The following is a 111,531-nucleotide window of genomic DNA, read 5'->3' on the forward strand; positions in this document are numbered from 1 at the left end:
CCTCGTGGTCCCGGAACTGCCCAAAACCCGGTCCGGCAAAATCATGCGCCGCCTGCTCAAGGACGTCGCCGAAGGCCGCGAAGTTGGCGACGCGACCACCCTGGCAGACAACACGGTCATGGCCCAGATCGCCCAGTCACTGAAGAAATAGCCGGCTCGTTCCGATAGGGGTTCGTCGGCAGTGTTTGACTGGCCTGTTTGTCCGGCGGCGGCGCCGCCCACCGTGGTGGGCCGCGCCGCCGTCGTCGTCAGTGCTAGCGTCCGCTCACGACGGAGGTCTGAACGGGATGTTCCAGGCTCCGTATCACCCTGTTCGTGACGTCGTCGATCCCGCCCAAGCCGTCAACTTGGGCCAGTATGCCGCGCTCGGCATACTTCGCCACCACAGCTTCCGTCTGCCCGTGGTACAGGTCCAGCCGGTGGCGGATCACGGCCTCGTTGTCGTCGCTCCGGCCGGTTTCCTTGGCACGGTGCAGGAGACGGGAGACCAGTTCCTCGTCGTCGGCAGTCAACTGCAGGACGACGTCAAGAACCTGGTCTCCGGCCGCCAGAATGTCGTCCAGCTCGTCAACCTGGCATGTGGTGCGCGGGTAGCCGTCCAGCAGGAAGCCTGACGTGGCGTCTTCCTGCAGCAGCCTGTCCCGCACCATCTTGTTGGTCACGCTGTCCGGGACGAAGTCGCCGTTGTCGATGTACTGCTTTGCTTCCAGCCCCAGCGGCGTTCCGCCTTTGACGTTGGCTCGGAAGATGTCGCCGGTAGAGATCGCAACGACGCCGAGGCGCTCGGAAATCCGTTCCGCCTGGGTGCCTTTGCCGGATCCGGGCGGGCCAATAATCAACATTCTCGTCATTTGTGAGTCCTTCGTGGTGCCGTCGTTGAAAGGGGTGCGTCAAGGGCCCGCCGCTGTAGCGGCGGGCCCTTGAGCGGCTTTAGAAGAAGCCGAGCTTGTTCTCTGAGTGGCTGACCAGCAGGTTCTTGGTCTGCTGGTAGTGGTCCAGCATCATGGCGTGGTTCTCGCGGCCGATGCCGGAGGACTTGTACCCGCCGAACGCGGCACCGGCGGGGTAGGCGTGGTAGTTGTTGACCCACACTCGGCCGGCCTGGATCTCATGGCCGGCGCGGTAGGCGACGTTTCCGTTGCGGGACCAGACGCCGGCGCCGAGGCCGTAGAGGGTGTCGTTGGCGATACTGATGGCGTCGTTGTAGTCGTTGAACCGCGCCACCGACACGACAGGACCGAAGATTTCCTCCTGGAAAATCCGCATCTTGTTGTTGCCCTCGAAGATGGTCGGCTGGACGTAGAAGCCACCGGCCAGGTCTCCGTCGAGCTGTGCCTGGTTCCCGCCGGCGAGGATCCTGGCGCCCTCCTGGAGCCCGATGTCGATGTAGGACAGGATCTTCTCCATCTGGCCTACAGACGCCTGGGCACCGATCTGGGTGGTGGTGTCCAGCGGGTTGCCCTGGATGATCTGCTGCGTGCGGGCCACGGCGTCGGCCATGAAGGAATCGTAGATGTCTTCCTGGACCAGGGCGCGCGACGGGCTGCTGCAGACTTCGCCCTGGTTGAAGGCATACAGGGTGAAGCCCTCGAGGGCCTTGTCGTAGAACGCGTCATTGGTGTCGGCGACGTCGTTGAAGAAGATGTTCGGGCTCTTGCCGCCGAGCTCCAGCGTGACCGGGATCAGGTTGGCGCTGGCGTACTGGCTGATCAGCCGTCCGGTGGAGGTTTCGCCGGTGAAGGCGATCTTGCGGATACGCGGGCTGGAGGCCAGCGGCTTGCCGACCTCCGAGCCGAAGCCGTTGACGATGTTCAGCAGGCCGGCGGGCAGCAGGTCCGCGATGAGCTCGGCCAGCACCAGGATGGAGGCCGGGGTATTAGACGCGGGCTTGAGGACGACGGCATTGCCGGCGGCCAGGGCCGGAGCCATTTTCCAGACCGCCATGAGAATGGGGAAGTTCCAGGGAATGATCTGGCCCACGACGCCGAGCGGCTCGTGGAAGTGGTGGGCCGTAGTGTCCTCGTCGAGCTGGGACAGCCTGCCCTCCTGGGCCCGGATGGCGGAGGCGAAGTAGCGGAAGTGGTCCGCCGCGAGCGGGATGTCCGCGTTGAGGGTTTCGCGGATCGGCTTGCCGTTGTCCCAGGATTCGGCGACGGCGAGCATCTCCAGGTTCGCATCGATGCGGTCGGCGATCTTGTTCAGGACGGCGGCGCGCTCGGTGGCCGAGGCCTTGCCCCAGGAGGGTGCGGCTTTATGGGCGGCATCAAGCGCCAGCTCAACGTCGGCGGCTGCGCCTCGGGCCACCTCAGTGAATTGCTTGCCGTTCACCGGGGAGACGTTCTCGATGTACTGGCCGGTAGCAGGAGCCACCCATTCGCCGCCGATCCAGTTCTCGTAGCGGTCCTTAAACTGGACCTTGGATCCTTCTTTGCCGGGCTGGACATAAACAGTCATGGTTACTCCTCATGGGAAACAGACGTCTTCGTCCTGGCCGCAAGCCTAGAACTTCAAAGGTTGCGGCCACGCTGCAACGGGGCCGTCTGCTGCTCCCTGACCTTCCGCTGAGCGGCCTCTGCCAGCCATCGATATGCTCGCTGTGTCGGCACAAATTGACGCCTGTGCATGCGAGGAGGGACCGTGATCCTGTTTCTGACGGTCGTGAGCGGCCTGGCCTGGACCGTGGTCTACGTCGATGCCATCCGGATCGGCTTCAAGGACCGGAGCTACGCGATCCCGGCCGCCGCGCTGGCCCTGAATTTCGCCTGGGAGGCCATCTACGCCACGCGCTCCATCGCGACCGGAATCACCACCCAGGGGGTCTTCAATATCGCGTGGGGACTGGCCGACGTCGTGATTGTGTACACCTTCCTGAACTTCGGCCGCTCCGAGCTGCCGGCCTGGGTGACGCGGCGGCTGTTCATCGGCTGGGCGCTCCTGCTGGGCGTCACGTCCTTCGCGGTCCAGCTGCTGTTCGTCGTCCAGTTCGGCTGGGACGACGCGGCCCGCTACGCGGCGTTCCTGCAGAACCTGCTGATGTCCGGGTTGTTCATCGCCATGTTCGCCGCCCGGGCCGGCACCCGCGGCCAGACCCTGCTGATCGCCGTGGCCAAATGGATCGGCACCCTCGCGCCCACGATCGCGCTGGGCTGGTACGGCAACTCGCCCCTGATCCTGGGCGTGGGGGTGCTCTGCAGCGTCTTTGACCTGGTCTACATCGGCCTGCTGTGGCGGGCCCGGCAGCCAGGAGCCGCTAGAGGGTGACGACGATCTTGCCCTTGGCGTGGCCCTGTTCGAGCGCGGCAAAGGCTCCCCCAATTTCCGCGAACGGGTAGGTGCGGTCCATGACCGGCTGCACGTGGCCGGCGTCGACGAGGGCCGCCAGGGTGCGCAAATCATCCCCGCTGGGGTGCATGAACAGGTAACGGTAGCTGGCTTTCGCCTTGCGGGCGCGGCGGCGCATGCCCGTGCTCATCAGCCAGAACGCGGCGGTGATCACCGGCGGCGAGCCCAGGTCTTTCGTCGCGGTGAGCGGCTCGGGAACGCCGGCGATGGATACCACCCTGCCGCCGGGCCGAAGAATGCGGAAGGAATCCCTGAGGGTCACGCCACCGACCAGGTCCAGGACCGCGTCGAACCCGTGCAGTACCGCGGAGAAGTCATCCCGGTTGTAGTCGATGACGGCGTCCGCCCCCAGCCGGCGCACCAGCGCCTCGCCGCGGGCCGACGCCGTGGTGGTGACCTGGGCGCCGAGATACTTGGCGAGCTGGATGGCGAGTGTTCCCACCCCGCCGGCGCCGCCGGAGATGAAGAGCCGGGTGCCGCGGCCCACGGCAAGTTCATCGCGGAGGGCCTGCAGCGCAGTGAGCCCGGCCAGCGGCAGTCCTGCGGCCTCGGCGAATCCGAGCGACGCCGGCATGGCCGCCACTAATTCCTGCTGCACGCACACCAGCTCGGCGAAGGCTCCAAGCCTGGCCTTGTCCACCCGGGCGTAGACGCGGTCGCCGATGGAAAAGCGGTTGGGCCCGGGTCCGATTGCGTCGACCGTCCCGGCGAGTTCACAGCCGGCAACGATCGGCAGTCGGACATGGCTGATGGGCCGCAGCGCGCCCCGGCGGAACTTGAAGTCCACCGGGTTCAGCCCGGCCGCGGCGACCTTGATCCGGACGTCGCCCGGGCCTGGCTGGGGATCCGGAACATCCCGGAGTTCCATGGCGTCCGGGCCGCCGTAGCGTGTGAGGACGTAGGCCCGCATGCTCAGTCCCGTGCGGACCCGGTGTCGCCGGCCGGAGCATCGCCCGGCGCAGCTTCCGCGTCTGCTGCTACGGTCGTTGCCGCGTCTGCTGTCGGGGCGTCGTAGGAGAGGAACTCGTAGTCCGTGTCGTCCGCCTCATCGAGCATGTCGTCGAGTTCGTTCAACAGCCAGGGATTGATCCGGGCCAGGATTTTCCGGGTTTCCTCGACAGGAACGGCGGCGTAGAGCACCGGGCGGGCATCGTCGTAGCGGGTGACCGGGGGCTTGTCCGGCCACTTTTCGGCCAGCGCCTTGACCCGTTCGGGCAGCGAATTGTGCGCGTTGTCGGCAATCTTCACGAGCGTGGCGTCGTGGTCCTCGGCGATGTACCGGATGCCGGCCTGGTAGTCGTCCGGATTCTCATGCAGGCGCTTCGTGACCCGTTCGATGATGTCCGCGGCACGCTCGGAGACCCCCATGTCCAACAGCGCCTGCCGCGTCATCGGGGTGTCCTCGGCGATGTCGTGGAGGTACCCGGCGATCCGGATGTCGTCGTCGAAGTCTGCCAGGGCGTCCCCGACGGCGAGCACATGCTCCCGGTACGGCCGCTTGAGCTTGTCCTTCTGGCGGTTGTGGGCCACCTCGGCCAGGACCTTGGCTGTCTCGACAGTGAAGCGGGGCTGGGGGTGTGCGGACTCGGTCATGAATCCAGCCTACGCGCCGCGGCTGTCCGTCCCTGCCCGGAGGCCGGTTCCCGGATGCGCCCCCTTGTGCGCTCCCGGCACCCCGGGCCACACCCAGGGCTCGCGGGGCAGGGTGGCCGGGTCGAAGGCGGTGAGGACATCGTCGAGGCGGCCCGGCGGGAGGCCAAGGGAGTCCAGCAAAGTGTCCCGGACCTGGTCCGCGCCCACCCCGGCCAACGCCAGGTCGGCGAGCGTGACGGCGCCGTCGCGCTTGGCCAGCCTGGCACCGTTGGCGTTCAGTACCAGCGGCACATGCGCATATTCCGGAATAGGCATATTGAGAAGCGACGCCAAATATGCCTGCCGCGGCGTGGACGGCAGCAGGTCATCGCCGCGGACCACCTGGTCGATGCCCTGCGCGGCGTCGTCCACCACCACGGCCAGGTTGTAGGCGGTCACGCCGTCGTTGCGCCGGAGCACGAAGTCGTCGACCACCCCGGTGTAACTGCCGTGGAGCACGTCCCACACCGTCACCTCAGCCACGGTGGAGCGGAGCCGGACAGCCGGCGGCCGGGTGGCCCGCTTGGCCTCGCGCTCGGCACCGCTGAGGTTCCGGCACGTTCCCGGGTAGGCGCCCAGCGGAGCGTGCGGTGCCGAGGGGGCCTCCTGGATTTCGCGGCGGGTACAGAAGCACTCATACGTCAGGCCGGCCGCCGTCAGCTCCGCGATCGCCCCGTCATACAGGTGCTCACGCTCCGTCTGGCGCACGACGCCGCCGTCCCAGCTCACGCCGATCGCCGCCAGGTCGCGGAGTTGCTCGGCCTCGGCGCCGGCCCGGGCACGGTCCAGGTCCTCCACCCGCAGCAGGAACCGCCGCCCCCCGGACCGGGCGAACAGCCACGCCAGGATGGCCGTCCGGAGGTTGCCCACATGCAGTTCGCCGGAGGGACTGGGGGCGAAGCGGCCAGCTGAGGTCATGTGACTAGCCTATGTGGAGCAGCACAAGAGCCCCTCAGCTACCGATGACTTCGGGAAATCCGACGTCGGTGGCTCAGGGGCTCTTGCCGCGAGTGCGTTGTGCGGAAAGACGATGCGTGAACAAGAGTCAATCAGCGGCTGGTTCCTTGCGGGAGCCTCGTCCGGGGTCCGGGTGGTGTGCCGGGATGTCCGTAGCCTTCGGGATCGTGGCGGTGGCCTCGTCCCCTTGTTGTCACCATTTGAGCAGAAGCCCTACAGTTGGTGCAACGGACCGGCCCCAGAGTGGTCAATCTGATCAACCACAGCCCGGGCCGCGAACAGGAAGTGGTCATTTTGCAGGAGCTCGATGCGACGGACCGGCGGATCCTCGCCGCGCTGGACGAAGATCCCCGCGTGCCGGTCATGGTGCTGGCGCAAAAGCTGGGCCTGGCCCGCGGCACCGTCCAGTCCCGCCTGGAGCGGATGTCGGCGTCGGGCGCGCTCCGGCCGAACAGCAGCCGGGTGCTGCCGTCCGCCTTGGGCCGCGGCGTGGCGGCCGCGGTCAGCGCGGAACTGGACCAGAGCCACCTCAACGAGGCAATCGCCGCCCTGCGCAACATCCCGGAAGTGCTCGAATGCCATGCCCCGGCCGGCGATACCGATCTCCTGATCCGGGTGGTGGCCAAGAGCCCGGACGATCTCTACCGCGTGTCCGAGGAAATCCGGCTGTGTCCCGGAATCGTCCGGACCTCAACGAGCATGTTCCTGCGCGAGGTCATTCCCTACCGGACCACGGGACTGCTCGGCGCCTGAGCAGGCGGCCGCTTTAGACCGGCGGCCCGGCGTTGGCCTTCAGGTTCTTCATGACCAGCGTTGACGTCAGGCGCTCGACGCCGGGCAACGAGGTCAGTTCACTGTCGTAGAAACGCTGGTAGGAGGGCAGGTCCTCCGCAATGACCTTGAGCAGGTAGTCCGGCGACCCGAAGAGCCGCTGGGCCTCGACGATGTTGGGATTGCCGGCCACCCGGCTCTCGAAGATCTCCATGGTGGAACGGTCCACCTGGCGCAGGGTCACGAACACGATCGCCTCGAAACCGAGCCCCACCGCGGCCGGATCAATATCCGCCCGGTAGCCCCGGATGATCCCGGCGGCCTCCAGATCCCGCAGCCGGCGATGGCACGGAGCCACGGTCAACCCCACCTTGGCCGCCAGGGCCGTGGCAGTCATCCGGCCGTCCGATTTGAGGTAACGCAAAATACTTCTGTCAATGGCGTCAATCACGCAATTATGTTACCCAATAGCGGTGATTCACCAGTAAATAAGCGAGCACTTCGCGGCCGAATTTGCCTAGAGTTTTTCTTGTACCCGCCACGGGGTGCCGCACTCCTGGAGCCCGCCATGAACCCCCAGCTTTTCCTCGCCTTCCTGGTTGTCGCCGTCGCCCTGGCATGCACCCCCGGCGTCGACTGGGCCTATTCGATCGCGGCCGGGCTCCGGCAGCGCAGCTTCGCGCCCGCCGTCGCCGGGCTCTGCGGTGGCTACGCCCTCCACACGGCGCTGCTGGTGCTGGGACTGGCGGCACTGCTGGCCGGGATGCCCGGCGTGCTGGGCTGGCTGACGGCGGCGGGCGCCCTCTACCTGCTGTGGCTGGGCTTCAGCACCCTGCGGTCCTGGCGCGGGGCCAGCTTCAGCACCGGCACCGCTGCTCCCGGAGCCGCCACACCCGCGAGCCAGTTCCGGGTTTTCCTTCAAGGCATGGGCATCAGTGGGATCAATCCCAAGGGCCTGCTGTTCTTCGTGGCCCTGGTGCCGCAGTTCGTCAGCCCTGACGCCGCGTGGCCGGTTCCGGTCCAGTCGGGTCTGCTCGGGCTGACCTTCATCCTGCTCGTGGGCGTCATCTACAGCTGTGTGGCACTCCTGGCGCGGAAACTGCTGCAGGCCAGGCCGGGCGCAGCGCGCCAAGTGACGCTGGCCAGCGGGATCATCATGCTGGCCCTGGGCGCCTTGCTGCTCGGCGAGCAGATCGTGCCCGCTGTCAGCGCCATGACGCGCGGGTGAGGGCGCGAATCCGCCTAGGGGCTACTTGCGCTGCATGTACCACTCGGTGAAGGACGACGCGCGGCCGTCCGCGGTCAGTTGGATGACCCACAGGTTGTCATAGCTCCGGCTGTTGCCGCGGTACGTCGTCAGGCCCTGCACAAACGCCCGGCCGCCGTCGACCCCCAGCAGCTTCCACTCAAACATCCAGTCATCCGGCTCATCACGCCCGGCAAGCCAGTGCTCCACGATATCGTCCCGGCCCCGCCACGGTTCGGCTTCCTGGGGGTTGGTCGCATAGATGGCGTCCTCGGTAAACAGCGCCCGGATGTCCTCCGGATCGTTCGTCGTCCACGCTGTGATGTAGTGCTGCATCCAGCGCTCCACCGCATCTCTCATGCCTCGTTTGTACTCCGCACCCCAGGGGGCCGCAAGAGTAGTAGATACGTGGATTTGGCCGCGATCGGGCGTGGAAGCCCGTCAGTCGTCGTCAGCGCGCCCGTATTCGCGGTCCCAGAGTTCGTGCATTTCGGCGTCTTTGCGAATGGCTTTCACGGCCTCCAGCTGTGCAGGTTTGTGGCGCTGCCAGTCCCGGCCGCCGAGGGTCTTGCGGCCCGCCTCGAGGAGGAGCAGGGCGGTGTCCGTCAGCGCGTCGCTGCGGAGGGTGAAATCAGTCTTCCGGCGCCGCAGGACTTCCTGCAGGGCCGAACGGGAAGCGGTGTAGGCGCCGAGCCTGCGCAGCGACCGGGCACGCACCAGCAGCAGCGCCGCGGACAGATCGTCCGCGTTCAGCAGGCCCTCGGTCTCTGCCACCACGTCGACGTCGCGTCCCAGCTCGGCCTCCAGCGAACAGCGCGCCAGGGCGAGCGGCAACGACGGCGGCAGGCCGGCCAGCGCCGCCAGAGCCGCCTCCGTCTGGCCCGTCTCGCGCAGGGAATGGGACAGCGCCAGGAACACGGCCTCCTCGGAGAAGAGCACCGGAACCTCAATCCGCTCGGCCACCTCCACCCTGGTGACCACGCCGGCCAGGTACTCGCCGGCGTAGCGGTTGGCGTCCTCGTCGTTCCGCAATCTCAGGCCGTGCTGCAGGAGTTCGGACGCGCGCAGGTGCCCGCCATGGGCGTACGCCAGCAGCCCGGCCATGAGGTAGCACACCCCCGCCCAGCCGGGGTAGGAGCGGGCCAGGGTTATCAGGCGGTCAGGGTCGGTGCTGCCGAAGACGGCGGAGTGCACGGCTTTCATCCTCTTGGCCGAGGTCCGGCCCCCCACCCTGCCCAGCCGCGGCACCCCGCCTTCGGCGGCCAGCGTCCCGGGTGCCCGGCCCGCCATGAGTCCGGCCACCGCGCCGCCCACTGTGCCGGCCAGGCCGCGGACGGGCGTCCGGACCACTACCTTGCGGAACGGCGTCAAGTCGCGGGTGTCCGTGTACGGCCTGCGCTGGCCGTCGGGACGTTCGCCGTCAGCAAGCTGGCCAGGGGGAATGCGGCCGTCGGGAATGTGGGGGGCGGATTCGCCAAGTCCGGCGCTCATTCCCCCATGGTAATAGGCTCCGGCAGGCCGCTGCTAGGCCGCCGAGGCCACCCAGAGCCCGATCACCCAGGTGCTCGCGGCGAGGCACGCGAGGCCGAATTCCACGATCATGCCCAGGCCCGTGGCCTTCAGCGCGGCCCAGCTCGAGGCCACTGCTGTGCCGAACACGCGGGTCCGCTGCAGCTCGCTGAGCAGGAGCCCGGCGGCGAAGCCCACAAAGAGCCCCACCACGGGGATCACGAACATGCCGGCCACGCCCAGCACGAGGCCCACCACCACGGAACGGCTCGGGATGCTGTGCTCCTTGAGCTTCCGGCCGGTCAGGACGGTGCTGGCGGCCATGCCGGCCAGAACGAAAAGCATACCGATCCCGAAGACCACCCAACCGGTGGTCCCGGCGCCGCCCCACAGGGCCCAGGCAAGCAGGCTCGCCCCGATCAGGATGCTGCCGGGCAGAACGGGAATGATCGTCCCGGCAACGCCCACCACGATGGCGAGGCCGCAGAGCACTGTCACGACAATCTCGGGGTTCATCGCACCAGTCTATGGCCGGGCCCGGACGCTACCAGGAACGACAGCGGCGACGCTCCCCCTCAGGGAAGCGCCGCCGTCGTCGTCCGGTGTCGGATGATTTCTGACGCGGTCCGGCTACTCGGCGGCCACCGCCGCGGCGACTGCCGCGGAGACAGCCGGGGCCACGCGCGGATCCAGCGGGCTGGGCACGATGTAGTCCGTGGAAAGGTCATCCTCGGCCAGTTCCGCGATGGCCCGGGCCGCGGCGAGCTTCATGGCCGGCGTGATCCGGCGGGCGCCGGCGTCGAGGGCGCCGCGGAAGATGCCGGGGAAGGCCAGGACATTGTTGATCTGGTTCGGGAAGTCGCTGCGTCCGGTGGCGACGACGGCCGCGTACTTGGTCGCGACCTCCGGCAGGACTTCCGGGTCCGGGTTCGACAGGGCGAACACGATCGAGCTGTGGTTCATCAGCTTGAGGTGCTCCTCGTCCAGCTTCGAAGAGGAGACCCCGACGAACACGTCGGCGCCGAGCAGCGCCTCCCCCGGGCCGCCTGTCACGCCACGCGGGTTGCTGCGGGCGGCGAGCTGGGCCTTCTTGCTGGCCGGATCGGCGGCGATGTCCGCGCGGTCCTTGTTGATGGTGCCGCGGGAGTCCAGGAGGACGACGTCGCCGATCCCGGCCGTCAGCAGGATTTCGGCGACCGCGATCCCGGCGGCCCCGGCGCCGGAGACCACCACACGCAGGCTGTCGAGGGTCCGGCCGGTCACCTTGGCGGCGTTGGTCAGGGCGGCGAGGACCACGACGGCGGTGCCGTGCTGGTCATCGTGCATGACCGGGCAGTCCAACGCCTCGATGAGTTTCTCCTCGAGTTCGAAGCAGCGCGGCGCGGCGATGTCCTCAAGGTTGACCGCGCCGAAACTGGGGCGCAGCCGGACAAGAGTCTCGATGATTTCGTCGACGTCGGTGGTGTTGAGGACCAGCGGGATGGAGTCGAGTTCGCCAAAGGCCTTGAACAGCGCGGACTTGCCCTCCATCACGGGCAGCGAGGCGCTGGCGCCGATGTTGCCCAGCCCCAGCACGGCCGTGCCGTCGCTGACCACCACCACGAGGCGCTGTGCCCACGTGAGCGTCTTGGCGAGCTCCGGGTTGGCGTGGATGGCGCGGCTGACCTGGGCGACACCGGGGGTGTAGGCGATGGAGAGGTCGCGCTTGCTGGCAAGCGGGACGGTGCTGGAAATCGACAGCTTGCCGCCCTCGTGGGATGCGAAGATTTCCTCGTCGCTGAGCACGGCTACTGCCTCAGCCGGGGAGGTGGAATCGGCGGGAATGATCGTTTCAGTGGACACGTCGTTGTCTCCTGGGGCTCACCGTGGGCACACGGCTCATGGAAGCTCAAGCAAGGATGCTCAAGTTGGTCTGGCAGGGGCGGCGGCGACCAGAGGTGGCGGTCGCCGGTGTTTCCCCGAATTGCCGGCGTCAGCCGGCTCCGGTCCAGCAATGGTAAACAGGACATCGCACCCGTTACGCCCGCCGGGAGCGTTACCGCCCCTTGGTGAAACGTTTCTTCACCAGAATATGTGATCCGGATCACACGCGTGAGGGCACATTCCGGACCGCTGGTCTAGACCAGTTACGCGGCCTGCGGGGCCCGCTGCAGGAGGGAACAGGCCTTCTTCAGGTCCTCCTCCGCTTCGAAGAGGGACAGCCGGCGGCAGCGGACGGCCTGGACCAGGCCCGTAACCGTCAGCAGCAGGACCCGGGCCACGGCCGGGTCGCCGCACGCCGCAGTCACTGCCTTCTCGGCCGTCGCATCGATCTCGCGCAGCAGCCGCGTTGTGTCGTTGTCCTTGACGTAGACCGCCCGGTTGAGGGACTGCTCCACGGCGGGCTGCATCAGGCGCATGTGGAAGATCTCCATCACCACTCCCGCGAGGGCCTGGGCCGCGACCTTGCCGGCCGCCGGCGAGCTCCCCGCGAGCAGTTCGCCCAGTTGCTTGCGGTACAGCGCCAGGACCAGCTGGGTGGCCGACGGGAAGTAGCGGTACAGCGTCCCCAGTGGCACGTCCGCCTTGGCTGCCACCTCGGACAGGACCACGGAGTCCAGGCCCTTGCGGGCAAACCCCGCGGCGACATCGAGGATCCGCACGTAACGGAGCCGCTGCCGGGGCAGAGTGGGTGGAGGGGCCATCGGTGGAAGATCTGAGTGAAAATCAGGCATCAGCAGCGTTCCGGGGGTCGTTTTTCTCGGCAGCCGGGCGCGGTCCGCCCACCGCGCTGCCGCGGCAATTGCCGTCCACTATACGCCACGAATCCGGGGGCCCGGCGAGTAGACCGGGGCGCCGAAGCCCCCCGTACGGAACGCGGGCGGCTCAGTCCACGCCCTTGATCTTCACCACGAACACGGCCCCCAGAAGCCCAATTACGGCGGCCGCCACGTACAGCGCCACATAGCCGCCCCAGAAGGCAACAAAGGGGTACGCGATCAGCGGGGCGAGCACTTGCGGCAGCGAGTTGGCAATGTTGATGACGCCAAGATCCCTGCCCCGGTTCAGGGCCGTGGGCAGCACCTGGGTAATGAGGGCAAAGTCCACCGCCAGATAGCAGCCGAAGCCGATGCCGAGCACGGACGCGCCGATCAGCGCACCCGGCCAGGTGGGGGCGAAGGCAAGAATGAGGGAGGCTGCGGCGATCACGGCGGAAGAGATGATGACCAGCGGCTTCCGGCGGCCCAGGCGGTCGCTCAGCCGGCCGCCGACCACGCTGGTGATGATCACCATGACCGCATACAGGCCCGTGAGGATCAGGACGCCAAACTCGGGCTCGATACCCTGGGTTTCGCGGACGCGGACGGCGTCGTTGAGGAAGAACAGCAGGTAGAGGGTGACCATATGGTTGCCGATGTTCACCAGGAGCCGAGTCAGCCAGGCCCAGGCAAAGTCCGGATGGCGGGCCGGGGAAATCCAAAAACCCCGCACAAAGCCGCCCAGGCTGAACGGCGGACGGGCCTGCGCAGGCAGCGGGACGTCGTCGTTCTTGAAGTAATAGAGCACGACGCCGGCGAGCAGCGCCACCGCGCAGACAACATACCCCGCGGCGAAGTTTCCGGCGACGGCGGCGGCGATCACCGCCCCTGCCAGGATTCCCGCTGTCTGGCCCATGGCGGCAAGGCCGCCGACCATGCCGCGCTGGGGTACCGGCACGCGGTCCGGGATGGCCGCCGTGATGGCCGCATAGGCGCCGTTGCAGCCGGCCTGGACCAGGCACCAGAGCAGCGTCATTGCGGCAACGCCCGGAGCGCCGGCCAGCGCGATCAGGGCCGCGGCACCCAGGACGGCACCGAAGAGCACCCACGGCACCCGCCGCCCCCGGCGCGCGGTGGTCCGGTCGCTGAAGGCGCCGAAGAGGGGGTTGGCCACCAGGGACACGGCCGCCCCCGCGCCCGTCACGAGGGCGAGGATGGCTTCCTTGTCCGGTTCGCTGAAGGCTGCCGCCTGTTGGCCGAGGAGCACCTGGAGCGGGCCGAAGAATGCCGCGTTGATGCCGACGTTGACCAGCACCACCCCTGCCGTCCAGACAGGCCGGACGCGGCGTTCGGGTTCGGCGAGCGCCGGCGCGGTGGTATCGGACATGCTCATGGCTCCCCCTGGAACTGATGATCAGGCATATGTATCAGTGCGCAGCCAGACTACCGGGACTCGGCAGATCTGGGTGCAATGTGCGAGTCTCGGTCATGAAACACGCTGCCAACCCGCTCTGCCACGCCATCCGGTTAACACGCAAGGAGTCACTGTGAACGCTTCCGCCCTGAATACTGCAGACCTTTACGACGAGCGCGGCGGGGAGCTGGAATCCGTGTCGGTGCAGTTCCAGTCCCTGGGCGGGCACACGCACTTCAGCGGACCGGTCCGGACCATTCGCTGCTTTGAGGACAACGCGCTGGTCAAGACCGTGCTGGCCACTCCCGGCAACGGCTCCGTCCTGGTGGTCGACGGCGCCGGTTCCCTCCGCACGGCACTGATGGGGGACATGATCGCGGCGAGCGCCGTCGCGAACGGCTGGGCCGGCGTCGTCATCAACGGTGCCATCCGGGACCGGCTCGCCATCGCGGGGCTGCCGCTCGGGGTCAAGGCACTGGGCAGCAACCCGCGCAAGAGCGCCAAGGACGGCGCCGGGGCAATCGACGTGCCCCTGGAGATCGACGGCGTGGCCATCCGCCCCGGCGTGATGATCTGGTGCGATCCGGACGGGATCCTGGTCGAACGGTAAGGACTTTCTTCTCCCGAGGTAGTGGCGGGAACAATTCAGCCAGTAACATAGTTACTGAAAGCAACTATCCGCTTAATCCCCCACTTCACCTTGGAGCAGTCATGTCCAAAACCACCTCCGTGCGCGCCGCGGGAGAGGTCCTGACCCACCGTCAGACCATCACCGTCATGGTGGGACTCATGCTCGGCATGTTCCTGTCTTCGCTGGACCAGACGATCGTGTCCACCTCGATCTACACGATCGCCAACGACCTCGACGGCCTCTCCCTGCAGGCCTGGGCCACCACCGCCTACCTCATCACCTCCACGGTGAGCACGCCGCTCTACGGCAAGCTCAGCGACATCTTCGGGCGCCGCCCGCTGTATCTCATCGCCATCGTGATCTTCCTCGCCGGTTCGCTCTACGCCGGCTCGGTCCACTCGATGACCGAACTCGCCATTGCCCGCGGCATCCAGGGCATGGGCGCCGGCGGCCTCCTGGCCCTCGCCCTGACCATCATCGGCGACATCGTGCCGCTCAAGGACCGGGCCAAGTACCAGGGCTACTTCATGTCGGTCTTCGGCATCTCCTCCGTCCTGGGCCCGGTGATCGGCGGCGCCTTCGCGGGCACCGAAACGATCCTCGGGATCGACGGCTGGCGCTGGGTGTTCCTGATCAACATTCCGATCGGCCTCGCGGCCCTCACGGTGGTGTTCATGTACCTGCACCTCCCCGCCAAGCACGTGAAGCAGAAGATCGACTACTGGGGCGCCGCGGCCATCACGCTGGCCATTGTGCCGCTCCTCCTCGTGGCCGAACAGGGCCGCACCTGGGGCTGGAGCTCCGCGAACTCCTACCTCTGCTACGGGCTCGGCGTCGTGGGCATCATCGCGTTCCTGCTGGCCGAACGGCACGCCGCCGACTACGCGCTGATCCCGCTCCGGCTGTTCCAGAACATCACCTTCGGCCTCTCCTCGCTGCTGAACTTCATCATCGGCATCGGCATGTTCGGCGCCATCGCAATGCTGCCCATGTACCTGCAGCTGGTCAAGGGCCTGACCCCCACCGAGGCCGGCCTCATGATGATCACCTTCACCGTGGGCATCCTCACCGGCTCCATCACAGCGGGCCGGACCATCTCGGCCTCGGGCACCTACCGGATCTTCCCGATCCTTGGCACCGCTACGCTGACGGTGGCCGCCGTCGTCATGGGCCTCTCCCTCGGCGTGGACACCCCGCTGTGGGTTCCCGGCGCCATCGCCGTGTTCTTCGGCCTGGGACTGGGCTTCTGCATGCAGCCCCTGACGCTGGCCATGCAGGTCTCCGTGCCCTCGAAGGACATGGGCGTGGGCACCTCCTCCGCCGCGTTCTTCCGCTCCATGGGCGGCGCGGTTGGCACGGCCGTGTTCATCTCGATGCTTTTCAGCCTCGCGGCGGACAAGATCGCCACGGGCATGAAGGACGCCGCGCAGAATGCCGACTACCTCAAGGTGCTCAAGGATCCGGCCGTGGCCGCCGACCCGGCCAACGCCCAGCTCTACGAGTTCTTCAAGAACGGCGCCAGCAACGACTCACTCAACGACACCAGCTGGCTGCACACCGCCAACGCGACGCTGACGCGCCCCATCACCGAGGGCTTCGCGCAGTCGATCGACGCCGTCATGCTCACGGCCGCCGTGCTCACCGGCATCGCCTTCCTGATCACGTTCGCCCTGCCGAACAAGAAACTCACGGACCCGAAGGTGGTTGCCCGGGAGGGTGCCGTGGCCGCCGCCCACTAGGGCGGTCCCGAGGTCTGGAACACGACGACGGCAGGCAGTCTTCTGGACCGCCTGCCGTCGTCATCTGCCCTCAGGCGCAGCAGCTTCAAAGTGTATGTTTCGTCTCACTTTCCGGTGGTTGTGACAGGCGGCACGCCGGGTCGGGTGTAAGACTGTGTAGTTGCGGCGAAGGCCGTGGACCGCGAACTGCCAAGGGAGCCGTATGACCACCACCCATGACCAGACCGCCGCCAAGATCCCAAAAAGGGTCATTTGGCTGGCCGTAGCGGGCGCCGTCGGCGGCTTCCTCTTCGGTTTTGACTCCTCCGTCGTCAACGGCGCCGTCGACGCGATCAAGGACGAGTTCGCCCTCAGCGAGGCCGTGACCGGCTTCGCCGTCGCCGTGGCCCTCCTCGGCTGCGCGGCAGGGGCCTACCTGGCCGGCAAGATCGCCGACCGCTATGGCCGGATCCCGGCCATGAAGCTGGGCGCGCTGCTGTTCCTCGTCAGCGCCATCGGCACCGGGTTCGCGTTCGGCGTCTGGGACCTGATCTTCTGGCGCCTGGTGGGCGGGCTCGGCATCGGCCTGGCCTCGGTGATCGCGCCGGCCTACATTTCCGAAATCTCCCCCCGCCACGTCCGGGGCCGCCTGGCCTCGCTGCAGCAGCTGGCGATCACCACCGGCATCTTCGCCGCCCTGCTCTCCGACGCCGTGTTCGCGACGTCGGCCGGCGGCGCGGACCAGGCCCTGTGGCTTGGTTTGGAAGCCTGGCGCTGGATGTTCATGGCCGCCGCCGTCCCCGCGGTCGTCTACGGCTGGATCGCCTTCACCCTGCCCGAATCGCCGCGGTTCCTGGTGTTCCAGGGCAAGGACGAGGAGGCCCTCAGGGTCTTCAAGTCGATCGCCCCGGACGAGGACTCGGACCGGCACCTGCGCGACATCAAGAAGGCCATCGACGAGGACAAGCTCGCCGGCCAGAAGGGATCCCTGCGCGGCAAGGCCCTGGGCCTGCAGCCGGTGGTCTGGATCGGCATCATCCTGTCCGTGCTGCAGCAGTTCGTCGGCATCAACGTGATCTTCTACTACTCCACCACGCTGTGGAAGGCCGTGGGCTTCCAGGAAAAGGATTCGCTCACCATCTCCGTGGCCACCGCCGTCACCAACATCCTGGTCACGCTCGTGGCAATCGCCCTGGTGGACCGGATCGGTCGCCGTCCAATCATGCTGGCCGGCTCCATCGGCATGGCCCTCTCGCTGGGCACCATGGCGCTGGCCTTCGGCTCGGCCACCGGGTCCGGCGACGCGATCTCGCTGCCCGGGGCGTGGGGGCCGGCGGCGCTGGTCGCCGCCAACGTCTTCGTCATCAGCTTCGGCGCCTCCTGGGGCCCGCTGGTGTGGGTACTGCTGGGGGAGATCTTCCCGTCCCGGATCCGCGCCCGGGCCCTGGGCCTGGCCGCGGCCGCGCAGTGGATCGCCAACTTCGCCATCACCCTGAGCTTCCCGGTTATGGCCGCGGCCTCCCTGCCGCTGACGTACGCCATGTACGCGCTGTTCGCGGCGGCGTCGTTCTTCTTTGTCATGTTCAAGGTCCCGGAGACCAACGGCATGTCCCTGGAGCAGGCTGAAACCCTGTTCGTACCGAAGGGATCCGCGAAGGAAGCCGCCAAGGAATCCGCGAAAGAGTCCGCCAGGGCCTGAGCCGGCGCTTCCGTCAGGCGCGCCGCGCCTTCAGCGTCCCGACAAAGAACGCCCATGCTTCCTCGGAAGCATGGGCGTTCTTTGTGACCTCAGCGGGTTCTGCACAACAGCGGGCGTTGCTACACCACGTGCGGCTCGTGCGCCGCCAGGTAGCGGCGTCCGCCGAAGACGACGGCAATGGCGGCCACCATGGCCAGCGCGCCGGCAAAGAAGGGCACCTGCGGGCCGAAGTGCTCGCCCAGCTGCGCGGCGGCAAACGGTGCCAGGGCGCCGCCCATCCAGCGCACGAAGTTGTAGCCGGCCGAGGCCACCGGCCGCGGCGAGTCGGACACGCCCATGGCCAGTTCGGTGTAGATGGTGTTGTTGATGCCCAGGAGCGCCCCGGAAATGACGACGAGGACGACGACGGCCGGCACCGAGTGCCCGGCGGCCAGGCCCAGTCCCACAAGGTCGAGCATCAGCAGGACGAGGGTGCCGGTGAGGACCCGGACCGCTCCGAAGCGGTTCTGCAGCACAGGGGCGGCAAACACTGAGAAGACCGCGACGGCCACACCCCAGCCGAAGAACACCCCGCCGATCCCGTAGGCGTCCATGCCGAGGATGAAGGGCGTGAAGGCGAGGACGGTGAAGAAGCCGTAGTTGTAGAACAGGCCGCTGGCCGCCGTCGTCCGCAGCCCCTTGTGTCCGAGGGCCAGCAGCGGATCCCGGAGCCGGACTTTCCGCTCGGGCAGCGGAGTCCTGGGCAGCAGGGCAATGAGCGCGATGAATGCGGAGGCCATCAGCACGGCCGTGCCGAAGAACGGGGCGCGCCACTGCCAGCCGCCCAGCAGTGCGCCCAGGAGCGGGCCGAGGGAAATGCCCAGGCCGAGCGCGGCCTCGTAAAGGATGATCGCCGTGCCGGCGCCGCCACTTGCCACGCCGACAATCACGGCCAGCGCCGTGGCCACGAACAGGGCGTTGCCCAGCCCCCAGCCGGCGCGGAAGCCGATGAGCTCAGACACGCTGCCCGACGTGCCGGACAGGGAGGCGAACACGACGATGACCGCCAGCCCGATCAGCAGCGTCCGCTTCCCGCCGATCCGGGAGGACACGTAGCCGGTGATCAGCATGGCGACTGCGGTCACCAGGAAATAGCTTGTGAAGAGCAGTGACACCTGGCTCGGCGAGGCGTCCAGGTTCTTGGCGATCGCCGGCAGGATGGGGTCCACCAGCCCGATCCCCATGAAGGCGAACACCGCCGCGAGGGCCGTGGCCCACACCGCCTTGGGCTGTTTGAGCAGTGAGGCCCTTTCGGCCTCGAGGGTTACTTCCGCTGCCGGCAGGGTGTCGGCGGGCTGGCCGTGCATGGGGGCACTCCTAAAGTGATTGGAATTGTTGGGTGAAGATCAGGCCAGGAGCGTCGCGTTGATCCTGCCGATGACCGGGAGGGCGGCCGCGAGGGCGGCGCGGTCTTCGTCCGAAAGGGACGAGAGGACGCCGGCCATGACAGTGTTGCGGCGCTCGTTGGCGGATGCGACGGCGGCGAGGCCGGCGTCCGTGAGGGTGACCCGGACAGCGCGGGAATCGTCGGGGTCCGGCTCGCGCCGGGCGAGGCCGGCGCGCTCGAGCTTGATGATCTGCTCGGTGGCACTGGGCACCTTGACGCCGAGGTTCCGGGCGATTTCGCCCACCCGCACACCGCCCGCGGCGGGCCCGGCGTCCAACAGCATCTTGAGCATGCTGAGCTGGGCGGCGCTGAGTTCGCCGTCGGCGTCCAGGCGGCGGACGAGGTAGATGCTGTGGCGGAGGGCCTCGCGGAAGTCCTCGGCGAGAGCGAGGAGGCCCGGGTCAGCCGATTCACTGGCGTTCATAGTTAGGTAGCCTAACAGTTAGGTAACCTAATGGTCAACAGCCAGACCCTCCCTCACTTTTCGCGTCAAAAACACAGACCCTCCCTCACCAGAAGTGAGGGAGGGTCTGTGTCGGACAATCATCTGAGGGAGCGTCGCCCAAAAGCCCGCGCGATCTGAGGGAGCGTCGTTGGGCTGGAGCGGCTAGACGACCGCTTTGGCCTCCTCGATGAGGGAGGACACGGCGGCAAAGAGCGGGTGGTCCGCCGGCAGGCCAGTGATCTTCTCCGTGGCCTCGTCCGGCGTGGACGCGGAGAGGATTTTCGCCAGCTCCACGGCCTCGGCGTCGGCCGGATCACTGAAGCGCAGGGCCGCGGCGATGGCCCCGAGAAGCGCCTCGGGGACAATTCCGCGTTCGGCCAGCTCGGCAGCGGGACCGATGAAGCGCTCATGCCGGCTGAGTTTGCGCAGCGGGGCACGGCCCACCCGGGTGACGGTGTCCGGCAGGTGCGGGTTCGAGAAGCGGCCCAGGATTTTTTCCACGTACGCCTCCTGCTCGGCCCGGTTGAAGCCGTGCTTGGCCACCAGCAGCTCCTTGGTTTCGTCCAGGACGGCGCGCACATCGGCCGCGACGTCCTGGTCGGCCATGGCCTCGGAAATCTTGCCCAGGCCGGCCTCGAATCCGAAGTAGGCCGCCGCCGCATGCCCCGTGTTGACGGTGAACAGCTTCCGCTCGATATACGGTTCCAGATCGTCCACGAACGTCGCGCCCGGGACCACCGGCTCGTTCCCGGCGAACGGGGTACGGTCGATCACCCACTCATAGAACGTCTCCACCGTGACGTCCAGGCCCTGCCCGGCCTCCTGGTTCGGCACAATCCGGTCCACCGCCGTGTTGGCAAACACGGCGGCCGCGTCCAGGGCGCCCGCGGCCGGATCCCACTGGGCAACGACCTCGGACTTCAGGATGTCCGTGGCGTTGATCGCGTTCTCGCACGCCATCACCTGCAGCGGCGCCAGCCCGGCGGCACGGGCAGCAATCCCCTTGGCAATCACGGGCGCCACGAACTTCAGGATGTGCGGCCCCACGGCGGTGGTGACGATGTCCGCCGTCGCGATTTCCGCGACGACGTCGGCCTCCTGGGTGCCGGAGTTCAGCGCCCGGAAGTTGTTGACGGTACGGACTGCGGGGTTCTCTCCCACTTCGTGGACCTCGTAGCTGTCCGCGGCGGCCAGCTCGGTGATGAGGGCGTCCGCGACGTCGGCGAACACCACCTCGTACCCTGCGTCGTGCAGCAGCAGGCCCACGAAGCCGCGCCCGATGTTTCCGGCTCCGAAATGAACAGCCTTCACTAGGAGTTGACCTTTCCGAACAGGGCCAGCACTTCGTCAACCGTGGTGGCCGCCTCGAGCTGGGCCACCTGGGCCTTGTTGGTGAAGACCTTGGCGATTGAGGACAGGATGTGCAGGTGTTCGTTGTTGACGCCGGCCACACCGACGACGAACTTCACTTCCTTGCCGTTCCAGTCGATGCCGTTCGGGTAGCGGATAACGGAGACCGCCGACTTCATGATGTGGTCCTTCGCGGCATTGGTGCCGTGCGGGATGGCCAGGAAGCTGCCCATGTACGTGGAGACCGATTCCTCGCGTTCGTGCATGGCGTCCACGTAGCCGGAGTCGACGGCGCCGCGGTCCAGCAGAAGCTGCCCGGCCTCGTCGATCGCGGCGTCCCGCGTGGTCGCATGGCCGTTGAGGACGACGCTTTCGGCCACCAGGATGCCGGCGGGACCCTCCTCGGCTTCTGCCTCGGCGGCCGCGGGGGCGGTGCCGGCGGCGGCCGCGGCAGGGGCCGCGTCCGTGGTGCCGGCTTCCGTGTTGCTGGCCTCGACCAGTTCCACGATCTCGTCGTACCGCGGGCTGTTCATGAAGTTGTCCACAGAGACATGTACGGCGCTGGCGGTCGCGGGCTTGGCCCGTTCGGTCAGGTCCTGGTGGGTGATGACGACGTCGTACGTGTCGGTCAGGTTGGCGATCGCGGAGTTGGTGACCTTGACGTCCGTGAATCCGGCGGCCTTGATCTTGTTGCGGAGCACCGAGGCGCCCATCGCGCTGGAGCCCATGCCGGCGTCGCAGGCAAAGACGATGTTCTTGATCGGGGTGGCGAGGACGGCGACGCCGCTGGCGCCCACGCCCTCACCGATCAGGGCTGCGGACACCGAGCTCTTCTTGCCCTTCAGGGCCTCCATCCGGTGGGTGGCCTGATCGAGGTCGTCTTCGGCGGGCGCCTTGCTGGCTTTCAGGACCACCGAGGCGATCAGGAAGGACACGGTGGTGGCAAAGAGGACGGAGAGCGTCACGCCGACGTAGCTGTCGCGTGCCGTGGAGGCGTAGACCGCGATGATGCTGCCCGGGGCTGCCGGGGACCGGAGTCCGGCACCGGTGACCACGAGCGTAAAGATGCCGGTCATGCCGCCGCCGATTGCGGCGAAGATCGTCATCGGCTTCATCAGGACGTACGGGAAGTAGATCTCATGGATACCGCCGACGAACTGGATCACGGCTGCGCCCGGCGCGGACGCCTTGGCCAGGCCCTTGCCGAAGAAGGAAAAGGCGAGCAGGATGCCGAAGCCCGGACCGGGGTTGGCTTCAAGCAGGAACAGGATGGACTTGCCCTGCTCGAGCGCCTGCTGCGTGCCCAGCGGGGTGAGGATGCCGTGGTTAACGGCGTTGTTCAGGAACAGGACCTTTGCGGGCTCGATGAAGATGCTAGTGAAGGGCAGCAGGCCGTTGGTGACCAGGAATTCGACCACGGCGCTGGCGCCATTGCTGAAGGCCTTCACGATCGGGCCGACCACCAGCATGCCGACGACCGCCATGGCGGCGGCAACGATGCCTGCCGAGAAGTTGTCGATCAGCATTTCGAAGCCGGGCTTGACGCGGCCTTCCCAGATCTTGTCCAGCTTCATCATGATCCAGGCAGTGAGCGGGCCAAGGATCATGGCGCCGATGAACATGGGGATGTCGGTACCGACGATGACGCCCATGGTGGCCACCGCGCCCACCACGCCGCCGCGCACGCCGTAGACCATCCGGCCGCCGGTGTAGCCGATCAGCAGCGGGAGCATGTACGTGATCATGGGCCCGACAAGCTTGCCGAGCTCCGCATTGGGGAAGAAGCCGGCCGGGATGAAGAGCGCCGTGATGAAGCCCCAGGCGATGAAGGCGCCGATGTTGGGCATGATCATTCCGGACAGGAACGTCCCGAATTTCTGGACGTGTACGCGCATGCTGGTGCGTGGTTTCGCAACTGTCTCTGTTGCCATGTGAGTTCCTAACCGTCGTTCCCGCTGCATTGCAGGATGGTCCGATAATTTCGCCGAGCTAGCTGGTGGAGCTGTTGGAGATCCGGTGGAGCCATTCGAGGAAGAGCTTGAGTTCCGAGCTGGAGAGCTGGTCCGAGTGGGACGCCTGGAGGGCTGCGTTCAATGCGATGGCCGCCACAACCACTGAGGACTTTCCGCTGTCCACAGAACCGTTGTCCCGGGCCTGCTCGGTGGAAACCGCAAAGATCATGGCGTCGCGGGTCATGGCGGAGAGCTCGAGGTTCCGCTCCGGCACCTTTTCCGCGATCAGCATGAGGGTCATGCCCACATTGGCCGCCAGGATGGACCTGGCCGCCTCCTTGGGCGGGACGTTGAGCTGGCCGGAGACAGCCGCCTTGTTCAGCATTTCCTCCATGAGGGCCTCGGCATCGGCGACGATGGCCGGGCGGCTCTCAGGGCGGATGTTGCCGAACATGACGAGGTACAGTTCCGGCTGTTTCAGCCCGAACTGGACATGGTTGTCCCACATCCTCCGGATGTCCTCCAGAGGCTGGCCAGAGGGCGCGAAGTCCCGTTCGCCCGCGACATATTCGTCGAAACCTGCTGCGACGACGGCGTCGAACAGCCCTTCTTTGTCACCAAAGTGGTGGTAGAGGGTCGGCGCCGTAACACCGGCCAGCTGCGTGATCTGGCGGGTCGAGACTGCGGATCCGCCGGAGTTGGCCAGCAGCTCGGCGGCCGCACGCAGCAGCCGGGCTTTGGGTGGTAGCTGGCCATCGATACTCATAACCGCTACCCTAGCACCTATAGCAACGCTATATGAACTGCATCACATACAATTTTTTCAGGTGCCGTGACCCGCCCGCTGCCGTAGCCGTCAGCCGCGGGCGCAAATGATCAGCAGGGTCGCTGCGGCACCTGGTTTACCGGCTTAATGGCCACTGGCCTACGACAGAATATGAGGACCTTCAGTGCAGAACTTCCCAGGAGTAGGCGTTAGCCCCGGCCGCATCATCGGCACCGTCCGGCAGATGCCCAAACCGATCAGCGAACCGCCTGCCGGAGAGCAGCTTCCCGCCGGCGTCACGGCGGAGGACGCGACGGCGGCGCTGAAGGCCGCGGCGAAATCCGTCCACGACGAACTGAAGGCCCGCTCCGAGACCGTCTCGGGCGACGGCAAGGCCGTTCTCGAGGCCACGGCCCTCATGGCCACTGACACCATGCTGCTCAAATCCGCCGCCAAACTGATCGGCCGCGGCACCTCCGGGCAGCGTGCAATCTGGGAAGCCGGCGCCTCGGTCTCGGAGATGCTGCACAACCTGGGCGGCTACATGGCCGAGCGCGCCACGGACGTCCTGGATGTCCGCTCCCGGATCGTGGCGGAACTGCGCGGAGTCTCCGCGCCGGGCATTCCCGTGTCCTCCACCCCGTTCATCCTCATCGCCGAGGACCTGGCCCCGGCCGATACCGCCACCCTGGATCCGGAGAAGATCCTGGCCCTGGTCACCGCCGGCGGCGGTCCGCAGTCCCACACGGCGATCATTGCCCGCTCGCTGGGCCTGCCTGCCGTGGTCGCCGCAGCCGGAGTCGACGAGCTCGCCGACGGCACCGAGGTGTACGTGGACGGTGCGGCTGGCCTCATCACCGCGAACCCCGACGAGTCCCAGCGCGCGGCCGCAGCCCACTGGGCCGCCACCGCCTCACTGCTCGCCGCCTTCGACGGGACCGGCACGACGGCGGACGGCCACCTCGTGCCGCTCCTGGCCAACGTCGGCGGCGCCAAGGACGCCGTGGCCGCGGCCGGCCTGAACGCCCAGGGCGTGGGACTGTTCCGGACCGAATTCTGCTTCCTGGAGCGGGACACCGAACCGACCGTGGAGGAGCAGGCCGCCGCCTACCAGGGCGTCTTCGACGCCTTCCCGGGCAAGAAAGTGGTGCTCCGCACGCTCGACGCCGGCGCGGACAAGCCGCTGCCGTTCCTGACCGACGCCACCGAGCCCAACCCGGCCCTGGGCGTCCGCGGCTACCGGACCGATTTCACCACGCCGGGGGTGCTGGAGCGCCAGCTGCAGGCCATTGCCCTGGCGGAGAAAGCATCCGAGGCCGACGTCTGGGTGATGGCCCCGATGATTTCCACCGCTGAGGAAGCGGCCCGCTTTGCCTCGCTGTGCACTGCGGCAGGAATCAAGACGCCCGGCGTCATGGTGGAGGTCCCGTCCGCGGCGCTGACGGCCGAGGCCATCCTCCGCGAGGTCGGCTTCGCCAGCCTGGGCACCAATGACCTCACCCAGTACGCCATGGCAGCCGACCGCCAGCTCGGCCCGCTGGCCGCCCTGAACACCCCCTGGCAGCCGGCAGTACTGCGGCTCGTGGGCCTGACCGTGGAAGGTTCCGCGGCCGAGGGCCACAACAAGCCGGTGGGCGTGTGCGGTGAGGCCGCGGCGGACCCTGCCCTCGCCGTCGTCCTCACGGGGCTGGGCGTCACCACACTGTCCATGACGGCGCGTTCCATCGCGGCCGTCGCCGCCGTGCTGAAGACCGTCACCCTGGCCGAAGCGCGGGAGCTGGCCAAGCTGGCCTTGTCCGCGCCGAGCGCTACGGAGGCCCGGGCGTGGGTGCGGGCAAAACTGCCGGTCCTGGAGGACCTTGGGCTGTAGCGGCTGCCGCTAGGATGCACTCATGGCACTGATAGCCCCCCGGGTGACGGCCGGCCTCCCGGCCGAGGATGCGCAGAACCTCAGGTACGCCCTCGACGGCAGCCACGACATTACGGTGTTCGTGGACGGCACCGTCCACCGGCTGCCGCCCGCGGCGCGGGACGCCGTCGTCGATCTGCTGGGCCGCTTCAGCCGCGGCGACGCCGTGACGGTCAGCAGCGTCGAGGAAATGCTGACGACGTCCCGGGCCGCGGAGCTTGCGGGAATCTCGCACACATATCTGCGGAACATGACCGACCGCGGCGAGATCCCGGTGGAGTACCGCGGAACGCACCGCCGGATCCGGCTGGCCGACATCATGGCGTGGCTCGAAACGCAGAAGAAGAATGGTGCGGGCGCCGGGACGCCGGCCGGCCAGGATGACGAGGCTGCCGGTGCTTCATGAAGCAGTGATAAGGATCAAGCAACGATCCCTGTCCGGCGCGGAAGCACCGATATCCCGCGGGTTAAGCTTGGAATGTGGGTAAATTCAGAGGGTGGCACATCGTGGCAGGGATCGCCGCCATGCTGCTCGCTGGCATCTTCGGAACCGCGATGGGCCTGAACAACACCGCCACGTATTTGTCCAGCGGCGTCGCTTTCGTAGCGGTGTCGCTCTGGGTGGACAGCCGGATTTCCCGCCGCCGGAGTGCCGCCGGCATCGCCGGCCCCGGCCAGGACCTTGGCCAGGACGCTGGCCACGATGCGAAGCCGGCCCTCGACGCCGACCCCTCCAAGCGCGAGGGCTAAGCGCGCCGCTAGATTCTGGGCCGGCCAGCCCAGCGCCGCGCCTTGAGCCCGGCATGCAGTTCCAGCCGCACCATTCCCTTCAACGGGTCCACGCCCAGCAGCTGGCGTATCCGGCCGAGCCGGTTGTAAATGCTGCTCCGGTGCAGGTGCAGCTTGGCCGCAACCTCCTGGACCGAGCCGTCGTTGTCGTAGAACAGCTCCAGCACGGGCAGCAGCTCGTGGTTGCGGTCATGGTCCTCGAGGAGGCGGAAATACACGGAACCCGCGTCTGCCCAGGCCCCCGCGCCGCCGCCGGCCGAGGCCAGGAGCTGGTAGACGCCAGTGGCCTGGCAATCGACGAGCTCGCCCAGCTGGGGATCCACCGCCGCGGCCTGGGCCGCCTGCCGGGACTGCCGGTAGGCCTCGGCCAGTTCCCGGGGCTTGGCGAATCCCTCGGACGTGCCCAGGATGATCCGCCGGACCGTGCGCCCGGAGCGTTTGGCGAGCTCGAGCTGGTAGTGAACCAGCACCTGGGCATGGTCGGCGCGTCCCGTGGATTCCTTGAAGAGCACCACCGCGTGGGTCTCCGTGCCGGCGCTGAACAGTGCGGCGTCCACCCCGATGGTCGCCTGCAGCGCCGCGGAGCGGTGAATAAGCGTGTCGGCGATGGGATCCGAGCCCCCGGCCCAGCCATCCGCGTCCAGGACGGTCACCAGCTGCCAGGGCCCCTTGCCCTGGACCTCTTTCCAGCCCGCGACGGCCGCCGCCGCGTTGGCCTCCCCGGCGCACGCGGCCAGGAACTCCTGCTCGCGCCGGCGCCGGAACTCGGACTCCGCCGTGTTGGAATCCAGCAGCAGGGAGGACAGCTGCTCCAGCTCCGGCGCCACGTCCGGCAGCTGACCCAGGACGGTCGCAGCGCTGGGTTCCCCGGCGTCGAGCTGGACCCACAGGTACCCCACCCGGAAGCCCCGGACCAACAGCGGCACGCACACGCGCCCGAGCATGCCGAGGTCCGCGTTGGCCGGCACGACGACCGGCCGGACCGCCGTCGCGATCCCGTGGGAGAGCTGCCACGCGATGACATCCACGGGGACCCGCTTGCTGAGCAGGAAGTTCACCCGGACGCGGTCCGCATGGGATTGGTTGGAGCTGTAGGCGAGGAGCAGACCGTCGAGGTCCTCGAGGGAGAGGCCGCGGCCCAGCCGCTGCGCCACCTGCTCCACGAGCTGCTCCACGTCCTGCTGCTGCATCCTGCCAGACTACTGCCCCCGCCCGCCGCACTGCGAATGCATCCGGGACGGACACGAGCCGACACCTGACGTCTGCGCCCTCGACAAATGTCTATCCCAGGTTTTGAAAAACCCCGGAATGACGCGGCGGGCGCCCAATCCCCGGCGGCGGCACCTGTCGCGTGCCTCACAGCGGGATTTATTCTGGAAGTACGAATCCCCCGCTCATCCAGGCCCACGAGGCCACCAGCTACTGGAGCTAACAAATGATCATCGGCGTACCCAAAGAGATCAAGAACAACGAGTTCCGCGTCGCCATCACGGCGGCCGGCGTCCATGAATTCCGGACCCACGGCCACGAGGTCCTCGTCGAGCGCGGCGCGGGCCTGGGCTCCGGCATCACGGATGAGGAATACGCGATCGCCGGTGCCGAGATCGTCGCCGAAGCCGACGACGTCTGGGGCCGCGCGGACATGGTGCTGAAGGTCAAGGAACCGGTCAAGGCCGAATACCACCGCTTCCGCAAGGGCCTGATCCTCTTCACCTACCTGCACCTGGCCGCCGAACCGGAACTGACCCAGGCCCTGATCAACTCCGGCGTCACCGCCATCGCCTACGAGACCGTCCAGGAGGGCAGGTCCCTGCCGCTGCTGGCCCCGATGTCCGAGGTTGCCGGCCGGCTGTCCGTACAGGTCGGCGCCACGTCCCTGATGGCCCCGGCAGGCGGCAAGGGTGTGCTGCTCGGCGGCGTCCCGGGCGTCCGTCCGGCCAAGGTCGTTGTCCTCGGCGCCGGTGTTGCCGGCACCAACGCCGCCGCCATGGCCCTGGGCCTGGGTGCCGACGTCACCATCCTGGACATCAACATCAACCGCCTGCGCGAACTGGACGCCCAGTACCAGGGCCGCCTGAAGACCGTCGCGTCCAACTCCTACGAGATCGAGAAGTCCGTGGTCGACGCCGACCTCGTGATCGGTTCGGTCCTGATCCCGGGCGCCAAGGCACCGAAGCTCGTCACCAACGAGCTCGTGTCCCGGATGAAGCCCGGCTCCGTGCTGGTGGACATCGCCGTGGACCAGGGCGGCTGCTTCGAGGACACGCACCCCACCACGCACCAGGAACCGACGTACAAGGTCCACAACACGATCTTCTACTGCGTCGCCAACATGCCCGGCGCCGTCCCGAACACCTCCACGTACGCGCTGACCAACGTCACCCTGCGCTACGCCGTCTCACTGGCGAACCTGGGCGTCAAGGCTGCGTTTGAGCGCGACGCCGCCCTGGCCGCCGGCCTGAACATCGCCGGCGGCAAGGTTGCCCACCGCTCGGTCTCCGAGGCGCACAACCTGCCCCTCATCGCCGACTGGCACGAGCTGGTCTCCGCGTAGCCAGCACCGTGTAACCAACACATCTCCGCGTAGCGGCACTTCATCGGCTGCTCGGCAACCGCCCTTTTGGACCCCCAGAACGGCAGTTGCAGAGCAGCCGATGGCTGTTTAAGCCCGCACCGTGCCGAGAACCTAGGCGAGGGACCGTGCCTGCTCGATCAGCTGCAGCACCTGGAGCGGGCCCGCGGGGTCGACGGGGACTGGCAGCGCCGAGCCGGCGCCGCCGTCGGCGATCTTGGCGGCCAGGATCCGGTAGAACTCGGGGTAGGCGCCGCGTTCGGTGGGCAGCCGGTCCAGGTGCCCGTCGCGCCCCAGCAGCCCGGCCCAGTCCGGATCTTCCACGCCGTAGTCGGCATCCAGCGGGCTTCCGCCGGCCAGGATGTACGGCTCCTGCGGGTCCACGCCGTGCTTGGTGAAACCGCCCTCGCTGCCCAGGATGCGGTAGCGCGGGCCCTGCTGGGCGCACAGCATGTTCATCCACAGGTGGCTGGTCACCCCGGAGCTGTGCCGCAGGACCACGAAAACGTCGTCGTCCGCCTTGGCTCCGGGCCGCCGGGCCGCCAGTTCCGCGTGAATGACCGTGGCCGGCCCAAAAAGCTGTACGGCCTGGTCCAGCAGGTGGGTGCCGAGGTCAAACAGCACCCCGCCGCCGTCGTCCGCCGTTGCGGCCGCCTTCCATGCTTTGGGGACGTCGGGCGACCACCGCTCGAAGCGGGACTCAAAGCGGCTCACGGTGCCGAAGGCTCCGGTGTCCATGAGGGCCTTAACGGTGAGGAAGTCGCCGTCCCAGCGCCGGTTCTGGAACACCGTGAGCACCCGGCCCAGCCGCCCGGCCAGGTCGATGAGCTCCTGCCCCTCGGCGCTGCTGGCAGCGAAAGGCTTGTCGACGACGACGTCGAGTCCGGCTTCCAGCGCCGCTTTCGCGAGTGGGTAGTGGGTGGCGGGCGGCGTGCCGAGCACCAGCAGGTCCAGTTCGCCGGCGAGCTCCAGGATATCGGCCGGGGTGTCCACAATCCGGGCGCCGGGGTACCGGGCGGACGCGGCGGACTGCCGGCCGGCGTCGGACGTGGAGATCATGTCCAGGGAAAAGGCGGGGTCGGCGGCGAGCAAGGGCGCGTGGAAGACGCTGCCCGAGAGGCCAAAGCCGGCGACGGCCGTGCGGACAGGCCGGGTTGAATCGTTGCTCATGGTGCCAAGGCTACCGGCTGGGCATGCACCGGGGCGCCTGTCCATCAGGGCCTAATCGAACGAGGCCGGTGCCGCCCGGATGGTTCCGGGGGCACCGGCCTCGGCCGTGCTGCTTGTTAGTGCGTGGTGCTTGTCAGAACTAGCTCTTCTGCCAGCCGACGACGCTCCAGTCCGGGGTCTGGAACAGGGCTGCACCGTAGTTGGCCAGGCCGGTGCGGGCGAAGTAGATCTGCGGGCCGTTCATGATGACGCCCATCGAGAAGTACTTCTCCATGTGCTTCTTCTCGACGTCCATGGCGGCCTTGTTGCGCTGGGCGTCATCCTGGATGGACGCGAGGTCCTTGATGGCCTTGTCCAGTTCGGCGTCGCCGAGTTCGTTCTCGTTGGTCTTGGAATCGTAGAACTGCTTCACGCCGGAGGTGGCGTCGGCGCCTACCGTGTAGCCGCTGATGGTGAGCTGGAAGTCGCGGCTGCCAACCACCTTGCCGAAGTCGGCGTCACCGCGCTGGTCGATGCCAACGTCCATGCCGGCCGCCTGAAGCTGCTTCTGCAGCGTCTGCACGGTGGCGAGGCCGGTGGGGTCGTCACCGAAGTTGGTGATCTTGAACGACGCCGGGACGCCGTCCTTTTCCATGATGCCCTTGGCGTTGGCCTTGTAGCCGGCCTCGGTCAGGACCTTCTTGGCCGCGTCGGCGCCGGTTTCCTTGACCGGGTAGTTGTCCTGGTAGTACTTCGAGAACGGCATCAGCATCATCGAGCCCGAGCTGTTCTCTTCCCAGTTCAGTCCGCCAAAGCGGACGGCGCGGATGGCAGGACGGTCCACGGCGGTGAAAATTGCCTTGCGGACTGCGACGTCGGTGAGCGGGGCCTTGAGGGCGTTGAGGTTCAGGCCGCCAGCGAAGAGGCGCTGACCGCGGCGGACCTCGGAGTTCTTCGTGCCTTCGAGCTGCTTGTACTTCGTCAGCGTGCGGCCGTCGGCCATGTCGATCTCGCCGTTCTTGAAGGCGGCGATCTCGGCGCTGGCCTCCAGCTGGCGGAAGATCACCTTGTCCAGGACCGGCTTCTCGCCCCACCACTTGTCATTCGGCACGAGGGAGACAGTCTTCGCGGCGGAGTCAAACTTGTCGACCTTGAACGGGCCTGCCATCCACTCGGGGTGCAGTTCGCCCGTGAAGCCGGTGTTGAAGATTTCGGGAGTGTTCACGGTCTGCGGGATGAAGCCGCCGAACATGTCACTGAGCGGGTACACCGGCTGTGTGGTGGTGACAACGACTTCCTTGTCGCTGCTTCCCGCCTTGACGGAGTCGATGAACTCGTAGGCGCCGGAGCTGACGATGTCGATGTCCTTGTTCTGGCCATTGAGCATCTTCCACGTGTTCTCGAACGTGGCGGCGTTGATCGGGGTGCCGTCGTTGTAGGCGGCCTTCGGGTTGATCTTGATGGTGATGGTCTGCTTGCCACCTTTGACCTCGCTCTTGAAGTCTTCGCAGAAGTTCTTGTTGAGGTTAGCGGTGCCGTCGAAGTCCAGCTTCCAGCAGCCCACGTAGCCGGCCTCGTCGATCGGGTAGTGCAGTTCAGTGTTGTCCGCTGAGTTGCCCGCGTTGGAGAAGCCGTTGAAGTCCGGTCCGATGTTGCCCAGGGGCAGTGTTACGGTACCGCCCTGCTGCAGGTCGGCGGCCTTCTTGGCGTTGACGCTGACCAGCTTGCTCAGGTCGCCGGAGGCATCCTGTGCCTTGGCGCTCTGGGCGGTGGTTGAGGCGCCACCGCTGCCGCAAGCGGTCAGCGCGAGGGCCGCCACGACGGCCGTGAGGCCGCCGATCCTGGTCCGATTTTTCATGTGATCCCCTTCATTTTTTTCATGCGAGTGTGATGCGTGGGTTCTCGGGTGGTGTGCTGGTCCGGTGATTCAGTGGTTTTCGTGGACAACGACCATGTCCGCGTCCAGTTCGCCGTCCGGGTAGAAGCAGGCGAACTGCTGGTCGGTGGCGGACGCTTCGAGGGCCGGCTCCAGGGTCAGGCACTTCTCCTGCCTGGCCGGCGGCAGGGCCGCGAACACGGGACAGCGGGTGGCGAAGTTGCAGCCTGCCGGCGCTTCCAGCGGCGAGGGCAGGTCGCCCTGGAGGATGATCCGCTCGCGGGTCCGCTCCAGCTCCGGATCCGGTACCGGGATCGCGGAGAGCAGGGCACGGGTATAGGGATGGCGGGGGTTGTCGAAGACGGCATCGACGTCGCCGATCTCCACGATCTTGCCCAGGTACATGACGGCAACGCGGTTGGAGATGTGCCGGACCACGGAGAGGTCATGGGCCACCATGAGGTAGCTGAGGCCGAGTTCGGCACGGAGCTTGTCCAGGAGGTTGATGACGCCGGCCTGCACCGATACGTCGAGGGCGGAGACGGGCTCATCCAGGACCACCAGCCGGGGGTTCACCGCGAGGGCGCGGGCAATGCCGATGCGCTGGCGCTGGCCGCCGGAGAACTGGTTGGGGAACCGGTTGACGTGGTCCGCCTGCAGGCCCACCAGCTCCATGAGCTCCATGATCCGCTTCCGGATGGCAGCCTTGGGCATGCCCAGGTTTTCCATCGGCTCGGCCAGGACCTCGTAGACGGTGAAGCGCGGATCCAGTGCCCCGGTGGGATCCTGGAACACCATCTGCAGTTCCTTGCGCATGGCGCTCTTGGCCCGGGCGTCCGCGGCCTGCTTGTTGCTCAGCCCGCCGATCACCACCTCGCCGTCCTGGTCCTTGTGGAATTCCATGATTTCCAGCAGGGTGGTGGTCTTTCCGCAGCCCGACTCCCCCACGATCGAGAAGCACTCGCCCTCGCGGATATCGAAGCTCAGCCCGTCCACGGCCTTCACCGTGCCGATCCTGCGCTTGATCAGGGCGCCCTTCATCAGCGGAAAGTGCTTCCTGACGTCGCGGAGTTCCAGGACAGTCTTGCGTTCGTGCCGGGGAAGGCTGTCAAAGCGGGATACCGGCACGGCCGGGACGGCGAAGACCGTATGGACATCGACGTCGGCGAGGGCCTCGCTCTTGATGCACGCGGCGCTGTGCCCGGTGCCGGGCGCCACCGCCCGAAGGTCCGGTTCGCCGTCGAGGCAGGCCTCGCTGGCCAGCGGGCACCGCGGCGCGAACGAACAGCCTGTGGGCGGCTGAGTGAGGTTCGGGGGGATGCCGTCGATCGGCACCAGCGACGATTTTTCCGCGACGTCCACGCGCGGGACCGCACCGAGCAGGCCCATCGTGTAGGGCATCCGCGGGCTGTAGTAGATGTCATCGACGCTGCCGGTCTCCACCGGCCTGCCGGCGTACATCACCATGATGTCGTCCGCCATGCCGGCGACCACGCCGAGGTCGTGCGTGATCATGACGACGGCGGCGCCGGTCTCCTCCTGGGCGGCGTGGAGCACCTCGAGGACCTGCGCCTGGATCGTGACGTCCAGCGCCGTCGTCGGCTCATCGGCGATCAGAACCCGCGGGTTGTTGGCGATCGCGATGGCGATCATGACGCGCTGGCGCATGCCGCCGGAGAACTCGTGCGGGAAGGCCTTGAGCCGGTCCTTCGGGCTGGGGATGCCGACCAACCCCAGGAGTTCGACGGCGCGGGTCTCCTTGGCCTGCTTGCTCATGGTCGGGTTGTGGACGGTCAGGGCCTCGATGATCTGGGTGCCGACCGTGTAGACCGGGGTCAGGGAGGACAGCGGGTCCTGGAACACCATGGCGAGGTCGCTGCCGCGGTGGCGGCACATGGCCTTGTCGCTGAGCCCCAGGAGCTCCTTGCCCTGCAGCCGGACGGAACCGGTGATTTCCGCCGTCGGGGGCAGCAGGCCCATGATCGCCATGGACGTGACCGATTTGCCGGAGCCGGACTCGCCCACGACGCCCAGCGTCTTGCCGGGCATCACGTCGAAGTCGACGCCGCGGACCGCGTGCACCACGCCGTTTTCCGTGTTGAAGCGGACGTTGAGGTCCCGGACGGAGAGGACCGCGCTGGCGGGGGCGTGCAGCCCGGCGGCGTGGAGGCGCTCGGCGGTGCCTTGGGCGGTGTCCCGTGCGGTGGTGTTGCTGGTCATTTGCTCTTCTTCTGTTTCTTGCCGGTGGCGCCGCCGGTGGCGTTGCCGGTGGCGCTGCCAGTGGCCTTGCTCCTCTTGGCGCGGCCAACGGAGCTGGAGCTGGGGTCGAACGCGTCGCGGAGGCCGTCGTTCATCATGGCGAGCGAGCCGGTCAGCAGGAACATTACGATCAGGGGCGCCCAGAACATCCACGGAAAGGTGGAAACCTGGGAGGTCGACTGGCCGATCAGGACGCCCAGGCTCACGTCGGGGACCTTGATGCCGATGCCGATGAAGGAGAACGCGACCTCGGCGAGGATGGCGCCGGTGACGCCGCGGGTGACTTCCAGGACCAGCAGGGAGCCGATGTTCGGCACGAGGTGGCGCCAGACGATCCGGTGCGGCGGGATGCCCATGTACTGGGAGGCTTTGACGAAGTCACGCTGCATGAGGGAAAGCGACAGGGACCTGATGAGGCGTGCGGTCCCCATCCAGCTGAAGACCAGCAGCACGATGATGAGCAGCAGCCAGCTTGGGATGGTGTTCTTCAGGCCGTTGGCGCCGCCGCTCGTGGCCACCGCGACGACCAGCAGGGCGGGCATCATGATCAGGGCTTCGAGGATGAACAGCATGACCTTGTCCACCTTGCGGCCGAAGAACGCCATGGTGCAGCCGTAGACGGCGGCGATCAGCACCGAGACGAGGCCGACGACGACGCCGATCAGGATGGAGACCCTGGTGCCCTCGACGGTCAGGGCGTAGAGGTCGATCCCGGCCTGGGAGGTGCCCAGGAGGTGCTCCGCGGAGGGCGGCATGCCGATGTTGAAGGGGTCGATGGTCTCCTTGTCCCAGCTGCCGAAGAAGCCGCCGATGAAGGAGAAGAGGGTCAGGGCCAGGAAGATGGCGAGGCCGGCGACGGCTGTCCGGTTGCGCAGGAAGCGCCGCAGGATGATGCGCGACTTGCCGATCACGACCTCGTCGTCGCCGAACTTTCCTTCGTCCAGGACGGCGGCCGGGTCAATCGTGTTGAGGTTGGTCATGATTACTGCACCCGCACTCTCGGGTCCACGAGCGTGGTGGCGAAGTCGGCGAGGATCGCTCCGACCGCGAAGATGACGGAGCCGTAGGCGAGGGTCGCGGTGGCCGCGTTGACGTCCTGCAGGGCGATCGAGTCGATGGACCAGGACCCGACGCCGTGCCAGGCGAAGATTTTCTCGGCGAAGAAGCCGCCGGCGAAGATGGCCGGGATGGTGAACGCAATGCTCTGCGCCACGGGGATGAAGGACACCCGCAGGGCGTGCCGGCTGATGGCCTGGTTGCGGGTCAGGCCCTTGGCCCGCGCCGTCCTGACGAAGTCGGCGTTGACGTTGTCCAGCAGATACTGGCGCTGGGCGATCTGGTACGCGCCCCAGCCCACAATTGTGATGGCGAACGTGGGCACGGCGTAGTGGGCGAGCATGTCGACGAACTGGGCCCAGCCGTCGCCGTCCAGGCCCGGGGTGGAGATGCCGGTGACAAAGAAGACCCGCTCCCCGACCGACTCGTTGATGTTGATGGCGCCCAGCTGCACCAGGAAGTAGGCGATCGGGGCGGGGACGATGTACATGAGGTAGCTGTACGAGGTGATGGCCCGGTCCGAGGCCTTGTACTGGCGGGCTGCGGTGAAGACGCCGAGGGCGACGCCGATCACGAGGGTCAGGATGATCGAGGCCAGGAAGAGCCGGGTTGAGATCCAGACCCGGTCGCCGAACTCGGCGTTGATGAAGGCGCCGTTGGGGCTCCGTCCCCAGTCCCAGCGGGTGAGAATGGCGGTGAGCCAGTCGACGTAGCGCTCCCACGGGTTGAGGGTGGGATCGAGCCCCTTGAGCCGGAAGGAATTGACCACCTGCTCGGGCGTGGGCCGCGGAATCCGCTCCTGCTCCAGCAGCGCCGGCTGCAGCGTGCTCACGGCCAGGAGATAGCCGGCGCTGGTGGTCAGGAAGATCATGAAGACGTACGTGAGCGCGCGTTTGGCGAGATATCGAAGCATGGAGCGGCTAGTTCTGGATCGCCGTTGCCTGAGCAGATCCGGGCGTCACGGCTGCGGCCGCACGGGCGGGCCCGCTTGTGCCGGGGGCAAGATTATTCACAACGTCGATCCTTCCGTCGTCCCCATCCGGCAGCGGGTTCCGCGGCCGGTTCGGGAGTATGGGCCAGCTGGTTTCCGGCCGCCCGCATGCCTTGCGGCTGAGCCCTTGTGGGCTATGTTGCGGGTCACATTCCAGAGGAAGCTATCACATTAGCCGGGCTCCGCCGGGCTCTCACGGGCCGCGACACGGCGGCTTCGCTGCAGATCGTTATGAATAACTCCGTGGAATGGATTTGACCCACGGAACCGGCTGCGCCGCTAGGGACCGCACACTACGCGCGTGACAAGCTCCCGCCAGGTGTCCGCAAGGCGCTCCGGCGCAATCCCGTGCACGCCGACGGAATGGAGCAACAGTTCCGGCTCCAGCGACGCCCCGAGGGCCGACGCCATGACCCACGGGTCCGCCGTCACGCCGGCTTCGCGCAGCAGCATCTCGAGATGACGGCGCCAGAGGACGGCCGGCGGGACATCGAACCTGTTGTAGACCGAGGCGTCGGCGGCCCGCGCGAGCTCCCCGAATTCCAGGATCCAGTCTATGCGGGCGGCGCCCACGGCGATCAGCCGCTCCAGGGGCGGCGCGCCGGGACCTACCGGGGGCGGACCAAACATGAACCGGCCCTGGAATTCGGCCTCGGCGTCGCTAAGGAGCGCCATCATCAGCCCGGCACGGCTGCCGAACCGCCGGAAGACCGTCCCTTTTCCAACTCCGGCGCGCTGCGCCAGCCGGTCCATGGTGAGAGCGTCGACGCTGGATTCCTCAACGATTTCCCGGGCGGCGCAGAGCAGGAGCTCCCTGTTGCGCATCGCGTCGCTGCGCGCTGATTCTGCGGCGGGCGCGGCGGGGCGCCCTGCCCCGGACTGGGCACCGGGACGGATCGGGATGAGGCTCACACCGCTGATTCTAGCGCCCCGGAATATAACCGGACCGCAGTCCGTTTAGCATGGGTGAAGGCCCCCAAAGCCTCACGATCCACCAGCCGCCGGAATCACCCCGCGGCGTGATGCACAGGAGTACACATGTCCAAGAAGACCATCCTCACTCTCGTCGGCAGCCTTCGCGCCGGCTCCACCAACCTGCAGCTGGCCGAGGCCATCGCGCTCAACGCCCCGGAACAGGTGGACGTGGTCATTCACGAGAGCCTGGGCAACATCCCCTTCTACAACGAGGACATCGACGTCGAAGGCCAGGTGCCCGCGGCCGCCGCCGCCCTGCGGGCCGCCGCCAACGAGGCCGACACCATCCTGCTGGTGACGCCGGAGCATAACGGCACCGTCCCGGCATCGCTGAAGAACGCCATCGACTGGCTGTCCCGCCCCTTCGGCGCAGGCGCCCTGTCCGGCAAGCCCACCGCGGTTGTCGGAACCGCCTTTGGCCAGTTCGGCGGCGTATGGGCCCAGGACGAGGCCCGCAAGGCCGTCGGCATCGCCGGCGCCCAGGTCCTCGAAAACGTCAAGCTGGCAGTCCCGGGCTCGATGGTCCGCTTCGCCGAGGTCCACCCCAAGGACGACGCCGAAGTTGTCGAGCAGATCAAGGGCGTGTTCGACGCACTGGCCGAGGCTCCCGCTGCGGAAGCGGCGTAAGCTACCGCACCCCGCGCTCCGCGCCAGATACCTCCCGGGCCCCCGGCAGCCGTGTGCCGCCGGGGGCCCCGGGCCGCGCGGAGCATCCCGCCGATTTCAGCCCTGGCATTGTCTGGAAACAATCGTTTCCCCCAAGACAACACGGGTAGTATCCTTGGGTTTGTGACCCACGAAACACTTGATGCCGCCGCAGCAGTACTTCCGGCCGAGGCCATTGACGCAATCGAACGTGCGGCTACGTCCGCCCACCGCCACGAGATCCTGTTCTCGGAGCGCGCAGCAAATATCAAGCAGTCGGCGGTCCGGGATGTCTTCGACATCTCGATGCGCCCCGGCCTCGTCTCCCTCGCCGGGGGCAGCCCCTACCTGCAGTCCCTGCCGCTGGAACGCCTGGGCCAGACCGCCGCGAAGATCATCGCCGAGCAGGGGATGACCGCCCTGCAGTACGGCGGCGGCCAAGGCACTGAAGAGCTCCGCATCCAGATCTGCGAGGTCATGGCGGCCGAGGGGATCCTGGACGCCGACCCCGCGAACATCGTCATCACGGCCGGCTCGCAGTCCGCGCAGGATGTGGCCACCAAGGTTTTCTGCAATCCGGGCGACGTGGTCCTCGTCGAGGACCCCACCTATGTCGGGGCCCTCAACACCTTCGAGGCCTACCAGGTGGAGGTCGAAACGGTGCCGATGGACGGTGACGGCATCATCCCTGATCTGCTGGAGGCAAAGATCGCGGCCCTCCAGACCGCGGGCAAAAACGTCAAATTCCTCTACACCATTCCCAGCTTCAACAACCCGTCCGGCATCACCCTGTCCGAGGAACGCCGGCAATCCGTGGTGGATATATGCCGTCGCGCGAATATTCTGGTGCTGGAGGACAACCCCTACGGCCTGCTCCGCTTCGACGGCAAGCCGCTCACCCCCCTGCGGGCGGCCAACCCGGATGACGTCATCTACATGGGGTCCTTTTCCAAGATCTTCGCCCCGGGCCTGCGGATCGGCTGGGCCCTGGTCCCGGCCCACCTGCAGCGCAGGTACTACCTGGCGTCGGAGGCCGTCACCCTGTGCCCGCCGACGCTGAACCAGATGCTGGTGTCGGCCTATCTGCGCGACTACGACTGGCGCGGCCAGATCGAGACGTACCGTGGGCTGTACCAGGAACGCTGCGAGGCAATGCTGGCCGCCCTGGCCGAATACATGCCGGAGGGACTGACCTGGACGCGCCCCGAGGGCGGCTTCTTCGTGTGGGTCACGCTGCCCGACGGCGTGGATACTTACCCGCTGCTGAGGAAGGCCATCGACGCCGGCGTCGTCTTCATTCCGGGAGCGGCCTTTACGAACTCGGACGACTCGTCGAACAAGATCCGGCTGGCGTTCAGCGCGGTTCCGCCCGAATCGATCCGCGAGGGTGTGCGGCGGCTCGCGCCGGTCCTGCGGGAAGCCCTGGCCGCCCTGTAGCGTGAACAGCGGCAGGATCCACGCGGGGCCTCGACTGGGGCGCGCTGGGGCCAGCTGATCGGCCAGGCACACTAAACAGCATTACTCGTTGAAAGAGGAGCGGTCCATGACCGGAATAATCGTTGTCGGCGTCGACGGCAGTGAAACTGCACTGCGGGCGGCGCACACCGCGCGCGACCTCGCAGTTTCCGTGGGGGCGACACTTCATGTGGTCAGCGCCTTTGACAGCGACAAGACACAGGTCTTCGGCAGCGGCAGTGACCAGTGGATCGTTTCCGACGCCGGCAACGCGGAAACGGTTGCGCGCTCGGTCGCGGAAGGCCTGCGCCGCCCGGACATCACCGTCACGTACGCCGCCGCGCGGGGCAAGCCGGCCGAGGCCCTGATCCGGGAAGCCGAACGGACCAGTGCTTTGATGATTGTGGTCGGCAACCGGCGCATGAGCGGAATCGGCCGGGTCTTGGGGAGCGTTGCGAACAGCGTGGCCCACAACGCCCCCTGTGACGTCTACATCGCCAAAACCGACGCCGACTGAGGCGCTACTGCTTCTTCGGTGCCGCCGCCGGCACGCCGGCTTGGCCGGTGTCTGAGCCTGCAGACCCAAGCATCCGCCGCAGGATTTTTCCTGAGGCGGATTTCGGCACGGCCTCGATGAACTCGACCTGTCGGACTTTCTTGAACGGCGCCACCCGGCCCGCCACGAAGTCCATGACGCCCGCCACGTCCAAGGCATCGCCGTCCGCGCCCGGCTGGCGGACCACGAACGCCTTGGGCACCTCCTGGCCGTCGGCGTCGAGGGAGCCGACCACCGCGGAGTCGGCGATGCCGGGGTGGGTGAGGAGCAGCGCCTCCAGTTCCGCCGGGGCGATCTGGTAGCCGTTGTACTTGATCAGTTCCTTGAGCCGGTCCACGACCGTCACCACCCCGTCCGCCCGCACCGTGGCGATGTCCCCCGTGCGCAGGAAGCCGTCCGTGTCCAGGGTGTCCGCGGTTTCCTGGGGCCGGTTGAGGTAGCCGAGCATCACGTTCGGCCCGCGGCACAACAGGTGCCCCGGCGCGCTGGTCCCTTCCGCGGGAACCGGGATCTCCTCCCCCGTGGCCGGGTCCACGAGGCGGCACTGCATGTTCGGCACCGTGTACCCCACGGAACTGACGGGGACCCTGAGCCCATCGCGACTTTGGCGCGGAATGAGGTGCGATACCGGGCTCATCTCGGTCATGCCGTAGCCCTGCAGGACCTGGCAGCCGAGGCGTTCGGCCAGGCGCTTGCCAAGTTCGCCGTCCAGCGGCGCCGCGCCGGAAAGGGTGGTGTGCACCGAGCCGAGGTCGTACTCGGCAACGAGCGGGTGCTTGGAGAGCGCCACGGCCACGGGAGGCGCGATGAACAGGTAGCTGCACCGGTGGTCCTGGATGATCCGCAGGAACTCGGGCAGGTCGAACCGGGGCATGGTCACAAGCCTGGCCCGCTGGCGCAGCGCGAGGTTCAGCAGCACGGTCAGCCCGTAGATGTGAAAAAACGGGAGCAGCGCCAGGACCCGGTCTTCGGGGCCGACGTCGAGCAGACCCCTGGCCTGTTCCACGTTGGCGACGAGGTTTCGGTGGCTGAGCATGACCCCCTTCGGCCGGCCGGTGGTGCCGGAAGAGTAGGGCAGCACGGCCACATGCGTGGCGGGATCGAACGAGACGCGAGGTGCCGGTGCGCCCATTGCGAGCAAGTCGGCCAGCGAGGGGTGGCCGTCGGCGCCGTCGAGCACCACGAGCCGTGAGGCAGGGATCCCCGTCCTTTCGGCGGCCTCACGGGCGGCCGGAAGCAGCGCCGATACGGTGAAGAGCCAGTCCGCGCCGGCGTCGGTGAGCTGGGTGGCGATCTCGTCCGCCGTGTACTGGGCGTTGATAGTGGTGACCGTTGCGCCTGCCCGGAGCAGGCCGTGGAAGACGGTGGCAAAGGCGGGGACGTTGGGACACAGGAGGGCGGCCACGCCGTGCACGCCCAGGCCCTGGGCGGCGACGGCACCGGCGAGGGCGTCGATCTGCCCGCGCAGCGCCCGGTAGGTGGTCTCCGCACCGCTGGCGCCATCGACGACGGCGACCCGGTCCAGGTCCTCCTCTGCCAGAGCGCCGAAGAGATAGTCGTAAATGCCGAGGTTGGGAACATCGACGTCGGGGTACGGGCTTGAAAACACGCAACATCTCCTTTGATCCGCTTCCGCCCGGGCTGTCGGCGGCTGGTGCCACTCTAGTGCCGGGCGTAGCCGCGGGACAGGAGGGCGCGGACTTGGCTGTGTCCGGTCGTGGCCGTGTTCGGACTTGATGAGGATCACGCTCTGTCGTGGGCAGCCTCACCGCCCAGCGGGCCGCCCGGCGCGGACCGGCTCAGTAAAATGGGAGGTGCCCTGCGATGGTGCGGACGTCCGAGAACCCACCTACCAAGGGAGCCCCATGATCACTCTTCAGCGGCGCCAGCTGGTTGGCCACGACATCCTGCTGGCCCGGCACGGCAACCACATCAGCGCCATGCGCGTGGACCGCGGCGCCGGTCGCGTTGTCGCATTCCTGGACGACGGATCGACGGACAGCGCACCCAACCTGATTGCCCCGGGACTGCGCATGCCCGACACCGTGCGCAGCGTGTTGCGGGAGGACTGGAAGTTCCTGACGGGAATCAGCGCGTGCTGCGCGGGGCTCGCGGGCCTGATGTTTGCCGCCTCGGTCGCCCTCGCCGGCATGAGCGGCGATCCCGCGCTGGTCCAGATCCTGACCGCATACTCGGGAAACTGAGCGGCCCGGGCCAGGCTGCCCGCCACTGAGAAACCGCAACGCTGAGAAACCCCAACACTGACAAACCCCGCCGCTGAAAAGGTTCAGCGGCGGGGTTCTGCGGTTTCATGGCCGGTTTCGCCGGCTAGTCCAGCAGCAAGGCCGGCTCTTCCAGGATGGCGGCGACATCGGCCATGAAGCGGGCCGAAAGGTCGCCGTCCACCACGCGGTGGTCGAAGGAGCCGCCGAGGGTGGTGATCCAGCGCGGAATAACTTCGCCGTCCAGGACCCAGGGCTTTTGCTTGATGGTGCCGAACGCCACGATCGCGACCTCGCCCGGGTTGATGATCGGCGTTCCGGTGTCGATCCCGAGGGCGCCGATGTTGGTCACGGTGAGCGTGCCGCCGCGCATCTGGGCAGGCTGGGTCTTGCCGGCCCGCGCCGTCGTGGCGAGCTCGTTCAGGGCAAGGGCCAACTGCTTGAGCGAGAGGTCCTGGGCGTTCTTGATGTTCGGCACCATCAGCCCGCGGGGCGTGGCGGCGGCGATGCCCAGGTTCATGAAGTGCTTGACGTGGATCTCCGCGGAATCGCTGCCGTCCGGGTTGTCCACCCACGTTGCGTTGACACTCGGGTTTCGCGCCGCGGCCCAAATGACCGCCTTGGCCAGGATCAGCAGCGGGGAGACCTTGATGCCTTCGAAGTCGCGGGAGGCCTTGAGGCGCTTGACGAATTCCATGGTGCGGCTGGCATCGACGTCGACAAAGATGCTGACGTGCGGCGCGGCAAACGCGGATTCGACCATGGCCTTCGCGGTGGCTTTGCGGACTCCCTTGACCGGGATCCGCTCGATCCGCTGGTCCTGCGGGCGGCCGGACTTGCCCCAGAACGAGTCCGCCTTGTCCACCTCGGCGTCCCGCTGGGCCTGGTAGCTCACGAGGTCCTCGCGGGTCACTTCACCGCGGGCGCCGGTAGGCACGACGTCGGCCAGGTTGATCCCGAGGTCCCGGGCGATCTTGCGGACCGGCGGCTTGGCCAGCACCTTGCCGACCAGGCCGCTGATGGCACCGCCGAAGGTGGGGCGCGCCTCAACGGAGCCGGCGGGGCCTGTGGCCGCGTCGGCAGGACTGCTGGCCGCGTCCGGGTTGATCCATATGTCGTGGGCCTCCACCCCCGCCCGCTCCACCATCGGGGCGGCAGCGCCGGTGGCTGGCGCCGCGGACGGGGCTTCGTGGCCGGCGGCCGCAGGGGCGGAAATCCGCCGCCGGCGCTTGACGGCGTCTGCCTTGGGACCGGAGCCCACCAGCGGACCGCCGGCCGGACGCCCGGCTGGTCCGCCGGCGTCGGAGTCATCAGCCGGAAGCGTGCCGTACATGGGCGCGGCGGAAGCCTGTTCCTGGCCGGCAGCCTGCTCCTGTGCCACAGGCGCCGGGGCGGGTGCCGCGGCGGCAGGCGCCGGGGCGGGTGCCGCGGCGGCAGGCGCCGGGGCGTCGACAGCGTCGCTCACGCTGATGATCGGCGTGCCGACATCCACCGTGACTCCCTCGGGCACCAGCAGTTCCGTGACGGTTCCGGCGAACGGTGAGGGCAGTTCCACCAGGGATTTGGCCGTCTCGATCTCGCACAGGACGTCGTTGACGGCCACGGTATCGCCGGCCTTGACTTTCCAGGCGACGATTTCGGCCTCCGTCAGCCCTTCGCCGACGTCGGGAAGGTTGAACTTGTTGAGCGTCATGGGTCCTCGTCAGTACGCCAGGGCGCGGTCCAGCGCCTCAAGGATGCGGTCGATGTCCGGCAGGTAGTCTTCTTCGACCTTGGCCACGGGATAGGGCATGTGGAATCCCCCGACGCGGATGACGGGGGCCTCCAGTGAATGGAACGCCCGCTCGCTGATCCGCGCGGCGATTTCGCCGCCGATGCCGCCGAACGTCGGGGCCTCATGGGCCACGACCAGCCGGCCGGTTTTCCGGACCGAGGCCGTGATGGTGTCGAAGTCGATCGGCGAGATCGAACGGAGATCGATCACCTCGACGCTGTGGCCGTCCTCGGCGGCGGCCTCGGCGGCGGCGAGGGCCACGGGCACCAGCGGGCCGTAGACGACGACGGTCGCGTCGGTGCCCTCGCGGAGCACATGCGCCTTGAAGGGGTCGGCGGACGCGCCCGGGGTCTCGGTGTCGACCTCACCCTTGAGCCAGTAGCGGCGCTTGGGCTCGAAGACGATGACGGGATCCTGGCAGTCGACGGCCTGCTGGATCATCCAGTAGGCATCGTGCGGATTGGAGGGGGTGATGATGCGCAGCCCGGCGGTGTGGGCGAACAGTGCCTCCGGCGATTCGGAGTGGTGTTCAATGGAGCCGATGCCGCCGCCATACGGGATCCGGATGACGACGGGAACGGTCAGGTTGCCGTTGCTGCGCGAGTGCATCTTGGCCAGCTGGGTGGTGATCTGGTTGAACCCCGGGAACACGAAACCGTCGAACTGGATCTCGCAGACCGGCTGGTAGCCGCGCAGGGAGAGGCCGATCGCGGTGCCGATAATGCCGGATTCGGCCAGCGGGGTATCCACCACGCGGTCGGCGCCGAATTCGGCGATCAGCCCGTCGGTGACGCGGTAGACGCCGCCAAGGGCCCCGATGTCCTCGCCCATCAGCAGCGAGCGGGGGTTGTTGTTCAACGTGGCCCGCAGGCCCTCATTGATGGCTTTCGCAATGGTCATGGTGGTCATCAGCGGGCCGCCCTGTCTGTCTGGACTGCATGTGCCTCATCGGCGGACGCCTCATCGGCGAACCCCGCGCTGTATTCCTCGAACCAGGCCAGTTCCTCGGCTACCAGTGGGTGGGCCTCCACATAGGTGTTGGCGAAGGCGGTCCGGATGTCCGGGGTTTCGAGGTCGTGGGTGGTCTTGCGGACATAGGCGGCGAGCTCGTCGCCGTCGGCCTTGACCTGCTCGAAGAAGCTGTCATCCGCGAGGCCCTGGGCCCGGAGATACTTCTCCAGCCGCGCCAGCGGGTCCTTGGCACGCCACAGGCTTTCTTCGGCGGATTCGCGGTATTTGGTGGGGTCATCGGCCGTGGTGTGCGCCCCGACCCGGTAGGTGAACGCCTCGATGAGTACAGGACCATGGCCCTCGCGGGCCCGCTCCAGCGCCCATTCCGTGACGGCGTGGACGGCGATCACGTCATTGCCGTCCACCCTGATGCCGGGGAAGCCGTAGCCTTTGGCGCGGTTGGCGAGCGGGATGCGGGTCTGCACGGAGCTTGGCACGGAGATGGCCCAGTGGTTGTTCTGGCAGAAGAAGACCACGGGCGCCTGGTAGGAAGCGGCGAACACCATGGATTCATGGACGTCCCCTTCGGAGCTGGCGCCGTCGCCGAAGTACACCATGACAGCGGCGTTCGGCTCCACGGCCTGTCCCGCTTCCACGCTGGCGACGGCGTTGGCGGCCGCCAGTTTCTGGTCCCGCTGGATGCCCATGGCGTACCCGACGGCGTGCGGGGTCTGGGCGGCCAGGACCAGCGTGTAGAGGTGGAAGTTCGTGTCCTTAGGGTTCCAGCCGCCGTTGGAGACGCCCCGGAACTGGCGCAGCAGCTCGGCCAGGTCCACGTTCCGCGTCAGGGCCACGCCGTGCTCGCGGTAGGTGGGGAAGATGTAGTCCTGCGGCTGGCTGGCCCGTCCGGAGCCGATCTGGGCGGCTTCCTGCCCGGTGAGCGGGACCCACAGGGCCAGCTGGCCCTGCCGCTGCAAAGCGGTGGCTTCCACGTCGAAGCGGCGGATCTTGGCCATATCCGCGTAGAAGCCGCGCAGGGTGTCCGGGTCCAGCTTCTCGGCGTATTTTGAGAAAACCGGGTCCGAGCCCAGGGTGCCGTCCGGGTCCAGCAACTGCACCATCGGCTCGGCCGGGGCACCTAGTTGGGCCTCGGCCTCCGCTTCGAGCTGGTCATCCATCCCGGTTCCGTCGAACTCGGTAGAGGGCAGATGTGTGGCGCCCATACCGTCTCCTTGCTTGCCGCATCCGAATGCGCCGCAATCGCTGGGATATATGCCGTACCAGGAATACATTCCAGGTCCGGCATATATTTTGGCTTACTGGTCCTTACTTTATCCGCACGGGGCGGCCTGAGCGCGCAGTGTTAAGCGCTAGGAACGCCGAGGCGGTTTTGTATAGATCGCACAGAGCTCCAGGAAACGGGTGTTGGCTTCCGTTTCGCCGATGCTTACCCTGACACCCTCGTTGCCGAAGGCCCGTACGGACAGCGCCCGTTCCGCCGCGAGGGCGGCAAATTCCGCGCTGTTTTCGCCCAGATTGAGCCAGACAAAGTTGCCCTGGGCCTCCGGGACGAACCACCCGAGCTCACGCAGTCCCGCCGTGACCCGGTCCCGTTCGTCCACCAGGCTTTGTACCCTTTCTACAACATCGGCGAAGTGCTCGAGCGACGTGACGGCCGCCGTTTCCGCGATCTGGGACACGGCGAAGGGGGTAGCACTGACGCGCAGGTGCTGCGTCAGTTCGGGCCGGGAGACGCTGTAGCCCACGCGGAGTCCGGCGAGGCCGTGCGCTTTTGAGAAGGTCCGCAGGACGACGACGTTGGGGTACTTGCGGTACATGGCGATGCCGTCCACGGCGTCGCCGGCGCGCACGAATTCCTGGTAGGCCTCGTCAATGACCACCACGACGTCGGCCGGAACGGCGTGGATGAAGCGCTCCGTTTCCTCGGCCGTCAGGATCGGTCCGGTGGGGTTGTTGGGCGTGCACAGCAGGATCATCCGGGTCCGCGCAGTCACCGCGGCGGCCATGGCGTCCAGGTCATGCCGCCCGTCGGATGTCAGCGGGATCCGGACGCTCTCGGCGCCGGCCAGTCCGACGCAGATTGGGTAGGCCTCGAACGAGCGCCAGGCGTAGATGACCTCGTCGGCCTTGCCGTCGTCGTTCTGGCCGGCGAAGGTGGTCAGCAGCTGGTTCAGGGCGCCCAGGCTGCCGGCGCCCGTGACGATGTCCTCGGCGGGCACATCCAGGAAGCGGGCGAGCGCTTCACGCAGCCTGCTGCTGAGCGGATCGGGGTAGCGGTTGAAATCGGTCTGCGCCGCAATGGCCTGCTGCACTGCAGGGATCGGGGGCAACGGGTTCTCGTTGGAGGACAGCTTGTAGCTGGTCAGGCCTTCCACGGGGACGGGGGGTTTTCCTGCCGCGTAGCGGGGGAGGAGGTCTACCACCGGACGGGGCCTGATGCCCCCGGCCGGATTCTCTGATGAAGTCATGCCAACTAGCCTACTTCGGGTCGCTGCCGCAGTTGCGGGAGCTGATTGCTGTCCGTAGGGGATAGCCGTTGCGGACATGGGGAATATGGTCCCTGCCGTCGCCGCCGGGCATATGACAGCATGGGGCCATGCGCTCAATCATCGTACGAGTCATCATCAACGGGCTGGCCCTTGCAATCGCCTGCTGGATCCTCACCGGGCTGGATATTTCCACCCAGAGTGACGGCACCATCAGCATCATCTTGGGCTACCTGTTCATCGGCCTGATCTTCGGCCTGGTCAATGCCTTCGTCAAGCCAATCGTCAGCCTCCTGTCGCTGCCGATCACTATCCTCACCCTGGGCCTGTTCACCGTGGTCATCAACGCGGCGATGCTCTACCTGACGTCCTGGATCAGCAGCTACACCACTGTGCACTTCACCATCGACTCGTTCTTCTGGACCGCCGTGTTTGCCGCCATCATCATCAGCCTGGTGTCCCTCGTGGCGAGCTTCCTTCCCGCCCTCGATCGCTAGGGGCGCCCGGGCTGCGCTGCGGTCCCGGAGGGGTTGCGGGGGTTGCCCGCGGTGCCGGCCGGGCCTCGCGCCGGAGCGAGAACCGGGTCACCGTCGCCGCCCCGCCGGTCCCCACCACTGCGGCCAGGGCGGCCGTGGAGTCCTGCAGGGTGTTGTCCCGGCTCGCGGAGACGAGCGCGGCCCCGTCGGCGTAATTCTCCAGCCGGTGCCCGGGACCCAGGCCGAAGTCCTGTGGTGGCGGCACCGCCAGCGGGTTGGTGAGGGTCACGGTCACCCGGTCCCTGGTGTCCGGGTTCGCCAGTCCGTCCGCCCCCGGCACCCAGTCCTGCTCATGTTCCAGGTGCAGGCTGCGGATCCCCGGCGCGGGGCTGATCCCGCCCACCGGGGAGCCCGCGGTCAGCACGAACTTGAGGTCATACTCGGCCAGGACAGCGCGGTCCTTGCTGAGATTCATCGCGTGGATCCCGCCCTGGCTGTAGCCGACGGCCACGAGCTGATCGCCGGCCTCGGCCCCGGCCTGCCGCAGCGCCTCCCTGATGGCCTGCGCCGTCGACGCCGAGTCATAGCCCAGGGCCTCGGCGATTCCGGCGGGGTCGAAGGGGTTGATTCCTTCCGGCAGGGCGCCCTGCTGGGTTCCGGGGATGATCACCACCCACGCGGGCCGAGATCCGCCGTCCACCTCGATAACCTCGATCCGGCCGCCTTGCTCTCCCACTGCCCCGGCCCGCCGCAGCAGCCCGGCCGGTGAGAGGTCGACGTCGGCCGTAAACCTCTCCCGGCCCACGATGCTGACGGGGCGGGGCTTGAGAAACACGAGCCCCGGCGCTTCCGAGGCGTCCCGCACCAGGCGGCGGATGTCAGTGGGCCCGGCCAGGGCGCTGGCTACGGCGGCCAGGGGCCAGGGCAGGCCAAGCAGCACGGCGAGATTCCGGGGCGCCATGGCGACCCAGCCTTCAACAGTGCCGCGCACCCCGGGCAGGGCGAAGGGCTCCGGTGCTGCGCCGTACTCGGAGCCGTGCAGTCCCATCCGCAGCAGCAGGGCATTCCGGGCTTCGGCATATTCATATTCGCGGTGACTGGCGCGGACGTCGTCGCCGATCCGCTGAAGCTGGGACCGGACGCGTCCGACGTCCCGGCCGGCCTCCCCCACAGCGATGATGGCGTTGCTGCCGCTGGTGTAGGAGTCGGACTGATAGGGAAAGAGTGCGCGCCGGACGGTGTCGGTCTCCACCTCAACCATTTGCAGCTGCCGGACCAGCCCGTCCAGTGCCGCGGCACCCGCCAGCAGCTCCTCGAACTGGAAGCTCACCCCGCCGATTCCGCCCCGGATGAGCAGGCTGCCGTCGCGCGGCGGCGCGGAAACCCCGGGGCTGCCGCCGGAGCCCGCCGGACTCGATTCGGCCATCAGGGTCCCATCCGGTCCGCGGGCTGCGCCACGTTCCGGGCGTGCCGGAGCACCACGGCAACAGCATCGAGCAGCGCGTCCCGGCTCCGGTGCAGCGCGGCCGCGTGCAGGGACAAGGCCACACGGTAGGCGCGGCCGGCCGGTGACTGCCACGACTGCAGCTCAAGGCGGGCGAGGGCGGAGAGCACCGCATCAGCCTCATCGGCGCACCGCGCAACGCGCGCAGCGAACTGCTGGACTTCATAACTGCGCGAAGCGCACTCGAGGGCGTCGGCGGCCGTCACGCCAAGAACCGCCATGTCCTGCACCGCCATGTCCTGCACCGCCATGTCCTGCACCGCCACACTGCCCCCAGGTCCCGGTGGCATCCCGCTGTTGACCGGCCTCACCCCGGCCTCATCCCAGTGCCCTGCCTCATCCAGCTGCCCATGAACCGACGCTAGCGGGGCGGCCCGCGCCCGTGAAGAGAGCCGCACGGCTATGTGGACAACGTCCCGGACCGCCAGGCACTGCCAGCCGGCCATGTCATCCGGCAATGTCACAAGGACGGGGGCGCTTAAGGCCCGGCGGCACTTCGTGAAAGAATCGCCATATGCCTGAAACTGCCGCCACAGCTGATACCCGCACGCCGTCCGGACGCCTGGCCCTCGCCGCGTCCGACCACCAGATCGCGCTCGGCCCGCTGGATGGCCGCTACCAGTCCGCCGTCGCACCGCTGGTCGACTACCTTTCCGAGGCCGCCCTGAACCGCGACCGCGTGGCCGTTGAGGTCGAGTGGCTGATCCACCTGACCGGCAACAGCGTCCTGCCCGGCGCCGGGCCGCTCACGGCGGAACAACAGGAGCAACTGCGTGCGATCGTCACCGAGTTCGACGCCGCCTCCGTCACCGAACTGGCCGAGATTGAGGCCGTTACGGTCCACGACGTCAAGGCCGTGGAGTACTACATCGGCCGCCGCCTGCCCGGCATCGGAATCGACCGGCTGACCGCCATGGTGCACTTCGGCTGCACCTCGGAAGACATCAACAACCTCTCCTACGCCCTGGGCATCAAGGGGGCCGTGGAGGATGTGTGGCTGCCTGCGGCCCGCGCCCTCGTCGCCCAGATCAGCGCCATGGCCGGGGACAACCGCGCCGTGCCGATGCTCTCCCGCACCCACGGCCAGCCCGCCACGCCCACCACGCTGGGCAAGGAACTGGCCGTCATCGCGCACCGACTCAACCGGCAGCTTGACCGGATCGCCCGCACCGAATACCTCGGCAAGATCAACGGCGCCACCGGCACCTACGCCGCCCACGTCGCCTCCGTCCCGGGCGCCGACTGGGAGCAGGTCGCCAAGGGCTTCGTCGAAGGCCTGGGCCTGACCTGGAACCCGCTGACCACCCAGATCGAAAGCCACGACTGGCAGGCCGAACTTTATGCCGACGTCGCGCGTTTCAACCGCATCCTGCACAACGTCTGCACCGACATCTGGAGCTACATCTCGATCGGGTACTTCGTGCAGATCCCGGTGGCAGGCGCCACGGGCTCCTCAACCATGCCGCACAAAGTGAACCCGATCCGTTTCGAAAACGCCGAGGCCAACCTTGAGATCTCCTCCGGCCTGCTGGACGTCCTCGGCTCCACCCTGGTCACCTCCCGCTGGCAGCGGGATCTCACCGACTCCTCCTCGCAGCGCAACATCGGTGTGGCGTTCGGCCACTCGCTGCTCGCCATCTCGAACGTTGCCAAGGGCCTGGACCGGCTCAAGGTTGCCGAGGACGTGCTGGCCGCGGACCTTGACACCAACTGGGAAGTCCTCGGCGAGGCCATCCAGATGGTCATGCGCGCCGAGGCCATCGCCGGCGTCGACGGCATGGAAAACCCGTACGAGCGGCTCAAGGACCTGACCCGCGGACAGCGTGTGGATGCCGCCCGGATGCAGGAATTCGTCCAGAGCCTCGGCCTGTCCGCCGACGCTGAAGCCCGCCTGCTGGCGCTGACCCCGGGCAAGTACACGGGCATCGCGGACCAGCTGGTGGACCACCTCAAATGAGGCTTCTGCTCATCCGGCACGGCCAGACGCCCGGCAATGTGCTGGGCCAGCTGGACACGGCGCACCCGGGTCCCGGGCTGACCGAACTCGGCCAGCGTCAGGCCGAGACGTTGTCCCGCGCCTTGGCGAATGAGCGGATCCTTGCCCTGTACGCCTCCACCCTGGTGCGGACGCAGATCACAGCGGCACCGCTCGCCCGGGTGCACGGGCTGGAAACCGAGGTGCTGGAGGGCCTTCACGAGATCGAGGCCGGGTCGCTGGAAAAGCGCACGGACCACGAATCGCACAAGCGGTACATCGGCACCATTTTTTCGTGGGCGGACGGCGAGCTGGACCGCCGGATGCCTGCCGGTCCAAGCGGCCGGGACTTCTTTGAGCGCTACGACGCCGCGATCGCCAAAATAGCGGGACGGACAAACGGGGCGGGGGGCTCAGGATCCGTGGCCGTGGTCAGCCACGGCGCAGCCATCCGGGTGTGGGCCGGCCTGCGGGCGGACAACATCGAACCGGACTTTGCCATCAGGCACGTGCTGGACAACACCGGAATCGTGGCGCTGGAAGGCGATCCCGCCAACGGCTGGGAACTCATCCACTGGGACGACAGTCCCGTGGGCGGACTGGCACTGGCGGATCCGACGGCGGAGGATCCCACCGGCCATCCGGCGTAGGAGTGCCGGTCCGTCCCCAGCGGGCGTACAGGCCGTCCCGGCGGGGCGTACCGGGTCTGGACTGCTCACGGGAACGCGGCGATGATGAAAACAGGCGTGGGGACAGGATGGTCGGCCGCTGCATGCGGTTGAGCCCGCGCAGTGGAGGCGCAGGGGCATGTCACGCAAATCGGTACACCGGGGGCATGCGCCCGGCCGCGTTTTCCCCGGCTTCGATGAACAGTTCCTCGCGGCGTACTACGAGCACGCTGCGCCGGAGGACCTCCAGGGCTACAGTCCCGAAAACCTGGAGCAGCGCGCCAGGTACCACGCGGAACTGGCGGACGGCCGTCCGGCAGGCACGGCGGCCGTCGACATCCTGAACGAAAGCGACGCCAGCGTCCTGCTGGTGGTTGCCGACGCCATCCCGCACCTGATCCATTCGCTTACTGCGGAGCTGGCCCGCCAAAACGAGTCCATTCGGTTACTGGTGCATCCCAATTTTCTGGTGCGGCGGGATCCCCGGACTGATCGGCTGGTGGAAGTACGGCATGGGTCCTCGCAGTCCGGACCGACGGGCCGAATTGCTGGTGTCCCGGGCGCCGCGGCGACCGGCACAGTCCAGGACCCGCCGGGGTGGAGATCCGAAACGTGGGTGGCGGCAGAGATAGGCCGCCTGCCGGGGACACGGGCCATCGCGGAGCTCACCGCCAACGTGCGGCGTGTCCTGGCGGACGTCCAGTTGGTCGCTGATGACACCCCAGCCATCCACGCCCGTCTCGCCCGCACCATCAACTCCCTGGACCTGCTGCCCGCCGGCACGGTTCCGACTCCGGAGCAGCTCGGTGAGCTCCTGGGCTGGCTGGACCGCGGCAACTTCATGTTTCTGGGATACAGCGAATATGAATACTCGACGGCGGAGGGCCCGGATGTTGCGTCGTTGCTGCCCGGCGCGGGGCTGGGCCTGCTCAGGGACGGGCGGCCGGAGGCCCGCCAGCCTGTTACGGGGCTACCTCATTCGCAGGTCCTCACCATCTCCATTTCGGATCTGAGATCATCCGTCCCCCGTCCGGCTTACTTGGATGAAATCCTCGTCCGGACCTTCGGTAGCGCCGGGAAGGCCACGGGAGAAGTCAGGTTTGTGGGCCTTTTCGCCCCGGGCGCCACGGGCCGGTCCGTGCGGCGCATCCCGCTCATCCGGGACAAGGTACGCGCCATCCAGGAGCGCTTCGGCTTCACCGAGGCCTCCCACCCTGGCAAGCAGCTCCTCACCGTCCTCGAGTCCTTCCCCCTGGACGAGCTGTTCCACCGGGACCTGGATGACCTTTCCGGGCTTGCCCGGGAGATTCTGCGCCTGCAGGCCCACCACCAGACACGGGTGTTCCTGCGCGCTGACAGCTACGGGCGCTTCATGACCGCGCTGGTGTTCCTCCCCCGGGCCAGGTACAGCACGGCCGTCCGCCTCCGGATTGAACACGAGCTTAAACAGGCTTTCGGGTCCTCCTCGCTCGAGTTCGAAGTCAGGCTTAGCGAATCCCCGATGGCCCGCGTGTTCTTCCGGATACTGTTGCCCGCCGGCGGGATGCCCGACGTCGATCCCGCTGAAGTGGAGCGGAGCATTGTCAGCGCAACGCGGACCTGGGCCCAGGGCCTGGACGAAGCACTCCGGGACAGGTTGCCGTCGGCGGAGGCCAGCCGGTTGTCGGCGCTGTGGTCCGCCGCCTTCCCGGCCAGCTACCGGGCTGATTTCGAGGTCGAGGACGCGGTCGAGGACATCACTACGTTTGAGCGGTTCGATCTCGACGGCACGGGCGGGCGACCGCTGAACGATCCTCAGCTGGCCGTTTATGTCCGCACCGATGCCTCCCCGACGCTGGCCGAAGACGCCCGGATCCGGCTTTACCTGACCACCGCCCACAGCCTGACGCGGATCCTGCCGTTCTTCCACAACCTCGGACTGGAGGTGCTGAACCAACGGCCCTTCGATGTGGTGCGCGGGAGGGACCGGGCCTTGTTCCTCTATGACCTTGGCGTCCGCTACCCGGCCGGCGTGGATCCGTCCCGCACCAGCGGGCTGCTGGGGGATGCCTTCGGAGCTGCCATGCGTGGGGACTCAGAATCGGACCGCTTTGACGGCCTCGTCCTCCGGGAGGGCATCGAATGGCGCCAGGCGGCAATCCTGCGCAGCTATGCCAAGTACCTGCAGCAATTGGGCACAACGACCTCCTACGGCTTCATGGCCGATACCCTGCTGGTCAATGTCCGGGCAACCCACGCGCTCCTGGCACTGTTCAGGGCCAAGTTCGATCCCGAGCTGGAGGCGGCACGCCGGTTCGGGGACACCGACGCGGCCCGGAGGGATCTGCTGGCGGCGATCGACGACATTCCCGTCCTCGACGCCGACCGGCTGCTGCGCACCTTCATGAACCTGGTGGAATCCACGCTCCGCACTAACTACTTCCAGGCGAAGCCCCACCTGAGTTTCAAACTGAACCCTTCCGCGATCGCGGGTGCCCCGCTTCCCCGTCCCAAATACGAAATCTGGGTGTACTCGCCCCGCGTGGAAGGCGTCCACCTGCGCTTCGGGGCACTGGCCAGGGGCGGGCTGCGCTGGTCCGACCGGAGCGAGGATTTCCGCACCGAGGTCCTTGGCCTGGTCAAGGCGCAGAACGTGAAGAACTCGGTGATAGTGCCAACCGGCGCCAAGGGCGGCTTCTATCCCAAACAGTTGCCGGACCCGGCCATAGACCGCGACGCCTGGCTGACGGAGGGCCTGGAATGCTACCGGACCTTCGTCCGCGGGCTGCTGGACATCACCGACAACCTGGTCACCACCGCCCACGGCGAAACAGTGGTGCCTCCGGCGCGACTGGTGCGGCACGACGTCGACGACTATTACCTCGTGGTGGCGGCGGACAAGGGAACAGCGTCATTTTCCGACGCTGCGAACGCGGTGGCCGCGGAGTACGGCTTCTGGCTGGGCGATGCCTTCGCGTCCGGCGGGACCGTGGGCTATGACCATAAGCAGATGGGCATCACGGCCCGCGGGGCCTGGGAATCGGTGAAACAGCATTTCCGCGAACTCGGAATGGACTGCCAGGTGGAGGACTTCACAGTTGCCGGCATCGGCGATATGGGCGGCGACGTCTTTGGGAACGGGATGCTCCTCTCCCGGCACATCCGGCTGGTGGCGGCTTTCGATCACCGCCACATCTTTCTTGACCCGGCGCCGGACGCGGGGGCCTCGTTCGAGGAACGGCGGCGGCTCTTTGCCCTCCCGCGCTCATCTTGGGCGGACTACGATCCAGCACTGATCAGCGAGGGTGGTGGTGTCCACTCCCGCCGGGCCAAGTCCATCAGCATCACGGACCAGGTCAGGAGCTCTCTGGGCCTGGAACCGGGAACCGTGTCCCTGCCGCCACACGCTCTGCTTCAGGCCATCCTCCGGGCGCCCGTGGACCTGCTGTACAACGGCGGCATCGGAACTTACATCAAGGCGTCATCAGAGGCCAACACCGGGGTTGGCGACAAGGCGAACGACCCCGTCAGGGTCAACGGCAATGAAGTGCGGGCGAAGATCATCGCCGAGGGCGGGAACCTCGGAATCACGCAGCTCGGGCGGATCGAGGCCGCCCTGTCCGGCGTCCTGCTCAATACCGACGCCATCGATAATTCAGCCGGCGTGGACTGCTCGGATCATGAAGTAAACATCAAGATCTTCGTGGACCGGATGATCGCGGCAGGAAAGATGCCGTCGCCGGAACGCGCCGGCTTCCTGCATTCCCTCACCGACGAGGTGGCCCGCCTTGTGCTGGCCAATAACGCGGACCAGAATGTCCTGCTCTTCAACGACCGGCACCTGGTGCGGGAATGGAGCCCGGGCTTCGAACGGACCATGGACTGGCTCGAGAACGCCACGGACCTTGACCGCAAGCTGGAGGGCCTGCCAAGCAACGAACAACTCAGGGAACGGCTGCGGTCAGGTGAGGGGCTGACCGCGCCGGAACTGTCGGTGCTGGCCGCCTACGCAAAGATCGAACTGGCAGCGGAGCTCAACGCCAGTGACCTTGCCGATGACCCGTGGTTCCGGCGCGTGCTCCGCGGCTATTTTCCACGCCAGCTGTCCGAACGCTTTGAAGCAGAGCTGGCGGACCACCCGCTGCGCCGCCAGATCGTGTGCACAGTGGTGGCCAACGACATGATCAATCTCGGCGGAATCACCTTCGCCTTCCGTGCCATCGAGGAAACCACTGCCACCGCCGCCGCTGTTGCCAGGGCCTTTGTGGTGGCGCGCGAGGCCTACGACCTGCCGTGGATCGTCACCCGGCTGGCCGCACTCCCCGCCGGATATCCCACCGAACACGTCGCCGAGGCGACGCTGCACATGCGCCGGATCCTCGACCGGGCCACGCGATGGTACGTGACGCACGACCATCGCGACCAGCCCGTGGCCGCGGCCTTGGACAGGATCATGCCCGCCCTGGAACTGCTGCGGACCCAAACATTGGACTACCTCCGCGGCTCCGACCTGGACCGCGCGGAAGACAGACTCGCGCACTGGGCCGCCGTGGGGATGCCCCGGGAGCTGGGCCTGCGCGCCTCGGACCTGTTGGAGAGTTTCGGGTTGCTGGACATCTCCCTGATCTCCGAACAGGTGCGCGAACCCATCCCCACTATTGCTGACCTGTACTACGCGGTGTTCCAGCGCATTGGCGCCGCGAACCTGCTGCTCAGCATCACCGACCTGCCCCGGCAGAGCCGCTGGGAGTCTCTCGCGCGGGCAGCCCTGCGCGACGATGTGTATTCCGCCGTAGCCGACATGACCGTCTCGGTCATGGCGACAACCCAGGGCCTGAATGCCACCGACGCCGGCACATCCGATGCCGTGGAGCGCATCGTGGCCTGGGAACGCGGGCACCAGGAGCAGCTGGCACGGATCAAGGACACCTTCGCGGAAGTGACCAAACCGGGCCAGGTGGATATCGCCTCGATCTCCGTGGCGCTGAAACTCCTGCGGACACTGGTGCGCCGCTAGGCTGTGGCCGTCGCCGCGTCGACCCGGAAAGTCGAGCCGGAAGCCGCAACTGCACTGCCATCCATCCACAGTTCTCGCGACGCTTACCGGCAGGAAACACAGCCGAAACCGCTGGTGCCTAGCCTTGGACTGCATAACACTTCGGCGAATCGAGGCAGTGATGCAGACCAACCCGCGGCTCAACATCCGTCAGGTCACTTGGGCAAACCCCGTCGGAGCGGACCTGAGGGCAGCCCAACAGGCGGAACTCGAGGCCCGCTTCGGCCGGCCCGACCACGAACCCGGGCCGCCGCCGTCGGAAGCTGACACGGCGGTGTTCCTGGTGGCGCACGACAAGGCCTCGGGCCAGCCGGTGGGCTGCGGCGGCCTTCGCATGCTGGACGCCACCACCGCTGAAATCAAACGCCTCTACGTACTGCCCTACACCCGTGGCTCAGGGGTGGCGAGCTCCATCCTCGCGGCCCTCGAAGCCCACGCCCACGCGCTGGGAATCACCACCCTGACTGCGGAGGCCGGCTCGGTGCAGACCGACGGCCGGCAGTTCTACGAGAACTCGGGCTTCGTGTCTGTGCCGAACTTCGGGCCTTATGTCGGCCTGGTGCACTCGTACTGCTACGCGAAGCCGATCGATTCGCACAGCGCCGCGCACACCGCCATGGCGTGAGGCCGCGCGCCGCCCCGGGCCGGCTGCGTCACACAACGCCGCCGGTCACGGAGTCGGCTAACCTCGCACTATGGAATCGGCCGACATCACCTTCCGCACCCGCAAATGGGTGCGGCCCGAGGACCTCAACGCCAACGGCACCCTGTTCGGCGGGAGCCTGCTGAAGTGGATCGACGAGGAGGCGGCCATCTACGCTATCCTGCAGCTGGGCAACGGCCGGGCCGTCACCAAGTACATCTCCGAAATCAACTTCGTCAGCTCCGCGGTCCAGGGCGACCTGATCGAAATGGGCCTGACCGCGACCCGTTTCGGCCGGACATCGCTGACGATGCGGGCCGAAGTCCGGAACATGATCACGCGCCGCAGCATCCTCACCATTGATGAGATCGTCTTCGTGAACCTGAGCCCGTCCGGGAAGCCGGAGCCGCACGGCTATACCGAGATCACCTACGACCGGGACCGGATTCCGGCGCACCATCTGACCGAGACCCTGGACCAGGACTAGCCAGGCCCAGCAGCGCGTCCCGCACAGGCTGGCCCCGCTCCGCCAGGGCCAGCCGCATCACGGCCGACGACGCCCACCGCAACGCCTGCGTGCGGAGATGGCGCGCCCGGTTGTAGGCGCTCAGCGCCTCGTCCACGGGCCGGGTATTGAGCAGCGCCGCGAGGGTCACGGCGTCGACCAGCGCCTCGCAGGCACCCCGGCCAAGGTTGGGTGTCATCGCGTGGGCGGCATCGCCGAGCAGTGCCACCCGGGCGCGGACATAGGGACCAAGCGGCGGCGTCGTCCAGATCCGCTGCACCAGGGTCGTTTCCGGTACCGCAGCGGCCAGAACGTCGCGGATGCCCGGGGCGTAGCCTGCGTAGCGGGCGCGGGTCTCCGCCAGGACCGCGGCGACGTCGAGGCTTCCCTGTCCCGCCCCGGGGCGGAACGCCGCGTACCAGTTGGTCCCGGCCGCCGCGGGACCAATCCCGAAGAGCTGCCCGCGGCCCCAGTATTCGCCCGTGAGCCCACGCCACAGCGATCCGGGAACCACGCCGCGGACCGCGAGGTAGCGGGTGGGCCGGGCACCGGAGCGGGCACCCCAGCAGCTGCGGCGCACCGCGCTGTGGACACCGTCGGCGCCCACCACGAGGCCGGCAGGACCAGGCCGGACGACGTCGAGGCGGCCGGACACCCGGCGCACGCTGCCCGGGACTGCACCGTCGAGGAGCCGGATGAGATCAACCCGGGAGACGCCGATCAGCCCCGTCGCCTGCGCTGATGTCCATGCCCTGCCGGAGGCCGCCCGGACGGTCATGCCGTCGATCACCGGGCTGGCCTCCCTGACGGCGTCCAGGATGCCCAAATCGCCCAGGGCGCGCTGGGCCGCGGGCCACATGGCCAAGGATGTCCCCACGGTCGGGAGCCCATACCGCTGTTCGGTGACGGTGACCTCGAAACGCGCGGGATCCAGCCGGGCTGCAAGAGCCAGCCCGGCGATGCCGCCACCGATGATGGAAACAGCCTGCGGGCGGGGCCGATCATGCGGTTCTTCGGTCAGGTCCAGAAGTCGTCTGCCTTGGCCGTGTCCTCGAAGAACTCCCGCCCTTCCGCGATCTGTCCGTCGCGGATCACGAACGTGATGACGGTCGGCATGTCCAGGGTTTTGCCGTTGGCTTCCCCGTGGGTTTGCTGGATCGCGACCGTGTGGTTTTCCCCGCCGACGATGTCCTCGACGTTGGCTTGGAAGTGACCTTGGGTGCGCGCTCCCAGTTCACCGAAGTACGCCAGGATCGCGTCGCGGCCCTGTTTGGTTCCGGATAGCACGCCGCTTCCGGCAACGTGCCAGACTGCGTCCTCCGCGAACAGGTCGCTGAGGGTCGCCATATCCCCTGCGTTGAAGGCCGTGTAACCCCGCCGGACCAGTTCAACATTCTCTGCGGTTCCCATGATCGGACACCTCTCCATCGTCCTTGTCGGGTCATGCTGGGACGGTTATAGGCTAGTCCTGGCCCCTAGGCCTGTCGATGGAAATATCAATCCCCTGCCGGGATTCCGGCCGGTGCTCTAGCGGGCGCCCGGCCAGCCGGTGTAGGCCTCCGCGAGGTAGGCGCTGCCGTGGCGGGAGGACACCACGGACTGGAGCTCGCCAAGCTGGCGGGCGCGGGAGAAATCATCGGCGCCGGCCGGGGTGTGCAGCATGGAAGTCATCCAGTAGGAGAACTGCTGGGCTTTCCACACCCTGTTCAGGGCGCGGTCGCTGTAGGCGTCCAGGAGCGCGGTGGAGCCGCTGGCATAGAAGCTGTCGAATCCCTCGAAGAGGACCTTGACGTCATGCAGCGCCAGGTTCAGGCCCTTGGCCCCGGTGGGCGGCACCGTGTGCGCGGCGTCCCCGGCGAGGAACAGGTTGCCGTGCCGCATGGGGGCGTGGACGAAGCTGCGGAATTTCAGGACCGTCTTGTCGATCACGGGCCCTTCCTTGACCTCGAAGCCGTTGCCGTTGACGCGGCTGCGGAAGGCGTCCCAGATGCGGTCCTCATCCCAGTTGTTGACGTCCTCGTTGGGGTCGCACTGGAAGTACATCCGCTGGACCATCTCCGTGCGCTGGCTGATCAGGGCGAAGCCGTTCTCCGAGTTGGCGTAGATCAGCTCGTCGGAGCTGCGCGGTGCCTCGGCCAGGATGCCGAACCAGGCGAAGGGGTACTCGTGGAAGTACCATTTGCGGTGCGCCTCGGGAATCTGGAACCGGCAGTGGCTGCGCGAGCCGTCCGCGCCGGCGATGAAGTCGGCCTGGACCTCGTACTCGACGCCGTCCGCATCGGTAAACCAGACCTTGGGCTTGGCTTCGATGTCGTGGATGGTGGTGTCAGTGACGCTGTAGCGGACATCGCCGCCGTCGGCCTTCCGGCGTGCTGCGAGGTCCAGGAACACGTCCGTCTGCGGGTACAGCCACACCGATTCCCCGACGAGGTCCTGGAAGTCGATCCGGTGGCTTTCGCCGTTGAAACGCAGTTCGATTCCGTCGTGCCGGTCGCCGTCACGCAGCACTCGGTCGGAGACACCGCTGTCGACGAGCATGTTGACCGAGCCGTGCTCAAGGATGCCGGCACGGACCGTCTCGGAGATCTCCTGGTGGCTGCGGATCTCCAGGACGGTGGATTCGATGCCGGCCTTGGCCAGCAGGTGGGACAGCATGAGTCCGGCCGGGCCGGCGCCGATGATGGCTACCTGGGTGGTGATGACTTTTCGCTGTGCCATGTGCGTCTCGCTTCGTTGCGGGGTCCGGGCGGTCGGGGCCGGGGCCGTTTTCGTCTTCCGGCTAACAGTGTGCTCCCCCGAGGGTGATGCGCGTTACATGGATTCCGCTGAATGGAATGCGGGATTCTCGCGGGGCTCTCCCAGCCGCCGCCCGATCCCCCGCGCCGCCGTCTGGAGGGCCGGAACAAGCGCCTGCAGGCGCACCTCGCGAAGGGGAACAACGACGCCGAGGGCCGCCACGGCGTGCTTCCTGCGGTCCAGCACCGGAACCGCGATCCCCCACGTGTCAGGGTCTACGACGCCGGCCAGCTGGGCATAGCCCCGATGGGCGGCCTCGCCAAGGAGGGCGCGGAGATCCTCCAGGGGCAGCCGGCCGGTCGGATCACTGAATCCCTCGAGGTACTCGGCCTGGACGGGGCGGGGCTGGTTGGCCATGAGCACCAGCCCGGCGGAGGACACGTGCACAGGCATCCGGCCGGCCACCTGCGCCCGGTTGGCGACGGAGCCGCGGCGGGACAGCCGCTCCACAAAGAGCGCTTCCCGCCCGTCCAGCACGGCGAGGTTCACGTTTTGATGCAGCACCTGCTGGATGTCCTCCATGAACGGCAGGGCCGCCTGTCGGAGTTCGAGCGTGGGGGAATTGCGGTTGGCGAGCTCCCAGAGCCGCAGGCCCAGGCTGACGGAGCCGCCTGGGCCGACGTCGAGCAGGCCATGTCCGGCCAACTGTCGGACGAGCCTGTGCGCGGTGGTCAGGGGGAGCTCCGCCCTCGCGGCAAGCTCCGAGAGCGGCAGCGCCGTGACGCCTTCAGGGAACGCGGCAATCAACCGCAGGACCCGGTCCACCACCGAGTCGCCGGAGTTCGAATTGGCCACCATATCCCTTCCGTTGAATGGTTTTAAGTGTCCCATGCAACACGGTGCGATGATACAACTCTCACAATGGAAAGAGGCCCCGCGAACACCGGCCGGGGCACGGAATCACCTAAACACTAGCGCTGAGGTAACAATGTCAACGTCGTCATTGGACAGGTCGTCGTCATCGGGAGAGAAATCACGGTGGCCCGTGTGGCTCTGCTGGCTGGCCATGGTGCTGGACGGCTTTGACCTGGTGGTGCTCGGCACGGTCATCCCGACCCTCATCAAGTCCCAGGAACTCGGCTTCGACGCCGTTGGGGCGACGTTCGCGGCAACCGTCTCCCTGGTGGGCGTGGGGCTCGGCGCGCTCTTCATCGCCCCGCTCTCGGACCGCTTCGGCCGGCGGAACCTGCTGGTGGCCTGCGTGGCGTGGTTCTCCCTCTTTACGATCGCCGTCGTCTTCGCACCCAACGTGGCGTGGTTCAGCACGTTCCGGCTGCTGGCGGGGCTCGGCCTGGGCGCCTGCCTGCCCGCCGCCCTGGCGTACATGAACGACTACGCACCCGCCGGAACGGCCGGAAAGTCCACCACCCGGACCATGACCGGGTACCACGTCGGCGCCGTGGCCACCGCGTTCCTGGCCCTCATGGTCATTCCAAGCTGGCGGACCATGTTCGTGGCCGGCGGCCTGGCCGGCTTCGCCCTGGTCCCCTTCCTTTGGTTCAAGCTTCCGGAGACCCTCCCGCCGGTCCACCACATCCCTGCGGCCGCCAAGTCCCCGGCGGGCGCTTCCCCGGCCGGCAGCCAGGCCCGCGCGCAGGCCGCGGCCGCGCCCGCGGAAGAACGCGCCAGCTTCCGGGATCTGGGCCGCAAGCCCTACCCGCTGATTGCGGCCGGTGTGGCTGTGGCGTCCTTCATGGGGTTGCTGCTGGTCTACGGCCTGAACACCTGGCTGCCGCAGCTCATGGCCTCCGCCGGCTACAGCCTGAACGCCGGCCTCGCCTTGCTCCTGGTCCTGAACGTGGGGGCCGTGGTGGGCCTGCTGATCGCCGGGGTCCTGGCCGACCGGCACGGGACCAAGAAGATCGTCCTGCTCTGGTTTGGCCTCTCCGCCGTGTTCCTGGCCGCGCTCAGCATCCAGATCCAGAACGAAGTGGTGCTCTATGCCGCCGTCTTCGTCACCGGTGTGTTCGTCTTCAGCTCCCAGGTTCTGGTCTACGCCTGGGTCACCCAGCTCTTCCCCGTCCGCCTGCGCGGCACCGCTTTGGGCTTTGCCGCCGGCGTGGGCCGGCTGGGGGCAATTATGGGCCCGGCCGTCACCGGCGCGCTGGTGGCCGCCGGCATCGCCTATCCGTGGGGCTTCTATGTTTTCGCCGCCGCCGCGGTCCTGGCGGTCCTCGCCCTCGCCTTTGTCCCGCAAACCGTCCCGGCAGTGTCCCGCGCCGGCGCCAGCGTCGGGCACTCGTAGCCGTGAGGCGCTCCTAGGAGAAGTGCTCCGGGGTCCGCGCCGCGCGGCGGCCCCCGAGTTTGCGCCACGTGCCAGGCGCCAGCACGACGGCGATGCCGACGGCGGCACCGATGATGGTCTCCACGATTCTGTCGCGGAGCAGGATGCCGGGCGGCACGGGTGCCACGAGAAGCGTGGAGATCAGCGCCAGCGGCGTGACGAAAACCTGCGCCAGCATGTACTGGCGCGCGATGAACATCTCGGCGCCGAACTGGCACGCGGCAATGACCAGCACCGTCTGCCAGGGCGTCGGCTGCAGGAGCAGGATGCCGGCGAGCAGCACCAGCCCCAGGGCTGTGCCCGCGATTCGTTGCAGGCCGCGGCTGACGCGGTGCCGGGTGGTGTGGCCCACCAGCGGAACGACGGCGGCCACCATCGCCCAGTAGTTGTGGCCAATGCCCAGCCATTCCCCGGCCAGGGTCCCCAGCGTTCCCGCCAGGCCCGCCGCCACGAGGTAACCCCAGCTTTCGTGCCACGCGGTGCGTTTCTCCCGCGGAGTGAGGGCCGCCGGTCTCGGATTTACCCACGGGGTCCGGTGGCTCCGGGCCACCCGCGAGGACAGGCCGAGCAGCAGGGAGAAAGCCACCGTGAGGACCGCCACCAGCATGGCCTGCCACAGCGGCGGCTGGTTGGGGATTGACGCGATGGCCGCGAACGCGAAGATATGGAACAGCGAACCGGCGGGGCGCAGGCGCCACCACGCGACAACCAGGGAGCATCCCCACGCGATCACGGTCGTGGCCACTACCAGGACCCAGGTGGTGCCTGCCGCCGACAGCCCGGCCAGGGCGTCCACCCGCGCGGTGAGGGCGGCCAGGAACATCACCAGCAGCATCAGCCCGCCGCCCCGGACCTGAAGGGTCAGGCGCCTGGCGTGCGGCTCGTTGCGGCCGTAGATGCCGGTGAAGGCGCCGAAGGAAGCGAAGATTGCCAGATCCAGGCGGTCCAGCAGCACCAGCGTGATCAGCGGAACAAAGACTCCCACGGCGCAGCGGAAGGCAACCTGGTGGTCCTTGTTGCCCGGCGCGATGGTGAACATCTCGGCGAACACTTTCACAGCGCCGGCCTTACAGCGAAAAAGCTCTTCATGGGCGGATTCTCACGGGTCGGGTTGCCTTTCGTTGCAGCCGGAGTGTTACGACGGCGGCGCTGGCATCCAAGGGGGAGTTTACGCCGGAACGGCGCGGCGGCGGCATCGGAATCCGTTGATCGGGATCGGCCGGCTGCACCGCGAAGTGGTAGCGTCTATCGGTTGAATCAAGCCCGCAACGCACACCGGAGGTTCCCCATGCTCAAAGGATTCAAGGATTTCATCCTGCGCGGCAACGTGATCGAACTGTCCATCGCCGTCGTGGTCGGCACCGCCTTCACCGCCCTGGTCAGCGCGTTCACCGCAAACATCGTCAACCCGATCCTCGCTGCCGCCGGCGGGGTCGAGACCCACGGCCTGGGCTTCTACGTCTGGCCTGGCAATGACAAAACCTTCGTCAACATCGGCGCCGTGGTGACGGCCTTCCTGACCTTCCTCATCACCGCCGCGGTGGTGTACTTCATTTTCGTGGCCCCCATGAACCGGATCAACCGAATGGTCAAGAACCGGCTCAAGGCAGCCGAGCCCGAGGAGAAACCGATCCCGGCCGACACCGCGCTGCTGGCCGAGATCCGCGACCTGCTGGCCAATCTGGCCGGCCCGGACTCCGCCGCCACCCGTGCCCGCGTCGGGGAACACCCGGACGGGGAGTACCCGGACGGGAAGGCACACTCGTCCGAGCCGGCCGGAACCGCAAGCCGAGCTCACGCCTGACCCTCCTTGCCTGGCCCTCTGGCGGGCGGCCGGACCGGAGTGCTTTGATGTAGGGGCCCCGCCGCGCGAGCCTGGCTGCCAAGGAGGAACACCATGCCGGACCTTAACTGGAACCACGAGCTGGTGGACCAACTGGACTGGCATTTTGCCAACCAGGCCCGGCGGCGGCTGGACGGGTTGACTGACCACGAGTACTTTTGGGAGCCGGTACCGGGCTGGAATGTCCGCCGCAAAGACGCCTCAACACCCCCGGCCGCGCCGGGTTCGGGCGAATTCACCATAGATTTCAGCTACCCGGAGCCCGTTCCTGCTCCGGTGACAACCATTGCGTGGCGCCTGTGCCACATTCTGGTCGGCGTCCTCGGCGCACGCACGGCATCGCACTTTGGCGGCCCACCGGTGGACTACCAGAGCTTCGCCTACCCCGGCACCGCGGCCGGGGCGCTGGCCCAGCTGGACGAGTACTACGGCCGGTGGATCCACGGCGTGAAGGGCCTCCACGAATCGGGTTTGGCGGCACCCTGCGGGCCGGCCGAGGGCCCGTACGCCGATGCCCCCATGGCAGCACTGGTCCTGCACATCAACCGTGAGATGATCCACCACCTGGCCGAGGTCGCCCTGCTCCGCGACCTTTACGCCCACCGCCACCTGCTCCAGCGCGGCCCGGAGGGTGGACCGGGCCTGTAACAGCACCATCACCTGGTCTGGCCCGGTCCCGGTCCCGGCGCGAAACCGTCACCCGGCGGCAACCCGGCCGAAACAGCCGGCCGGAATCATGGGAGCATGACGCGCAACGCCGCAGGCAAAAACCCTGCCAAAACCACCGGCAAAGCCCAGTCCCCGGCCACCTCCGAGTTGAGCTGCGAAGTGTGCGGCCAGATGCCCGAACCGACCAAGGCACGGCTGACCCTGGCCAATGTCGCCGTGATGCTCCCGATCGAACTGCTGGTGCACGCGGCGGTGGTGGAAACCCACCTGCCATACGTTGCCAAGGTCCTGGTGCTGACCCTGACCGCGACCATCCTGGTGATCTGGGTGGCCGAACCCTCGGCGGCCCGGATGCTCAGGGGCTGGCTGCATGCCCCGGCCCTGCGGCACCGCAAACGGCTCGGCGCCGCACCCGCCCTGTGGCGGGCGCGGACCGTCCTGAAAGACAAGCCCGGGTCGCTGCAGAAACTGACGCAGGCCCTGACCGCCCTGAACACGAACATCCTCAGCATTCATGTTCACCCCGTGGCCGGCGGTGTGCTGGACGAGTTTGTGCTCTCGGCCCCGGGCGAAGTCCGCGAAGCCGAGCTGCTCCGGGCGCTGCGGGCCGGCGGCGGAGCGGACCCGCACGTCTGGCCGACCACCGCCCTGGCCATGGCCGACGGGCAAACCGGCGCACTGAGCCTGGCCGCCCGGATCGCCGCCAGCCCGGAGGAGCTGCCGCTGGCGGTCGCGGAACTGCTGCGGGCACGGATCATCCCCGGACCGGCCGCCGGCAACACCGAGGTCCAACCCTCCACGGGCGGTGACGGGACGGTCCTGAAAATCCCCACGGCGTGGCACGGGCCCATCACGTTTTCCCGGCCCGGAGAGCCGTTTACGCCTGCCGAATCCGCCCGCGCACACCGTTTGGCCGAACTCGCGGAGATCCTGGCGCACCTGCCGGTGGCTCGGTCCAAGACGCAGCCTTAGGGCCAGCCTCTAGCGCACCGGAGCGGCAGGCGCGGGACGGCGGCTGCTATCGTCCCGTTCCCAACCGCCGGCTGGGGCGGACACCCGGCGTCCTGCAACCGCGAACCCCAGATACACTGCGGCGTTGACGGCGGAGAGCGGGCCGTGGATGGACTGTGCCACCTCCTTGAGCGTGCTGCGTGCGGTGCTGCGCCGCCCTTCCATGCCGTTTTGTTGAGCGTTGCCGCGGTAGACCCGGTTGAGCACGGCCAACTGGGCACGTGGGGTCCGCGGGGGTCGCACCACTACAGGTTCCACGTCGAGGACAGCTTTCTCCGACGGCGAGAAAAGCCGGTCCACGAAGAGGTCGTCGGCAATCACATTGGGGAACTCCGCAAACCGCTCATGGCCCTGCTCGGAGAGGCCATAGGCGCCCGCCGACCAGAGGCCGCTGCGTGCCGATGGCAGCCGCAGGCGCGTCCCGTAGTAGGCATGAATGAGTGGATGGGCTTCGTCCAGGTCGAATCGGACAGCCGGGCGCGCCGCCAAAAGACCCCCGGGAGCCAGGGCTGCCAGTACGTCCCGGACCGCAGCCGGGGTGATCTGGATGTCCGCATCCAGATACAGTCTCGGCCATACGGTGGCGGCGGCGTCGCCGGCGTTCAAGGCAGCGGACTTGGATGCCTGCCCCATCTCCAGCACGGTCACGCCGTCAAATCCGCGGGCAATCTCGGCGGTGTCGTCAACACAGCCGTTGCAGACCACGAACACGTCGATCACTCCGGCAGCCGCCAACGGAGCCAAAGGCTCCAACGTCCGGCCGATCACCTGGGACTCATTGTGAGCCGGGATGATCACGGCGCCGTGCGGAAAGTCGTCCACGGGCGCCTCCGTGGTGGGTCCGGGGAGGTCGGTCCAGAGGTGTTCGTTGAGCACGGTCCACAGCACACCCTTGCGGTCCGCCTTCCAGCACCGGAGAGCCTCGGACAGGACCACGGCGGCTTGGAAGGCAGACGCGTAGGCTGCCGAATGGTACTTGCGGACGTAGCGGATGGAGTTGACCGCAAGCAGAGCGTTCAATTCCGGCGACGCGCCGGACCCACCACCCACATGGGTCATGGTCGCGGCAGGTTCGTACCAGACGGTTTCCCCCAGCATCCGCAGCCGCCGGAAGAAATCGACCTCCTCCGAGTACAGGAAGTACGATTCGTCCCACGGCAACGCGTCTGCCACCGCGCGCCGCACCATGAGCGCAGCGCCCGTCGCCCACTGAACGGGGTGGGGGTGGGCGTAGCTTTCCGCGTCGAAGTCACTTGTGGCCAGCCACGCCGGCCGGTTGCCCGCGCGCCGCCCCAGGAACGCATCACCGATGGCGCGCGCAATGCTTGGTTCGCGGCGCAGGGTAGGGCTGAGCGCCCCACTGGGATCCCGCAGCCGTGGCACTACTGCGCCGGCCCGTGAGGCCTGCAGTCGAAGCTGCAATGTCTTCAGACTGCCTTCTTCTACGCGCAGGTCGGGGTTGAGTACCAGCACGGCCGCCGCGTCCCCGGCCCTCCGCACGGCGGCGTTGATGCCGCCGGAGTATCCGAGGTTGCCGCCGGTTGGGAATGCGATGACATCCGGGTGACGGCGGCGGACCAGCCCCAGCGTGCCGTCGCTGGAGGAGTTGTCCGCGACCAGCACGCGCAGGGTCAGATCACGCGTTTCCGTGCGCAGGCTGCTCAGCAGGCCGTTGATGTCCCGGGAACTGTTGTAGGTAACGACGACGACCGCAACGTCCGCCGATCCGTCCGGCCCGGTGAAGCGGCCCGGGGTCCGGTCTGCTGGCGCGTCGCCAGAGGGGTGCTCTGGGAAGGTGGACGGAAGCGTGCAGGACTGGGTCCGTAGCTTGAGGTACGCGGGAGGTCCGTCGACCAGGTAGCGCCCGGCCAAGCGCCGGGGTTCCAAGGCCAGCCGGAAGCCCCATTCCAGTCCGTGGTCGCTAACCCATTGGGGTGCGCGACTCACCCGGCCAGCCAGGAAATCGACTGCGGCGCCAAAGCCCAAGAGGACGCCCGCGCCGGTGAGCCCCGCGTACCGGTCCATCCAGAGCTCTTGGCGGGGCTTGCCCAGACCGACAAATAGTATCTGCGCGCCGGCGTCGGCAATTCTGCCGGCGATCCGTCTCGACGCAACAGCGGAGGCAAGGTCGTCCCGGCATGGCGACCACATCCCCGCGACGCTGAGCCGCGGATGTTCCCGGGCGATTTTGGCCGCCAGAAGCCGGTGGCTCTCTTCGGACCCGCCAAGGAATCCCACCTGAAGGCCCCGTTCTTCCGCGCCAGCGAGCAGCGGAGCCGCGAGATCACTGCCGGCCAGGCGGGGCCAGTGGCGCCTGGTGAGCCTCCGGGACTGGGCAACAAGGGGTGCGCCGTCAAGCAGATAGAGCCAGTCCGCCGTGCTGGCGGGGTCCGCGTGCAGGGTCCCCGCCCAGCGCCCACCGGTCCCGAAATGATGGAGGTGGTCCAGATTCACTGACGCCACGGCCAGCGGGCGGTCACCGGGCCCGGCCGCCCTGTCCAGAATGACATCAAGGGCCGCCTCCGGATCCACCAGATCCACGGGAGTGCCACCCAAAACCACCTTGTCAGCCATAAATTTTCGCCCCTCAAGAGATCTTCTCGGGCTGTAGCTGCCCGTTGGATTCGGCGTACCGGCGCCCGGTAACCGGGCACAGCCAGCTTCCGCCGTCGTCCTGCTTCAACGGATGCCCGGCCTCACCCACCCAGCCCATCTGCCGTGCGGGTACGCCGGCAACCACCGCGAAAGCCGGCACATCCTTGGTCACGACGGCGCCCGCCGCCACGGTGGCCCACTCGCCGATGCAGACGGGGGCGATACATACGGCCCGGGCGCCGATGGAGGCACCTTCGCCGATGGTGACACCTACGGCCACCCAATCATCGGTGCCCTTGAGCGCGCCATCGGGCGTGATGGCCCTCGGATGCAGATCATTGGTCAGCACTGCCGCAGGACCGACGAAAACGCCGTTAGCCAGGCGTGCCGGCTCATAGACCAGCGCATAGTTTTGCAGCTTGCACTTATCCCCCACCTGCACCCCGGGTCCGACGTACGCGCCCCGGCCGATGTTGCAGTTCTTGCCCAAGACCGCGCCCTCACGGATCTGGGAGAGATGCCAGATCCGGGTGCCCTCACCGATGCTGGCAGTTTCGGCCACGTCTGCAGAATCGGCCACCGTTGTCATGTCGCTCGTGCCTTTGGGGGTTCCCGGACTGGGCTTGAGCTGAACATTGCGTGCCGGTGGCCGTGTTCGTGCAAGCCTGATCACCAGGGCGCCCAGCAACGCGCCGAGGGCGTTACTCGTGACGTCCCGGAAGCTGGCCTGGCGCTGGCTGAGCAGCAGATACTGGACAGCTTCGATCGCCACGGAGGTGAATAGACCCGCCAGGGCGGCCAGCCACCACCGGTGCACGGGCAGCAAAAGAGCGAGGAAGAGGCCCAGCGGGATGAAGAGGATGACATTGGCCGTGGCCTCCACGGCACCATAGTTAATTTCCGCCGTCAGTGCGTTCTCGTGCAACGCCGAGAAGAGTTCATCCAGGAAGCCGGACAGTGGCCGGTCCACCGGTGTGGGCCAGAACCCGATGCAGCCGAGGGCTGCCAGGTAGAGGGTCAGCAGCACGAGGGTTCCGTGGCGCGCATTGGGGTTAAGGTTCTGCGATGAACTCTCCTGATCCGCGGCTGCGGTGCGCGTTCCCATGGGACTATGCCACCGTCCCGCTCGGAATTCCGGCCCGTAGAACCCGTGCCGGCACGCCCACCCAAGTCTGGTCGTCCGGCACGTCGGCCAGGACGGCCGCGCCCATGCCGATGGTGGCGGCCGCCCCTACCGAGGCGCCTTCCCGCACACTCGCGTTCATGCCGAGGTAGGCCCCGCGCCCGATCCTGACCCCGCCGCCCAGTGACACCCCGGCCGCGAACGTGGCGAAGTCCTCCACGACGTCGTCGTGAGTCAGCGTCACGCCGGGCATGACCACCACGTGCTCACCCAGGGTGACCCCGGCGGTCAGGGTGACATGGCCCAGTAAGACGCTCCCGCGGCCAATCGCGCATCCGTCCGGGATCCGGACCAACGAGTCGACGACGGTGGCGTACCTGCGGTCCGAGAGTCCTAGTGCGGCCAGCCGGTCCACGATCCGGGCGCGCCCGGCACCGGAACCGACGCAGACCACCACGCCGGCTCCCGGATAGTTGAGGGCATCGCTCGCCGGGCCCAGGATGCGGACGCCGTCCACGATGGCCCCCGTCTTGCCGGCGTCGTCGTCAAGGATTCCGATGACATCGGACCGTCCGCTCTCCCGGACGGCGGCGAGGACTTCACGCGCGAGGCCGCTCGCGGCGATGAGGAGCAACTCATCCATGGTTCCGCCCGCCGGCGCTCCGAAGGGATTGGACCACCCGGAACTGCTCGTCCGGAGTCAGCTGATGGTAGACGGGAAGAATCAGCGTGTTGTCGGTGAGCCGTTCCGTCACGGACAAATCGGCGTCGCCGGTGTCCAGCCCGGCGTAGGCCGGCTGCCGGTGCGCGGCCATAATGCCGCGCCGGGCCGAGATGCCCTCGTCGGCGAGATGGGCCAGCAGTTCCTCCCTGCCCATCCCGAAGTCCGGCAGGACTTCGAGCCAGAACGACTGGAAATTGCTCGTGCCATAGGCGGGGTCCTGGCTGAACCGCAGGCCTTCGACGTCGGCCAGGGCAACACGATAACCCGCGACGATTCCGCGCCTGCGGGCGACGGCTTCCTGGAGCCGGCCCAGCTGTACCAGCCCAACGGCCGCCTGCAGATCCGTCATCCGATAGTTGAAGCCGATCTCCAGATACTCCTCGGCCGGCGCCAGCCGCGCGGCATGCCGATCGTTCGCGGAAATGCTCATGGAATGTTCACGCAACTGGCGGGCACGGGACGCCCATTCCGGGTTGCTGGTGGTCAGCATGCCGCCTTCGCCCGTGGTCAGGATCTTGCGGGGATGGAAGGACCATGCGGCGAGCTCGGCCCCTGCCCCAACCGGACGCCCCCGGTACGTGGACCCAGCGCCGCAGGCCGAATCCTCGATCACCGTGATGCCCTGCGGGTCGCACAGCTCACGTATGGGATCCAGGTCAACGGGCAGCCCGCCCTGGTCCACGACGATCACGGCACGGGTAGCCGGTGTGAGCGCCGCCGCGATGGTCCGTGCTGACACGTTCCCGGTGTCGGCTTCGACATCGGCAAACACCGGCCGGGCGGCAACATAGGTGGCGGCGTTGGCGGTAGCGATGAAGGAGAAGGAGGGAACAACGACATCGTCGCCAGGCCCGACGCCGGCCACTTTCAACGCCAGGTGCAGCGCGGTGGTGCAGTTGGACACGGCGACGGCGTGCCCGGCATGCTGCGAGACGGCAAAAGCGTCCTCGAACCTGGCCACCCGGGGCCCCTGCGCCACCCAGCCGGACGCGATCACCTCGGCAACGGCCTCGGCTTCCTCATCCCCAAGCCACGGCTTCATGACGTTGATCCGGGTCAGCGCCTGCCCTTGGAGCTGGTCGTGGTCGATGGTCATCGCACACCGCCCACCCTGGCGGCGGCGATTTCGTCGCGGAGCGGACGCCACCAGGTGACAAGTTCGCGCAGACCCTCCTCAAGCCCGGTTTCGGCGGTAAAACCGAGATCGCGTGCGGCCGCCGATGTATCCGCCAGCCGCCGCACGATGCCATTGACGGCGCGGTCCGGGCCGTGCTCCACTTCCAGCTCCGAATCCATCGCCCGCAATAGGGCCTCGGCCAGTTGCAGGAGGCTCGTTTCGGCGCCGCTGGCCACGTTGTACACACCCTCGCGGACGTCGCTCCCGGCCGCCAGGATGTTGGCCCGGGCGATGTCCCTGGTGTGGACGAAATCCATGGTTTGGCGGCCGTCCCCGAAAATAAGCGGGGGGTGGCCGTCCGCGATCCGCTCCATCCAGCGCACCAGCACCTCGGTGTACAGGCCGTGCACATCCATCCGCGGCCCGTAAACGTTGAAATAGCGCAGCAGCACGTAGTCCAACCCGGTCATGGCGCGGAAGCTGCGGGCCATGCCCTCGTTGAAGGACTTCGCCGCACCATAGAAGGTGTCGTTGTTGTGATGGTGATGTCGTTCTGTGGTCGGAAACTCCTCCGCCATGCCATAGACCGAGGCGCTGGAAGCCGCGATGAGCTTGTTGACGCGGTGGGCGGCCGCGGCCTCCAGGACGTTGAACGTGCCGTCGACCAGCACCTCCAGGGCAAGCCGGGGCTCTTCCGCGCACTGGGTGATGCGGATGGCCGCCTGGTGGAAGACGATATCTCTGCCCCGAGTGAGGTCATGGACGAGGTCCCGGTCACGCAGGTCGCCTTCGACCAGATGCACCCGGCCGCTTTCCATGGCGTCATCGAGATTGGCCCGGCGTCCGCGGACCAGGTTATCGAGGACGTCGATCCGCCCGGCCCCCGCAGCGAGCAAATGATCAACAAGTGTGGACCCGATGGTTCCGGCTCCGCCGGTTACCAGGACCGTGGCCCCCTGCAGTGTGCTCATCGTCTTCCTTCCGGCTGAAGTTCGTTTCCTGTTACGGCGCTGGGCCGCCCGTCCGCGCTGAGGCTGTTGCTGACCGCCTCCAGCACCGAAAGTACGCGGAGGCCGGCGGCCCCGCTGGTCCGCGCCGGCCGTCGCTGCCAGATGCTGCTGGCGAATTCCGCCACCATCTGGCCGAGGGCCTCATGTTCGGGCAGGGCCGGGGACCAAGTGTCCCCAAGCCGGTAAGAAATCGCCGATGCCTTTTTTTCTGCCGCGGACCGGGACTGCGCGTCCAAGCTGACCCCGCGGTCGTAGACGCTGAGCCGCTGCTGGGGGTTCAAATCGTCCCAGACGAGGGTGCGGCGGGAGCCGCCGACCACCAGTTGCCTGATCTTGGTGGGGCTCAGCCAGTTCACGTGGACGTGGGCCATGCCGCCGCCGGCCAGCGCGAAGGTCAGGTGGCCCACGCAGGCGTTTCCGGTACCCAGGGGATCCGCGCCGTGGGCCGACACTTCGACCGGCGTCAGGCCGCCGGGAAGGATGAAGTCAAGGATGGACAAGTCGTGCGGGGCAAGGTCCCAGAAGACGTCCACGTCCGGCTGGACGAGGCCAAGATTGATCCGAACCGAGTCGATAAACAGGATGTCGCCCAAGGAACCGTCGTTGATCAGTTCCCGGATTTTCAGGACGGCCGGAGTGTAGCAATACGTGTGGTCGGCCATCAGGACAAGGCCGCGGCGCTCAGCTTCCTCGACCATTTCGAGGCCCTTGGCACGCCCGTCCGCCAGCGGCTTTTCAACCAGCACATGCTTTCCGGCACGAAGTGCCGTCAGGGCGATGGCGTGGTGGGTGTGGGCCGGGGTCGCGATGGCGACGGCGTCGACGTCGACCGTGTCCAAGAGCTCCTCGACAGACCCGCACACCGCGACGTCTCCATGGGCGGCAGCCAGCCTGGCGGCCCGGACACGGTCCATGTCCACGATTGCCGCCAGCTCCCAGTCGTGGGCCGCCTTGAAATTGCGGGCCAGATTCGGTCCCCAGTATCCTGCGCCGATGACGGCGACCGGCAAAGGGGCCGGAGAGGCCATGAGCTCAGAACCTACGGCTGGAATCGCCACAGCCAACCCCCAGTTTGCGAGACGGCGGCATCGGTATGATGCCACTGCCTATCCAAGCCGGTACCCGGGCTACCCGTCACGAGTGCCTATTACTTGCCTTTTGCGAACGACTATTCAGTGATGCGTCCGGGTACTACTCGGTTCGTCCCGGACGCACCCCGAGGTCTACCCACGGTGGAAAGCCGCCCACAACTGCCGCTGGCGGGGTCAGATGCCTGTCATCCGGATGGTGAGGGCATCCTGCTCGACCGTGACCTTGAGGTGCTTGGCCTTGCCGAGCGGGTCGCCGTCGAGCTGGAAGTCCTGCTCGTGGGCGAGTTCGATCTCGGCTGACTTTCCAGCGAAATATTCCACCGACGCGTTCTTGGCGTTCCTCCGGCCGAAGACGCCAGCCAGCACATCCAGCCAGCCGAACCGGCCGATGGGGGCCAAAATCACGACGTCCAGGATGCCGTCGTCGATCTTGGCGTCGGGAAAGATCTCCACGCCCCCCATGATCTTGCCGCAGTTACCCACCATCACGCTGCGGATGCGGCGCCGTACCGGGTGCTCGCCGTCCATGCTGATTTTCGCCCTGATGGGCTTGCCCGGCAGGTGCCGGATGCCCGCCTCAACGTACGCGAGCCAGCCCACGCGGTCCTTGAGTTCGTCGACGGTGTTGGCCATGATCGCAGCGTCGTAGCCAAGTCCGGCCATCACCAGGAAGGTGGATTCCGTCTCGGCGTGGTCCAGCGTGGCCTTCACCACGTCCACCTTGGTGTCCGTGCCGCTCAGGACGTCGTAGCTGGCCGCCACGGGGTCGGTGATGTCGATGCCCAGATTGCGGGCCAGCAAGTTCCCGGTCCCCAGGGGCACCAGGCCCATCGGCGTTCCGGTGCCTGCGAGGACTTCCGCCACGCAGCGGACCGTTCCGTCGCCGCCTGCGGCGATTACGACGTCGACTCCGGCCTCCAGCGCCTCGCGGGCCTGGCCCAGCCCGGTGTCCTCCTTCGTGGTTTCCAGCCACAGCGGCTCCGCCCAGCCCTGCGTCTCGCACAGGCGGAAGAAGGAGGCGCGGAAGCTGTCGCCGGGAGACTTCATGGGGTTGATAACCACGGCGGCGCGCCGGGACGCTGTATTGTCCCCGGTTTCCAGGGTCTCCGACGTCGCGGTGCTGTTCTCTGTCATGGCGTCCTTAGGGGCAATTCGGCGGAGGGTTCCCGAACTAAAATCCTAGCCGCAGTGCCCGCGTAACCTGCGCAGGGCCGGCGCGAATCGTGGACGTGCGCTCCGCAGGCTCATTAGACTGGGTTCGTGATGTGCCGGACGCTGCGCTCCGGACGCCGAAAGCGGGGGCAGATGACTGAAACAGAGAATTACTCAGCGACGGCAGAATCATCCAGCGTCGATCCGCACGACTGGGGCCGGGCGATGGCACTGGCGCTCACACGGCTGGCCGAGCAGATCGCGCCCGGAGGCAGCGAAGACATCCATGCCCTGTTGGTGGGCAGGGACCTGCACTTGAAAATCGGTGACGAACCCGGTGGCGTGACGATCACGGTTTCAACAGAGCCCATCCCGGATCCCGCTGCCTGACGGTTCTCTTCCCGGGACGTACACCTTCCCAGACGTACTTCTTTCCAGACGTACCGACTGAAACGCGGTTCACCGGCCCGAGGTCAGGTCCTCGGAGATGATTTCCGCGGTGGCCAGCGCCGCCTCACGTACGGCCTTGAGGTAGGCGTCCGGATCGGGCTGCGCAGACACCGTCTGGGCCTGCAGCGAGACGTTGATGGCCGCCACCACTTTCGGTCCGTCGTGGACGGGCGCCGCAATGGACATCAGGCCCAGCTCCAGCTCCTGGTTCAGCAGGCACCAGCCCTGGGCGCGAACAGTATCCAGCTCCGCCAGGAGGGCGGCCCGCGTTCCGATGGCTCCGGGAGTCAGGGGCCGGATCTCGGCGGCCGCGAGGTATTCTTCCAGCTTCGGCGGCGGGAGGGCCGCGAGCAGCACCCTGCCCATCGAGGTGGCGTAGGCGGGGAAGCGGGTGCCCACCGTGATGCCGACCGTCATGATCCGCCGGGTGGACACCCGGGCGATGTAGGCGATGTCGGTGCCTTCGAGCACCGCGGCCGACGTCGACTCCCCCAGTTCGAGGGAGAGCTCTTCGAGGTGCGGCTGGGCGAGCTGCGGCAGGGAGAGCCCGGACAGGTAGGCGTAGCCGAGCTGCAGCACTTTGGCAGTCAGGGCGAAGATCTTACCGTCCGTGCGGACATAGCCCAGCTCCGCGAGCGTGTGCAGGAACCGCCGGGCGGTGGCCCGGGTCAGCTCGGTCCGGGCCGCCACCTCGGTCAGCGTCATCTTAGGGTGTTCCGTGTCGAAGGCACGGATCACTGCGAGCCCGCGCGCCAGCGACTGCACGTACTGGTCGCTGGCCGCGGGCGCGCCGCCGCTCTTGGCTGGCTCAGTCATTTTCCGCCTCTCGGTCCCGCATCACTTTAGCGGTGCCCACAGCTTGTCCGGCCGCAGGCCTGTCAGCTTGGGTCCGCCGCCCGGAGCGGCATCGGGACCATGGCCTGGAGTTCCTCGAGCGTGCAGCCGAAGGTCTCCCGCACCTGGACGCCGTCGGGTCCGGTCAGGAAGACGGCCTTGTCGGTGTAGACGCGGGTCACGCAGCCGATCCCGGTGAGCGGGTACGTGCAGGTCTCCACGAGTTTGGACACGCCGTCGCGGGTCAGGAGCGTCATCATGACGAAGACGTCCTTGGCGCCGGTGGCGAGGTCCATGGCGCCGCCGACGGCGGGGATCGCGTCCGGGGCCCCGGTGTGCCAGTTGGCGAGGTCGCCGGTGGCGGAAACCTGGAAGGCGCCCAGGACGCAGATGTCCAGGTGTCCGCCGCGCATGATCGCGAAGGAGTCAGCGTGGTGGAAGTAGGACGCCCCCGGCAGTTCGGTCACGGGGATCTTCCCTGCGTTGATGAGGTCGCCGTCGATCTGGTCCCCGGTGGCCTCCGGGCCCATGCCGAGCATGCCGTTCTCGGTGTGGAGCGTGATGTTCTGCTCCGGCTCGAGGTAGTTCGAGACCAGGGTGGGCTGGCCGATGCCGAGGTTCACGAACGATCCGGGGACGATGTCGCGGGCCACGAGGCGGGCGAGATCGTCCCGGCCCAGCGGCTTGCCGGACGTCTGGAGATCAGCCTGGTTGCCGGTCCGCAGACTCTGGTCATTGGTTGGGATGCTCATCTCAGGCCACCTTCACAATGCTGTTGACGTAGATGCCGGGGGTCACGATGTTTTCCGGGTCCAGGCCGCCGGTCGGGACGATCCCGGACACCTGGGCGATGGTGTGTTTCGCGGCGGCGGCCATGATGGGGCCGAAGTTCCGCGCGGTTTTACGGTAGACCAGATTGCCCCGGCCGTCCGCTGTGAGGGCCTTGATCAGGGCGACGTCGGCGTGGATGGGGGTCTCGAACACCTGCCACTTGCCGTCCAGGAAGCGGGTTTCCTTGCCTTCGGCGAGCATGGTGCCGTAGCCGGTGGGCGTGAAGAAACCGCCGATCCCGGCGCCGGCGGCACGGATCCGCTCGGCGAGGTTTCCCTGCGGGACCAGTTCGAGCTCAACCTCGCCGGCGCGGTACCTGGCGTCGAAATGCCAGGAATCGGACTGCCGCGGGAAGGAGCAGATCATCTTCTTCACCCGGCCTTCCTTGATCAGCAGGGCCAGGCCCTGGTCGCCCTGGCCGGCGTTGTTGTTCACCACGGTCAGGCCGGTGGCGCCGCACTCCAGCAGCGCGTCGATGAGCTCGAACGGCTGCCCGGCGTTGCCGAAGCCGCCGATCATCACGGTGGAGCCGTCCTTGATGCCGGCGACGGCCTCGCCGACGGTGTCGATGAAATTCAGCATCTCTCTTAGCCCTGTCCTCTATGCCGCATCGCGGGAAGTTACGTTTTCGAGCACGACGGCGAGGCCCTGGCCGACGCCGATGCAGATCGCGGCGACGCCCCAGCGCTGCCCGGAGGCCTGCAGGGACCGGGCCAGGGTGCCCAGGATCCGCCCGCCGGAGGCGCCGAGCGGGTGGCCCATGGCGATCGCGCCGCCGTGCCGGTTCACGATGGAGGGGTCGATGCCCCAGGCGTTGATGCAGGCCAGGGACTGCGCGGCGAACGCCTCGTTCAGTTCGACGGCGCCGACCTGGTCCCAGCCGATGCCGGCCTTGGCGAGGGCCTTGTTCGCGGCCTCGACCGGGGCGTAGCCGAAGTACTGCGGGTCGTTGGCGTGCGCGCCGCGCCCGGCKATCCGGGCCAAAGGCTCCAGGCCCAGGATCCCGGCGGCCTTTTCACTGCCCAGCCACGCCGCGGACGCGCCGTCGGAGAGCGGGGACGCGTTCCCGGCGGTGACGGTGCCGTTCCCGGTSCGGAACACGGTCTTGAGCCCGGCGAGCTTCTCCGCCGAGGACCCGGGACGGATGCCCTCGTCGCGGACCAGGTCCGTGCCCGGGACCGGGACGACGAGGTTGTCGTAGAASCCCTCGTCCCAGGCCGCGGCGGCGAGGTTGTGGGAGGCGGCGGAGAACTCGTCCTGCGCCTGCCGGGTCACGCCGTACTTCTCCSSSAGCCGTTCGGTGGCCTCGCCCAGGGAGATGGTCCAGTCCTGCGGCATGGCCCGGTTCACCAGCCGCCAGCCCAGCGTGGTGGAGGCCAGGGTCAGGTCCCCGGCCGGGTAGGGCTTCTCGGTCTTGGGCAGCACCCACGGGGCCCGGGACATCGATTCGGCGCCCCCGATCAGCATCAGCTCGGCGTCGCCGGTGTTGATCTGGCGGGAGGCGATGATCGCCGCGTCCAGGGAGGAGCCGCAGAGCCGGTTGACCGTGGTGCCCGGGATGGAGACGGGCAGCCCGGCCAGCAGGGTGCCCATCCGGGCGACGTTGCGGTTCTCCTCGCCGGCGCCGTTCGCGTTGCCGAACACCACCTCATCGATCCGCTCCACGTCGAGGGCCGGGGCGCGCTTCACGGATTCGCGGATCACGTGCGCGGCAAGGTCATCCGGGCGGATCCCGGCGAGGCCGGCACCGAACTTCCCGAACGGCGTCCTCACAGCGTCATAGATAAATGCCTGATTCATGGGTTCTTGTCCGTTTCTGCTTCGTCCATGGCTGCGTCGTCCATGGAATGGAAGACCTGCTGGGCGGTCTTGAACGCGGTGTTGGCGGAGGGGACCCCGCAGTAGATGGCGGTCTGGAGCAGGATTTCCTTGATCTCGTCCCGGCTCAGGCCGTTGGTGATGGCGGCGCGGATGTGCATGGCCAGTTCTTCCCAGTGCCCGTGGGCCACCATGGCGGTCAGGGTGACGGCTGAGCGCATCTGGCGGCTGATCCCGGGCCGGGTCCATATGCCGCCCCAGGCGATCCTGGTGATCATGTCCTGGAAGTCCTCGGTGAAGGAATCCTTGTTGGCGTTGGCGCGGTCCACATGCGCGGCGCCGAGGACCTCGCGGCGGACTTTCATGCCGCCGTCGTAGATCTCCTGGCTGGTCGCGCCGGGCTGGACCACACCGTTGCGTTCGGGCCCGTGGAATTCGGCACTGCTGGTTTCGGAGTGGGTCATGCGCCCGCTCCCTGGGTCTCGGTCCAGGTGATGAGGCCCTTGAGCAGTTCGGCGACGTGGCCCGGTGCCTCGAACGGCGCCAGGTGTGCCACGCCCTCCAGACTGACGGCCGTAGCAGTGCCGCCGCCGGAGGTGATGCCCGCGGCGACTTCCCCGGCCATCGACGGCGGGGCGACGTCGTCCAGGGCGCCCGCCACAACCTGGGTGGGGACGCGGATGGTGCCGAGCTGGTCGCGCACGTCGAAGCCGGCCAGGGCCTCGCAGCAGAAGGCGTAGCTGAAGCGGTCGGCGTCCCGGAGGCTGTGCAGGAGCCGGCCGCTGAGCTCCGGCTGGCTCTCCATGAAGCCCGGCGCGAACCAGCGCTGCGCGGAACCCTGGATCATCACCGGGGTGCCCTGCGTGCGCACGGTTTCGGCGCGTTCCAGCCAGCCCTCGGCAGTGCCGAGCTTCGCGCCGGAGCACTGCACGGAGAGGCTCTTGAGCCGGTCGCCGTGCTTGATGCCAAGCTGTAGCCCGGTGGCGCCGCCGAGGGATACCCCGGCGTAGTGGAAGCGCGCGCCCGGGGCGATCGAATCGACCAGGCCGATCACGGCATCCGCGAGGTCGGCGACCGTGAAGGTCTCCTCCGCCGCGGGCGAGACGCCGTGCCCGGGCAGATCCCAGGCGATGACGTCGACGTCGGCGCCCAGCAGCGTGCCGGCCTGGCTCCACAGCAGGGAGGATGTTCCCAGCGAGGGCCCGACGATGAGGAGGGGCTTATCGCCGAGCTCGCGCTGGGGCGACAGCAGGACTGCTTTGACGGTGGGTCTAGCCACGGGAAGCTCCGTTCTGGATGTGGTGGGCGAGGGCGCCGGCGTGGCCGGTGTATTCCGGATACGCCGCGAGGATGCGGCGGGAGATCTCAACGGCCTGGCCGAGGTAGTTGGCCGGGTTCAAAAGTTCCTCAAGCCGGGCGTCGCTGAGCAGCTCCTCCGGGACAGCGGCGCGGAGCAGTGCCCGGTAGGTGTCCGCCTGCTCCGCAGCCGGGGCCAGGAGCGTTTCGTCCACGACGGCCTGCAGCCGCTGTTTCCCGGTCCGGGCTGCTCCCGGGCCGGCGCCGCGCCCGTCCACAACGGCCCCGTCCAAAAGCGGTGCGACGGCGGCGCTGACGGCTTCGGAGAGCAGCAGCGGGCCGCCGAGCTCAAGGTTGCGGCGCATCGCTCCGGGGAAGACCGCCATCCCTTCGGCCAGTTCGCGCAGCTGCACCACGGCGCCGAGGGCCAGGCGCAGCAGCTGGCGCAGGGCCGCCCACTCGCTGTGCCAGGCGCCGTCGGGGCGTTCGTCGTTGAAATTGGCGGCCGCGAGATGCAGCTGTGCGGCCAGTGCCGGGGCCTGCAGGGCGGCGCTGCGGATCAGCACGGAGAGCACGGGGTTCTGCTTCTGCGGCATGGCCGAGGACACGCCGCGCCCGGCGACGCGCGGTTCCGCAATCTCGGCAACTTCGGGCCGGCTCAGGAACAGGACGTCCGCGGCCATCTTTCCGGCCGCGTCGGTCACCGCCGCCAGCGCGTCGCCGAGCGAGGTTACGGCCAGCCGGTTGGTGTGCCAGGGGGCCGGAACGGGAGCGAGACCCAGGCGGGCGGCCAGCCGGTCGGCGAGGTCAAACGGGGACAGTGCCCCTGCGGCCGGCCCAGTGCCGCCAGTGAGTACAGCGCCGTCAATAAGTACAGTGCGGTCAATAAGTACAGTGCCGGAAGCTAGGGTCCCGGCGGCGCCGCCGGTCTGTACCGGCAGTTCGAGGGCCTCAAGCCGGCTGGCCGCGGCGGCCAGCCCGCTGAACCATTGCGCGGCCCGCAGCCCGAAGGTGTAGGGAAGCGAGTGCTGGGTCAGGCTGCGGGCGACGCAAAGCGCGTGCCCGTGGGTTTCGGCGAGGCCGGCGAGGGCGGCCGTTGCCGACCGGAGCTCCGCGAGCAGTTCGCGGATGGCTCCGGCGGCCAGCACCATCAGGGCCGAGTCGAGCACGTCCTGGCTGGTCAGCGACGTGTGAACGGCGCGGACGGCGCCGAGTCCGGCGGTGTCCAGGGTCCTGACCTGCTCCCGGAGGTCGGCGAGCAGCGGGATGACGGGGTTGCCGCCGCCTTGGGCCCGGACGGCGAGGTCCGCGACGTCGTACCGCCGCACGTCCGCGGCGGCGGCCACCACCGCGGCGGACCCGGCCGGGGCCAGGCCGGCCTGGTCCAGGACCGCCGCCCAGGCGGCCTCGACCTTGAGGATGGCGGCGAGCACCGCACGGTCCCCGGTCAGCGCCGCCACAAACGGCGACGCCGACACGGGACTCAGCAGGCCGGCGTCGCCGTCGGTTTCGAAGAAGGTCACTTGGAGGCACCCTCGGCGCTGCTGAAATCCAGGAACACGGTCTCGCCGTCGCCCTGGAGGCGGATGTCCCAGCTCAGTCCGCCGTCTGGATCCCGGCGTGCGATCAGGGTCCGGCGCCGGTCCGGGGCAAGCGAGCTGAGCAGCGGATCCTTGGCCAGGGCCTCCTCGTCCTCCGGCAGGTAGACGCGGGTGAACAGGCGGTTCATCAGGCCCCGGGCAAAGACGGCGACGGCGATGAACGGCGCTGCGCCCTCCTCGGTGGGGCCGGGGTTCACCGTGGTGAAGGTAAAGACGCCGGTGTTGCCGACAGCGCTGCGGCCGAAGCCGGTGAAGGTGTAGCCGTCCCGGACCAGGGAGCCCGTGCGGTGCGGGACCTTGCCGTCCGCGTCGGCCTGCCAGATCTCCAGGATCGCGTCCGGGATCGGGTGCCCGGCGCCGTCATAGACGGTGCCCTGGAGCCGGATGGAACCCGGGGATCCGGGAGCCAGGAGCTCGCGGTCCTTGGCGAAGGGCAGGGCGTAGCCATAGAACGGCCCCACGGTCTGGCCCGGTGTCGGGGTGAGTTTACCCACGGCGTTGCTATTCATTCTCATCGCCTCCTGCGCCCAATGCCTCGTTTTCGGTCCAGGTCCGCTTGGACCCGGTCAGGACGATGTCCCAGTTGTACGCCAGAGCCCATTCAGGCTTGGTCTGTTCGTGGTTGTAGGTGGCCACGAGCCGGTCGCGGGCATCCTGGTCCACGATCGACTGGTAGATCGGGTCCAGCGGGAACAGCTGGTCACCGGGGAAGTACATCTGGGTGACGATCCGCTGGGTGAACTCCTGCCCGAACAGGGAGAAGTGGATATGGGCCGGGCGCCAGGCATTGAGGTGGTTCTTCCACGGGTAGGCGCCGGGCTTGATGGTGGTGAAGCTGTAGGAGCCGTCCGCGCCCGTGATGCAGCGGCCGACGCCGGTGAAGTTGGGGTCCAGCGGTGCCGGGTGCTGGTCACGCTTGTGGATGTAGCGGCCGGCGGAGTTCGCCTGCCAGATTTCGACGAGCTGGCCGGCGACGGGGCGTCCGTCGCCGTCGAGCACCCGGCCGGAGACCACGATGCGTTCGCCGAGCGGCTCGCCGTTGTGCGCGATGGTCAGGTCCGCTTCCAGCGCGTGCACGTCCATGTGCCCGAACGCCGGCGAGTACAGTTCGATGGTTTCCGGATCCGCGTGGTGCAGATCCTTGGTGGGGTGGCGCAGGACGCTGCTGCGGTACGGCGCGTAGTCGAGCCGCGGCTGGGTTTCGGCCGGGGCGCCGCCTTTGAGGGCCTGCGCGTACGCTTCGCCGATCGCCTTCATCTCGGCGCTGAGGTCCGCCTGCGACTCCGCGGCAGTATCCAAGGCATGGCCAGCGGGCGCATACGTCTTTGGTGCGGCCTCCGTGGCTTCGTCGGACACGTCCTCGGTGATCGGGTCGGCGTTGAAGACGTCGAGGTTGATTTCTTCAGGCACAGCAGCCTCCTTTCGTTGATGTGTTTGTTGTTCGGCTGGGGTCAGGAAGTACGGGTCAGCTGGTGCAGGTGGTCGTACTGGACGGCGTGCCGCACCGGGGCGTTCGGGGCGCCATAGCCGTCGTAGGCACCGCGGCGCTCCACCATCTCGAAGAACACGCTGCCCACGGTGGCGGTGTAGAAGTGCAGGAATTCACCGTCGGCGTCGCGGTCATAGAGCAGGTTGAGCTCACGGAGCGTGGCCAGGAATTCCGGGTCCAGAGCGAACCGGGCGTCGAGGTCCTCGTAGTAGTTCGCGGGGATCTGCAGGAAGTCCAGTCCGCGGTCCCGTGCGGCCCGGGCCGTGGCCACGAGGTCTTCCACGGCGAAAGCGATGTGTTCCTGGTAGCCGGGACGGTGGCCGGTGCCGGCAGTCCCTTCCTGCTGGATCAGCGGGGCCAGGTTCAGCACCAGGCGGACGCCGCGGTCCTGCGTCAGCATCACCTGGGACCTGACCAGCCCGGTGGGGCTGGCCACCTCGGCGAACGGCTGCGGTTCCAGTGCGAGGGCGCTGGTGTAGAAGAGCACGGCCTCGTCGAAGTGCTGCCACGGCTGCGCGAGGTTCACGTGGTCGATTACCGCGCCCGGGTGCTCTGCCGGGTCCGCCGCGGCGACGTCCAGGCCGTCGCCGAATTCCCGGGTCCACGCGGCGGTGCCGTCCGGGCTGCCCTGGCAGAGGAAGATTTCGGTGGAGTCCGGCGCGGCGAAGCCCTGGAAGACTTCCTCGTTGGCCTGGCTCTTGCGCGGCACGGCGGGGGCCTTGAGCTGCTGGGCGCGGGCGGCGGCGATAACGGGAGAGTCGACGTCGAAGCCCAGGGCGGAGATGGCAGGGGCGGCGGGAGCCGGCTGGCCGGTACCGGCGGCAGCGGTCGCCGTGCCGATGGCTGCCGGTTCTTCGTTGATGATCACGCGCGCGTGGCCCATGGTCCACAATTGCACGTCCTTCGTGCGATGCCGCCCGTTGAACGCAAACCCCAGCTGGCCCAGCAGGGTTTCCAGTCCGGCGGTGTCACCGGCCCGGACCTCGGCGAAGTTGAAGCCGGCGGGCTCGGCCACTCGGGGAAGAGTGGCCAGCTCCATGGGGTAGCGGCGCCGGGCACCGGACACCGGGCCGGCCGCCCCGCTGGTCATCCCGCCTGCTGCATTCGCCGGGTTTGCCTCGAGCCAGGCGGCGCTCTGCTCTTCGAGCCAGATCAGCGACCGCATGGCGTCGACGGCGGTGCGTTCGACGTCGGCCTGGCGGAAGACGTCGTTGAACACTTCCAGCGACACCGGTCCCGTGTAGCCCGCGCGGACCACGTGGCCCATGAACTTGGCGAGTTCGAACTGGCCCTCCCCTGGAAACACCCGGTAGTGCCGGCTCCAGGACAGCACGTCCATGGACAGCTTGGGGGCATCAGCGACCTGGACGAAGAAGATTTTCTCCGGGTCGAAGGCCTCGATCGGCGCGGTATCCCAGTCCCGGGAGAGGATGTGGAAAGAGTCCAGGCAGGTGCCCAGGTTGGGGTGGTCCACCATCCCAACCAGCCGGTGGGCGTGCTCGTAGTCGTTCACGTATTTGCCCCAGGCCAGGGCCTCATAGGCGACCTTGACGCCGTGGTCACCCGCGAGGTCCGCGAGCCGGGAAAGCTGTGCCGCCCGGAGATCGTCATCGTCGATCGTGGCGGTGCCGACGTTGGAACAGAGCAGCATGGTGTCCATGCCCAGGCGGGACATGAGCCGGAACTTTGCGTCCGCGCGGCGCAGGTTGGCGGCGAGCAGGTCCTCGGGAACGCTGTCGAAATCCCGGAACGGCTGGTAGAGATCCAGGTTCAGGCCGAGGTCGGCGGCCAGCTTCCGGACGTCCTCCGGGCTCAGCGGGGACGTCACGAGGTCCTGTTCGAAGATCTCGATCCCGTCGAAGCCGGCCACCGCGCAGGCCTGCATTTTTTCCCGCAAGGTGCCGGCGAGGCAGACGGTGGCGATCCCGGTGCGCATCAGGCGGGCACCTCTTCCGCGGCCACAAGTTCCAGGAAGTGGGAGCGCATGCGGTCGGCGTCGGCCTGGCGCCCGGTGAAGATCCGGAAGGCGTCCGCCGCCTGGCCCACGGCCATCCGGCCGCCGTCGAGCACCTCGCAGCCCTTGGCGCGCGCCTCGCGGACGAGCTCGGTTTCGATCGGCCGGTACACGATGTCGGCCACCCAGTGCCGGGACTCCACGAGGGACATGTCCAGCGGAACCCCCGGATGGGCGGCCATGCCCACCGGGGTGCAGTGCACCAGGCCGTCGGCCTGCGGCATGAGCTGCGGGAGCTCCGCCGTCGTCCGGGCGGTGACGGTCCGGTCCGGGAAGAACCCGGCGAGCTCGGCCGCCCGGGCGGTGGACCGGGCCGCGTCGGTGTCCACGAGGTCCAGCTCGCGGACCCCCGCGGTGAGCAGGGCGTAGGCGACGGCGGAGCCGGCGCCGCCGGCTCCGAGCTGCACCACGCGATCCAGGGTGGCGCCGGGAAGCCCGGAGCCCAGCGCCGCGGCGAAGCCGGAGAAGTCGGTGTTGTGGCCAATGAAGCGGCCGTCGCGGATCAGCACGGTATTGACGGCGCCCAGGCGCCGGGCGTCGGGGGAGACCTCATCCAGGTACTCGAGCACGAGCTGCTTGCAGGGGTGCGTGATGTTCAATCCGTTGAACCCGAGGCTCCGGGCGCCGGAGAGCAACTCCCCCACGGCCCGGCCGGGCAGGCCGAGTTCGGTGAGGTCGATGGGGCGGTAGAGGTACCGGAGGCCCTGCACGTCGCCCTCGCGTTCATGCATGTAGGGCGTGAGGGAGGGCATGACGCCGTCTCCCACGAGGCCCACGAGGAAGGACTCTGCTCGATTGCTCATCCAGTTTGCTCCTTTGACAACGACACTCGGCGGGCTGCGACGCTTGCGGCGTCCGCGGCGGGCCGGGTGATGGGGATTACATTACAGACTTTGTTCACATGTTGCACTTTTGTTCGAATGACGAACATATTATGACGCCGGCGGCTTTGTTTAGGCCGTAGGCTGGTCGGCCGTCACCGCTGGGGCAGCCGGGCCGACAGCTCTGCGGCCGCCGCCTGCAGCAGCGGCACGAGGGCCACGAGGGCCTCCATGCTCAGGCGGAAGACCGGGACCGCCGTGGCCAGCGAGGCGAAGGCGTGCCCCTGGGCGTTGAAAACCGGGACGGCGACGGCGCGCATGCCGAGTTCGTTTTCCTCGTCCATGGTGGCGAAGCCCTGGCGCCGGACCTGCTCGATTTCGGCCCGGAAAGCCTCGCGGTCCGTGATGGAGAGCGCCGTCAGCGGCTCCAGGGGCAGTTCCTCGACAAGCTGGGCGCGGGTGGCGTCGTCGGCGAACGCCACCAGTGCCTTGCCCACTGAGGTGGTATGAAGTGCCCCGAGATGCCCGGGGTCGCTCGTGACCCGGAACGTCTGCGGGCCGTCCACCTTGTTCACCGTCAGGTGGTGGATGCCGTCCCGCACGGAGAGGATGGTTGCCTCACCCGTTTCCTCGGTCACGCGCCGCAGGATGGGCAGCGCCGTACCCGCGAAGCCGTGGTGGTTGGAGACGCGCTGGCCAAGCTGGAAGACCCTCAGCCCCAGGTGGTAGCGGCGGCCGTCCGGCTCGTAGTCAACGAAGCCGTCCCGCGTCAGGGAGCCGAGCAGGCGGTACGTGGTGCTGAATGGCAGATCCGCGCGGCGGGAGATCTCCGCCGCGCTGGCACCCCGCGGCTCGTCGCCCAGGAGGACCAGCAGACCCAAGGCCTTGCCCACCATGTCCGTCCGCGAGTCCTCCCTGGCGGCCTTTGCAGGCTTCGAAGGGACTTCCGCCGGATACCCGGAAGCGGCGGGAACTTCTGTGGTTTGATTCACACTCATGCATCGATGTTCCCACATAGTGAGAGCTATTTCTAGATGGTGATTATTTTTGTTGACAAGTGACTGCGCTCACAGTCATGATTGCTACATCGCACAAGTAGCTTCCACCATGTGGCTACTAGTCCGGGTCTTTCCACGGACCTCCGGCTGCACCACACTTAAGCAAGCGGCAGCCGAGACCTTCCTGATCCATCCGCGACAACGTCGTCACACCAAAGGAACACCATGAGCCACACTGTCCCGTCCACGACGCCGGGTATAACCACAGGAGGGACGCCGAAGAAGGCGGCCCTTGCCAGCTTCCTGGGCAGCGCCGTCGAGTATTACGACTTCTTCATCTTCGGTTCCGCAGCCGCGCTGATCTTCCCGCATGTCTTCTTCCCCGACGCGGACACCAACGCGGCGATCATGTCGTTCGCCACCTTCGGCTTTGCCTACATTGCCCGCCCGGTGGGCGCCGTTGTCCTCGGCCACTTCGGTGACAGGATAGGGCGCCGGAAAGTCCTCATGTTCACGCTGTTGCTGATGGGCGCTTCCACCTTTGCCATCGGCTGCCTGCCGGACTTCAAGACGGTCGGCTGGTGGGCCCCTGTCCTGCTGGTGCTGGCGCGTCTCTGCCAGGGCTTTTCCGCTGCCGGCGAGCAGGCCGGCGCCTCGTCCATGACGCTCGAGCACGCCCCGGACAACCGCCGCTCCTTCTTCACCTCCTGGACCCTGACCGGCACCCAGGGCGGCCAGATCCTTGCCGCCCTCGTCTTCATCCCGGTCCTGGCCCTGCCTGACGACATCAAGTACACGATCGGCTGGCGCATCCCGTTCTGGCTCAGCGCCGTGGTTGTGCTGGTCGCGTTCTTCATCCGCCGCACCCTGCACGAACCGCCGGCGTTCGAGGAGGCCCAGAAGACCAAGCAGATCTCCAAGCTCCCCGTCGCTGACCTCCTCAAGAGCCACTGGCGCGATGTCCTGCGTGTCATCGCCTGCGCCTTCATCGCCGCCGTGTCCACCGTCTTCGGCACCCTGGCCATCAGCTACGCCAAGAACGTCGCCGGCGTGGACGGCACCACCACCCTCTGGCTCGTCGTCGGCGCCAACTTCATGGCACTGGGCACCCAGCCGCTCTTCGGCATGCTCGCCGACAAGATCGGCCGGAAGCCCGTCTTCATCTACGGCGCACTGTCCAGCGCATCCCTGACGCCGGTCTTCCTGCTGAGCCTCGAATCCGGCAACGTCGCGCTGATGTTCCTTACGGCAATCGCGTTCTTCTCCTTCGGCTACGCTGCGGCCAACGCGGTCTGGCCCTCCTTCTACGCCGAGATGTTCAGCACCAACGTCCGCTTCTCCGGCCTCGCAATCGGCACCCAGCTGGGCTTCCTGATGGCCGGCTTCGCCCCGGCGATCGTGGCGGCCATGGGCGGCATCCAGCCCGGCGGCTGGGTCCAGATCTCCATCTTCACCGCAATCATCTGCCTCATCGCCACGGTCGCGGCGCTGACGGCCAAGGAAACGTTCCGGGTCCCCACCAAACAGCTCGGCCAGCAGTAGCCCCGCACCGGCAGCGGATTTCATCCGCACTTCCGCACAGCTTTTCCGCACGCACGACGGCGGCCCGTCCCTTTGGGGGCGGGGCGCCGTCGTTAAAGCGTTGAGCAGGTGAGCGGGCTATCCGGTTAGCGGGCGGCGCCCAGTACCGCGGCGAGATCGAACTTCACCGGTTCCTCCAGCTGGTCATAGGTGCAGGAGCGCGGATCACGGTCCGGACGCCAGCGCAGGAACTGGGCTGTGTGCCGGAACCTTTCGCCCTCCATATGGTCATACTTCACTTCCACCACGCGCTCGGGCCGCAGCGGGGTGAAGGACAGGTCCTTGCCGCCGCTCCACCGGCTTCCCTCGGCCTTCCGCGGAGTTCGCGCCCCCTCCTCCTGCCGGGCCCAGGCCCAGGGGTGGTCGTCAAAACCGGTGACCAGCTCCTGCAGCTCGGCAAACAGCTCCGCGCGCCGGGCCATCGGGAAGGCTCCCACCACGCCGACGTTCGCCAGCACCCCGGCGTCGTCGTAGAGCCCCAAGAGCAGCGAGCCGATCCGGTCCGGACCGGAGGTGTGCACGCGGTATCCGGCGAGCACGCAGTCCGCCGTCCGTTCGTGCTTGACCTTCACCATCGCGCGCTTGTCCGGCTGGTAGCTGCCCTCCAGCGTCTTGGCCACAATCCCGTCCAGTCCGGCGCCCTCGAACTGCCGGAACCAGCGCTGCGCCGTGTCCCGGTCGGAGGTCGCGGCTGTGAGGTGGACCGGCGCCGCGCTGGCTGCGAGTGCGCGCTCCAGCTGCCGGCGGCGCTCGGAGAAGGGTTTGCCCGTAAGATCCTCGTCGCCGAGGGCCAGCAGGTCGAACGCCACGAAGCGCGCCGGGGTCTGTTCCGCGAGCAGCTTCACCCGGCTGGCGGCCGGATGGATGCGCTGCTGGAGCGCGTCGAAGTCCAGCCGGTCCCCGGAGGCCGCCACCAGGATGATCTCGCCGTCCACCACGCAGCGTTCCGGCAGCTCCGACTTCAGCGCCTCGACAAGCTCGGGGAAATAGCGCGTCATCGGCTTGCCGTTCCGGCTGCCGATCTCCACCTCGTCGCCGTCACGGAAGATGATGGAGCGGAAACCGTCCCATTTCGGCTCAAAGAGCCAGCCCGTTCCGGCGTCCGGCGACGGCAGCGCGGGGAGTGCTTTGGCCAGCATGGGCGCAATGGGAGGCATCAACGGCAGGTGCATAGCGCCCATTCTTGCGCCGCGGACCCGGCACCGCCACCCCACGCCGTGGTTTCTCGCGAGGGGCTCCTCAACTGGGGGCTCCTCGACACGGCCCGGCCCCGGCGGTAAACATGGGTGATGGCTACCATCGGGTTCCACGCCTCGCATGAACAGATCAGCCCCCGCCGCCTCCTGCAGGACGTTCAACTGGCCGAGCAGGCAGGCTTCGATGCCGCCATGTGTTCGGACCATATTGAGCCGTGGTCCGCCCGGCAGGGCCACTCCGGGTTCGCCTGGTCCTGGCTCGGGGCCGCGCTGGCTACCACCGGTCTGCGCTTCGGGGTGGTGACGGCGCCCGGGCAGCGGTACCACCCGGCGATCATCGCGCACGCCTCAGCCACCCTGGCGGACATGTTTCCCGGCCGCTTCTGGATGGCCCCGGGCAGCGGCGAGTATATGAACGAGCACATCACCGGCCAGGCCTGGCCGCCGAAGGAAACGCGTCAGCGCCGGCTGGAGGAATGCGTAGACATCATCCGCCGGCTCCACGCCGGCGACGTGGTCACGCACCACGGCCTCGTCACGGTGGAGCAAGCCCGGATCTGGGACGTTCCGGAGATCAAACCGCCGATCATTGCCCCGGCGGTGAGCGTGGAAACAGCGCGCCGGGCAGCGGCCTGGGCCGACGGACTCGTCACCGTCAACCAGCCGCCGGGAAAGCTGAAGGACACGCTGGCGGCGTACCGGAACGCCGGTGGCCGCGGACCGGCTGCCCTCCAGGTCCACCTGTCCTGGGCGCCGACAGAGGCAGAGGCCGTCGCGATCGCCGAGGACCAGTGGCGCACCAACGTCTTTGCTCCGCCGATTCCTTGGGACCTGCCCTCTGCGGCCCATTTCGACGGTGTCAGCGCCGGTGTCCAGGAGGACCAGGTGCGGGCGGCCGTCAACGTCTCCGCCGATGCCGGGCGGCACGCCCAATGGCTGGCGTCCTATCTGGACCTCGGGTTCGATGCGCTGTACCTGCACTTTGTCGGTCAGGAGCAGACGCCGTTTATCGATGCCTTCGCCGAGCACGTCCTCCCCCAGCTCCGCCCGGCGGCGGGACCGGCTCCGTTCGGAACGGACGGTGCGCTGTGAGAATCGCCGAGACCTCGGACCTCTGGTGGAAGAACGCGGTGATTTACTGCCTGGATCCGGAGACGTTCTTCGACGGCGACGGCGACGGCACCGGAGATTTCGGCGGACTGATCCAGCGGGTGGACTATCTTGCCGCGCTCGGCATCACGTGCATCTGGCTCATGCCCTTCTACCCTTCCCCGGACCGCGACGACGGCTACGACGTCACCGACATGTACGGCGTGGATCCCCGGCTCGGAAGCCTGGGGGACCTGGTGGAATTCATCCGCACCGCCAACGACCGCGGCATCCGGGTGATCGCGGACTTTGTCATCAACCACACCTCCGACCGGCACCCGTGGTTCGTCCAGGCGCGCAAGTCCGTGGACAACCCCTACCGCGACTACTACGTCTGGCGGAAGGACACGCCGCCGGACACCTCGGACCAGGTGGTGTTTCCCGGCGAGGAAACGTCCATCTGGACCCAGGACAAGGCCACCGGTGAGTGGTATCTGCACATGTTCGCCAAACACCAGCCGGACCTGAACGTGATGAATGCCAAGGTGCGGGACGAGATTGCGAAGTCGATGGGATTCTGGCTGCAGCTGGGCCTGGACGGGTTCCGGCTGGACGCGGTGCCCTTCTTCCTGGAGCTGGTCGGCGAGCCCAAGGATGAAGCCGCGAAAATCGACCCGCACCAGTACCTGAGCGCCCTGCGCAGCTTCCTCAACCGCCGCCATGGCAGTGCCGTGTTGCTGGGCGAGGTCAACCTTCCATACAAAGAGCAGCTGAAGTACTTCGGCGGGCCGGCCGGCAACGAGCTGAACATGCAGTTTGATTTCCTCTCCATGCAGAACATGTACCTGTCACTGGCCCGGCAGGACGCCAGGCCGCTGGCCCGGACGCTCGGCAGCCGTCCGAAGATCAATCCCGACAACCAATGGGCCATGTTCGTCCGGAACCACGATGAACTCACCCTGGACAAGCTCAGCGATGCCGAACGCGAGGAGGTCTTCGCGGCCTTCGGCCCGGATCCCGATATGCAGATGTACGGCCGCGGACTGCGGCGGCGGCTGCCCACCATGCTCGGCGGCGACCCGGCCAGGATCCGCATGGTGTACTCCCTGATGTTCTCGCTGCCGGGCACCCCGGTGCTCTTCTACGGCGAAGAGATCGGGATGGGCGAAGACCTGCGCGCGAAGGGCCGCTCGGCCGTCCGCTCCCCCATGCAGTGGGACCACACCGAAAATGGCGGCTTCTCGACCGCCCCGCCGGGGGACCTCGTCGCCCAGCCCGTGGACGGACCGTTCGGGCCGGCGCGCATCAACGCCGCGGCCGCGAAACGGGATCCCGATTCGCTGTGGAACTTTATCGCGACGCTGATCCAGCGGTACCGGGAATGTCCCGAGCTCGGCTGGGGCAGGTTTGCCCTCATCAAGCAGGCCTCACCGGCGGTGTTGCTGCACCGCTGCACGTGGGACGGCTCTACGGTGGTGGTCGCCCACAATTTTGGCGCCGAACCGGCGTCTGTGACGGCCTCGGTGGTCCCGCCGGAGGGCGGGGAAGGCGGCCCGGGGGATCCGGACGGGAAGGGCGCGGCGGGGCGGTCCTTCGCCGGGGCAGTGCTCCGGGACCTGCTCGGCGGCGAGGACATCCCGCTCTTGGACGACGGCGCCTTCGAAGTCCCGCTGGACCGCTACGGGTACCGGTGGTTCCGGGTCGAGCGCCCGGGCGAACGCCAGCTCCCCTGAGGGCGGCCGCAGCCCTGATGGGGACCGGAATCAGCAGCGCCCCCGAAATCTAACCGGCCCCTTACCGTCCCGAAACGCGGACGCAACATTGGCGCAGGAGACTGGAAGTGCCGGCAAGAGCAGGCACCGACTCCAGTCCAGGAGGCCCCGCCATGTTGAAGGAAGCGAAAGCCCATGTAACCCGCGTCCGCGCGCTCGACCAGCTGCACCGCGGCGATGAGATCGAGGCCCGCCTGCGGGTGGGCCCGAACTACGATGACGTCGTGATCCGCCGCGGCAGCGTTCAGGAAACGGCCCCCGGAATCGGCGTCGTCTGGATCATGGACCGCCACACCGGCATGCGCAAGGCCATCAACGCCGACGAATGCAGCGTCTGGCGGGTCGCCTGAGGCGTCAGCCTCCCGCCACCGACTGGATGATGAGGACTTCCTGGCCCGGCGCCACGGCAGTCACCAGACCCTGCAGCCGCCGGATCTCATTCCCGTTGACGTATATATTCACGTAACGGCGAACACTTCCGGTTTCGTCCCGCAACCGCCGCGACAGCGCCGGATAGTCCCCGGTCACCGTATCCAGCACCCACTCCACCGTCACCGCCGCCTCGGCGGGCGCAGTCAGGATGGACTGCCCGCCGGCGAGCGGTTGGAGGACGCTGGGCAGGACCACGCTGATCGCCGAGTCTGCCTGCATGGCGTCGCCGCTGATCTCGCCGCTGTTCATGCGTTTTTACCCCTTCACGGCTGCGCCGGGAGCAGGGCAGTGGAGACCACGGCTGCCCGCACGCACAGCACGTCCGGCAGGTGCGAGGCGACCTCGGTAAAGTGTTCTCCTTCGTCAGCGCTGGCGTAGACACTGCCGCCGCGCGTCCCGAAGTAGACGCCCGCAGGCTCCGCGCCGTCGACGCTGGCAGCATCACGGAGCACGGCGTTGTACTCGGCTTCCGGCAGCCCGGCATCGAGCCGTTTCCAGCTGGCACCGGCGTCATCGGTCCGGTGCACCGCCAGCTTCCCGTCCGGCGGGATACGTTCGCCGTCAGCCTTCAGCGGGACCACCCAGGCGGTACCGGCCCGGCGCGGATGCGTCAGCATCACAAAACCGAAGTCCGCCGGCAGCCCTTCGGCGATCGACTCCCACGATTCGGCGTCGTCGTCGCTGCGGTACACGCCGTGATGGTTTTGCGCGTACAGGCGGCCGTCGACGGCGGCGTCGGCCGCGATCTTGTGAACGCACTGGCCGAATTCCGGGTTGGGATCGGGCATGAAGTACGCGGAAATTCCCTTGTTGCGCGGCTCCCAGGAGGCGCCGCCGTCGAGCGAGCGGTAGACCCCACCGGTGCTCATGGCGACGTGGACTTTCTCGCCCGTGGGGTCGACGACAATCGAGTGCGCCGCAGCGCCGCCATAGCCTGCGCCCCATTCGCTGCGGTGCGGATGGTCCCAGAGGCCGCGGTTGAGCTCAAAGTGCTCGCCGCCGTCGGTGGATTTCCAGACCGAGATCGGTTCGCAGCCCGCCCACACGACGCCCGGGCGGGAGTCGGCGTCGGGATAGATCTGCCAGATCCGTTCCAGGGCGGCGTCGGTGCCGTCGGGAAACGTGATGGCGCCGTTTTCGGGTTCAGTCCAGGTTCCGCCGAGATCATCTGAGTGGAAAACCGTGGGACCCCAGTGCTCGGAGCGGACCCCCACCAGGATCCGGGTCCTGTCATCGCGGGTATCGATGGCGATGCTGGGCACCTCACTCATCAGGAAATGCGGTCCGGACAGCGACCAGTCCTTCCGGTCCTGGCTGGTCGCCAGCCAAAGGCCTTTCTTGGTCCCGATCGCCAGGACGTAACTCTCTGCAGTAGCCATGGGGTCCATGCAACCATCCCCGCCGGAAGGCCGCAACGGTTTTCTCCCGGCGCCCGCCGGCACGCCCTGCCGCGCCGTTGGCATCTTTCAGTCGACGAACTCCGACTGCGTCTCGATGAAGTCCCAGTCCGCGGCCGTCAATACGGCCACGCCGGCGGACGGCTCAGCCGGACCGGGCCCGCCGGCATCCGCGATTCCCCGCTGCACGGCCTCGGGCAGTTCGATGGTCCGCAGGTTTTCCCGAAGCCATTCCTTGCTCGCCAAATCCAGATCCAACCACCACATGTAGATCTCCACGGCGGCCACCTCCTCCTGTGTCCTTCAACCGTAGGCCCCACCCCCGGGCTGTTCAAGGGAGGCCGCGGCAAACGGCGCCCGCACCGTCCCGGGCCGGCAAACGGGAAGTAAGCCCCTGTTCAGGGCCGCACCCCGGCGCCAGAATGAAGTATGCCTGACGACTCCGCCCACGGCCCGGCGCCTCTTGTAGTGGGTGTGGTTCCGGGACAGCATCCGGAAGTGCTGCAGACGGCGGCATCCCTCGCGAAGTCCCTCGCCGCGCCCTTGATCTGCGCCTACGTGGACGAGGCCAGCTACCTCGTGGAGTGGGATCCGGCGCGGTCCGCGCACCGCCTGTCCCTGCACCCGGACGCGGACGACGCCCGGATCCGGGCCACCGCCCAGGAGCTGCGTTCCGTTGTTGAGGCACTCTGCGTGCCCTTGGGAATCGACTGGACGCTGCGCACCCTGGCCGGGGATCCCGCCCGGGCGATCGGCAGGCTGGCCGCGGACACCAACGCAGCCATGATCGTGGTGGGGACCCCCGAACGCGGCATCGGCCACCGCATCTCCGCCGCGCTGAACGGCTCCGTGGCGGCGTGGCTCAGCCACCATCAGGAACGTCCGATCCTGATGGTTCCGGCCGCCGCTCCGGCAGGAAGAAAGTAAAGCGAAAGTACTTATTCGGAGCGCTGGTGTTACCCCACTACCGGCGAGTAAGCTCGATCTGTAGGCCGGAGGAACGGCCTACCCCAAAGCTGCTCCGGAGTGCGTATCCCCCAATAACGCACTCCGGAGCTCTTTGTTTTGCGCAACATTCCACATGTTGCGTCTGCCCGGGGCGCGGGCTTGAAACATACCCCTGGGGGGTATATGTTGAGGGCATGAGCGAGTCAGAAGTCCCCGGCACGGCGCGTCTGGACACTGTTCCCCTTGACGCCCCGCCCCATGAACACGGCTACACGTCCAACAAGGACGCCTACCTTCGCCGTCTCAAGCGGATCGAAGGGCAGGTCCGCGGCATCGCCCGGATGGTTGACGAGGACAAATACTGCATCGACATCCTCACCCAGGTCGCCGCCGTCACCAAGGCCCTTCATGCCGTGAGCCTCGGGCTCGTCGAAGAGCACATCGGCCACTGCGTTGTCGGCGCCGCCGCCGAACCGGATCCGGAGCTTCGGGCGGAGGCCATCGATGTCAAAGTCAAGGAGGCCACCGATGCCATCGGACGCCTGCTCCGCTAGTACCCGTACCACCCACCACACCACCGGGCCGGGGAACCACACCCGGCCCAGCGACAAGGAGCACCCCATGGCCCCCGTTTCCACCACCGTCAACGTTTCCGGCATGACCTGCGGCCACTGCGTGTCCTCTGTCAGCGAAGAACTTGAGGCGCTCTCCGGCGTCGAAAAGATCGACGTCGACCTCAACGCCGGCGGCATCTCCACCGTCACGATCACCTCCAGCGAAGCACTGTCCTCCTCCGAAATCGGCGAGGCAATCGCCGAAGCCGGCTACCTCGTGGTCGCCAGCGAAGCCTGAGTGACAACAGCGCCGGGCGGGCGCAGACACCGGAACGGCAGAAAACCAATCGAGCGGGAAAAGAAGGGCGCCGTGAGCAGCGAGCAGTTGTTGGACCAGGCCGGGAGCCGTGTCATTGACCTCGATATCGAGGGCATGACGTGCGCCTCCTGCGTCAACCGGGTCGAGCGCAGGCTCGGAAAGCTCGACGGCGTCGAGGCCAGCGTCAACCTGCCCCTCGAGTCCGCCCGAGTCAGCGTCCCGGCGGACATCACCGACGACCAGATCACCGCCACTGTCGCGGCCGCGGGCTACAAGGCCACGGTCCGGTCCGCCAGGTACCCGGGCGCGCCGGTGGAGGACGCAGGACTCCCGGCCGGCACCGAATTTCCGGCCGGCACAGCCGCACCCTCTCTTCGCCCGCGGCTGGTTGTGGCAGCCGTACTCACCGTCCCGGTCTTCGCGATCTCGATGATCCCGGCATTCCAGTTCCCGAACTGGGGCTGGGTGGCCGCGATCCTGGCCCTGCCGGTGGTTGCCTGGGCGGCGTGGCCGTTCCACCGCGCCGCGGCCATCAACGCGCGGCATCTGGCCTCGACCATGGACACCCTGGTATCCATCGGCGTGATTGCCGCCTACTCGTTTTCGGTTGGGCAACTCCTTGCCGACCCGGGCATGACCGAACATCCCGCAGCGGAGGGCATGGGCTCCGGCGGCCTGTACTTCGAGGTCGCATCCGTGGTCACCACGTTCCTGCTGCTCGGCCGCTACCTCGAGGCCAACGCCAAACGGAAGGCGGGCGACGCCCTCAAGGCCCTCCTGGACCTGGGGGCAAAAGACGCTACTGTCCTGCGCGGCGGCACCGAGCACAAGATCCCGGCCGACCAGCTGGCCCTCGGAGACGTGATCGTGGTCCGCCCCGGCGAGAAGATCGCCGCCGACGGCGTCGTCATCGACGGTACCTCTGCGGTGGACGCCTCCCTCGTGACCGGCGAATCCGTGCCCGTGGAAGTCGGCCCGGACAGCCAGGTCACCGGGGCCACCATCAACACCTCAGGCCGTCTCCTGGTCCGCGCCACCCGCGTCGGGTCCGAGACCACCCTGGCCCAGATGGGCAGGCTCGTCTCCGCGGCGCAGACCGGAAAAGCACCCATCGCCCGGCTCGCCGACCGCATCAGCGCCGTCTTCGTACCGGTCGTCCTGGTCATCGCCGCCCTCACCTTCGGGGCCTGGCTCATTGCGGCCGCACCGGCCGTCAGCGCCGACGACGTCCGGGCCGCCTTCACCGCCGCCGTCGCCGTGCTGGTCATTGCCTGCCCTTGCGCCCTCGGGCTGGCCACCCCCGTCGGACTGTTGACCGGGACCGGGCGGGGCGCCCAGCTGGGGATCCTGATCAAGGGTCCGCAAGTCCTCGAGGACACCCGGACGGTGGACACGATCCTGCTGGACAAGACCGGGACCGTCACCACCGGCCGCCTTGCCGTGGACGGCGTCCAAAGTTTCGGGCCGCACAGCGAAGCCGAGGTCCTGCGACTGGCGGGGGCAGTGGAAAACGCCTCCGAGCACCCGATCGCCCGGGCCATCGCCGCTGCGGCGTTGGGCGCGGCGGCGGGGCGTGTGAACCACGACGGCGCCGGCCTCCCCGCCGTCACCGGCTTCCGCTCCGCAGCCGGCGGCGGCGTCGATGGCACGGTCGACGGCCGGCGCGTGGTCGCGGGGCGCACCGGCTGGCTGTTGGAGTCCGGCGTCGCTCCGGCCCCGGCTCAGCGCGAGGCGCTGGGTACCGCCGAAGACTCCGGCGCCACGGCCGTCTGGGTTGCCGTGGACGGTGAAATCGCCGGAATCATCAGCCTGCGGGACACCGTCAAGCCCGGTTCCGCGGCCGCAGTTGTCCGGCTCCGGGAGCTCGGGCTCCGGCCGATCCTGCTGACCGGCGACAACGCCGCTGTGGCTGCCCAGGTGGCGGCCGCCGTCGGGATCAGCCCGCGCGACGTCTTAGCCGGTGTGCTCCCGGCGGGCAAGGTTGAGGCCGTGCGGAAGCTGCAGGCGGCCGGCGGCACTGTGGCCATGGCAGGGGACGGCGTCAACGACGCCGCGGCGCTGGCGCAGGCGGACCTGGGCATCGCCATGGGCTCCGGCACCGACGTCGCCATCGAGGCAGCCGATCTGACGGTGATGGGCAACGACCTCGGACAGGTGGCGCAGGCGATCGAGCTTTCCCGCCGGACGCTCGGCACCATCAAGACGAACCTCTTCTGGGCGTTCTTCTACAACGCCGTGGGCATCCCGGTGGCAGCCCTGGGCCTGCTCAACCCGATGATCGCCGGCGCCGCCATGGCCGTCAGCTCCGTGCTGGTGGTGGCCAACTCCCTGCGGCTGCGCAGCTTCGGGAAGTAGTCCGGCCTGAGGCCGGGCGCCCCGCCTCAGGCCGCGCCATAGCGGATGGCTGCCCTGGCTTTGGCTTTGGCCGCTTCCTCCCCGCGGTCCTTTGCCGGGGCGTGGGTTACCAGGGAGTCGAGGAGGTGCTGCGTCGCATGGGCAATCTCATGCACGGCCCGGTTGAAGGCCTCCTCGTTGGCCTTGGACGGCTTGGTGCTGCCGCTGATCTTGCGCACGTATTGCAACGCGGCGGCCTCCACCTCTGCGGTGGTGGCGTGGGGTTCAAAATTGTGGAGGGTCCGGATATTTCGGCACATATCTCCATGCTAAGGGCGGTCTGCCCTTCAGGTCATGGCTGATGCTCGAAAGAACTGACGATGTCATTCCACCGCTGCAGCTCGACAATGGGCGCCAGGTTGTCTTCCCGGACGCCGCACCGGTCTGCCCCGAAGAAGCCCGGCACTTGAAGGATCACGGCCTGGCGGGGCTTTTGATCAGCGAATGAAATATTCGCTGCACAAGGTCCTTGACAGTCCCGATTGAGATTCCTTCGGCCCTGGGAACGAGGTGCCCGGGCCCGAACGGACAACCGACTACGGCACGGGCTCGCAGTCGTTTGCGTGGTCCAGCGCTGCCGCGCCGGTGCCGGACGGGGCCCGGAGTTCGTCCAGCCGGACCAGCACCACCCCGCCGACAATCAGCAGGCCGCCCAGGAGCTGGATGGGTCCGGGCAGTTCGCCGAGCAGCAGCCACGCCCAGATGACGGCGAACAGCACCTCGGTGAGCGAGACAAAGGACGCGACTTTCGACCCGAGCGCCCGCGCGGCGACAATTCCGGACACGTACGCCACCACCGTGGCCAGGACCACGAGGCCGCCCAGCGCCACCCACCACGGGGTGACCCAGGGCCCCAGGCGGGTGTCGGCCGTGCTGAAGGCCATCGGCAGCAGCCCGGTTGCCGCGGCGAGCCACATGACGATTGCGCCCACCATGAGCCCGCCGGAGGCCAGCAGGATGGGCGGCAGGGTGTCGTTTTCCTTGGCCGTGATGAAGAAATAGATGGCCAGGCACACCGCGGCCGCGATCCCCCACAGCACCCCGATGAGGTCGACCTTGACGGCTCCAGTGAGGTCCAGGACCAGGATCAGCCCGCCGAGGGATAGGAGCGTGCCAAAAATGGTCAGTGGCCGCGGCCGTTTCCGGCTGGCGGCCCACAGCCAGAGGACGATCAGCACCGGCGCCAGGTACTCCAGCAGCAGGGCGACGCCGACCGAGAGCCGGGATACGGCGTTGAAATAGAACAACTGGCAGGCGGCGACGCCGATGAATCCGAACAGCAGCACTGTCAGCCAGTTGTCCCGGAGCTGGTGCCAACGTCCGCGCAAGGAGGGCATGGCGAAGACGGCCAGAATCAGGGCCGCACCGGTAAGCCGGGCCGTGACGGCCGCCCCGGGAGTCCAGCCCGTTTCCAGGAGCGCCTTGGCGAATGATCCGGAGAGCCCAAACACCGCGGACGAAAACAGTGCGACACCCAGCCCCGATGCCATGAACCCGGATGGTGCGGCGGCCCGCGTGGTGCTCTGCCTGGCGGCCTGCTTGCCTCCCCGTTTGCCGTCGAGTTTGCTTCCCTGCGGGGTGCCGCCCGGTTCGGAGGCAGACCGCTGGGCGGCAAGGTCTCGGACCGGGGTGGCGACGGGGCGCTGGGGGGCAGACACGGGCATTCTCCTGTCAGGAGTAAAGTAGGGTTATGCTCATGACATTACGCCCGGGCAAGGTAAGGAGTCAAGATGGTTTTTGCCCCTGACACGGAAGTTGCCCTGCGTTCTGTGGTCAACCTCATCAACACCGCGGCCAACGGCGAGGAACATTTGGCCACGGTCAGGGATCTGGACGCCTTCCTGGAGGCCGAGGGCTTCACCGGTTCCCGCACCCGGGACGGGGCGGAGCTGGCCAGCGTGCGGCGGCTCCGCGGCGAGCTCGCCGAACTCTGGCAGGCCGAGGAGTCGGCGGCCGCGGAAACCGTGAACCGGCTGCTCCGGGAGGCCCGGGCGCTGCCCCAGCTGGTCAAGCACGAACCCTGGGACTGGCACCTGCACGCCACCACCCCGGAGGCGCCGCTGGCCGACCGGATAAGCACGGAGGCGGCCATGGCGATCGTGGACGTGATCCGCAGCAAGGAAATGGACCGCCTGCTGGTATGCGCCGCGGACGACTGCGACGCCGTCGTGCTGGACCTGAGCCGCAACCGTTCGAAGCGCTACTGCGACACGGGAAACTGCGCCAACCGCGCGCACGTGGCCGCGTACCGGGCCCGCAAAGCCGCGTCCTGACTCCGAAGGTGCCGGCGGGAGGGCCCGCGGTGTCGAGCCCCACTGTCAGGCCGGCCTGTCGGGCCTCACCGTGAGGCCACGCTGCTAGACTTGCGGGCCGCCGTCCCGGGAATCGCCGGGTCCGGACTCGGGACGGGGCTGCGCTGACGGGCCGCCATGGCCGGAGGGCGTGCGCTTGGAACTGAGGTTGACGCCGGAACCCTTCCCCAGGTCAGCGGGATTCTCCTTGTGGCTCATGGCCAGCATGGCGGCCACCACCAGGATCACAATAAACGCGATGCCGGCGCCGATGAGCGCCAGATCGAACCGGGGCGAGCGGGCGCTGCCGCCCGAGGCGAAGATCAGGACGCCGAAGAAAACCACCACGGCCCAGAACGCGGAGAACATGAGCGGTCCCTTGACCGAGGTCCGCAGGCTGCGGGGCGCTCCGGGTTTCTGCTGTGCCAAGGTGTTTTCCTCCTGCAGCCCGCGCAAATAGCGTGGCTGTCTTGTTACCGCCATTGTTCTACGCCGGGTAGAACCTGTCGGTACTAGTTTACGGCCTCCGCGGAATCACCCGGAGCATCATGGCGCAGGGTCAGTCCGGACAGCATCCACAGGACGCCACTGATGATAGCCCCGCCGCCGGCAACGCCGAGGAGGGCGTGCGGGCCGAGGCCGATGAAGAACGGCAGCGAGATCGCAGTGCCCAGTCCGATCACGCCGGAGGCGATCCAGTCACGGGCCAGCACGGACCGGCCGCGGCCACGAATGCCCGCGAACAGCTCCGCGGCGCCGGCCACACCCAGGCCCAGGGCCGCGATGGTTCCGAAGACGAGCGGGGCAGGGATCAGGGCCACGGCCGCGCCGGCTCCGGCCAGGGCTGCCCCGCCGGCGGAGAGGACCCTGCCAGCGCCTTCCCGCGGGGGGAATCCGGTCTTGGGCACGGTCCAGATCATCACCACACCGGTGGCCAGCAGGTAGAGGCCGCCGGCCCAGCCCATGCCCGATTCGGGCGGCGCCGCCCAGAACACGGTGACCGCGCCAAACACGAGCGCGACGGCCGCCCTGACAAGCACGGGCTTGAAGAGGTCGGCCGCGGCGCGGATGGCAGGGGTCGCGTCAGGCGCTGCGGGAAGAGTCACCCGTCCAGTTTAGTGCGAAGCCGCCGCTTCGCACGTCTGCCGGCGGCGCCTGCCCGCACTCACCGCGCGCCGAGCACCATCCACCGGTCCGTCCGGGCCCGGAGGCCCAGCGTCAGCGCCCGCGCCGCCATGTACCCGAGTGAGAACGCGGCCCACAGCCAGAGCAATCCCGCGCCGGCACCGGCGCCGGAATACAGCACGGCAAGAAGCAGCGGCAGGTAGGCAGCGAGGTTAACGACGCCGGCGATCGCCAGGTAGTGGGCGTCGCCCGCGCCGATGAGGACGCCGTCAAGGACGAAGACGTACCCGGCCAGCGGCTGCCCGGCGGCGAGCACCCACAGGGCGAGGGTCAGTGCCGCCCGGACTTCGGCGTCGGGCGTGAAGACGGCGCCCGCCCACGGTGCCGCGGCTGCCAGAAGGATTCCGGTCAGGACGCCGAAGCCGACCCCCCACCGGGTCATGGTGCGCGTCAGCGCGCGGGCCGCCACCGGCCGGGCCGCGCCTAGTTCCTTGCCGATCAAGGCCTGGGCCGCGATCGCGAGGGCGTCGAGGGCGAAAGCGAAGAACGTGAAGAGGGTCATGGCCAGCTGATGCGCGGCGAGATTGACCGGCCCCTGGGCGGTGACCACCACCACCGTGGCGAGAATCGCGATCCGCAGGCTGAGCGTGCGCAGCATCAGCCAGGAACCCACCCCGGTCAGGGCCCGGATGCCACGCCAGTCCGGCCGCAGGGACACACCGTTGTTGCGGGCATTGCGCCGGACGATCAGCACATAGACGGCCGCCATGGCCCACTGCGCGATGCTCGTGCCAACAGCCGAGCCGGTCACGGACCAGCCCAACCCGTAGACGAGGACCAGGTTCAGCGCGATGTTCAGCGTGAAACCCGCGGCGGCGACGATCAGCGGGGTCCGGGTGTCCTGGAGTCCGCGCAGCACCCCCGTGCCCGCGAATATGAGCAGCATCGCCACGAGGCCGGGCATGGACCCGCGCAGGTAGTCCACGGCAAACGCATGCACCTCGCCGTCGGCGCCCATCAGGTTCAGGAGCGGCCCCGCGGCCAGGAACCCGGCGACCGCAAGGACGAGTCCGAGCAGCAGCGCCAACCAGATGCCGTCGCGCCCGGCGGCGAGGGCTTTGGCCAGCTGGCCGTTGCCGATGGCCCGCGCCACCGCCGGGGTGGTGGAGTACGCGAGGAACACCATCAGTCCGACTGCCGTGTGCAGGACCGCCGATGCCAGCCCGACGCCGGCCAGTTCGGCTACGCCGAGATGGCCCACAATGGCCGAATCCGCGAGCAGGAACAGCGGCTCGGCGATCAGGGCGCCGAAGGCCGGCACTGCCAGGCGCAGGATTTCCCGGCGCTGCCCGGTAGTCGGCGGCGGGGCGGTGGACAGCGGCGGGGAAGGTTGCACGCGTTAACCCTAGCCGGGCCACTGAATCGACCCCGCGCGTCATTTAGTTGACATTTCAACTAAATATCCGGAAGACTGGATCTTGAACGCAACCGAAGCCGCGGCGGCTGAGAGCCGCGACGCCCCCTACTTACGAAACGGTATCTCCCATGAACCAGCCCGCCCTGACCACCTCCGCCCGAACCATCCTGCGCGTCATCGCCGGCTTCCTTTTCGCCGCCCACGGCTGGCAGAAGTTCAACGAATTCACGATTGCAGGCACCCAGGCCGCCTTCACCCAGATGGGCGTTCCGGCAGCCCAGGCGGTGGCTCCCGTCGTCGCGACCCTCGAGCTCGTCGGCGGTGTCGCGCTGATTCTGGGCGTGCTCACCCGCGTGTTTGCGGTCCTCCTCGCACTGGACATGCTCGGCGCCCTGTTCATGGTCCACGCCTCCGCCGGCGTCTTCGTCGCAACCGGCGGCTATGAACTCGTCCTGATTCTGGCGGCCGCCGCCGCAGCCGTGGCCCTCGTCGGTGCGGGCAGGTTCTCCGCTGACCGCGCCCTCTTCGGCCGCGCCGACTCGAAGCTCCGCGTCCTGGCCTAAGGCATTCACGGCCTAGCTCACGGCCTGGAGCGCGCGACGGCGGGCGGTCACCTTTTGGTGGCCGCCCGCCGTCGTGTGTCTCCAGGGTCATGGCGTGGTTATGGCGCGGCGGACAGCGATTGTGTCGCCGGCCGGCGGCGCCTGCCGGGCCAATCAGTAAACTCACATTATGAGCGAGAATGCGCCCAATTCCGTGACCCTGCGCTTCCTGGCGGCCCCCACCGATGTCGGCCACAGCGGCTCGGTCGACGCCGGCACCGTGCTCGAGTGGGTGGACAAGGCGGCCTATGCCGCCGCCGTCGGCTGGGCAAAGTCCTACTGCGTGACGGCCTACGTGGGGAACATCCACTTCGCGGACCCGGTCAACAGCGGCGACATGGTGGAGGTCGAGGCCACGATCGTGTACACCGGGCGGTCCTCGATGCATATCCGCACCGTGGTGTCCTCGGGCGATCCGAAGGGCGGCCCCGCCACCATGCGCAGCCAGTGCATCGTGATCTTCGTGGCCGTGGGCGCGGACGGCAAGCCCATACCGGTGCCGCAGTTCGTCCCTGAGACGCCGGATGAAATCGAACAGCGGCACCACGCGCTGGCCCGGATCAAGGTCCGCGAGGACATCGTGGAGGCCATGAGCGGACAGGAATATACCGACGCCGGCACGGCCGAGAGCGTGGTGCTGCGGTTCATGGCCGCGCCCACGGACGTGAACTGGGGCGGCAAGGTGCACGGCGGCATCGTCATGAAGTGGATCGACGAGGCTGCGTACGTCTGCGCCTCCCGGTACTGCGGCAAGGACACCGTGGCCGTATTCTCCGGCGGTGTGCGGTTCTACCGGCCGCTGCTGATCGGCCACGTCGTAGAGGTGGAGGCCCGGCTGGTCTACACCGGCACCAAGGGCATGCACATCGCCGTCCACGTCCGCTCCGGAGACCCCAAGGGGCGCGAGCTGAACCTGACCACGTACTGCCTGACGGTCATGGTCGCCCGCGACGAGACCGGCACCTCGGTCCCCATTCCGCAATGGGTGCCGGTGTCAGCGGAAGATATCCGGCTCCACGCCCACGCCCGCGAACTGCTGGAAATCCGCGGCCGGGCCCCGGGGAACCGGCTGCCCAACCACCTGCTCGCGGCCGGCGACCGCTAGGGACGGGCGGGGCTAGAAGCCGCCGCCACCGCCGGCGTCGGCGGCCATGTTGGCAAACCGCGAGTAGTGTCCCTGGAAGGCCACCACAATGTCTTTTGTGGGGCCGTTACGGTGCTTGGCGATCAGGATGTCCGCCTCGCCGGCGCGCGGGGACTCCTTGTCATAGACGTCTTCGCGGTGCAGCAGGATCACCATGTCGGCATCCTGCTCGATGGAGCCGGATTCGCGCAGGTCCGAGACCATGGGGCGTTTGTCCTGGCGCTGCTCGGAGCCACGGTTCAGCTGCGACAGCGCGATCACCGGCACCTGGAGTTCCTTGGCCAGGAGCTTCAGGGCACGGGAGAACTCGGAGACTTCCTGCTGGCGGGATTCCACTTTCTTGCCCGAGCTCATGAGCTGCAGGTAGTCCAGGATCACCAGTTTGAGGTCATGCTGCTGCTTCAGGCGCCGGCACTTGGCCCGGATCTCCATCAGCGACATGTTGGGGCTGTCATCGATGAACAGCGGCGCATCGTTCATCCGGCCCATGGTGGTGGCAATCTTGGACCACTGCTCGTCCTTGATGGTGCCCTTGCGGAGGTCCTGGAGGCCGATCGTGGCCTCGGCGGACAGCAGGCGCATGGCGATCTCGTTGCGGCCCATTTCGAGGGAAAACATGACGGTCGCGAGGTTGTTCTTGATGGCGGCCGAGCGGGCGAAGTCCAGCGCGAACGTGGACTTGCCGACGGCCGGGCGGGCGGCGATGACGATCATCTGGCCGGGATGCAGGCCGTGGGTGAGTTCATCGAGCTCGTAGAAGCCGGTGGGGACACCCACCATGCCCTCGCCGCGGTGGCCGGAGGCCTCGATCTCGTCCACGGTTGATTCCATGACGTCCTTGAGGACCACATAGTCCTCGGCGGTCCGGCGTTCGGCGACGGCGTAGACCTCGGCCTGGGCCTGGTTGACCAGGTCTTCGACCTCGCCGTCCTGTCCGTAGCCGAGCTGGACGATCTTGGTGCCGGCGTTGACCAGGCGGCGCAGCACCGCGCGTTCGCCCACGATTTCAGCGTAGTAACCGGCGTTGGCGGCCGTGGGGACGGTCTGGATGAGTTCGTGCAGGTAGGCGGGTCCGCCGATCCTGTTGATTTCGCCGCGCTTGGTCAGCTCGTCCGAGACGGTGACGGCGTCCGCGGGCTCGCCGCGGCCATAGAGGTCGATGATGGCCTCGTAGATGGTTTCGTGCGCCGGACGGTAGAAGTCCTGGCCACGCAGGATCTCGACGACGTCGGCGATGGCGTCCTTGGACAGCATCATGCCGCCCAGGACTGACTGCTCCGCGGGGATGTCCTGCGGAGGCTTGCGACTGCCCTCGGCTCCCCGCGTACCCTCGACTGAGTCCAGATGCGTAACTGACAAAACTGCCGTCCTTCATTGTGTGCCGTGGCGGATGTCCGTTCGCCGCGGCGCGTAAGCACTGCGCCTTATGCCCAATGCCCTCGTACCCAGTGCCTTAAGGCCAAGCGCCCTATCCCGGCGGGTCAACGCCCAGCCGCTGCGGTGCTCACCGGCCGTGATGCCGAACTGCCGTAATTGCGGAGCTGTGATGCGTACCTGCTGTGATTCCGAACTGCTGTGATGCCGAACTGCTGTGATTCCGAACCGCCGCGATTCCGAACTGCTGTCATGCGGGCGGCAAAACCCGGCACATGCCGGCCGCTCTATTCTTACCAGTCAGCTCCGACAGTTCGCGCCGGCCCAGCGACCGCCGTTATCCACAGTGCCGGTGCGGCCGCAGGGCACCGGATCCCGGAGCCGGGGTCCTGGCGGGCACCATCCGGCGACCGCAGGTTTTTCCGCTTCCCACGCCCGATATCCTGCTACGTTATCCGCCGCCGGGGCAGGCACCAACCCGGCCGCCCGGCTGCCCTGTGGATAACCTGTGCACTAGTGCCTGATGCTTGTGCACAGTCTGTGGGTAGAGCTGTGGACAGAAAAAAAGTTAAGCCTGTAATCCGTGCTTGACCTGCGGAAATGATGCATTCATCTTGTGGACACAAAACAATTTCCGCCAAGCTTCATCCACAGCCTGCACCTTGGGGCTGGGGATACGATGCGGCGCAGGAGGCCACATTTGCCGCCCGATACGCGCATTTTGTGACCGGATTCATTCCCGCCGAGCCGAATTGACGCCAGCAGCGGCGCACTGTACTCAAGGTGCGGAACATGCTGTGGATAACCGCAATCTGGCATAAGCTCTAATCATGGGCGATGTACTGATAGTCATATTGCCTGCCCTCATCCTCGCGACGGTGCTCTGGGCGGCGGTCACGGCGTTGAAGCCGCGGAACCACGGGATCTCAGAGGCCGAGCGCTACCAGCAGGAACTGGCGCTCAAGTCCCAGGCCCACTACGCGGCGCAGGTCCGGGCTGCCGAGGCCTCCCGCGCCCGGATTGAAGCGACCACGCGCCCCAGCCAGAACTCCCAGCAGCAGTCGCAGCAGGCCGACCACGCCCGCTCCGCCCTGTTGGGCCGGGACAGCTCCGGCCACCAGGATGCGTTGTCCGCCATTGGACACCTGAACCCACAGCTCCTCTTGCAGCTCCAGTCACTGGCCCACGACGGACACAAGACGAAGGCCGTCCGGCTGCTGCGGCAATCGACCCGCTCGGACCTGAAGACCGCAAAGAATTACGTAGATCGGCTCTAGCACATGGACTCCCTGCTCATTCCCGTACTGATCCTGGTGCTCGTGGCCGCCGCCGTACTGCTGGCGGTACGGGCGTGGAGCCGCCGCGGCGAACGCACCAGGCCGGCACCAGCGCCGCAGCCGGACCCCAACTCCGCGGAGCTGGCCCGGACGGCGGCCGCCAGGCTCACCGAGGAGCAGCACCGGCAGCTCTACGCGCTGATCGCGCAGGGGCAGGCCATGGCCGCCATCAAGGTCTACCTCGAGGCCACAGGCGAGGGCCTCCGGGCGTCCCGCGACGCCGTCGCGGCGCTGGCAGCCCACCCCCAGCCCTTCCGCGCCCCTGAGCCGGCGCCGGCGGCCGTTCCGGACGACGACGACGTGCCGCAGCGGTTCTCGTACCGCTACCGCGCGATCGCCAGCAAGGGCGATGTCACCCGCGAGGTGAGCAGCAACATGCTCAATGATGAGATTTACGGGAGGATCCGCACCCTGGCCAAGAGCGGCGACACCGAGGCCGCAGCGACCGCCCTGACCCGCCACTCGGATATCTCCATGAAACAGGCCCGGGAATTCATCGCACTGCTCGGCGACTGAACCCCGCGGGGCCCACGCCCGCTCCGGGGCCACCCGCACGGCCGGCGACCCGGCAGGGCTAGAAGTCGAACAAGTCCCCCAGCCAGCCTTCCTTCTTCTTCGGACGGCGGCGGTCATCGTAACGCGGCTGCTCATACCTCGACTGGTCGGGCCGCGGACGGTCGCGGCGGTCATCGTACCGGCGCTCGTCATAGCGGCGGTCATCCGGACGCCGGTCGTCCCGGCGCGGGTCGAAGTTGTACAGCGGCGGCGGAATATGGCCACCCGCCGCAGGTGAAAACTCAGCAGGTGGAAACGCAGCAGGTGGGATCGCTGCCGGCGGCACTGGTGCGGCGGGGACGCCGGCTTTCGGGCCCAACGACTCCGCCGCACGGTCGATGATCTTGTCCAGCTCTCCCCGGTCCAGCCACACCCCGCGGCATTGGGGGCAATAGTCGATCTCCACGCCGCTGCGTTCACTCATGATCAGGTCAATAGAATCCACGGGACACTTCATGTCCCGGACAACGAGCGGGCGGCCGAAAAGGTTCGGACGGCGCTGCGGGCCCGGAAGCCCGGCGCCGGGCAGACCTACCGCTGGGCAGCGATCCCGGCCAGCAGCTGCTCAAACGGCAGGGACTCCAGCGCGGCCGGCTTCTGCTGCGGCCCTGAGTCCTGCAGCAGGGCGACAAACTCCCCCGCCGCCCGGTCCACACGCACCGACAGCGGCGAGCCGCCGTCGTCGTTGTTTCCCCAGTCCTGCGGCCCCGCGAAAACCGCGGTGGCGGCGATCCGGGTGCGCAGGTAAGTGAACAGCGGCCGCATCGCGAAGTCCAGCACCATCTGGTGCCGGTCCGTGCCGGCGGTGGCCCCGATCAGCACGGCCTTGCCTTCGAGCGACTTGGGATCGAGCACGTCGATGAAGGACTTGAAAAGCCCGCTGTAGGACGCGCTGAAAACGGGGCTGACGGCGATCAGGCCATCAGCGGCCTCGACGCGGGCGATCACTTCGGCGAGCCGCGGAGCCGCGTACCCGGTGACAAAGTTGTTGGCGATGTCCACGGCGAGGTCCCGCAACTCCAAGACCTCGATGTCCACGGCGTAGCCGGCCGCGGCTAGCTGCCGCTCGGCCGAGGCCGCCAGCTGGTCCGCGAGCAGGCGGCTTGAGGAGGGGACGCCGAGTCCGGCGGAGATAACGGTGATACGGCGGGTTTCCACGGAGTGCTCCTAAGTTGAATCCTGGTCAGCAACGCGACTACATGCGTTTGCATCTATCTTTAGAAGCGGCGGGCAAGGGGATTTATTCCCGGGCGCCCTCCCCGCCTGACAGGAATCCCGCGCTCTGCAAGACTGCCCTCATGGCTGAAAACAAAACGCAGGCAACGGGCGCGTCGGTTCAGGAGTTCCTGGCCGCCGTCGAGCATCCGGTCCGGCGCGCCGACGGGTTCCGCATGCTGGCGCTGATGTCCGAAATAACGGGCGAACCGGCGCAAATGTGGGGTCCGACGATTGTGGGCTTCGGCCGCTACCACTACAAGTACGCGAGCGGCAGGGAGGGCGATGCCGCGGCGGTCGGCTTCTCCCCCAGGAAATCCAGCCTGTCGCTCTACGGCCTGACATATGGGCCGGAGGCTGCCGAACTCCTCGGCAGGCTGGGCAGGCACAAGCTCGGCGCCGGCTGCCTGTACGTCAACAAGCTCGACGACGTCGACGAGGCCGTGCTCACCCAACTGGTCCGGCTCGGCTACCGGCATGTCACCACGGCGCTGCACCACGCCTAAGGGGATCCGCCCCGCCAAAGCAACGCGGGGTCGCTTCCGGCCCATGACGCCATCCAAAATGGACCGCAAGTGACCTCGTGTTGGGGTTAAAGCGGAAGGCCCCCGCCTTCGGTCCTCAGAGAGGTCCGGAGGCGGGGGCCTTCCAGCAGTTCAGGACTGCAGCCGGTGGGGGCTACTTGCCTGCGACTACGTCGAGTTCGATCACAGCGGAAACGTCGTCGTGCAGACGGACGTTTGCCTGGTAGGAACCGGTCGACTTGATGTGTGCCGGCAATTCAACCTTGCGCTTGTCGATGCGGCCCAGGCCTGCGGCCTCAACAGCGTCGGCCACGTCGCCCTGCTTGACGGTGCCGAACAGGCGTCCGGTTGCGCCAGCCTTGACGACCAGCTTGACCGGCTTGGCGGAGAGTGCAGCAGCCTGCTTCTGAGCGTCTTCCAGGGAAGCGTGCTCGCGGGCAACGCGGGCAGCCTTGATGGACTCAACCTGCTTCTCGCCACCCTTGGACCAGGTCAGGGCGAAGTTGCGGGGCAGCAGGTAGTTACGTGCGTAACCGTCCTTGACCTCGACAACGTCGCCAGCAGCACCGAGACCGGTTACTTCGTGGGTCAGAATGAGCTTTGCCATTTT

At 67.7% G+C, this 111,531-nt stretch carries 108 protein-coding genes and 1 pseudogene; 40 read left to right on the top strand and 69 right to left on the bottom strand.

Annotated elements, in window-relative coordinates; translation table 11 throughout:
• Nucleotides 1–254 precede the first annotated feature (254 nt).
• Together AC1DRO_RS16115 and exaC are read right to left on the bottom strand one after the other, a co-directional pair.
• Nucleotides 255–842 (bottom strand): adenylate kinase, encoded by a 588-nt coding sequence (locus AC1DRO_RS16115; RefSeq protein ID WP_476951691.1) that lies wholly within the window; start codon nt 840–842, stop codon nt 255–257.
• Between the two features lie 88 nt (nt 843–930).
• The gene (exaC, locus tag AC1DRO_RS16120; RefSeq protein WP_476951602.1) at nt 931–2,454 is read right to left on the bottom strand and encodes an acetaldehyde dehydrogenase ExaC; all 1,524 of its coding nucleotides are present in this window, start codon (nt 2,452–2,454) and stop codon (nt 931–933) included.
• Nucleotides 2,455–2,637: 183 nt separating this feature from the next.
• Here exaC and AC1DRO_RS16125 point away from each other — a divergent pair, with 183 nt between their 5' ends.
• Nucleotides 2,638–3,261, top strand: coding sequence for a transmembrane-type terpene cyclase (locus tag AC1DRO_RS16125; RefSeq protein ID WP_476951603.1), 624 nt, complete (start codon nt 2,638–2,640; stop codon nt 3,259–3,261).
• Here AC1DRO_RS16125 and AC1DRO_RS16130 read toward each other — a convergent pair.
• The 3 genes from AC1DRO_RS16130 to gluQRS are packed head-to-tail and all read right to left on the bottom strand — an operon-like array spanning nt 3,251 to nt 5,892.
• Nucleotides 3,251–4,252 (bottom strand): NADP-dependent oxidoreductase, encoded by a 1,002-nt coding sequence (locus AC1DRO_RS16130; protein WP_476951604.1) that lies wholly within the window; start codon nt 4,250–4,252, stop codon nt 3,251–3,253. The genes AC1DRO_RS16125 and AC1DRO_RS16130 overlap by 11 nt on opposite strands.
• 2 nt (nt 4,253–4,254) lie before the next feature.
• The gene (locus AC1DRO_RS16135; protein ID WP_476951605.1) at nt 4,255–4,935 is read right to left on the bottom strand and encodes an HD domain-containing protein; all 681 of its coding nucleotides are present in this window, start codon (nt 4,933–4,935) and stop codon (nt 4,255–4,257) included.
• A 9-nt stretch (nt 4,936–4,944) separates the two neighbouring features.
• A complete protein-coding gene (gluQRS, locus tag AC1DRO_RS16140) occupies nt 4,945–5,892 on the bottom strand; it encodes a tRNA glutamyl-Q(34) synthetase GluQRS (RefSeq protein WP_476951606.1) in 948 nt (315 codons plus the stop codon).
• Between the two features lie 333 nt (nt 5,893–6,225).
• Here gluQRS and AC1DRO_RS16145 point away from each other — a divergent pair, with 333 nt between their 5' ends.
• Nucleotides 6,226–6,684, top strand: a complete 459-nt coding sequence (locus AC1DRO_RS16145; RefSeq protein ID WP_176803545.1) for an Lrp/AsnC family transcriptional regulator — start codon at nt 6,226–6,228, stop codon at nt 6,682–6,684.
• Nucleotides 6,685–6,697: 13 nt separating this feature from the next.
• On the opposite strand, the gene AC1DRO_RS16150 is transcribed toward AC1DRO_RS16145, so the two are convergent.
• Nucleotides 6,698–7,153 (bottom strand): Lrp/AsnC family transcriptional regulator, encoded by a 456-nt coding sequence (locus AC1DRO_RS16150; RefSeq protein WP_079555658.1) that lies wholly within the window; start codon nt 7,151–7,153, stop codon nt 6,698–6,700.
• A 117-nt stretch (nt 7,154–7,270) separates the two neighbouring features.
• Between AC1DRO_RS16150 and AC1DRO_RS16155 the strand changes: the two genes are divergently transcribed.
• Nucleotides 7,271–7,930 (top strand): LysE family translocator, encoded by a 660-nt coding sequence (locus AC1DRO_RS16155; RefSeq protein ID WP_476951607.1) that lies wholly within the window; start codon nt 7,271–7,273, stop codon nt 7,928–7,930.
• A 21-nt stretch (nt 7,931–7,951) separates the two neighbouring features.
• Here AC1DRO_RS16155 and AC1DRO_RS16160 read toward each other — a convergent pair whose 3' ends face one another.
• From AC1DRO_RS16160 to AC1DRO_RS16185, 6 genes are all read right to left on the bottom strand, one after another.
• Nucleotides 7,952–8,308 carry a nuclear transport factor 2 family protein gene (locus AC1DRO_RS16160; protein ID WP_476951608.1) on the bottom strand — a complete coding sequence of 119 codons (357 nt, stop codon included), beginning with the start codon at nt 8,306–8,308 and terminating at the stop codon, nt 7,952–7,954.
• 81 nt (nt 8,309–8,389) lie between these two features.
• Nucleotides 8,390–9,439: a hypothetical protein gene (locus AC1DRO_RS16165; RefSeq protein ID WP_476951609.1), complete on the bottom strand. Its 1,050-nt coding sequence runs from the start codon at nt 9,437–9,439 to the stop codon at nt 8,390–8,392.
• A 33-nt stretch (nt 9,440–9,472) separates the two neighbouring features.
• On the bottom strand, nt 9,473–9,973 hold the full coding sequence (locus AC1DRO_RS16170) for a DUF456 domain-containing protein (RefSeq protein WP_243178055.1): 501 nt from the start codon (nt 9,971–9,973) through the stop codon (nt 9,473–9,475).
• Nucleotides 9,974–10,087: 114 nt separating this feature from the next.
• Nucleotides 10,088–11,281: an NAD(P)-dependent malic enzyme gene (locus AC1DRO_RS16175; protein ID WP_476951692.1), complete on the bottom strand. Its 1,194-nt coding sequence runs from the start codon at nt 11,279–11,281 to the stop codon at nt 10,088–10,090.
• A gap of 302 nt (nt 11,282–11,583) precedes the next feature.
• Nucleotides 11,584–12,141 (bottom strand): TetR/AcrR family transcriptional regulator, encoded by a 558-nt coding sequence (locus AC1DRO_RS16180; RefSeq protein WP_439954085.1) that lies wholly within the window; start codon nt 12,139–12,141, stop codon nt 11,584–11,586.
• A gap of 181 nt (nt 12,142–12,322) precedes the next feature.
• Nucleotides 12,323–13,588, bottom strand: coding sequence for an MFS transporter (locus AC1DRO_RS16185; RefSeq protein ID WP_476951610.1), 1,266 nt, complete (start codon nt 13,586–13,588; stop codon nt 12,323–12,325).
• A 154-nt stretch (nt 13,589–13,742) separates the two neighbouring features.
• Here AC1DRO_RS16185 and rraA point away from each other — a divergent pair, with 154 nt between their 5' ends.
• The 3 genes from rraA to AC1DRO_RS16200 all read left to right on the top strand — a co-directional run bounded on the left by rraA (nt 13,743) and on the right by AC1DRO_RS16200 (nt 17,657).
• Nucleotides 13,743–14,219, top strand: a complete 477-nt coding sequence (rraA, locus tag AC1DRO_RS16190) for a ribonuclease E activity regulator RraA (protein ID WP_476951611.1) — start codon at nt 13,743–13,745, stop codon at nt 14,217–14,219.
• A gap of 101 nt (nt 14,220–14,320) precedes the next feature.
• The gene (locus tag AC1DRO_RS16195; RefSeq protein ID WP_476951612.1) at nt 14,321–15,979 is read left to right on the top strand and encodes an MDR family MFS transporter; all 1,659 of its coding nucleotides are present in this window, start codon (nt 14,321–14,323) and stop codon (nt 15,977–15,979) included.
• Nucleotides 15,980–16,181: 202 nt separating this feature from the next.
• Complete coding sequence (locus tag AC1DRO_RS16200) at nt 16,182–17,657, top strand: sugar porter family MFS transporter (protein ID WP_223914958.1); 1,476 nt, start codon at nt 16,182–16,184, stop codon at nt 17,655–17,657.
• Nucleotides 17,658–17,776: 119 nt separating this feature from the next.
• On the opposite strand, the gene AC1DRO_RS16205 is transcribed toward AC1DRO_RS16200, so the two are convergent.
• The 5 genes from AC1DRO_RS16205 to AC1DRO_RS16225 form a co-directional block, all read right to left on the bottom strand.
• Nucleotides 17,777–19,003 (bottom strand): MFS transporter, encoded by a 1,227-nt coding sequence (locus AC1DRO_RS16205; RefSeq protein ID WP_476951613.1) that lies wholly within the window; start codon nt 19,001–19,003, stop codon nt 17,777–17,779.
• Between the two features lie 39 nt (nt 19,004–19,042).
• Entirely contained in the window at nt 19,043–19,507 is a 465-nt protein-coding gene (locus AC1DRO_RS16210) for a MarR family winged helix-turn-helix transcriptional regulator (RefSeq protein ID WP_476951614.1), read from the bottom strand.
• Between the two features lie 183 nt (nt 19,508–19,690).
• Nucleotides 19,691–20,839 (bottom strand): mannitol-1-phosphate 5-dehydrogenase, encoded by a 1,149-nt coding sequence (locus tag AC1DRO_RS16215; RefSeq protein WP_476943125.1) that lies wholly within the window; start codon nt 20,837–20,839, stop codon nt 19,691–19,693.
• Nucleotides 20,839–22,809, bottom strand: a complete 1,971-nt coding sequence (locus AC1DRO_RS16220; protein ID WP_243178064.1) for a PTS mannitol transporter subunit IICBA — start codon at nt 22,807–22,809, stop codon at nt 20,839–20,841. The genes AC1DRO_RS16215 and AC1DRO_RS16220 overlap by 1 nt, the downstream gene beginning before the upstream one ends.
• Nucleotides 22,810–22,867: 58 nt before the next feature.
• On the bottom strand, nt 22,868–23,596 hold the full coding sequence (locus AC1DRO_RS16225; RefSeq protein ID WP_028277575.1) for a TetR/AcrR family transcriptional regulator: 729 nt from the start codon (nt 23,594–23,596) through the stop codon (nt 22,868–22,870).
• 184 nt (nt 23,597–23,780) lie between these two features.
• Between AC1DRO_RS16225 and ptsP the strand changes: the two genes are divergently transcribed.
• From ptsP to AC1DRO_RS16240, 3 genes are all read left to right on the top strand, one after another.
• On the top strand, nt 23,781–25,466 hold the full coding sequence (ptsP, locus tag AC1DRO_RS16230) for a phosphoenolpyruvate--protein phosphotransferase (protein WP_476951615.1): 1,686 nt from the start codon (nt 23,781–23,783) through the stop codon (nt 25,464–25,466).
• A gap of 22 nt (nt 25,467–25,488) precedes the next feature.
• Complete coding sequence (locus AC1DRO_RS16235) at nt 25,489–25,911, top strand: helix-turn-helix domain-containing protein (protein WP_476951616.1); 423 nt, start codon at nt 25,489–25,491, stop codon at nt 25,909–25,911.
• A gap of 74 nt (nt 25,912–25,985) precedes the next feature.
• Complete coding sequence (locus tag AC1DRO_RS16240) at nt 25,986–26,255, top strand: hypothetical protein (protein ID WP_476951617.1); 270 nt, start codon at nt 25,986–25,988, stop codon at nt 26,253–26,255.
• 8 nt (nt 26,256–26,263) lie between these two features.
• On the opposite strand, the gene AC1DRO_RS16245 is transcribed toward AC1DRO_RS16240, so the two are convergent.
• Complete coding sequence (locus AC1DRO_RS16245) at nt 26,264–27,484, bottom strand: PucR family transcriptional regulator (protein ID WP_476951618.1); 1,221 nt, start codon at nt 27,482–27,484, stop codon at nt 26,264–26,266.
• A 245-nt stretch (nt 27,485–27,729) separates the two neighbouring features.
• Between AC1DRO_RS16245 and ald the strand changes: the two genes are divergently transcribed.
• Nucleotides 27,730–28,848, top strand: a complete 1,119-nt coding sequence (gene ald / locus AC1DRO_RS16250; protein WP_476951619.1) for an alanine dehydrogenase — start codon at nt 27,730–27,732, stop codon at nt 28,846–28,848.
• Nucleotides 28,849–28,980: 132 nt separating this feature from the next.
• Here the strand turns inward: ald and AC1DRO_RS16255 are convergent, their stop codons facing one another.
• From AC1DRO_RS16255 to AC1DRO_RS16280, 6 genes are all read right to left on the bottom strand, one after another.
• Nucleotides 28,981–30,036: a Gfo/Idh/MocA family protein gene (locus AC1DRO_RS16255; protein WP_476951620.1), complete on the bottom strand. Its 1,056-nt coding sequence runs from the start codon at nt 30,034–30,036 to the stop codon at nt 28,981–28,983.
• A 139-nt stretch (nt 30,037–30,175) separates the two neighbouring features.
• Nucleotides 30,176–31,873: an ABC transporter family substrate-binding protein gene (locus tag AC1DRO_RS16260; RefSeq protein WP_476951621.1), complete on the bottom strand. Its 1,698-nt coding sequence runs from the start codon at nt 31,871–31,873 to the stop codon at nt 30,176–30,178.
• A 69-nt stretch (nt 31,874–31,942) separates the two neighbouring features.
• A complete protein-coding gene (locus tag AC1DRO_RS16265; protein ID WP_476951622.1) occupies nt 31,943–34,111 on the bottom strand; it encodes a dipeptide ABC transporter ATP-binding protein in 2,169 nt (722 codons plus the stop codon).
• Complete coding sequence (locus AC1DRO_RS16270) at nt 34,108–35,130, bottom strand: ABC transporter permease (RefSeq protein WP_476951623.1); 1,023 nt, start codon at nt 35,128–35,130, stop codon at nt 34,108–34,110. Before AC1DRO_RS16270 ends, AC1DRO_RS16265 begins: the two co-directional genes overlap by 4 nt.
• A gap of 2 nt (nt 35,131–35,132) precedes the next feature.
• The gene (locus tag AC1DRO_RS16275; protein WP_028277582.1) at nt 35,133–36,119 is read right to left on the bottom strand and encodes an ABC transporter permease; all 987 of its coding nucleotides are present in this window, start codon (nt 36,117–36,119) and stop codon (nt 35,133–35,135) included.
• A 357-nt stretch (nt 36,120–36,476) separates the two neighbouring features.
• Complete coding sequence (locus AC1DRO_RS16280; RefSeq protein WP_476951624.1) at nt 36,477–37,109, bottom strand: TetR/AcrR family transcriptional regulator; 633 nt, start codon at nt 37,107–37,109, stop codon at nt 36,477–36,479.
• A 126-nt stretch (nt 37,110–37,235) separates the two neighbouring features.
• Between AC1DRO_RS16280 and AC1DRO_RS16285 the strand changes: the two genes are divergently transcribed.
• The 3 genes from AC1DRO_RS16285 to AC1DRO_RS16295 all read left to right on the top strand — a co-directional run bounded on the left by AC1DRO_RS16285 (nt 37,236) and on the right by AC1DRO_RS16295 (nt 39,789).
• Nucleotides 37,236–37,799 (top strand): NAD(P)H-dependent oxidoreductase, encoded by a 564-nt coding sequence (locus AC1DRO_RS16285; RefSeq protein ID WP_018775397.1) that lies wholly within the window; start codon nt 37,236–37,238, stop codon nt 37,797–37,799.
• A 162-nt stretch (nt 37,800–37,961) separates the two neighbouring features.
• A complete protein-coding gene (locus AC1DRO_RS16290; protein WP_476951625.1) occupies nt 37,962–39,254 on the top strand; it encodes an aminotransferase-like domain-containing protein in 1,293 nt (430 codons plus the stop codon).
• 106 nt (nt 39,255–39,360) lie between these two features.
• The gene (locus AC1DRO_RS16295; protein ID WP_223914942.1) at nt 39,361–39,789 is read left to right on the top strand and encodes a universal stress protein; all 429 of its coding nucleotides are present in this window, start codon (nt 39,361–39,363) and stop codon (nt 39,787–39,789) included.
• A 4-nt stretch (nt 39,790–39,793) separates the two neighbouring features.
• Here AC1DRO_RS16295 and AC1DRO_RS16300 read toward each other — a convergent pair whose 3' ends face one another.
• On the bottom strand, nt 39,794–41,437 hold the full coding sequence (locus AC1DRO_RS16300) for an AMP-binding protein (RefSeq protein ID WP_476951626.1): 1,644 nt from the start codon (nt 41,435–41,437) through the stop codon (nt 39,794–39,796).
• A 256-nt stretch (nt 41,438–41,693) separates the two neighbouring features.
• Here AC1DRO_RS16300 and AC1DRO_RS16305 point away from each other — a divergent pair, with 256 nt between their 5' ends.
• Entirely contained in the window at nt 41,694–42,032 is a 339-nt protein-coding gene (locus AC1DRO_RS16305; protein WP_028277587.1) for a hypothetical protein, read from the top strand.
• 124 nt (nt 42,033–42,156) lie between these two features.
• On the opposite strand, the gene AC1DRO_RS16310 is transcribed toward AC1DRO_RS16305, so the two are convergent.
• The 4 genes from AC1DRO_RS16310 to AC1DRO_RS16325 form a co-directional block, all read right to left on the bottom strand.
• Nucleotides 42,157–43,743 (bottom strand): dihydrolipoamide acetyltransferase family protein, encoded by a 1,587-nt coding sequence (locus AC1DRO_RS16310; RefSeq protein WP_476951627.1) that lies wholly within the window; start codon nt 43,741–43,743, stop codon nt 42,157–42,159.
• A 9-nt stretch (nt 43,744–43,752) separates the two neighbouring features.
• Entirely contained in the window at nt 43,753–44,733 is a 981-nt protein-coding gene (locus AC1DRO_RS16315; RefSeq protein WP_476951628.1) for an alpha-ketoacid dehydrogenase subunit beta, read from the bottom strand.
• The gene (gene pdhA / locus AC1DRO_RS16320; protein ID WP_476951629.1) at nt 44,733–45,998 is read right to left on the bottom strand and encodes a pyruvate dehydrogenase (acetyl-transferring) E1 component subunit alpha; all 1,266 of its coding nucleotides are present in this window, start codon (nt 45,996–45,998) and stop codon (nt 44,733–44,735) included. Before pdhA ends, AC1DRO_RS16315 begins: the two co-directional genes overlap by 1 nt.
• A gap of 147 nt (nt 45,999–46,145) precedes the next feature.
• Complete coding sequence (locus AC1DRO_RS16325; RefSeq protein ID WP_223914937.1) at nt 46,146–47,264, bottom strand: histidinol-phosphate transaminase; 1,119 nt, start codon at nt 47,262–47,264, stop codon at nt 46,146–46,148.
• Between the two features lie 128 nt (nt 47,265–47,392).
• On the opposite strand from AC1DRO_RS16325, the gene AC1DRO_RS16330 reads away from it, so the two are divergent.
• Complete coding sequence (locus AC1DRO_RS16330) at nt 47,393–47,779, top strand: phage holin family protein (protein ID WP_028277592.1); 387 nt, start codon at nt 47,393–47,395, stop codon at nt 47,777–47,779.
• Here the strand turns inward: AC1DRO_RS16330 and AC1DRO_RS16335 are convergent.
• Nucleotides 47,730–49,184: a hypothetical protein gene (locus AC1DRO_RS16335; protein WP_476951630.1), complete on the bottom strand. Its 1,455-nt coding sequence runs from the start codon at nt 49,182–49,184 to the stop codon at nt 47,730–47,732. The genes AC1DRO_RS16330 and AC1DRO_RS16335 overlap by 50 nt on opposite strands.
• A complete protein-coding gene (locus AC1DRO_RS16340) occupies nt 49,184–49,513 on the bottom strand; it encodes a hypothetical protein (RefSeq protein WP_476951631.1) in 330 nt (109 codons plus the stop codon). The genes AC1DRO_RS16335 and AC1DRO_RS16340 overlap by 1 nt, the downstream gene beginning before the upstream one ends.
• Before the next feature lie 263 nt (nt 49,514–49,776).
• Here AC1DRO_RS16340 and purB point away from each other — a divergent pair, with 263 nt between their 5' ends.
• From purB to AC1DRO_RS16365, 5 genes are all read left to right on the top strand, one after another.
• On the top strand, nt 49,777–51,219 hold the full coding sequence (gene purB / locus AC1DRO_RS16345; RefSeq protein ID WP_476951632.1) for an adenylosuccinate lyase: 1,443 nt from the start codon (nt 49,777–49,779) through the stop codon (nt 51,217–51,219).
• Entirely contained in the window at nt 51,216–51,887 is a 672-nt protein-coding gene (locus AC1DRO_RS16350; protein WP_476951633.1) for a histidine phosphatase family protein, read from the top strand. The genes purB and AC1DRO_RS16350 overlap by 4 nt, the downstream gene beginning before the upstream one ends.
• A gap of 157 nt (nt 51,888–52,044) precedes the next feature.
• Nucleotides 52,045–56,901 carry an NAD-glutamate dehydrogenase gene (locus tag AC1DRO_RS16355; RefSeq protein ID WP_476951634.1) on the top strand — a complete coding sequence of 1,619 codons (4,857 nt, stop codon included), beginning with the start codon at nt 52,045–52,047 and terminating at the stop codon, nt 56,899–56,901.
• Between the two features lie 160 nt (nt 56,902–57,061).
• Nucleotides 57,062–57,565 (top strand): GNAT family N-acetyltransferase, encoded by a 504-nt coding sequence (locus AC1DRO_RS16360; protein ID WP_043436378.1) that lies wholly within the window; start codon nt 57,062–57,064, stop codon nt 57,563–57,565.
• A gap of 70 nt (nt 57,566–57,635) precedes the next feature.
• Nucleotides 57,636–58,070 (top strand): acyl-CoA thioesterase, encoded by a 435-nt coding sequence (locus AC1DRO_RS16365; RefSeq protein WP_476951635.1) that lies wholly within the window; start codon nt 57,636–57,638, stop codon nt 58,068–58,070.
• On the opposite strand, the gene AC1DRO_RS16370 is transcribed toward AC1DRO_RS16365, so the two are convergent.
• The 4 genes from AC1DRO_RS16370 to AC1DRO_RS16385 all read right to left on the bottom strand — a co-directional run bounded on the left by AC1DRO_RS16370 (nt 58,009) and on the right by AC1DRO_RS16385 (nt 61,679).
• Nucleotides 58,009–59,061 carry an FAD-dependent monooxygenase gene (locus tag AC1DRO_RS16370; protein ID WP_476951693.1) on the bottom strand — a complete coding sequence of 351 codons (1,053 nt, stop codon included), beginning with the start codon at nt 59,059–59,061 and terminating at the stop codon, nt 58,009–58,011. The genes AC1DRO_RS16365 and AC1DRO_RS16370 overlap by 62 nt on opposite strands.
• A gap of 44 nt (nt 59,062–59,105) precedes the next feature.
• Nucleotides 59,106–59,498: a nuclear transport factor 2 family protein gene (locus tag AC1DRO_RS16375; RefSeq protein ID WP_476951636.1), complete on the bottom strand. Its 393-nt coding sequence runs from the start codon at nt 59,496–59,498 to the stop codon at nt 59,106–59,108.
• Between the two features lie 117 nt (nt 59,499–59,615).
• Nucleotides 59,616–60,806 carry a 4-hydroxybenzoate 3-monooxygenase gene (locus AC1DRO_RS16380; protein WP_476951637.1) on the bottom strand — a complete coding sequence of 397 codons (1,191 nt, stop codon included), beginning with the start codon at nt 60,804–60,806 and terminating at the stop codon, nt 59,616–59,618.
• A gap of 93 nt (nt 60,807–60,899) precedes the next feature.
• A complete protein-coding gene (locus AC1DRO_RS16385) occupies nt 60,900–61,679 on the bottom strand; it encodes an IclR family transcriptional regulator (protein ID WP_476951694.1) in 780 nt (259 codons plus the stop codon).
• Between the two features lie 133 nt (nt 61,680–61,812).
• On the opposite strand from AC1DRO_RS16385, the gene AC1DRO_RS16390 reads away from it, so the two are divergent.
• Entirely contained in the window at nt 61,813–63,129 is a 1,317-nt protein-coding gene (locus AC1DRO_RS16390) for an MFS transporter (protein ID WP_476951638.1), read from the top strand.
• A gap of 13 nt (nt 63,130–63,142) precedes the next feature.
• Here AC1DRO_RS16390 and AC1DRO_RS16395 read toward each other — a convergent pair whose 3' ends face one another.
• The gene (locus tag AC1DRO_RS16395) at nt 63,143–64,225 is read right to left on the bottom strand and encodes an FUSC family protein (RefSeq protein ID WP_476951639.1); all 1,083 of its coding nucleotides are present in this window, start codon (nt 64,223–64,225) and stop codon (nt 63,143–63,145) included.
• A gap of 231 nt (nt 64,226–64,456) precedes the next feature.
• Here AC1DRO_RS16395 and mscL point away from each other — a divergent pair, with 231 nt between their 5' ends.
• From mscL to AC1DRO_RS16410, 3 genes are all read left to right on the top strand, one after another.
• Entirely contained in the window at nt 64,457–64,972 is a 516-nt protein-coding gene (gene mscL / locus AC1DRO_RS16400) for a large conductance mechanosensitive channel protein MscL (protein WP_476951640.1), read from the top strand.
• Nucleotides 64,973–65,065: 93 nt separating this feature from the next.
• A complete protein-coding gene (locus tag AC1DRO_RS16405; RefSeq protein ID WP_476951641.1) occupies nt 65,066–65,659 on the top strand; it encodes a DinB family protein in 594 nt (197 codons plus the stop codon).
• Nucleotides 65,660–65,755: 96 nt separating this feature from the next.
• Entirely contained in the window at nt 65,756–66,652 is an 897-nt protein-coding gene (locus tag AC1DRO_RS16410) for an ACT domain-containing protein (protein ID WP_476951642.1), read from the top strand.
• 9 nt (nt 66,653–66,661) lie between these two features.
• On the opposite strand, the gene AC1DRO_RS16415 is transcribed toward AC1DRO_RS16410, so the two are convergent.
• From AC1DRO_RS16415 to AC1DRO_RS16450, 8 genes and pseudogenes are all read right to left on the bottom strand, one after another.
• Nucleotides 66,662–69,265, bottom strand: coding sequence for a WecB/TagA/CpsF family glycosyltransferase (locus tag AC1DRO_RS16415; RefSeq protein WP_476951643.1), 2,604 nt, complete (start codon nt 69,263–69,265; stop codon nt 66,662–66,664).
• A 13-nt stretch (nt 69,266–69,278) separates the two neighbouring features.
• Nucleotides 69,279–69,875, bottom strand: coding sequence for an acyltransferase (locus AC1DRO_RS16420; RefSeq protein ID WP_476951695.1), 597 nt, complete (start codon nt 69,873–69,875; stop codon nt 69,279–69,281).
• A gap of 81 nt (nt 69,876–69,956) precedes the next feature.
• Nucleotides 69,957–70,391 (bottom strand): annotated as a pseudogene (locus AC1DRO_RS16425) (VanZ family protein); the annotation flags it as partial.
• Between the two features lie 4 nt (nt 70,392–70,395).
• A complete protein-coding gene (locus tag AC1DRO_RS16430; protein WP_476951644.1) occupies nt 70,396–71,052 on the bottom strand; it encodes a NeuD/PglB/VioB family sugar acetyltransferase in 657 nt (218 codons plus the stop codon).
• A complete protein-coding gene (locus AC1DRO_RS16435) occupies nt 71,045–72,229 on the bottom strand; it encodes a DegT/DnrJ/EryC1/StrS family aminotransferase (RefSeq protein WP_476951645.1) in 1,185 nt (394 codons plus the stop codon). Before AC1DRO_RS16435 ends, AC1DRO_RS16430 begins: the two co-directional genes overlap by 8 nt.
• On the bottom strand, nt 72,226–73,221 hold the full coding sequence (locus AC1DRO_RS16440; RefSeq protein ID WP_476951646.1) for an NAD-dependent epimerase/dehydratase family protein: 996 nt from the start codon (nt 73,219–73,221) through the stop codon (nt 72,226–72,228). Before AC1DRO_RS16440 ends, AC1DRO_RS16435 begins: the two co-directional genes overlap by 4 nt.
• Nucleotides 73,218–74,288, bottom strand: a complete 1,071-nt coding sequence (locus AC1DRO_RS16445; RefSeq protein WP_476951647.1) for a Gfo/Idh/MocA family protein — start codon at nt 74,286–74,288, stop codon at nt 73,218–73,220. The genes AC1DRO_RS16440 and AC1DRO_RS16445 overlap by 4 nt, the downstream gene beginning before the upstream one ends.
• A gap of 237 nt (nt 74,289–74,525) precedes the next feature.
• A complete protein-coding gene (locus AC1DRO_RS16450; protein ID WP_476951648.1) occupies nt 74,526–75,485 on the bottom strand; it encodes a diacylglycerol/lipid kinase family protein in 960 nt (319 codons plus the stop codon).
• A gap of 171 nt (nt 75,486–75,656) precedes the next feature.
• On the opposite strand from AC1DRO_RS16450, the gene AC1DRO_RS16455 reads away from it, so the two are divergent.
• Entirely contained in the window at nt 75,657–75,893 is a 237-nt protein-coding gene (locus tag AC1DRO_RS16455) for a hypothetical protein (RefSeq protein WP_476851420.1), read from the top strand.
• A gap of 69 nt (nt 75,894–75,962) precedes the next feature.
• Here AC1DRO_RS16455 and AC1DRO_RS16460 read toward each other — a convergent pair whose 3' ends face one another.
• The 12 genes from AC1DRO_RS16460 to AC1DRO_RS16515 form a co-directional block, all read right to left on the bottom strand.
• Nucleotides 75,963–76,769, bottom strand: coding sequence for an IclR family transcriptional regulator domain-containing protein (locus tag AC1DRO_RS16460; RefSeq protein WP_476951649.1), 807 nt, complete (start codon nt 76,767–76,769; stop codon nt 75,963–75,965).
• 62 nt (nt 76,770–76,831) lie between these two features.
• Nucleotides 76,832–77,539 carry a 3-oxoacid CoA-transferase subunit B gene (locus AC1DRO_RS16465; RefSeq protein WP_230007404.1) on the bottom strand — a complete coding sequence of 236 codons (708 nt, stop codon included), beginning with the start codon at nt 77,537–77,539 and terminating at the stop codon, nt 76,832–76,834.
• A 1-nt stretch (nt 77,540) separates the two neighbouring features.
• On the bottom strand, nt 77,541–78,200 hold the full coding sequence (locus AC1DRO_RS16470) for a 3-oxoacid CoA-transferase subunit A (RefSeq protein WP_476851417.1): 660 nt from the start codon (nt 78,198–78,200) through the stop codon (nt 77,541–77,543).
• Nucleotides 78,201–78,218: 18 nt separating this feature from the next.
• Nucleotides 78,219–79,418, bottom strand: coding sequence for a thiolase family protein (locus tag AC1DRO_RS16475; protein WP_476951650.1), 1,200 nt, complete (start codon nt 79,416–79,418; stop codon nt 78,219–78,221).
• On the bottom strand, nt 79,415–79,900 hold the full coding sequence (gene pcaC / locus AC1DRO_RS16480) for a 4-carboxymuconolactone decarboxylase (RefSeq protein ID WP_476951651.1): 486 nt from the start codon (nt 79,898–79,900) through the stop codon (nt 79,415–79,417). Before pcaC ends, AC1DRO_RS16475 begins: the two co-directional genes overlap by 4 nt.
• Nucleotides 79,897–80,715, bottom strand: coding sequence for an alpha/beta fold hydrolase (locus AC1DRO_RS16485; protein ID WP_476951652.1), 819 nt, complete (start codon nt 80,713–80,715; stop codon nt 79,897–79,899). Before AC1DRO_RS16485 ends, pcaC begins: the two co-directional genes overlap by 4 nt.
• Entirely contained in the window at nt 80,708–82,255 is a 1,548-nt protein-coding gene (locus AC1DRO_RS16490; protein ID WP_476951653.1) for a lyase family protein, read from the bottom strand. The genes AC1DRO_RS16485 and AC1DRO_RS16490 overlap by 8 nt, the downstream gene beginning before the upstream one ends.
• Nucleotides 82,252–82,842: a protocatechuate 3,4-dioxygenase subunit alpha gene (gene pcaG / locus AC1DRO_RS16495; RefSeq protein ID WP_476951654.1), complete on the bottom strand. Its 591-nt coding sequence runs from the start codon at nt 82,840–82,842 to the stop codon at nt 82,252–82,254. Before pcaG ends, AC1DRO_RS16490 begins: the two co-directional genes overlap by 4 nt.
• A complete protein-coding gene (pcaH, locus tag AC1DRO_RS16500) occupies nt 82,835–83,743 on the bottom strand; it encodes a protocatechuate 3,4-dioxygenase subunit beta (protein ID WP_476951655.1) in 909 nt (302 codons plus the stop codon). Before pcaH ends, pcaG begins: the two co-directional genes overlap by 8 nt.
• Nucleotides 83,744–83,784: 41 nt before the next feature.
• Complete coding sequence (locus AC1DRO_RS16505) at nt 83,785–85,758, bottom strand: bifunctional sugar phosphate isomerase/epimerase/4-hydroxyphenylpyruvate dioxygenase family protein (protein WP_476951656.1); 1,974 nt, start codon at nt 85,756–85,758, stop codon at nt 83,785–83,787.
• Nucleotides 85,758–86,639: a shikimate dehydrogenase gene (locus tag AC1DRO_RS16510; RefSeq protein ID WP_476951657.1), complete on the bottom strand. Its 882-nt coding sequence runs from the start codon at nt 86,637–86,639 to the stop codon at nt 85,758–85,760. The genes AC1DRO_RS16505 and AC1DRO_RS16510 overlap by 1 nt, the downstream gene beginning before the upstream one ends.
• 173 nt (nt 86,640–86,812) lie before the next feature.
• Nucleotides 86,813–87,655, bottom strand: coding sequence for an IclR family transcriptional regulator (locus AC1DRO_RS16515; RefSeq protein ID WP_476951658.1), 843 nt, complete (start codon nt 87,653–87,655; stop codon nt 86,813–86,815).
• 225 nt (nt 87,656–87,880) lie between these two features.
• Here AC1DRO_RS16515 and AC1DRO_RS16520 point away from each other — a divergent pair, with 225 nt between their 5' ends.
• Nucleotides 87,881–89,197, top strand: coding sequence for an MFS transporter (locus AC1DRO_RS16520; RefSeq protein ID WP_476951659.1), 1,317 nt, complete (start codon nt 87,881–87,883; stop codon nt 89,195–89,197).
• A gap of 125 nt (nt 89,198–89,322) precedes the next feature.
• Here the strand turns inward: AC1DRO_RS16520 and AC1DRO_RS16525 are convergent, their stop codons facing one another.
• Nucleotides 89,323–90,408, bottom strand: a complete 1,086-nt coding sequence (locus AC1DRO_RS16525; RefSeq protein WP_223914914.1) for an ATP-dependent DNA ligase — start codon at nt 90,406–90,408, stop codon at nt 89,323–89,325.
• A gap of 117 nt (nt 90,409–90,525) precedes the next feature.
• Here AC1DRO_RS16525 and AC1DRO_RS16530 point away from each other — a divergent pair, with 117 nt between their 5' ends.
• From AC1DRO_RS16530 to AC1DRO_RS16540, 3 genes are all read left to right on the top strand, one after another.
• Entirely contained in the window at nt 90,526–91,524 is a 999-nt protein-coding gene (locus AC1DRO_RS16530; RefSeq protein ID WP_476951660.1) for a TIGR03885 family FMN-dependent LLM class oxidoreductase, read from the top strand.
• The gene (locus AC1DRO_RS16535; protein WP_476951661.1) at nt 91,521–93,254 is read left to right on the top strand and encodes an alpha-amylase family protein; all 1,734 of its coding nucleotides are present in this window, start codon (nt 91,521–91,523) and stop codon (nt 93,252–93,254) included. Before AC1DRO_RS16530 ends, AC1DRO_RS16535 begins: the two co-directional genes overlap by 4 nt.
• Nucleotides 93,255–93,406: 152 nt before the next feature.
• Nucleotides 93,407–93,643 carry a hypothetical protein gene (locus tag AC1DRO_RS16540; protein ID WP_018775353.1) on the top strand — a complete coding sequence of 79 codons (237 nt, stop codon included), beginning with the start codon at nt 93,407–93,409 and terminating at the stop codon, nt 93,641–93,643.
• Nucleotides 93,644–93,647: 4 nt separating this feature from the next.
• Here the strand turns inward: AC1DRO_RS16540 and AC1DRO_RS16545 are convergent, their stop codons facing one another.
• The 3 genes from AC1DRO_RS16545 to AC1DRO_RS16555 all read right to left on the bottom strand — a co-directional run bounded on the left by AC1DRO_RS16545 (nt 93,648) and on the right by AC1DRO_RS16555 (nt 95,401).
• Nucleotides 93,648–93,974 carry a MoaD/ThiS family protein gene (locus tag AC1DRO_RS16545; RefSeq protein ID WP_476951662.1) on the bottom strand — a complete coding sequence of 109 codons (327 nt, stop codon included), beginning with the start codon at nt 93,972–93,974 and terminating at the stop codon, nt 93,648–93,650.
• Nucleotides 93,975–93,988: 14 nt separating this feature from the next.
• Nucleotides 93,989–95,113: a WD40/YVTN/BNR-like repeat-containing protein gene (locus AC1DRO_RS16550; protein ID WP_476951663.1), complete on the bottom strand. Its 1,125-nt coding sequence runs from the start codon at nt 95,111–95,113 to the stop codon at nt 93,989–93,991.
• Nucleotides 95,114–95,191: 78 nt separating this feature from the next.
• Nucleotides 95,192–95,401 carry a hypothetical protein gene (locus tag AC1DRO_RS16555; protein WP_476951664.1) on the bottom strand — a complete coding sequence of 70 codons (210 nt, stop codon included), beginning with the start codon at nt 95,399–95,401 and terminating at the stop codon, nt 95,192–95,194.
• 150 nt (nt 95,402–95,551) lie between these two features.
• Between AC1DRO_RS16555 and AC1DRO_RS16560 the strand changes: the two genes are divergently transcribed.
• From AC1DRO_RS16560 to AC1DRO_RS16575, 4 genes are all read left to right on the top strand, one after another.
• Nucleotides 95,552–96,049 (top strand): universal stress protein, encoded by a 498-nt coding sequence (locus tag AC1DRO_RS16560; protein WP_476951665.1) that lies wholly within the window; start codon nt 95,552–95,554, stop codon nt 96,047–96,049.
• Nucleotides 96,050–96,264: 215 nt separating this feature from the next.
• On the top strand, nt 96,265–96,624 hold the full coding sequence (locus tag AC1DRO_RS16565; protein WP_230012592.1) for a metal-sensitive transcriptional regulator: 360 nt from the start codon (nt 96,265–96,267) through the stop codon (nt 96,622–96,624).
• A 67-nt stretch (nt 96,625–96,691) separates the two neighbouring features.
• On the top strand, nt 96,692–96,922 hold the full coding sequence (locus tag AC1DRO_RS16570; protein ID WP_243178110.1) for a heavy-metal-associated domain-containing protein: 231 nt from the start codon (nt 96,692–96,694) through the stop codon (nt 96,920–96,922).
• Between the two features lie 72 nt (nt 96,923–96,994).
• Nucleotides 96,995–99,298, top strand: a complete 2,304-nt coding sequence (locus AC1DRO_RS16575) for a heavy metal translocating P-type ATPase (protein WP_476951666.1) — start codon at nt 96,995–96,997, stop codon at nt 99,296–99,298.
• Between the two features lie 26 nt (nt 99,299–99,324).
• On the opposite strand, the gene AC1DRO_RS16580 is transcribed toward AC1DRO_RS16575, so the two are convergent.
• Entirely contained in the window at nt 99,325–99,597 is a 273-nt protein-coding gene (locus AC1DRO_RS16580; protein ID WP_028277626.1) for a DUF2277 domain-containing protein, read from the bottom strand.
• Between the two features lie 41 nt (nt 99,598–99,638).
• Between AC1DRO_RS16580 and AC1DRO_RS16585 the strand changes: the two genes are divergently transcribed.
• Nucleotides 99,639–99,785, top strand: coding sequence for a hypothetical protein (locus AC1DRO_RS16585; RefSeq protein WP_476951667.1), 147 nt, complete (start codon nt 99,639–99,641; stop codon nt 99,783–99,785).
• A gap of 88 nt (nt 99,786–99,873) precedes the next feature.
• On the opposite strand, the gene AC1DRO_RS16590 is transcribed toward AC1DRO_RS16585, so the two are convergent.
• Nucleotides 99,874–100,827 (bottom strand): EamA family transporter, encoded by a 954-nt coding sequence (locus AC1DRO_RS16590; RefSeq protein ID WP_476951696.1) that lies wholly within the window; start codon nt 100,825–100,827, stop codon nt 99,874–99,876.
• Nucleotides 100,828–101,067: 240 nt separating this feature from the next.
• Between AC1DRO_RS16590 and AC1DRO_RS16595 the strand changes: the two genes are divergently transcribed.
• The gene (locus AC1DRO_RS16595; RefSeq protein ID WP_476951668.1) at nt 101,068–101,610 is read left to right on the top strand and encodes a CGNR zinc finger domain-containing protein; all 543 of its coding nucleotides are present in this window, start codon (nt 101,068–101,070) and stop codon (nt 101,608–101,610) included.
• A gap of 84 nt (nt 101,611–101,694) precedes the next feature.
• On the opposite strand, the gene AC1DRO_RS16600 is transcribed toward AC1DRO_RS16595, so the two are convergent.
• The 3 genes from AC1DRO_RS16600 to AC1DRO_RS16610 form a co-directional block, all read right to left on the bottom strand.
• Nucleotides 101,695–102,057 carry a hypothetical protein gene (locus tag AC1DRO_RS16600; protein ID WP_476951669.1) on the bottom strand — a complete coding sequence of 121 codons (363 nt, stop codon included), beginning with the start codon at nt 102,055–102,057 and terminating at the stop codon, nt 101,695–101,697.
• A gap of 83 nt (nt 102,058–102,140) precedes the next feature.
• A complete protein-coding gene (locus AC1DRO_RS16605) occupies nt 102,141–102,734 on the bottom strand; it encodes a hypothetical protein (protein WP_476951670.1) in 594 nt (197 codons plus the stop codon).
• Nucleotides 102,735–102,793: 59 nt separating this feature from the next.
• Entirely contained in the window at nt 102,794–104,149 is a 1,356-nt protein-coding gene (locus tag AC1DRO_RS16610; RefSeq protein ID WP_476951671.1) for an MATE family efflux transporter, read from the bottom strand.
• Nucleotides 104,150–104,298: 149 nt separating this feature from the next.
• On the opposite strand from AC1DRO_RS16610, the gene AC1DRO_RS16615 reads away from it, so the two are divergent.
• Entirely contained in the window at nt 104,299–104,733 is a 435-nt protein-coding gene (locus tag AC1DRO_RS16615) for a DoxX family protein (RefSeq protein WP_476951672.1), read from the top strand.
• 169 nt (nt 104,734–104,902) lie between these two features.
• Nucleotides 104,903–105,877 carry an acyl-CoA thioesterase gene (locus tag AC1DRO_RS16620; RefSeq protein ID WP_476951673.1) on the top strand — a complete coding sequence of 325 codons (975 nt, stop codon included), beginning with the start codon at nt 104,903–104,905 and terminating at the stop codon, nt 105,875–105,877.
• Between the two features lie 12 nt (nt 105,878–105,889).
• Here AC1DRO_RS16620 and dnaB read toward each other — a convergent pair whose 3' ends face one another.
• Nucleotides 105,890–107,275, bottom strand: coding sequence for a replicative DNA helicase (dnaB, locus tag AC1DRO_RS16625; RefSeq protein ID WP_018775337.1), 1,386 nt, complete (start codon nt 107,273–107,275; stop codon nt 105,890–105,892).
• Between the two features lie 845 nt (nt 107,276–108,120).
• Between dnaB and AC1DRO_RS16630 the strand changes: the two genes are divergently transcribed.
• Both AC1DRO_RS16630 and AC1DRO_RS16635 read left to right on the top strand, forming a co-directional pair.
• Nucleotides 108,121–108,567 carry a hypothetical protein gene (locus tag AC1DRO_RS16630; protein WP_476951674.1) on the top strand — a complete coding sequence of 149 codons (447 nt, stop codon included), beginning with the start codon at nt 108,121–108,123 and terminating at the stop codon, nt 108,565–108,567.
• Nucleotides 108,568–108,570: 3 nt separating this feature from the next.
• Nucleotides 108,571–109,143 carry a hypothetical protein gene (locus AC1DRO_RS16635; RefSeq protein ID WP_028277635.1) on the top strand — a complete coding sequence of 191 codons (573 nt, stop codon included), beginning with the start codon at nt 108,571–108,573 and terminating at the stop codon, nt 109,141–109,143.
• A gap of 58 nt (nt 109,144–109,201) precedes the next feature.
• Here the strand turns inward: AC1DRO_RS16635 and AC1DRO_RS16640 are convergent, their stop codons facing one another.
• Nucleotides 109,202–109,639 carry a TFIIB-type zinc ribbon-containing protein gene (locus tag AC1DRO_RS16640; protein ID WP_476951675.1) on the bottom strand — a complete coding sequence of 146 codons (438 nt, stop codon included), beginning with the start codon at nt 109,637–109,639 and terminating at the stop codon, nt 109,202–109,204.
• A gap of 74 nt (nt 109,640–109,713) precedes the next feature.
• Nucleotides 109,714–110,340 (bottom strand): FMN reductase, encoded by a 627-nt coding sequence (locus AC1DRO_RS16645; RefSeq protein ID WP_476951676.1) that lies wholly within the window; start codon nt 110,338–110,340, stop codon nt 109,714–109,716.
• Between the two features lie 140 nt (nt 110,341–110,480).
• Between AC1DRO_RS16645 and AC1DRO_RS16650 the strand changes: the two genes are divergently transcribed.
• On the top strand, nt 110,481–110,903 hold the full coding sequence (locus AC1DRO_RS16650; protein WP_476951677.1) for a DUF1801 domain-containing protein: 423 nt from the start codon (nt 110,481–110,483) through the stop codon (nt 110,901–110,903).
• 172 nt (nt 110,904–111,075) lie between these two features.
• On the opposite strand, the gene rplI is transcribed toward AC1DRO_RS16650, so the two are convergent.
• Nucleotides 111,076–111,528: a 50S ribosomal protein L9 gene (gene rplI / locus AC1DRO_RS16655; protein WP_018775331.1), complete on the bottom strand. Its 453-nt coding sequence runs from the start codon at nt 111,526–111,528 to the stop codon at nt 111,076–111,078.
• Nucleotides 111,529–111,531 lie beyond the last annotated feature (3 nt).

The sequence above is a fragment of the Arthrobacter sp. P4_F11 genome, from assembly GCF_056401395.1.

Bases quoted from the DNA above. Each gene is read 5' to 3' on its own strand.
- AC1DRO_RS16115 (WP_476951691.1), bottom strand. From the start codon at position 842: ATGTTGATTATTGGCCCGCCCGGATCCGGCAAAGGCACCCAGGCGGAA.
- exaC (WP_476951602.1), bottom strand. From the start codon at position 2,454: ATGACTGTTTATGTCCAGCCCGGCAAAGAAGGATCCAAGGTCCAGTTT.
- AC1DRO_RS16130 (WP_476951604.1), bottom strand. From the start codon at position 4,252: ATGCGGGCCTACGTCCTCACACGCTACGGCGGCCCGGACGCCATGGAA.
- AC1DRO_RS16135 (WP_476951605.1), bottom strand. From the start codon at position 4,935: ATGACCGAGTCCGCACACCCCCAGCCCCGCTTCACTGTCGAGACAGCC.
- gluQRS (WP_476951606.1), bottom strand. From the start codon at position 5,892: ATGACCTCAGCTGGCCGCTTCGCCCCCAGTCCCTCCGGCGAACTGCAT.
- AC1DRO_RS16155 (WP_476951607.1), top strand. From the start codon at position 7,271: ATGAACCCCCAGCTTTTCCTCGCCTTCCTGGTTGTCGCCGTCGCCCTG.
- AC1DRO_RS16160 (WP_476951608.1), bottom strand. From the start codon at position 8,308: ATGAGAGATGCGGTGGAGCGCTGGATGCAGCACTACATCACAGCGTGG.
- AC1DRO_RS16165 (WP_476951609.1), bottom strand. From the start codon at position 9,439: ATGAGCGCCGGACTTGGCGAATCCGCCCCCCACATTCCCGACGGCCGC.
- AC1DRO_RS16170 (WP_243178055.1), bottom strand. From the start codon at position 9,973: ATGAACCCCGAGATTGTCGTGACAGTGCTCTGCGGCCTCGCCATCGTG.
- AC1DRO_RS16180 (WP_439954085.1), bottom strand. From the start codon at position 12,141: ATGGCCCCTCCACCCACTCTGCCCCGGCAGCGGCTCCGTTACGTGCGG.
- AC1DRO_RS16185 (WP_476951610.1), bottom strand. From the start codon at position 13,588: ATGAGCATGTCCGATACCACCGCGCCGGCGCTCGCCGAACCCGAACGC.
- AC1DRO_RS16195 (WP_476951612.1), top strand. From the start codon at position 14,321: ATGTCCAAAACCACCTCCGTGCGCGCCGCGGGAGAGGTCCTGACCCAC.
- AC1DRO_RS16200 (WP_223914958.1), top strand. From the start codon at position 16,182: ATGACCACCACCCATGACCAGACCGCCGCCAAGATCCCAAAAAGGGTC.
- AC1DRO_RS16205 (WP_476951613.1), bottom strand. From the start codon at position 19,003: ATGCACGGCCAGCCCGCCGACACCCTGCCGGCAGCGGAAGTAACCCTC.
- AC1DRO_RS16210 (WP_476951614.1), bottom strand. From the start codon at position 19,507: ATGAACGCCAGTGAATCGGCTGACCCGGGCCTCCTCGCTCTCGCCGAG.
- AC1DRO_RS16220 (WP_243178064.1), bottom strand. From the start codon at position 22,809: ATGGCAACAGAGACAGTTGCGAAACCACGCACCAGCATGCGCGTACAC.
- AC1DRO_RS16225 (WP_028277575.1), bottom strand. From the start codon at position 23,596: ATGAGTATCGATGGCCAGCTACCACCCAAAGCCCGGCTGCTGCGTGCG.
- AC1DRO_RS16235 (WP_476951616.1), top strand. From the start codon at position 25,489: ATGGCACTGATAGCCCCCCGGGTGACGGCCGGCCTCCCGGCCGAGGAT.
- AC1DRO_RS16245 (WP_476951618.1), bottom strand. From the start codon at position 27,484: ATGCAGCAGCAGGACGTGGAGCAGCTCGTGGAGCAGGTGGCGCAGCGG.
- ald (WP_476951619.1), top strand. From the start codon at position 27,730: ATGATCATCGGCGTACCCAAAGAGATCAAGAACAACGAGTTCCGCGTC.
- AC1DRO_RS16255 (WP_476951620.1), bottom strand. From the start codon at position 30,036: ATGAGCAACGATTCAACCCGGCCTGTCCGCACGGCCGTCGCCGGCTTT.
- AC1DRO_RS16260 (WP_476951621.1), bottom strand. From the start codon at position 31,873: ATGAAAAATCGGACCAGGATCGGCGGCCTCACGGCCGTCGTGGCGGCC.
- AC1DRO_RS16265 (WP_476951622.1), bottom strand. From the start codon at position 34,111: ATGACCAGCAACACCACCGCACGGGACACCGCCCAAGGCACCGCCGAG.
- AC1DRO_RS16270 (WP_476951623.1), bottom strand. From the start codon at position 35,130: ATGACCAACCTCAACACGATTGACCCGGCCGCCGTCCTGGACGAAGGA.
- AC1DRO_RS16275 (WP_028277582.1), bottom strand. From the start codon at position 36,119: ATGCTTCGATATCTCGCCAAACGCGCGCTCACGTACGTCTTCATGATC.
- AC1DRO_RS16285 (WP_018775397.1), top strand. From the start codon at position 37,236: ATGTCCAAGAAGACCATCCTCACTCTCGTCGGCAGCCTTCGCGCCGGC.
- AC1DRO_RS16295 (WP_223914942.1), top strand. From the start codon at position 39,361: ATGACCGGAATAATCGTTGTCGGCGTCGACGGCAGTGAAACTGCACTG.
- AC1DRO_RS16305 (WP_028277587.1), top strand. From the start codon at position 41,694: ATGATCACTCTTCAGCGGCGCCAGCTGGTTGGCCACGACATCCTGCTG.
- AC1DRO_RS16310 (WP_476951627.1), bottom strand. From the start codon at position 43,743: ATGACGCTCAACAAGTTCAACCTTCCCGACGTCGGCGAAGGGCTGACG.
- AC1DRO_RS16315 (WP_476951628.1), bottom strand. From the start codon at position 44,733: ATGACCACCATGACCATTGCGAAAGCCATCAATGAGGGCCTGCGGGCC.
- pdhA (WP_476951629.1), bottom strand. From the start codon at position 45,998: ATGGGCGCCACACATCTGCCCTCTACCGAGTTCGACGGAACCGGGATG.
- AC1DRO_RS16325 (WP_223914937.1), bottom strand. From the start codon at position 47,264: ATGACTTCATCAGAGAATCCGGCCGGGGGCATCAGGCCCCGTCCGGTG.
- AC1DRO_RS16330 (WP_028277592.1), top strand. From the start codon at position 47,393: ATGCGCTCAATCATCGTACGAGTCATCATCAACGGGCTGGCCCTTGCA.
- AC1DRO_RS16335 (WP_476951630.1), bottom strand. From the start codon at position 49,184: ATGGCCGAATCGAGTCCGGCGGGCTCCGGCGGCAGCCCCGGGGTTTCC.
- AC1DRO_RS16340 (WP_476951631.1), bottom strand. From the start codon at position 49,513: ATGGCGGTGCAGGACATGGCGGTGCAGGACATGGCGGTTCTTGGCGTG.
- purB (WP_476951632.1), top strand. From the start codon at position 49,777: ATGCCTGAAACTGCCGCCACAGCTGATACCCGCACGCCGTCCGGACGC.
- AC1DRO_RS16350 (WP_476951633.1), top strand. From the start codon at position 51,216: ATGAGGCTTCTGCTCATCCGGCACGGCCAGACGCCCGGCAATGTGCTG.
- AC1DRO_RS16355 (WP_476951634.1), top strand. From the start codon at position 52,045: ATGTCACGCAAATCGGTACACCGGGGGCATGCGCCCGGCCGCGTTTTC.
- AC1DRO_RS16360 (WP_043436378.1), top strand. From the start codon at position 57,062: ATGCAGACCAACCCGCGGCTCAACATCCGTCAGGTCACTTGGGCAAAC.
- AC1DRO_RS16365 (WP_476951635.1), top strand. From the start codon at position 57,636: ATGGAATCGGCCGACATCACCTTCCGCACCCGCAAATGGGTGCGGCCC.
- AC1DRO_RS16375 (WP_476951636.1), bottom strand. From the start codon at position 59,498: ATGGGAACCGCAGAGAATGTTGAACTGGTCCGGCGGGGTTACACGGCC.
- AC1DRO_RS16380 (WP_476951637.1), bottom strand. From the start codon at position 60,806: ATGGCACAGCGAAAAGTCATCACCACCCAGGTAGCCATCATCGGCGCC.
- AC1DRO_RS16390 (WP_476951638.1), top strand. From the start codon at position 61,813: ATGTCAACGTCGTCATTGGACAGGTCGTCGTCATCGGGAGAGAAATCA.
- mscL (WP_476951640.1), top strand. From the start codon at position 64,457: ATGCTCAAAGGATTCAAGGATTTCATCCTGCGCGGCAACGTGATCGAA.
- AC1DRO_RS16405 (WP_476951641.1), top strand. From the start codon at position 65,066: ATGCCGGACCTTAACTGGAACCACGAGCTGGTGGACCAACTGGACTGG.
- AC1DRO_RS16410 (WP_476951642.1), top strand. From the start codon at position 65,756: ATGACGCGCAACGCCGCAGGCAAAAACCCTGCCAAAACCACCGGCAAA.
- AC1DRO_RS16415 (WP_476951643.1), bottom strand. From the start codon at position 69,265: ATGGCTGACAAGGTGGTTTTGGGTGGCACTCCCGTGGATCTGGTGGAT.
- AC1DRO_RS16420 (WP_476951695.1), bottom strand. From the start codon at position 69,875: ATGACAACGGTGGCCGATTCTGCAGACGTGGCCGAAACTGCCAGCATC.
- AC1DRO_RS16430 (WP_476951644.1), bottom strand. From the start codon at position 71,052: ATGGATGAGTTGCTCCTCATCGCCGCGAGCGGCCTCGCGCGTGAAGTC.
- AC1DRO_RS16435 (WP_476951645.1), bottom strand. From the start codon at position 72,229: ATGACCATCGACCACGACCAGCTCCAAGGGCAGGCGCTGACCCGGATC.
- AC1DRO_RS16440 (WP_476951646.1), bottom strand. From the start codon at position 73,221: ATGAGCACACTGCAGGGGGCCACGGTCCTGGTAACCGGCGGAGCCGGA.
- AC1DRO_RS16445 (WP_476951647.1), bottom strand. From the start codon at position 74,288: ATGGCCTCTCCGGCCCCTTTGCCGGTCGCCGTCATCGGCGCAGGATAC.
- AC1DRO_RS16450 (WP_476951648.1), bottom strand. From the start codon at position 75,485: ATGACAGAGAACAGCACCGCGACGTCGGAGACCCTGGAAACCGGGGAC.
- AC1DRO_RS16455 (WP_476851420.1), top strand. From the start codon at position 75,657: ATGACTGAAACAGAGAATTACTCAGCGACGGCAGAATCATCCAGCGTC.
- AC1DRO_RS16460 (WP_476951649.1), bottom strand. From the start codon at position 76,769: ATGACTGAGCCAGCCAAGAGCGGCGGCGCGCCCGCGGCCAGCGACCAG.
- AC1DRO_RS16465 (WP_230007404.1), bottom strand. From the start codon at position 77,539: ATGAGCATCCCAACCAATGACCAGAGTCTGCGGACCGGCAACCAGGCT.
- AC1DRO_RS16470 (WP_476851417.1), bottom strand. From the start codon at position 78,200: ATGCTGAATTTCATCGACACCGTCGGCGAGGCCGTCGCCGGCATCAAG.
- pcaC (WP_476951651.1), bottom strand. From the start codon at position 79,900: ATGACCCACTCCGAAACCAGCAGTGCCGAATTCCACGGGCCCGAACGC.
- pcaG (WP_476951654.1), bottom strand. From the start codon at position 82,842: ATGAATAGCAACGCCGTGGGTAAACTCACCCCGACACCGGGCCAGACC.
- AC1DRO_RS16505 (WP_476951656.1), bottom strand. From the start codon at position 85,758: ATGCGCACCGGGATCGCCACCGTCTGCCTCGCCGGCACCTTGCGGGAA.
- AC1DRO_RS16510 (WP_476951657.1), bottom strand. From the start codon at position 86,639: ATGAGCAATCGAGCAGAGTCCTTCCTCGTGGGCCTCGTGGGAGACGGC.
- AC1DRO_RS16515 (WP_476951658.1), bottom strand. From the start codon at position 87,655: ATGAGTGTGAATCAAACCACAGAAGTTCCCGCCGCTTCCGGGTATCCG.
- AC1DRO_RS16520 (WP_476951659.1), top strand. From the start codon at position 87,881: ATGAGCCACACTGTCCCGTCCACGACGCCGGGTATAACCACAGGAGGG.
- AC1DRO_RS16525 (WP_223914914.1), bottom strand. From the start codon at position 90,408: ATGCACCTGCCGTTGATGCCTCCCATTGCGCCCATGCTGGCCAAAGCA.
- AC1DRO_RS16530 (WP_476951660.1), top strand. From the start codon at position 90,526: ATGGCTACCATCGGGTTCCACGCCTCGCATGAACAGATCAGCCCCCGC.
- AC1DRO_RS16540 (WP_018775353.1), top strand. From the start codon at position 93,407: ATGTTGAAGGAAGCGAAAGCCCATGTAACCCGCGTCCGCGCGCTCGAC.
- AC1DRO_RS16545 (WP_476951662.1), bottom strand. From the start codon at position 93,974: ATGAACAGCGGCGAGATCAGCGGCGACGCCATGCAGGCAGACTCGGCG.
- AC1DRO_RS16550 (WP_476951663.1), bottom strand. From the start codon at position 95,113: ATGGACCCCATGGCTACTGCAGAGAGTTACGTCCTGGCGATCGGGACC.
- AC1DRO_RS16560 (WP_476951665.1), top strand. From the start codon at position 95,552: ATGCCTGACGACTCCGCCCACGGCCCGGCGCCTCTTGTAGTGGGTGTG.
- AC1DRO_RS16565 (WP_230012592.1), top strand. From the start codon at position 96,265: ATGAGCGAGTCAGAAGTCCCCGGCACGGCGCGTCTGGACACTGTTCCC.
- AC1DRO_RS16570 (WP_243178110.1), top strand. From the start codon at position 96,692: ATGGCCCCCGTTTCCACCACCGTCAACGTTTCCGGCATGACCTGCGGC.
- AC1DRO_RS16580 (WP_028277626.1), bottom strand. From the start codon at position 99,597: ATGTGCCGAAATATCCGGACCCTCCACAATTTTGAACCCCACGCCACC.
- AC1DRO_RS16585 (WP_476951667.1), top strand. From the start codon at position 99,639: ATGCTCGAAAGAACTGACGATGTCATTCCACCGCTGCAGCTCGACAAT.
- AC1DRO_RS16590 (WP_476951696.1), bottom strand. From the start codon at position 100,827: ATGGCATCGGGGCTGGGTGTCGCACTGTTTTCGTCCGCGGTGTTTGGG.
- AC1DRO_RS16595 (WP_476951668.1), top strand. From the start codon at position 101,068: ATGGTTTTTGCCCCTGACACGGAAGTTGCCCTGCGTTCTGTGGTCAAC.
- AC1DRO_RS16615 (WP_476951672.1), top strand. From the start codon at position 104,299: ATGAACCAGCCCGCCCTGACCACCTCCGCCCGAACCATCCTGCGCGTC.
- AC1DRO_RS16620 (WP_476951673.1), top strand. From the start codon at position 104,903: ATGAGCGAGAATGCGCCCAATTCCGTGACCCTGCGCTTCCTGGCGGCC.
- AC1DRO_RS16630 (WP_476951674.1), top strand. From the start codon at position 108,121: ATGGGCGATGTACTGATAGTCATATTGCCTGCCCTCATCCTCGCGACG.
- AC1DRO_RS16635 (WP_028277635.1), top strand. From the start codon at position 108,571: ATGGACTCCCTGCTCATTCCCGTACTGATCCTGGTGCTCGTGGCCGCC.
- AC1DRO_RS16640 (WP_476951675.1), bottom strand. From the start codon at position 109,639: ATGAAGTGTCCCGTGGATTCTATTGACCTGATCATGAGTGAACGCAGC.
- AC1DRO_RS16650 (WP_476951677.1), top strand. From the start codon at position 110,481: ATGGCTGAAAACAAAACGCAGGCAACGGGCGCGTCGGTTCAGGAGTTC.
- rplI (WP_018775331.1), bottom strand. From the start codon at position 111,528: ATGGCAAAGCTCATTCTGACCCACGAAGTAACCGGTCTCGGTGCTGCT.